This is a genomic window from Marivirga sericea, from assembly GCF_900177665.1.
Lineage (GTDB): Bacteria > Bacteroidota > Bacteroidia > Cytophagales > Cyclobacteriaceae > Marivirga > Marivirga sericea.
The window spans coordinates 173,015-260,000 of sequence record NZ_FXAW01000008.1 but is presented as its reverse complement, the minus strand read 5'-3'; the positions used below and the strand labels follow the sequence as shown (position 1 = coordinate 260,000).

At 34.6% G+C, this 86,986-nt stretch carries 76 protein-coding genes and 1 tRNA gene (1 of these 77 only partly in view); 15 read left to right on the top strand and 62 right to left on the bottom strand.

The features are described 5' to 3' along the window. The first annotated feature begins 373 nt into the window (after positions 1–373). The 10 genes from B9Y84_RS17755 (at position 374) to B9Y84_RS17705 (ending at position 12,516) form a co-directional block, all read left to right on the top strand. On the top strand, positions 374–1,615 hold the full coding sequence (locus B9Y84_RS17755) for a site-specific integrase (protein WP_221406437.1): 1,242 nt from the start codon (positions 374–376) through the stop codon (positions 1,613–1,615). Between the two features lie 79 nt (positions 1,616–1,694). Beyond that, a complete protein-coding gene (locus B9Y84_RS17750) occupies positions 1,695–2,663 on the top strand; it encodes a hypothetical protein (protein WP_139828087.1) in 969 nt (322 codons plus the stop codon). Positions 2,664–2,831: 168 nt separating this feature from the next. Then, complete coding sequence (locus B9Y84_RS17745; RefSeq protein ID WP_085518734.1) at positions 2,832–3,125, top strand: MerR family transcriptional regulator; 294 nt, start codon at positions 2,832–2,834, stop codon at positions 3,123–3,125. A 322-nt stretch (positions 3,126–3,447) separates the two neighbouring features. Next, positions 3,448–4,083, top strand: coding sequence for a hypothetical protein (locus tag B9Y84_RS17740; protein ID WP_139828086.1), 636 nt, complete (start codon positions 3,448–3,450; stop codon positions 4,081–4,083). A 105-nt stretch (positions 4,084–4,188) separates the two neighbouring features. Further along, on the top strand, positions 4,189–4,962 hold the full coding sequence (locus tag B9Y84_RS17735; RefSeq protein WP_085518732.1) for a ParA family protein: 774 nt from the start codon (positions 4,189–4,191) through the stop codon (positions 4,960–4,962). Next, positions 4,925–5,248: a hypothetical protein gene (locus B9Y84_RS17730; protein ID WP_139828085.1), complete on the top strand. Its 324-nt coding sequence runs from the start codon at positions 4,925–4,927 to the stop codon at positions 5,246–5,248. The genes B9Y84_RS17735 and B9Y84_RS17730 overlap by 38 nt, the downstream gene beginning before the upstream one ends. A gap of 114 nt (positions 5,249–5,362) precedes the next feature. Next, positions 5,363–5,746: a plasmid mobilization relaxosome protein MobC gene (gene mobC, locus B9Y84_RS17725; RefSeq protein WP_085518730.1), complete on the top strand. Its 384-nt coding sequence runs from the start codon at positions 5,363–5,365 to the stop codon at positions 5,744–5,746. 228 nt (positions 5,747–5,974) lie between these two features. Next, positions 5,975–7,180 carry a hypothetical protein gene (locus B9Y84_RS17720; protein WP_176223828.1) on the top strand — a complete coding sequence of 402 codons (1,206 nt, stop codon included), beginning with the start codon at positions 5,975–5,977 and terminating at the stop codon, positions 7,178–7,180. Between the two features lie 689 nt (positions 7,181–7,869). Continuing rightward, a complete protein-coding gene (locus B9Y84_RS17710; RefSeq protein ID WP_085518727.1) occupies positions 7,870–8,628 on the top strand; it encodes a metallophosphoesterase in 759 nt (252 codons plus the stop codon). A 138-nt stretch (positions 8,629–8,766) separates the two neighbouring features. Further along, on the top strand, positions 8,767–12,516 hold the full coding sequence (locus tag B9Y84_RS17705; protein ID WP_085518726.1) for a class I SAM-dependent DNA methyltransferase: 3,750 nt from the start codon (positions 8,767–8,769) through the stop codon (positions 12,514–12,516). 121 nt (positions 12,517–12,637) lie between these two features. Here B9Y84_RS17705 and B9Y84_RS17700 read toward each other — a convergent pair whose 3' ends face one another. The 33 genes from B9Y84_RS17700 to B9Y84_RS17540 form a co-directional block, all read right to left on the bottom strand. Next, a complete protein-coding gene (locus B9Y84_RS17700; RefSeq protein ID WP_085518725.1) occupies positions 12,638–13,477 on the bottom strand; it encodes a hypothetical protein in 840 nt (279 codons plus the stop codon). A gap of 126 nt (positions 13,478–13,603) precedes the next feature. Beyond that, positions 13,604–14,365: a DUF2971 domain-containing protein gene (locus B9Y84_RS17695; RefSeq protein WP_085518724.1), complete on the bottom strand. Its 762-nt coding sequence runs from the start codon at positions 14,363–14,365 to the stop codon at positions 13,604–13,606. Between the two features lie 95 nt (positions 14,366–14,460). Next, positions 14,461–15,123, bottom strand: a complete 663-nt coding sequence (locus tag B9Y84_RS17690; RefSeq protein ID WP_085518723.1) for a hypothetical protein — start codon at positions 15,121–15,123, stop codon at positions 14,461–14,463. Then, positions 15,117–15,380: a hypothetical protein gene (locus B9Y84_RS17685; protein WP_085518722.1), complete on the bottom strand. Its 264-nt coding sequence runs from the start codon at positions 15,378–15,380 to the stop codon at positions 15,117–15,119. Before B9Y84_RS17685 ends, B9Y84_RS17690 begins: the two co-directional genes overlap by 7 nt. A gap of 193 nt (positions 15,381–15,573) precedes the next feature. After that, the gene (locus tag B9Y84_RS17680) at positions 15,574–16,482 is read right to left on the bottom strand and encodes a hypothetical protein (protein ID WP_085518721.1); all 909 of its coding nucleotides are present in this window, start codon (positions 16,480–16,482) and stop codon (positions 15,574–15,576) included. 288 nt (positions 16,483–16,770) lie between these two features. Then, on the bottom strand, positions 16,771–17,928 hold the full coding sequence (locus B9Y84_RS17675; RefSeq protein ID WP_085518720.1) for an RNA-binding domain-containing protein: 1,158 nt from the start codon (positions 17,926–17,928) through the stop codon (positions 16,771–16,773). Beyond that, entirely contained in the window at positions 17,916–20,549 is a 2,634-nt protein-coding gene (locus B9Y84_RS17670) for a TrlF family AAA-like ATPase (protein WP_085518719.1), read from the bottom strand. Before B9Y84_RS17670 ends, B9Y84_RS17675 begins: the two co-directional genes overlap by 13 nt. Further along, a complete protein-coding gene (locus tag B9Y84_RS17665) occupies positions 20,542–20,751 on the bottom strand; it encodes a helix-turn-helix domain-containing protein (protein WP_085518718.1) in 210 nt (69 codons plus the stop codon). Before B9Y84_RS17665 ends, B9Y84_RS17670 begins: the two co-directional genes overlap by 8 nt. Positions 20,752–21,377: 626 nt before the next feature. After that, on the bottom strand, positions 21,378–22,577 hold the full coding sequence (locus B9Y84_RS17660; protein WP_085518717.1) for a serine hydrolase domain-containing protein: 1,200 nt from the start codon (positions 22,575–22,577) through the stop codon (positions 21,378–21,380). Next, entirely contained in the window at positions 22,567–23,151 is a 585-nt protein-coding gene (locus B9Y84_RS17655) for a hypothetical protein (RefSeq protein WP_085518716.1), read from the bottom strand. Before B9Y84_RS17655 ends, B9Y84_RS17660 begins: the two co-directional genes overlap by 11 nt. Positions 23,152–23,412: 261 nt before the next feature. Next, a complete protein-coding gene (locus B9Y84_RS17650) occupies positions 23,413–24,063 on the bottom strand; it encodes a GIN domain-containing protein (RefSeq protein ID WP_085518715.1) in 651 nt (216 codons plus the stop codon). Positions 24,064–24,199: 136 nt separating this feature from the next. Then, positions 24,200–25,363 carry a helix-turn-helix domain-containing protein gene (locus B9Y84_RS17645; RefSeq protein ID WP_085518714.1) on the bottom strand — a complete coding sequence of 388 codons (1,164 nt, stop codon included), beginning with the start codon at positions 25,361–25,363 and terminating at the stop codon, positions 24,200–24,202. Positions 25,364–25,624: 261 nt separating this feature from the next. Next, the gene (locus B9Y84_RS17640) at positions 25,625–26,842 is read right to left on the bottom strand and encodes a thioredoxin family protein (protein WP_085518713.1); all 1,218 of its coding nucleotides are present in this window, start codon (positions 26,840–26,842) and stop codon (positions 25,625–25,627) included. Next, positions 26,839–27,855 carry a response regulator transcription factor gene (locus B9Y84_RS17635; protein WP_085518712.1) on the bottom strand — a complete coding sequence of 339 codons (1,017 nt, stop codon included), beginning with the start codon at positions 27,853–27,855 and terminating at the stop codon, positions 26,839–26,841. The genes B9Y84_RS17640 and B9Y84_RS17635 overlap by 4 nt, the downstream gene beginning before the upstream one ends. After that, positions 27,848–28,711: a hypothetical protein gene (locus B9Y84_RS17630; protein WP_139828084.1), complete on the bottom strand. Its 864-nt coding sequence runs from the start codon at positions 28,709–28,711 to the stop codon at positions 27,848–27,850. The genes B9Y84_RS17635 and B9Y84_RS17630 overlap by 8 nt, the downstream gene beginning before the upstream one ends. A 322-nt stretch (positions 28,712–29,033) precedes the next feature. Then, the gene (locus B9Y84_RS17625) at positions 29,034–29,408 is read right to left on the bottom strand and encodes a Rossmann-fold NAD(P)-binding domain-containing protein (RefSeq protein ID WP_139828083.1); all 375 of its coding nucleotides are present in this window, start codon (positions 29,406–29,408) and stop codon (positions 29,034–29,036) included. A 21-nt stretch (positions 29,409–29,429) separates the two neighbouring features. Then, on the bottom strand, positions 29,430–29,978 hold the full coding sequence (locus tag B9Y84_RS17620) for an NAD-dependent epimerase/dehydratase family protein (RefSeq protein ID WP_085518709.1): 549 nt from the start codon (positions 29,976–29,978) through the stop codon (positions 29,430–29,432). 12 nt (positions 29,979–29,990) lie between these two features. Beyond that, positions 29,991–30,617, bottom strand: coding sequence for a hypothetical protein (locus tag B9Y84_RS17615; protein ID WP_085518708.1), 627 nt, complete (start codon positions 30,615–30,617; stop codon positions 29,991–29,993). A 20-nt stretch (positions 30,618–30,637) separates the two neighbouring features. Then, positions 30,638–31,303 (bottom strand): hypothetical protein, encoded by a 666-nt coding sequence (locus tag B9Y84_RS17610; protein ID WP_085518707.1) that lies wholly within the window; start codon positions 31,301–31,303, stop codon positions 30,638–30,640. 21 nt (positions 31,304–31,324) lie between these two features. Further along, on the bottom strand, positions 31,325–32,020 hold the full coding sequence (locus B9Y84_RS17605; RefSeq protein ID WP_085518706.1) for a hypothetical protein: 696 nt from the start codon (positions 32,018–32,020) through the stop codon (positions 31,325–31,327). A gap of 39 nt (positions 32,021–32,059) precedes the next feature. After that, positions 32,060–32,755, bottom strand: coding sequence for a hypothetical protein (locus B9Y84_RS17600; protein WP_085518705.1), 696 nt, complete (start codon positions 32,753–32,755; stop codon positions 32,060–32,062). A gap of 103 nt (positions 32,756–32,858) precedes the next feature. Then, a complete protein-coding gene (locus B9Y84_RS17595) occupies positions 32,859–33,437 on the bottom strand; it encodes a Crp/Fnr family transcriptional regulator (protein WP_085518704.1) in 579 nt (192 codons plus the stop codon). 171 nt (positions 33,438–33,608) lie between these two features. Then, positions 33,609–34,703, bottom strand: a complete 1,095-nt coding sequence (locus B9Y84_RS17590; protein ID WP_085518703.1) for an alpha/beta hydrolase family protein — start codon at positions 34,701–34,703, stop codon at positions 33,609–33,611. Between the two features lie 243 nt (positions 34,704–34,946). Then, on the bottom strand, positions 34,947–35,387 hold the full coding sequence (locus tag B9Y84_RS17585) for a hypothetical protein (protein WP_139828082.1): 441 nt from the start codon (positions 35,385–35,387) through the stop codon (positions 34,947–34,949). Between the two features lie 354 nt (positions 35,388–35,741). After that, the gene (locus B9Y84_RS17580; RefSeq protein WP_085518701.1) at positions 35,742–36,938 is read right to left on the bottom strand and encodes a HEPN/Toprim-associated domain-containing protein; all 1,197 of its coding nucleotides are present in this window, start codon (positions 36,936–36,938) and stop codon (positions 35,742–35,744) included. Between the two features lie 182 nt (positions 36,939–37,120). Then, complete coding sequence (locus tag B9Y84_RS17575) at positions 37,121–38,104, bottom strand: hypothetical protein (RefSeq protein ID WP_085518700.1); 984 nt, start codon at positions 38,102–38,104, stop codon at positions 37,121–37,123. Between the two features lie 123 nt (positions 38,105–38,227). After that, positions 38,228–39,040 carry a LytTR family DNA-binding domain-containing protein gene (locus B9Y84_RS17570; protein ID WP_085518699.1) on the bottom strand — a complete coding sequence of 271 codons (813 nt, stop codon included), beginning with the start codon at positions 39,038–39,040 and terminating at the stop codon, positions 38,228–38,230. Between the two features lie 236 nt (positions 39,041–39,276). Beyond that, positions 39,277–39,993, bottom strand: a complete 717-nt coding sequence (locus B9Y84_RS17565; protein ID WP_085518698.1) for a hypothetical protein — start codon at positions 39,991–39,993, stop codon at positions 39,277–39,279. A gap of 8 nt (positions 39,994–40,001) precedes the next feature. Next, positions 40,002–40,490, bottom strand: a complete 489-nt coding sequence (locus B9Y84_RS17560) for a DUF4365 domain-containing protein (RefSeq protein WP_085518697.1) — start codon at positions 40,488–40,490, stop codon at positions 40,002–40,004. 255 nt (positions 40,491–40,745) lie between these two features. Next, positions 40,746–41,816 carry a DUF2806 domain-containing protein gene (locus B9Y84_RS17555; RefSeq protein WP_085518696.1) on the bottom strand — a complete coding sequence of 357 codons (1,071 nt, stop codon included), beginning with the start codon at positions 41,814–41,816 and terminating at the stop codon, positions 40,746–40,748. An 18-nt stretch (positions 41,817–41,834) separates the two neighbouring features. Next, positions 41,835–42,941: a serine hydrolase domain-containing protein gene (locus B9Y84_RS17550; RefSeq protein WP_139828081.1), complete on the bottom strand. Its 1,107-nt coding sequence runs from the start codon at positions 42,939–42,941 to the stop codon at positions 41,835–41,837. A 389-nt stretch (positions 42,942–43,330) separates the two neighbouring features. Then, positions 43,331–43,870, bottom strand: a complete 540-nt coding sequence (locus B9Y84_RS17545) for a hypothetical protein (protein WP_085518694.1) — start codon at positions 43,868–43,870, stop codon at positions 43,331–43,333. Between the two features lie 68 nt (positions 43,871–43,938). Further along, positions 43,939–45,054, bottom strand: a complete 1,116-nt coding sequence (locus B9Y84_RS17540; protein WP_085518749.1) for a tyrosine-type recombinase/integrase — start codon at positions 45,052–45,054, stop codon at positions 43,939–43,941. A 94-nt stretch (positions 45,055–45,148) separates the two neighbouring features. On the opposite strand from B9Y84_RS17540, the gene B9Y84_RS17535 reads away from it, so the two are divergent. Further along, a complete protein-coding gene (locus B9Y84_RS17535; protein WP_085518748.1) occupies positions 45,149–45,520 on the top strand; it encodes a hypothetical protein in 372 nt (123 codons plus the stop codon). A 224-nt stretch (positions 45,521–45,744) separates the two neighbouring features. Here the strand turns inward: B9Y84_RS17535 and B9Y84_RS17530 are convergent. After that, positions 45,745–45,828: transfer RNA gene (locus B9Y84_RS17530), tRNA-Leu, on the bottom strand. A 177-nt stretch (positions 45,829–46,005) separates the two neighbouring features. Further along, positions 46,006–47,880, bottom strand: a complete 1,875-nt coding sequence (locus B9Y84_RS17525; protein WP_085518693.1) for an ABC-F family ATP-binding cassette domain-containing protein — start codon at positions 47,878–47,880, stop codon at positions 46,006–46,008. 293 nt (positions 47,881–48,173) lie between these two features. Here B9Y84_RS17525 and B9Y84_RS17520 point away from each other — a divergent pair, with 293 nt between their 5' ends. Next, complete coding sequence (locus B9Y84_RS17520) at positions 48,174–48,872, top strand: NUDIX hydrolase (protein ID WP_085518692.1); 699 nt, start codon at positions 48,174–48,176, stop codon at positions 48,870–48,872. 5 nt (positions 48,873–48,877) lie between these two features. Here the strand turns inward: B9Y84_RS17520 and B9Y84_RS17515 are convergent, their stop codons facing one another. The 3 genes from B9Y84_RS17515 to B9Y84_RS17505 are packed head-to-tail and all read right to left on the bottom strand — an operon-like array spanning position 48,878 to position 52,711. Next, the gene (locus B9Y84_RS17515; protein ID WP_085518691.1) at positions 48,878–50,830 is read right to left on the bottom strand and encodes a polysaccharide biosynthesis protein; all 1,953 of its coding nucleotides are present in this window, start codon (positions 50,828–50,830) and stop codon (positions 48,878–48,880) included. A 50-nt stretch (positions 50,831–50,880) separates the two neighbouring features. Continuing rightward, the gene (locus tag B9Y84_RS17510; protein ID WP_085518690.1) at positions 50,881–52,002 is read right to left on the bottom strand and encodes an aminotransferase class I/II-fold pyridoxal phosphate-dependent enzyme; all 1,122 of its coding nucleotides are present in this window, start codon (positions 52,000–52,002) and stop codon (positions 50,881–50,883) included. A 4-nt stretch (positions 52,003–52,006) separates the two neighbouring features. Further along, positions 52,007–52,711, bottom strand: coding sequence for an SDR family oxidoreductase (locus tag B9Y84_RS17505; protein ID WP_085518689.1), 705 nt, complete (start codon positions 52,709–52,711; stop codon positions 52,007–52,009). A 325-nt stretch (positions 52,712–53,036) separates the two neighbouring features. Between B9Y84_RS17505 and B9Y84_RS17500 the strand changes: the two genes are divergently transcribed. Then, positions 53,037–53,768, top strand: coding sequence for an MlaE family ABC transporter permease (locus B9Y84_RS17500; RefSeq protein ID WP_085518688.1), 732 nt, complete (start codon positions 53,037–53,039; stop codon positions 53,766–53,768). A gap of 9 nt (positions 53,769–53,777) precedes the next feature. Beyond that, on the top strand, positions 53,778–54,530 hold the full coding sequence (locus tag B9Y84_RS17495) for an ABC transporter ATP-binding protein (protein WP_085518687.1): 753 nt from the start codon (positions 53,778–53,780) through the stop codon (positions 54,528–54,530). On the opposite strand, the gene B9Y84_RS17490 is transcribed toward B9Y84_RS17495, so the two are convergent. The 18 genes from B9Y84_RS17490 to B9Y84_RS17405 all read right to left on the bottom strand — a co-directional run bounded on the left by B9Y84_RS17490 (position 54,527) and on the right by B9Y84_RS17405 (position 78,347). Beyond that, complete coding sequence (locus B9Y84_RS17490) at positions 54,527–57,955, bottom strand: hypothetical protein (RefSeq protein WP_085518686.1); 3,429 nt, start codon at positions 57,953–57,955, stop codon at positions 54,527–54,529. The two genes, B9Y84_RS17495 and B9Y84_RS17490, sit on opposite strands and share 4 nt — an antisense overlap. Positions 57,956–57,957: 2 nt before the next feature. Further along, the gene (locus B9Y84_RS17485) at positions 57,958–61,605 is read right to left on the bottom strand and encodes a sensor histidine kinase (protein ID WP_085518685.1); all 3,648 of its coding nucleotides are present in this window, start codon (positions 61,603–61,605) and stop codon (positions 57,958–57,960) included. Positions 61,606–61,707: 102 nt separating this feature from the next. Beyond that, the gene (locus tag B9Y84_RS17480; protein ID WP_085518684.1) at positions 61,708–61,980 is read right to left on the bottom strand and encodes a hypothetical protein; all 273 of its coding nucleotides are present in this window, start codon (positions 61,978–61,980) and stop codon (positions 61,708–61,710) included. 70 nt (positions 61,981–62,050) lie between these two features. Then, complete coding sequence (locus B9Y84_RS17475; RefSeq protein ID WP_085518683.1) at positions 62,051–62,638, bottom strand: DUF420 domain-containing protein; 588 nt, start codon at positions 62,636–62,638, stop codon at positions 62,051–62,053. After that, complete coding sequence (locus B9Y84_RS17470) at positions 62,639–63,271, bottom strand: hypothetical protein (protein WP_085518682.1); 633 nt, start codon at positions 63,269–63,271, stop codon at positions 62,639–62,641. 62 nt (positions 63,272–63,333) lie between these two features. After that, positions 63,334–63,660 carry a cytochrome C oxidase subunit IV family protein gene (locus B9Y84_RS17465; protein WP_085518681.1) on the bottom strand — a complete coding sequence of 109 codons (327 nt, stop codon included), beginning with the start codon at positions 63,658–63,660 and terminating at the stop codon, positions 63,334–63,336. A gap of 13 nt (positions 63,661–63,673) precedes the next feature. After that, the gene (locus tag B9Y84_RS17460; RefSeq protein WP_085518680.1) at positions 63,674–64,420 is read right to left on the bottom strand and encodes a cytochrome c oxidase subunit 3; all 747 of its coding nucleotides are present in this window, start codon (positions 64,418–64,420) and stop codon (positions 63,674–63,676) included. A 23-nt stretch (positions 64,421–64,443) separates the two neighbouring features. Then, positions 64,444–65,034, bottom strand: a complete 591-nt coding sequence (locus B9Y84_RS17455; RefSeq protein WP_085518679.1) for a cytochrome c oxidase subunit 3 — start codon at positions 65,032–65,034, stop codon at positions 64,444–64,446. Positions 65,035–65,036: 2 nt separating this feature from the next. Further along, a complete protein-coding gene (gene cyoE / locus B9Y84_RS17450) occupies positions 65,037–65,939 on the bottom strand; it encodes a heme o synthase (RefSeq protein WP_085518678.1) in 903 nt (300 codons plus the stop codon). Beyond that, entirely contained in the window at positions 65,926–67,026 is a 1,101-nt protein-coding gene (locus B9Y84_RS17445) for a COX15/CtaA family protein (RefSeq protein WP_085518677.1), read from the bottom strand. The genes cyoE and B9Y84_RS17445 overlap by 14 nt, the downstream gene beginning before the upstream one ends. Continuing rightward, entirely contained in the window at positions 67,007–68,875 is a 1,869-nt protein-coding gene (locus tag B9Y84_RS17440; protein WP_085518676.1) for a cytochrome c oxidase subunit I, read from the bottom strand. Before B9Y84_RS17440 ends, B9Y84_RS17445 begins: the two co-directional genes overlap by 20 nt. A 19-nt stretch (positions 68,876–68,894) precedes the next feature. After that, positions 68,895–69,941 (bottom strand): cytochrome c oxidase subunit II, encoded by a 1,047-nt coding sequence (locus tag B9Y84_RS17435; protein WP_085518675.1) that lies wholly within the window; start codon positions 69,939–69,941, stop codon positions 68,895–68,897. A 24-nt stretch (positions 69,942–69,965) separates the two neighbouring features. After that, positions 69,966–71,333 carry a quinol:cytochrome C oxidoreductase gene (locus tag B9Y84_RS17430; protein ID WP_085518674.1) on the bottom strand — a complete coding sequence of 456 codons (1,368 nt, stop codon included), beginning with the start codon at positions 71,331–71,333 and terminating at the stop codon, positions 69,966–69,968. A gap of 25 nt (positions 71,334–71,358) precedes the next feature. Beyond that, a complete protein-coding gene (locus B9Y84_RS17425) occupies positions 71,359–72,003 on the bottom strand; it encodes a c-type cytochrome (RefSeq protein WP_085518747.1) in 645 nt (214 codons plus the stop codon). A 13-nt stretch (positions 72,004–72,016) separates the two neighbouring features. Then, on the bottom strand, positions 72,017–72,541 hold the full coding sequence (locus B9Y84_RS17420) for a DUF3341 domain-containing protein (RefSeq protein WP_085518673.1): 525 nt from the start codon (positions 72,539–72,541) through the stop codon (positions 72,017–72,019). Between the two features lie 2 nt (positions 72,542–72,543). Then, positions 72,544–73,917, bottom strand: a complete 1,374-nt coding sequence (gene nrfD, locus B9Y84_RS17415; protein ID WP_085518672.1) for an NrfD/PsrC family molybdoenzyme membrane anchor subunit — start codon at positions 73,915–73,917, stop codon at positions 72,544–72,546. Between the two features lie 18 nt (positions 73,918–73,935). Then, positions 73,936–77,040, bottom strand: coding sequence for a TAT-variant-translocated molybdopterin oxidoreductase (locus B9Y84_RS17410; RefSeq protein ID WP_085518671.1), 3,105 nt, complete (start codon positions 77,038–77,040; stop codon positions 73,936–73,938). Positions 77,041–77,075: 35 nt separating this feature from the next. Beyond that, entirely contained in the window at positions 77,076–78,347 is a 1,272-nt protein-coding gene (locus tag B9Y84_RS17405; protein WP_085518746.1) for a c-type cytochrome, read from the bottom strand. Positions 78,348–79,034: 687 nt separating this feature from the next. Here B9Y84_RS17405 and B9Y84_RS17400 point away from each other — a divergent pair. Further along, the gene (locus B9Y84_RS17400; RefSeq protein ID WP_085518745.1) at positions 79,035–79,985 is read left to right on the top strand and encodes an aldo/keto reductase; all 951 of its coding nucleotides are present in this window, start codon (positions 79,035–79,037) and stop codon (positions 79,983–79,985) included. A 115-nt stretch (positions 79,986–80,100) separates the two neighbouring features. Here the strand turns inward: B9Y84_RS17400 and B9Y84_RS17395 are convergent, their stop codons facing one another. The 6 genes from B9Y84_RS17395 to B9Y84_RS17370 all read right to left on the bottom strand — a co-directional run. Then, entirely contained in the window at positions 80,101–80,721 is a 621-nt protein-coding gene (locus tag B9Y84_RS17395; RefSeq protein WP_085518670.1) for a 3'-5' exonuclease, read from the bottom strand. A gap of 3 nt (positions 80,722–80,724) precedes the next feature. After that, a complete protein-coding gene (locus B9Y84_RS17390; RefSeq protein WP_085518669.1) occupies positions 80,725–82,635 on the bottom strand; it encodes a DUF294 nucleotidyltransferase-like domain-containing protein in 1,911 nt (636 codons plus the stop codon). A 72-nt stretch (positions 82,636–82,707) separates the two neighbouring features. Then, positions 82,708–84,615 (bottom strand): acetate--CoA ligase, encoded by a 1,908-nt coding sequence (gene acs / locus B9Y84_RS17385; protein WP_085518668.1) that lies wholly within the window; start codon positions 84,613–84,615, stop codon positions 82,708–82,710. A 67-nt stretch (positions 84,616–84,682) separates the two neighbouring features. Next, a complete protein-coding gene (locus tag B9Y84_RS17380) occupies positions 84,683–86,578 on the bottom strand; it encodes an acetate--CoA ligase (protein ID WP_085518667.1) in 1,896 nt (631 codons plus the stop codon). Beyond that, positions 86,575–86,799: a hypothetical protein gene (locus B9Y84_RS17375; RefSeq protein WP_085518666.1), complete on the bottom strand. Its 225-nt coding sequence runs from the start codon at positions 86,797–86,799 to the stop codon at positions 86,575–86,577. Before B9Y84_RS17375 ends, B9Y84_RS17380 begins: the two co-directional genes overlap by 4 nt. Positions 86,800–86,810: 11 nt before the next feature. Then, positions 86,811–86,986, bottom strand: partial view of a response regulator transcription factor gene (locus B9Y84_RS17370; protein ID WP_085518665.1) — the 3' end only. Its footprint extends 187 nt past the window's final position; the window shows 176 of its 363 coding nt (coding positions 188–363); the start codon falls outside the window, past its right edge — the gene reads right to left on this strand; its stop codon occupies positions 86,811–86,813.

The window sequence follows — 86,986 nt, the reverse complement described above, 5'->3', positions numbered from 1 at the left end:
TCCTGACCAATTACTCCCCATTCCCTCAACTTTTCTACTGCTTTTCCCGCCTCGCTTTCCGTATTGGGAGTGCAAATGTAGAAGCTTTTTTGCTCTAAACAATGCACTGTTTAATAATTATTTTAATAAATTCTCAATGATTTGATTTCCAATACCTTACTAAATTCGGAGTCAGAAATCTAAACCTTTCTAAAAGAAAAACCTCCACAAGGGAGGCTTTAGTACCTTGGGCCGGAATTGCATATTTCTTTAATATGCTTTAATACTTTTAAATCCGCCAAAATCAAAGTATACTTACGGTTTAAACCAAATTAAAGCCGGTTAATTAAATTTAAATTAATTACTTGACACCATTTCTGCCACCTAAGTCCTTATGATTAATATTACTTTCTTCCATAATAAACAGAAAATTGATACTAATAATGAAGCACCAATTTGGATGACACTAACCTTCAATGGGCAAAGAATTAGAAAATCAATTAAAGATTCAAAGATAAAGCAATCCTCCTGGAACAACACTAAGGCACGTGTAAAAAATGTAACAGTTAACTCAAAAGGAATTACATCTGAGCTTATCAATGCTAGACTAGAAGAGTTAGAGGAGAATATTAGAAAGATTAATAAAGTAGTTTTAAGAGAAAATATCCGGCTGAATGAAGAATACATACTTTCAAAGCTAGAGAACCCTCAAACGATTGATGCCAGAAATATTAGCTTCTTTCAAGCCTTTGATGAATTTTTAGAGATTTGCAAGGGGCATAAGGCAAACAATACTGTCAAGAATTATACAACTATTAGAAACTTTATTGAGAGATTTCAGACAGACACAAAATATAAAATAGAACTTGAATTAATTGATTTTGGCTTCTATGAGAAACTTAGAGATTATGCTTTCAAAAAAAAGAATGTAGCAGACAATTACTTTGTTAAGGTAATTTCAGTTTTGAAAACTTTTATGAACTGGGCAATTGATAAACGCTATTGTAAAGCTACAGACTTTAAAAAATTCAGAACACATGAAAGAGAAAAGGAAGTAATTTACTTAACAAAAGAAGAATTATTTAAACTATACAATCATAATTTTGAATCAAGAAAACTTGACCATGTCAAAGACACTTTCTGTTTTGCTTGCTTTACTGGATTACGATTTTCAGACCTTAGAACGCTGGAATCAAGTAATATATTAGAAGGTTACATTATTAAGAATATTCAAAAAACTAAAGAAGTGGGATCAAAAATTCCACTAAACAGATTTGCTCAAGAAATTTTAGATAAATATAGAGATACCATACACTACCCTCTTCCGACTATCTCAGAGCAGAAATATAATAAATACATTAAGGAATGCTGTGAAAAAATCGAAATTGATACACCAACAACAATTGTAGAATATAGAGGCAATCAATCATTTCAAAAAACAGTACCAAAACATAAATTAATTACAAGTCACGTAGCTAGAAAAACATTTGTTACAAACTCACTCATATTTGGTATGAAGGAATTAGTTGTGAGAAGCATCACTGGCCATAAAAAGGAATCTTCATTTAAGAAGTATGTGAAAATTGCTGACAATATAAAGCAAACTGAAATGGAAAATACTTGGGATAAGCAATAGATCTCTTTGCAATACTTTATTGACAACATTTTTCAAAACCCAAGTTCCAGTTACATATAAGATAAATCAACCCTTTATTATGAAAGAATTAAAAGTCACTTATCATAATCCAGAAGAAGAATTAAGGGATCGAATCATTCTACTATTAAGTCAGATTAAAAAAAAATTCAAACAGAAGAAATCAATAGAGTTAAAGTATGATATAAATAACTCTAATAAAGGTAGTCCTGATGTACTTGATATGAAAGTTAATTTAATAGAGCTTATCAATTCAAGAAGTGAAATAGATTACAGAGATTTACGAAATCAAATCTTTATTAAATCCCCAAAAGACTGGATTGAATTAGTAAAATCAGAAAATGCTACAGTTCTAAATCAAAATAAATCCCTGCTTCCTATAGTCAATTTTATTCATAGTAGGATTCAAAACGTTTTTGAATTCATACCTATAATCAATTTAAATAACATTAAAGGCATTATACATATAACTTTACATCCAGTTGAAGATTACCTTTTTGAAATTGATGAAATAATTTTTGATAATGTTAGCGATTTTGTAGCAGAGGATGATCAAAAAAGACTTGAAGAATCTTTCCCTGGCATTAGTAGAAAAGAAAAAATAATTATTATCCGACCTGATCTAATTAGATATTCACTAAATGAACTTCAAAACAGCAATATTTTGACGATTTCTGAGGATGACATAGATAGCTTCATTATGTCATTTGGCTCATTAATGGGTAAGCATAAGGGTAATTACAAATTTTCTTACCATTTTATAAATTCCAAAATAAGATTTCATGATCTCCATCAAGCAAGCTTCTACTTAAGAAGGACCCTGGCATTATGGATAAAACATAGATGCATAGAGGGGTTTAACACTGATATATCTAAAGTATTTTCCTCCTTATTTTCTACCTATAGTTTACGAGGTCTTTCTTATGATAGTGTCAGGAATAATTTGAAATTAATCAAAACCGAACGGTACACAGATGAGAGTACTTTTAAAGCCGAACTCTCGACAAGCTTAAAAAAGAAACCTCAATAAATCCTGTCTTCAATTGCCCAAGCAAATAAGTTGGGCAATATTTTTACCCCCTCTCAATTCGTTTAAGATGCACTTTTAAGGTACTATTTTTGCTCAACCCCCAAAACATGCTTGAATATTTAAATTAATCCTCTGAATATAGCAGCAGAAACCCAACTAAAAAAGGCTATGAAAAACGAAGTATTAGTGCTAGCAAATGCAGATGAATTTCGGAGATTCTTCAAAGATCTTCTAGAGCAGGAATATGTTGATAGAAATCAAAAATTTGAAAATGATGAAATGAATCAAAGGCAAGCAGCAGCCTTCATCGGAGTGTCAGAAGCCACAATAATTAAATATAAAAAGGAAGGAAAGATTCCTTACGAACAATTACCTGGATCGAAAAAGGTCCGGTATTATAAATCTGAGCTCAAAAGAACCTTGGGAAAGAATCGCCATCTTTTGCAGCCCTCAAGAAAATAAAAAACCTGGAAAATCCAGGTCTTGTAATTAGGTATTGTGATTTTTAGAATCCTCACAGTACAAAGTTAATAAGATTACCCACAAAATCAATTAACTATGTATTAAGTAATACTCAATTCCGACACCCTAAAGTATCTAGATCAATTTTCAAACAAACTTTTTAAAGCTTTTAAATAAGCATGGAATTACCATGTCTAATTCATAGGGTTCCTTATGAGCTTTTTTTTTAAAGTTCATATAGTTCAAGCTCTTAAATTTTTTAAGAGCGTTCTAAAGTTCAATAGTCTCAAAAATGTACTGTAGTACAAAAAATAGAAAAAAAATGTCAAATCAACATTTCAAACAATTAAAGTATGACACGCAAGAGTCAACATTCAGGCATAACATTTATTATTCCTGCGGGAGAATAGTTTCAGGTTATACAAAAAAAGAAGGTGTGCCTGAAACTCCAAATGATAAAAGAGCCCTACTATGTGGCCTACTACAAAGATTAAATAAATCAAATTATTTTGACAGCCCTAAGCAAGTCAAAGGACTAAGTGGGAAATTTGTCAAGTTAGATTTCTTTAAGAATATAAGAAGCAAAGGCTGGATCCATATGGTCACGATATATCCTGACTATTATGAAGTAAACCCAGATGTAATTGATCCGAATATTGGTAATATGATTGCCCAATTTGATCTATTTAGGAAGGGGGAAATAAATGATACTTTTTTTGATCGCTATCATAACACTGCTGAAGCTGTACCTCATAATCTGAATGAAAGCAAGAGATTTCCAACCAGATCTACACTACAAAGCCATTGTAAAAGATTACTAAGTCAAGATTTAGAAGAAATTGGTCTAGTGCAACACTATTACAGAAGTTACTGCTTACAGCATTTCGAAGAATTTAAAGAAGTAGATCAGCAGTTTCATGATTTTTTACCCTTCTTTAAAAACTCCTCCCAGAATTAATAATGATTTGTAATAATAGTAACACTGTTAATACTTACCATACTTTATTAACAGTATTACCAGTGTTACTATTTCATACTTGTAATACTAGTAATATACATAATAATGACCCGAACAATAGCAATATCAAACCAAAAGGGAGGAGTAGGCAAAACAACCTCCAGCCTAAATATAGCAGCTTCCTTAGCTTTAAAAGGAAACAGAGTGCTTTTAATAGACTTGGATCCTCAGGCTAACCTAAGTAAGTCTTGTGGGATAACTAATCCTAAAAAGCATGTTTATGGTGTTTTATTAAAGGAATATGCGATTAAAGATACTGTAGTGAAAATTCGTAAGAACTTACTATTAATACCTGCTAGTAAGAATTTAGCCGCATTTGAGCAAAATAGCGGGACTAATCCAGATGCATTTTATATCCTACAAGAAGAGCTTACTGAATTAACTAAGTCAGTAAGCATAGATTTTATTATTTTGGATTGCCCCCCCTCTTTGGGGCTTCTATCTGTAAATGCTTATGTAGCAGCCTCGGAAGTATATACACCGCTGGAGAGCCAAGAATTTAGCTTAGATGGACTTGATGAAGTTATTAAGACTATCAATAAAATGAAAAAGCGATTAAACCCTGACTTAAAACTATCAGGCGTCTTTTTCACACGCCACCATAGAAGAAAACTTATAAGTCAGGAAGTAGAAAATATCATACAGAATGACTATCCCGGATTGCTTTTAAATACTGGAATTAGAGAGTGCGTTCAGCTCAAAGAATCTCCTTCAGCTCGTAAGGATATTTTTGAATATGCACCCGAATCAAATGGTGCCACAGATTATAGAAATTTAGCAAATGAAATCTTCAATATTCACAGCCATGTCGAAAAGTAGAATTAGTATCAAACGAGATCAGAAGCCGAAATCAACTGATGATTTTTTTTCAAATTTTGAGATAAACAAAGACCTTCAAGAAGAGACTAAATCTGAACAAAGAAGAACTGTGGAGTACGTTAGGCAGACTTTTCTTTTGAGTAAAGAGCATCTAAATAAAATTAAGGATTTCGTCCACACAAAAAGAAAAAACGGTGACACTAATTACACACAAAAGCAAGCGGTTCAAGACGCTTTAAACCTACTTTTCAATAGTGTTGAAGTCATTGAACCTAGAAATAAGTAGGGATAGTCCAATGATTCTACTGACAGTAGCAGTAGCAAGAGGGGGGCAATGTATGTACAAATTGTACGCACATGGGTTATATTAGCACAAATCATAGATTTAGTTTAAAAGAAAATGGATAAAAGAGAAAGACTTATTGTGAGAATATCCGAAATAGACAAGGCCAATTTGGATAGATGGATTGCTAAATTGAATGACTTAGAGCCAAATGTACCATTCAATTATAGCAGTTTGATAAGATATTTAATTAAACATGATACTTTTACTATTAGACCTTACCTTAAAAAAGATGCCCTTATTGTTGCCAAAACGATCAATGGTATCTCCAAAATTGCTAGTAACATAAATCAGATTGCTAGAAATTTAAATTTTTTCGCAAAGCAAAATAAACTTGACGAGAAACAATTGGCACTACTGAAAAAAGATATTGACACAATCAACAACTATTTACAAAAAGCTTATAATATAATTTACACCAATCATCATAAAAATAAATAGAGGCTAATATTTTCCCAGTGTATTCACATACATTCTATATCAGAATAAACATCCCGAAATTTAAGGGCAGATTGCTTACTCGCAGCATTCAGTTCTTCAAAGTTCAAGATTGATAGAAACTTATAAGGGTCTGACCCAGAAATATTGATAACTTAGTACCAACGGAAAGATTGAAATCATATGGATACCGAGAAAATTGAGCCAGTTGTTCACCCCAAATTGCAACATTTGAGTAAAGAAAGCCGAAATGATTTGTACAATAGATTTTACAAAGAAAAAAACTCTGCTCTTATCATTGAATTTGGTATTAAAGAAAATTCAAATCTGCATAGGCTATTTGAACCTAAGATTATTGAAGAAGCGTGTGAATATTGCAATGTTTTTATGTGGAAACTCTACCCTTCTAAATCAGAACAAAAATACGGCGGCAAAAAGATATGTCCAAAATGTGAACATACTATCTATCCAGAAAAAAGTTTTAGTTGGAATACTCAAACATGTACTTGTAATAATTGTGAGCGGATTAGACTTGAAGAAATAAGAAAAGAGCAGGACGAAAATGAGCGCAGAAGACTTGATGAACATCAAAAGATCATAAATAAATTAACTAGCCAACAAGGAGACCCAATAACATTAAAGGATTTAGAATATTATGATATGATTTGCCTTCTAGCATATCTTAAAGGAGTTGAGGAATTGTCCTCAGAGGTATCTCGATTTCATTTTTTCAGACCATTTTCAAATTTAACTCCTACTGATTCTTTAAAAACTGATATTTTTAAACTTCTCTTGAAGAAAAATGCACTTAGAATTAATTTAGAAGTAGATATTGATGTTTATCAAGATTTTATTGAAAAGGATAATTTAGATGCACTTATAGATTCTCAAAGCCTGCAGCTAAATGTTGTTTCGAATCGAGAACTATATTCAGAGTGTTTGGAATCCGTCAAGAATGAACTGATCAAAGCTCCAAATAATGGGTATTTATTATGGAAAAGAATAGGGCTACATGAATGTATGGAATACTTGAATGTAGAACTGGCCTCGATTGATCTGCCAGCAAGACTGGGAGCTGTTACTGTTCAATTATTCGAGGAATTGCTGCAATACTATTCAGTCTCTCAATTAAATAAAATAACACTAAGAGTAATAGAGAGAGCAGCAAAAGATAAACTGTCAAGAGTATCATATGACAAGCAAATTGCTAACAATACAGTTGCTGGTATTAGGTCATATGCCAATAAGGGTATTGTAGAAGGATGGTATATAACCTTCGATGGTATTCCAAAAAAATACAGAAAAGAGCAATCATTGATAAGTAAAGTTGTATTTAATGATGTCTTAAATATAAAAGATGAAGGTTATTTGAAATCACCCAACATAGAAGATTTAGAAATTGATAAATCAGACGATGAACGGATTAGAAGCGTCTAGAACAAATATTAATACCACAGTAGAGAATTTACACCTTCCAAATAATGCAATAAATTATTTTACTTTAAAACATCTTACCAAGTCAAGTCAATTGACTTTTTAAGGTTTTGGTTGAAATATAGCCATTGGGAGGGGTTCTGATGGCTTTTTTAGTAAAAGAAAGGCCATTAATTAATTTTGATTGATTCACTTTTCAGGGCGATTTATTTCTTTGACTAATAAACCACTCGATATCTGCCTTCCTCCTTTTTTCCTGTTTATCTTTTTGCCATTCCGCTATGTATGCTTTGGTCCACAATATCAACGCTAGTGATATAGTAAGTAAAACTATTTTTATTGGGCTTACTTGAGCCATGATGCTTATAATTATATCGATTATTTCCATATTTATTCTTCGCTTTTAAATACTTGTCAAAGCTGAAAAAAATCTAAATCCTTTTAGAGGACAGTAAAAAATCGTTTCTGTTTTAATTAACGTTTTTAATAATTAAGACTTCAAAAGTGTCTTTAAATCATCTACAACAAATATCCGTATTAAATTAGCGTACACTTGAAAACAGCGTCTGTATTTGGTTGAAAGTTTTAGAATTTGAGAATATCCATTTTCACTCATTTATAAATACTCTAAAAATCTTAAATGACATCGGAAGACAATTTTAAAATCAGCTTGGATTCTATATCTTTTGACATTGAAAATCCAATTCGCCTCCGATCTTCATTTAGAATTCATTTTCAATAAGGCTTATATTGAAAAATACCCTTTGGAAGGTAAAGGTGATATTTTGATTTTGGCAGGTGACATTATTCCTTTCAGCATGATGCATGCTGCAGATAACTTTTTCGATTATGTCTCTGATAATTTTGAGATTACCTATTGGATCCCTGGCAATCATGAATACTACCAATCAGATATAAATGAAAGAAGCGGTTCATTTCAAGAGCAAATTCGAGATAATGTTATTTTACTAAATAATAAATCAATTCAATTTCATGATTATAAAATCATCTTTAGCACGCTTTGGACTTCAATTGAAGATCAGTATGCAAATGACATAAAGCGTGGCATGAATGATTTTAGAGTGATTAAAGACGATGGATTAAGCCTTAGACCTAAAAAATATAATCAGCTTCATGAAGACTGCCTTTCATTTATTCAGAAGGAGTTGGAGGAATGTAGTGAAAATGAAAAGTCAATAGTAATTACACATCATGTACCCACCAAAATAAATTACCCTTTAAAATACCAAGGAAGTATATTGAATGAAGCCTTTGCAGTTGAATTGGATGATTTTATTAAAGAATTTAAGCCCAATTATTGGATTTATGGTCATCATCATGCAAACAGGAAAGATTTTCAAATTGGGGAATCTCAACTTATGACAAATCAACTAGGTTATATTGACTTGCAAGAACAAGGGGGATTCAAACCAGATAGATTGATTTTTTAAAATCATATTGATAAACTTGATTCTATTGAGGTCAGTATAAATTGATAATAGTCCATTTTACTTTGTCATGAATAATTTAACCTTTTAAGTAAATTCTATTAAATTGATTTCAATTTATAAATCCTTATTTTTATTTGAATGTCATACCATAAGATACTGACTCCCCGACAATCACTCAATAAAGCATTTCTAAAGGTTAAGCCTTACCGAGAGTCTATTGAAAACTTCAAAATCAATATGATTCAATTAATTGAAAGGGCTGATAATGAAAAACGTGAAGAACATAATAAAATCGTTCTAATAGATTTTTTAAAAAAGACCTATTATGATCCTAACCACTATATCAATACAAAAGAAAGTAGTGATTTAGTAGTACATAATGGGAAAAGTGCTGACTCTAGTGTTGGGGTAATTATAGAAACTAAAAAGGCTAGTAATAAGGCAGAAATGCTGTCAACCAAAAAACTGAATACAAAAGCATTACAGGAACTGTTACTTTATTATTTACGTGAACGAGTCCATCAAAACAACAAAGAGCTTAAACACTTAATAGCCACAAATATTAGTGAATGGTTCATCTTTGATGCTCAACTTTTCGAAAAACTATTCTACAATAATAAACCCTTAGTAAATCAATTTAAAGAATTTGAAGCTGGTCGCTTAAGTGGCAATACTACAGATTTTTTTTATAAAGAAATTGCAAATCCTTTTATTGAAAAAGTACTAGGTCAATTGAATTATACTCATTTTGACTTAAATGAGTATAAAAAACCACTTTTAAATAATGATGAGAAAGACGATAATAAATTAATTGTTCTATACAAACTTCTATCCCCTGAGCACCTACTTAAGTTACGCTTCAAAAATGACAGCAACTCTCTTGACAGCAAATTTTATAAGGAACTATTGCATATAATAGGTTTAACTGATGAAAAGCAAGGTGGAAAAAGAGTAATTGGTAGAAAAAAAGAAAATGAGCAAAATGCAGGAACTTTACTTGAAAATACAATTATCCAATTAGACTCTTTAGATAAGATATATCGATTAGAAAAACCAAATCAATATGGTACAACAAATCAAGATAGACTCTTTAATGTTGGACTTCAACTTTGTATTACATGGATTAATAGAATTTTGTTTCTAAAACTAATGGAGGCTCAATTAATTAATTATCATAAAGGAGATGACTCTTATGCATTTTTGAATTATAAGAAAATAAAAAATTTTGATGACCTTAACAGCCTTTTCTTCCAAGTATTAGCAAAGAAAAATAATGACCGTAGCGAGGAAATTCAAAACAGCTTTCAAAAAGTACCATACCTAAACTCTTCCTTATTTGAACCAAATGATTTAGAGCATAATACACTTTTCATTAGCAACCTACGAGACGAAAAGGAAATACCATTGCATCCCAATACAGTACTGAAAAACAGTAATGGAAAAAAAAGAACTGGAAAACTGAATACCCTAGAATATCTATTTGCCTTTCTTGAAGCTTATGACTTTAGTAGTGAAGGTGCAGAGGAAATTCAAGAAGATAATAAAACTTTAATTAATGCATCAGTACTAGGTTTAATATTTGAAAAAATCAATGGATATAAAGATGGATCATTTTTCACACCTGGATTCATTACGATGTATATGTGCAGGGAGAGCATCAGAAGATCTGTAGTTCAAAAATTCAATGAGATAAAGGAATGGAATTGTAGAAATTTTGATGATCTATATGATAAAATAGAAGATAGAAATGAAGCTAACACTATTATAAACAGCTTAAAAATATGTGATCCTGCAGTTGGTTCAGGTCATTTCTTGGTATCAGCTCTCAATGAGATTATTGCAGTTAAAAATGATTTAAAAATACTTCAAGATAGAGAAGGTAAACGGCTAAAAGAGTATCATTTTGAAGTTATAAATGATGAGTTAGTTATTACAGATGATGACAGCGAATTATTTGAGTACTCTATCAAGAATAAAGAGAGTCAGCGAGTACAAGAAGCTCTTTTTCATGAAAAACAGGCAATCATTGAAAATTGCCTGTTTGGTGTAGATATTAATCCTAATTCAGTTAAAATTTGTCGATTACGTTTGTGGATTGAACTTCTCAAAAATGCCTATTATAAAAACGAAACTGAACTTGAAACCCTCCCAAATATTGATATTAATATCAAATGTGGCAATTCTTTAGTCAGCCGTTTCGATTTGGATGTTAGCATAAGTAAGATACTGAAAAATAAAAAATGGAATGTCGGCACATATAAAGCAGCAGTAAAGTCATATCAAAACGCAAAGACCAAAGAAGAAAAAAGAGACTTTGAACGACTAATAGATATAATTAAAGGGGATTTTAGAACAGATATAGCTAAATACTCTGATCGTGATGTGCGCGATTTACAAAAAGAAAACGAAAAATTATATGTAAGATATCAGTCTAAACAATTATTTGATACTAAACTCTCCAAAAAGCAATTAAAGGATAAAAGAACTATAGAGGATACTATTGAAAACTTAAACCTAAAAATAAAGGAGAAGCAAAATAACCCAATTTTTAATAATGCCTTTGAATGGCGTTTTGAATTTCCAGAAGTGTTAAGTGACAAAGGAGACTATTTGGGCTTTGATGTAGTCATTGGTAATCCACCTTATATCAGGCAGGAAGAATTAAAAGAGTTTAAAAACTATTTCAAGAGTACATTCCCTACTTATTCTGGCACAGCAGATATTTATGTTTTTTTTATCGAAAAAGGATATTCCATATTGAAAAAGAATGGCGAATTCACATACATAATGCCTAATAAGTTTATGCAAGCTGGATATGGTAGAAATGCAAGAAAGTTTTTACTCGAAAATAATATTGTAGAGTTCTTAAATTTCGGTGACTTGCAAGTTTTTGAAGAAGCTACAACATATCCGTGTATTTTATTTGCCCAAAAATCAAATCCCAATGAAGATTTAAAAGTAATAAACATAGATACACTTAAATTCCCTGATGGATTTCAAGTATATATTGACAATAATAGAAATATAATAAATCAGAATTCACTTAATAATGAAACGTGGGTTATTTCTAATTCAGAAGACAAACATTTACTTGAAAAAATTAAGTCTATAAGTAAACCTCTAAATGATTTGATCAAGGGAAGTGCCAAAAGAGGAGTTCTAACGGGTTTGACTGAAGCTTTTGTTATTGAAAAAGAAATTGCTGAAAAATGGTTAAAAAATAATCCAAAATATAAAAGCCACTTGTTTCCTTTTTTAATGGGTAGAGAAATAAAACCATATTTTCCTGCAAAACCTGCAAGATATTTAATAAAATTTGAAAAAGGGTTCACAAAAAAGAATGGAGGAGCTGACCCTGAAGGTTGGTTTAAGAGCCAATTCCCTGAAGTTTTTGAGCACCTGCAGCAATATGAAGAAAAAGCTAAAAAACGAACAGATAAAGGAGACTTTTATTGGGAGTTGAGGGCTTGTGATTACTATGATAAATTTTTGTATCCAAAAATAATGTATCAGGTACTACAGGTAAAGCCGTGTTTCATTTACGATGAAGATGGACTGTTCTCTAATAATTCTATGTGGTTTATTCCTAATGGTGATAAAACTTTACTCGGTATTCTCAATTCCAAATTAGGCTGGTGGCTGATCTCCAAGCATTGTACTCAGATACAGAGTGGATATCAGTTAATATGGAAATACTTTAGCCAAGTGCCTATTGCAACGGCAAATGAAAGTCAAAAGACTGAAATAACTTCTAAAGTGAACGGAATTATTAATCGTAGAAAAGAAAATCCTGACCTAGATGTATCTGAATTAGAAGCTAAAATTGATCAATTGGTATATCAACTTTATGGATTGAATGATGAAGAAATTAAGATTATTGAAAACTAAGCATGTATAATTGTGACTCAAAAAAGCAGTATTATTGAGTTTTTTTCTTAAATGCGAACATTTTCAACTTTCGTACTATCAGCCCAATGACCTATATTTATTGTTGTAAGCATTGCCATTTTTAATCAAATAATATTGAATTTATCAAATCAATCTTGTTGTAACTTTCACCTTCGATAAAATCAACCAATCCGTTGATAGTGGTCTTTTCCTTTGGTAAGTGTTCACTCTGTTGGACTTCGACTAATTCCTCTTTTTGAAATAAGAATGGTTGATATTTGTTTCCTGATTCAATTGATAGGTTATACACCCAGTAAATGCTAATTCCATAATTAGTAAACCAACTGAAAATTGTTTCCGTTTCTTTTTCTGAAACTCCAACCCATTCTAGTCCCCCAAAATAAAGATGATGATATCCTCTTTCCCCAAAATTTTGAAGATTTACTATATCAGGCTTAATGGCAAACCTAAATTTCATATGCTTCAACTTATCATTTTTAGAAGTTAGAAACTCGATAACATTTTTACTGATTTTTATACCCTCTTTTGATAATCGACAACCGAAAATCTTAATAAAGTATTTATATAAATTTATTATTTGATCAGGCCATTCTCCACCATATATGTCCTGAAAATCTATCTTATTTGATTCCTGAATGAGATCAATGTGATTAGAGATATAGTTAGAAAATTTTTCATAGGAAGTGTCAAAGGGTTGACTCAAATGATTATTGCATTTTTGACACAAAACATTACGAATCGTTATCTTCTTATCATTTGATCCGCTAATGTAGGAATTTCTTATATTGATCAACATTGGTTGAAATTCACCCTTCTCCACATATTGACCTTTACCATATGCTTTGACGATATCCGACCTTTTGAATTTATGTTCATCTGAGTCAGCAGTGTTACCACAAATCCAGCATTTTTCAAGATATCTCTTTCGGGAATGATACATAGCTTAAGATGGACGAGCGGATCTTTCAGTGGCTACCAAAGAAACTGCACTCTTCGAATTTAATATTAAATTTAGAGAATAAATTCCAGACTTTCATTTGCCGTTCCAATTGATCCAATTCATAATTCATAGATATTTCTTCATTATAGACGGTCGGAAATCTTCAAACTTCCGTTCCATCGCATTGATTCGTTGACTTTCGTAATAAAGATCGTAAATTTTAGTTTGCTTAGGGTTAAGGTGTCGATCAATTGCTGGACGGTAATTGGCATCCATTGATATTCCGAAATAGACTCCAGTGAGAGATTTTTGAATTGATAGATAATGTTGATCTGTTGATAAAATCAATAAGCGCTTTTCATACTCACGTCCCCAATACTCAGATTTAGAGAGAACAAGACTTTTGAACCCCGCTTGGATGAAGTTGTTAATATTTTCTTCCTTGTTCCTTGATCTGTTCCAATGAAGCCAAGGTTTATCACTCGTTCCATAAGTTACGTTTTCGAGTTGAAATATGGGGATGTTGGTATTCTCATTTAAGAAAACCTTTTCATCTAATTCAAGACAAATCCCTTCATGGTTTTCGGTATAGTGAGCCCACATCATTTCGTTTTCAAACCCAGGGCGTTTATCCGAATGGACAAAACAAATAATTTGAACTCTGCTCTTTATTTCCTTACCGAGTTGGTATTGATGATCAATATGGGTTTTGTCATTATATGTGTTTGGATAGATACCTTTATAATCGATGTTAACACCTCCAAATGCCCACGGTTGGTTTTCTCTTGGGTCGTTTGTTTGCGAAAGGGAGTTCGTTCGAAGTTTTTTGGTTGGGAGAATGTATTTTATTGCCGTTGATAGTTTTGTATAGTGATATATTTTTGTCATCAGGTTCGTGGTGTGATTTTACATATAACGTTCTGGCTATGAGCAGTAGCGTCCCGAAGGGTGCTATTGCTTTTAGGTTTTGTTGGTGGTTCTTTTCATTTTACAGACCAAACTCCAATCATGTAAGGAACTAATGAGGGACTGAATGCAGTCATAAATTCACAAGTTGTTGTTATTTGATTAGGCAATTGTAAAGTATTGCTTGTTTGACCTTTGTATTTTTTAGAATATTTCTGTTGAAATTCATTATAGATATCCCAATACGTGGAGTTGGTCTCGGTTGCAACATTAAAAGTCCTTGTTTGGCCTTTTATGAATGAGAACCACTTATCGTAAAACCTAATTCCTGTATTCGGTGAATTCTTGAAGTCAGTTTGAAAGTGAGTTGTTTTGCCTGTAATTATGAAATAGCACTTGTCAGTAGAAACTAAACTTCCTAAGTAAAGTCTCATAAGATCATTAAAAATTCTTTGTTTTTCAGACTGGTATCTTGTTTCAACTTTCGCAAGTTTCAGTTCGAAAAGATTGTTGATTGGCGCATTTTGAGGATTCAATACAGTTAAATCTACTTGCCTATTAGAAAAGTTTGGGTGAGCTCTTTCTAGGTCAATTAACTGCAAGTCAACATTACCCTCATTTACTAAATAGTCCGCTAAAGGGTATTTTAAAGCATTTTCATTCATCATAAATGAACGACCAATCTTATCCTGAAATCCAAGCCAATATTCTATTGCCCCACCAAGATTCGCAACTACCATTCTTTCAACTTGTGTTTCAATGGGTCAAAATCTTCTTGCTTCATTTCATTAATTCCTGAGATAATAACCCTAACCCACGGATTATCCATGCTAATGTCAACAAATTGACTGTGTCCTACATTTCCAACATATTGGGAGACTGCTAAATTCAGTTTTGCAACTGGATCGTTGTCTCCTGCATACATTATTACTGCTATTTGTCCTTTTCGACCATGAGTAAGCTCTATCGAACTTTCTTGAATTACTATTTTTTCCATATTTCAGGTTTATCTGTGTTTAATGCCGCCAACGCTATGCCTATGATGATTGGGGCTTAAAAAGTACTAAGCTTGCCAATTGCACAAAACCACAGCAATTAATAAATTTACATATTGTGGTTGACTTTCCAAGTGCCACCAAACCTTCGTGACTGATGAAGCCCCATTAATTTATAGGTGATATTAGGTGAAGTTACTTTTTCTTTTTGCCAGCTAAATGCGGGTACATTTCACGAATTTTCTTCTTTTTTTCCTCTGTTTCCGCTTTATCCATCATTCTCTTATAAATATCTGATTCTAGGTAATATGTCTTTGTTCCTTCGTAATAGTATGCAGATATAAAATCAACAGATAATTCAAGGATTGATGTCATCTCAACTAGACCAGTATAATCAAATAAAATTACCGAGTCATCTAATAGGTTGTCATCGTACTTAATAAACTGTTCTTTGAAATTACCTGGGATTTCGTCAATATGTTGAACGAATTTATAAAGAGGGTCTAACACCAATATTTGAAAAAGAGAGTCGTCATGTTTATTATTGACCATTGCATCCACGGTTTTATTATACAACAATGTCAAGCTATGAGAGTGAGGAATTTCGACTTTAGTAAGTGAAAGATAGGCCTTACAGAATACCTCGATATAAAACGTGAGATTATGAAATATAGCTGGAGATAGTTTATTTAACTGACCAGAGCTATACGAGTCTATATCGTAAACCCGTTCGTCCTTAACAACTTCAATTGCTTTCTTAAAAAGGAGTGATATGACTAAGTATTGAGCTAAACAGGAATTTAAAGCTCTATTAGTGCTTGGTTTACTTTTTGCAACTAATCCAGCCGTACTAATCCATACATAACCAAATTCGCTTTCTGAGATATGAAGTTTCCTAGATGGGTCGTAGTAATAATACTTTTTCGTAAAATCTTTATGGCTGATTCCTAATGATTCAAGTAAACCAATAAAGAGGCTCTGTTCAGAAAACTTGAACTTATCAGCAAATGGGTTGTTCTGAGAAATCCTTTCTTGAAGTTCATCTAATTGGTTTTGGGAAGAAACTAGAACATACTTTTTGCCATTTTCGTTTACGAATTTCATGAATAGAACTTTGAGTTATTTTTAATACGATAAAATTTCACCTAACGTTTAGTATATGAAAAGTAGGCGATTTCGAAGCACTGAACTTTCAGCTAAGCACAAAGTTTGATATGAGCCCAAAGCCTTGATTTTACTAATAATACGCCTATTTTTTATATACATTGTTGTGTTTTCGTACTTTTTTTCCGTTCGGTTCGTAGCGTTGGCAAAGACATACTCTTTTATAATTTTGGGCGTAGCGTTGGCTGTAGCGAATTGCAAATGTGTATGGCTTTTAGCGTTGGCTATTCATTCAGGACGTTTAATTACAGAAATAAACAACTCTCTTTCAGTATCATTGATTAATTCTAAGTCAGGCGAATTCTCAATTGCTCTGGGTATTCCGCTACCAACACCTACAAAAGGAAGAATATATCTAGCATTTGTAAATAATATCGGATTTCTAGAAATCGAGGTTCCTATTTTGATATTGTCGATTGTTAATGTGTTGGGTAATCTTCCTGGACTTGTAATTTCTATTCTATTGTCAAATATGAATATCTTAATACTTGATAAAATAAAGTAGTCTCGATGAATTAAGGCATTAACAAGTAATTCCTCAATAGTTTCGATTGGAATTTCCAATTTAGATTGTGAGTTAAAACCCTCTTTTATTTGCACCTTTTTTAGGTTACGAGTAATAAAAGAGAGTGTTTTTTCGTACAGCTCTTTTAAATTTCCCGTAATTGGTTCTTCTTTGTCTCGATATTCCTTTGAGCTTATGTCATTTCCTACGAAAGACACACATTGAACGGTAAAATTTGGTCTAAACTGTTGCGGATTTTTACCAAACAAGAGTAGTCCTCCAAGACTAAGTTTTCCTTCCTTTATCATTCCAAGATTAGAAAGTACGGTTGATGTTGATTGACCGATTTCCTCGATAGATTTTTTTGTTTTTGCAAGCACAAATTCTTGGAAAAAGTCTTCGTCAATATCGTTTACTGTTGTTCCGTTTACTAAGGTTTCATCTGCAAAAAGGTTCCCACTATTTTGAAGTAATCTTGCCATCTCTTCTCTTGCTACAACTTTGCGTTTGTCAGAACCATTTTTTAACCAAATTATACCTTTGTTGTCAGTATGAGGCTTGCTCATTCCTTCAGCTATACTAGCTACAATGACATTCTTGTTTTCTACTTCTACGGTTTCCGTTTCAATAAAAATTTGAGGTTTGACATTATCTGAAGCAGCATTAGCCAAAAGCTGATTGGTTTCTGCTATTTCTTCAAATGACAGTCCATTAATATCTCCGCTTTTGTCGTCAACTCCGATGATAATTAAGCCACCCTTTGTATTGGAAAACGCCACCATTTCTGTGCCTATTTTGTAAGCATCATTAATGCGGACTTTAAATTGCACAACGCTTGATTCTCCTTTTTGGATTAAATCCAATAATTCTAATGCGTCCATAATTCGTAAATTCTTTTTCTATTGTTAAATGCCTCTTTGCCACCTTCCATAATATTTACTATTTCTTTTCTGATTGATTCATCATCAACACTCCCAAGGTTAGTCTCAATTATGTTAGAATCATATCTACAAGAAACTACTTGTTCACAATCTCCAAGAACAGGTATATTTGGATTGTGAGTGGCAAAAATAAATTGAGAGGTGTTTTTTAATTCTTTCAATACCTTTATAACATCATTATAGATGGTTTGATTATCCAAATCATCCTCTGGTTGGTCAATAATTATTAAATCACTCTCTTTTAGTGTTAATAGAAATATTATTAAAGCGGAAGCTCTTTGCCCTAAAGAGTGTTCATTCAATGGCCTGTTTCTGTATATAATATCAAATTTATCAGGTATCCTGTACGTCAGAAAGGCTTCAATATTTGAATTGAAATATTCTCGAAACGTATGAAGTTGAACATCTGAAAGGTTTGTAGAAATATTGCTTTTTGGTAGATTCAAATCTTCATAAACCGCAATCATATCACTATAACTGTCAATGATTGTTTGAATATTATTGTCCCTTAAATTACTTCCTCTGAGATTCTCTTTTAAATATGATTTGAAATCTTGTTTGTTTCCTTTAAACTCAACAGCTATTTTAATTGAATCTTGGTCATCATTAACTTTTTTTATTTCTTCTTGTACAATTTCAAATTCGTTGTGCCATAGTTTTTGTAATGATACTAAAGTCTGTTTTAACTGAGTTTCTAATTCTTTTTTCTTTTTTGAAAGCTTTTCTAACTCCGACAATTGAGCTTTTGTTAAATCAAGTTCCTTTGTATATTTAACATAGTCATCCGCCTGAATATTAGGAAGATTTATTTCTCGCTTGATTTTTGAAAATTCTTCTTTCAGCTCTTCATATTTTACATTGAAGCTTTTGTGCATTGTCTCAAGAGCTAAATTTTCGGTAACTAACCTTGAAGAAATAGTTTTGGTTTCAAGAAATATGCCTTCAAAGGCAATCAAATGTTGCTTTATTTTATCAATATCTGTGGTATTCTCTTTTGACGAATATGCTTTAAAGCTTTGAAAACTATCTTCGTATTCTCCAACATATTCATTTATTCCCTCAATAACTTTTAACTCGAATTTTTCAAGACGTTTAATGAAATTGCTGTCTTTGTCGAAAGAGATTTGCTTTTCAAGTTTTTTGTCTATTTCATTATCTTTAAAAACTTGAATTTTAATTTTCAACTCCGCTTGTTTCGCTTCAATGTCTGCTCTTCTAGCAACTTTTGAATCAATTTTTTTGAGTTCATTGATAATTTTTAAAACATCTTGATTTTTTTCTTCAACCTCTCGTTTTTTATTAAGTAAACGATCGCCAATTAATTTACTAATCAAATATTCAGTTGATAAAGAATCGCCTATTTGAGAAAGGTCTTTTTGACCAAAGTATATAGGCTTTTTTACAATTGCATTTGGCTTTAGTCCAAGCTGAAGTTCTCCATCTTTGTAAATGTTCGTTCTATCTCCAAGTATTTTCTCAGCTACATATTCTTTTCCTTGGTCATCAACCAATACCGAAGTTATTTTACCGCCACTTCCTAATAAAGCGTTAACTAACTTTGTTTTATAGTCATAATCTACATTTTGCTTTTCAGTTAAATCAATATCTAAAGAATACCTAATAGCCTCTAAAATTGAAGATTTACCGCTTCCTCTTATACCAATCAAGTTATTCATAGACGGATTTAGATGAAGTGTTGAGCCATCTAATTTTCCACCTTTGAAACTGATGGATTTAATATATCCGTTAATAGGGTCAGTCGTGTTTTGTGCTAGTCTGTATTGTTGGTCTAATAAAGCATATTTTATAGCTTCAAAGTTAAATGCACCAATTTTCAAATATGTTTTTTGCGTAACTCCATTTAAAGTATTACCTGTTCCAATTTCTTCAATATTTTTAGCGTCAGAACATTCTACAAAAGCTGGTAGTTCGTTTTCAAGCCAAGTATTAAGGTTTTTAATTATATCTCTTGTCCTTACTTTTTGGAATCCAAGAACTGCCTTACGGAATATTGGCACTTTACCCAACTCTGTAATTCGTCCTCCATTTAATTCTTTGTAGAATCCGCTATTTGCCTCGATATGAGCCATTATAATAAAATAGTCTTTCTCGAAAGCATCAAGCTTTTTTATAGTCTCAATTAGGCTATCATTTGAACGTCCGTTTTCGTTTTCGTAATTATGTTTGCCTGCAAATGTTTGGTTTATAAAGCTGTTAATATAATCCGTACCATTTTCAAGCCATTCAATGGGGTTGAAAATCATAAGACAGTGGATTCCATTCGCCCCATCATTTACTGATAATTCCACTCCTGGCAATAGATAAATCTCTTGTTTTCTAGACTTTTTGGCAAGTGCTTTATATTCGTTAAAATCAAATTTGTTATGATTTGTTATTGCTGCGACACCAATTTTTTCTTCACTTAACTTATTTACATAGTCAGAAACAAAAGAATTATCTTCTCCACGATACACAAATTCTTTGTCCGCTTTTGTGTGTAAATGAAAGTCAGCTCTAAGCCAAGTACTGCCATTTTTAAAAATTTCAAATTCTTTATCCATTTTTCAAATTGTCTTTGGTAGAAACTAATAATTCTCTTACGTCAACGTCTAAAACTTGAGAAATCTCAGTTAAGACTTGAATGCTGGGCTGTGAATTGTTATTGCAATAGTTTGTAACTATTACATAACTTTTCCCAATTTGCTCAGCGAGCCAAGTTTGAGTCCTTCCTTGTTCTTTTAAAACCTTCTTTATTCTGTTCATTGGTTTTATGTCTTTACGTTTTGACTATAAAGTTCAAATATACATTAAATTATCCTTTAGCAATATAATTATGTATTGAATAATGATATATAATTTCAATTTGGGAAGGGGAAAACAGCTCTTTTGATTTTAAGCTTTGGCTGTATTGTCGGCAAAAAATCAAATGTGCTGTTTGTGCGGCTGGTTTTTCGGTATGAAACACAACGATTTAGCTAAGAAACGTGGGGATTTTCGCAGTGAGTTTCTGTGGGCCCGCAACGAACTAATCTACGGAGTTCTCTGATAGCCTTCAGTACGTTTCCCCCCATGTTTTCTTAGGTTTTGTTGTGCATTTGCTTTTTTTTCCTCTGTATCTAAACACAAACTACTTTTTGGAAAAAGTACATAGTGAAAGTCACTGTTTCTCTAATTGAGATTATAACACTGAAACCCTTAATTCTTCTCTAAATAGACTCTTGCTTCTTGTTTCTATGTTCAATTATGCTGGAGTTTGTAGAACTCAACACGATTTTTTTGTCCTACATTTGTAAGGAAAACTTAGGTGTTCGAAATCCCTTTAAGCATTGGGTATTCAATGTTAATATTGCCTATTTTCACCACGCTTTTAATCGAATAAACTGACCACTTTATTTAAACATTTCAGAGGTGATTTCTTTATATATTTCTTCTCTAGCTATTGCTCCTTTTTCATTACCTGCACTATTTAACAAGAGCACGTAAGTAGCTTCTTCATTTAGAAAATATAAAGCGATGGTACTAAATCCATCAATGCCTCCTGTATGACCAACAGCTGGACCATGAACCGTATTGAACTTTTCAATGCCATACCCGTTTTCGTTTTGCCCGTAAGGGTCATCGCTAGAAGTCCAATCTTCCGGTAAATCAAACCAATTTGTCATTTCATTAATTGAAGAAGTAGAAATAAGGTTGCCTTTCATTAAACCTTCAAAGAATATGGCTAAATCATAAGCGTTCACTGCAATCCCTCCATCTCCTCCGATACCCAACTCATCATTATATAAAAATTCGCTTTCAACATATTGTCCATTACCATATATATCGACATATCCTTTTACGCACCCTTCAGGTATCGGTCGCTCTTCGCTGTAATAAGCAGAATTTAGTTCTAAGGGTGTAAATACCTCTTGCTGATAAACTTCTTCAAATGTAAGTCCGCTAGCTTTTTCTAATATCATTGCTAATATTAGAAAATTTGTGTTCGAGTAGTAATAGGTTTCGCCTACACTATTGGTAGCTGATTTACCATAGGTGTATTTAAGTACTTTCTCTTTTGTAAAATTGTTAGTAATTCGATTAATCCTGTCTAATTCAAATTGAAGTGTGTAATAATCTGGAATCCCGCTAGTATGAGATAGTAAATGTTTGATTTTAGCCTTTTCAGCGTTATCTACTTTTTTTACAACCGCTTCATCAAGCCATTTGCTTACAGGGTCTTCAAGAGATAGTATTCCTTTGTCAATAAGCCTGTAAGTTGCTGCAGAGGTAAACACTTTGCTAATACTTGCAATAAGAAAATTATTGCAACTTTGCATATCAACATTTGACGCAATATCTGCTTTTCCATCGGCTCCTATCCAAAGTCCATCTTTGTCTCTTACCAGTAGTACCGCTCCCACTAATCCATTTTTGCGATTCTTTTCAAGAATATTTTGATAAAGTGTTGCCTTAGGGTGTGCTGAGCTATTATCTTGAAACCTAAATTCGCAATTGTAGTTTTCGAAAAGTAGAACTTCGTTTTTCTCGCAAGAAGCAAGAATAGTTAGCAAAGTAATAGCACCGAGTATGTAGTATTTATTAATTTTCATCTTCTCCAAATTTAATATTTACTCCGATTTTAATTAATGAGTGTGGAATTACAGGAATTCCATTTGCAAAAGGCGTTTGAATCAGTGCTTCTTGTCTTATAAAAGGTTGGATGTTGCCTCTGCCAATATATGTAAGGCCGATACCAAGATTAATATATAAATGAGGCCTACCAAACTGATTTACTCTTTCGAAATCACCATTTCCGTTTTGTTCGTAAATTTCTCCAGGATAGAAAGTATGGAAATAACCTAAACCGATAGGGAAATCAAGACTGATTTTTTGTTTAAATAGTTTCCGAGAATATTGGTATTCGCCACCGAGATAAACTGCTATTTGTAATTTGCGGTGATAGAAACTACCCGCTTTCGCATTAAACAACTGTACGCTTTTATCCTGTTCATTCCTTGCAAAAGTTATACTTGCCTCGATACCTGGGTGAATAGGAGCATAATTTGTAAACGGCAGCCCAATTGCTTCTGTTGTAGCCATTACAGACACTTGTTTTACTTTCTGTGCAACAATGTTTTGCACTCCTAGAAATAACATGATAATTATAATCTGAATTTTCTTCATATTTTTTTCGATTCTATAATACGATATAAATTTCTAGTATATAATTCTTAGTGTGTTTAAGCATGATATTTAGCAAATAAAGCATATATAGTAAGTCCGCGCGGACTTTACTAAGTAGGCTCTAACTAGCAATGAATTATACATGTTGGTAACTGGTTTTTCAAACTAAATTTTTGCAATTCAACAAACTATTAAATTTTAAACACCCAAGTTCTTTCTTCACTAGTAGGTTATTAAGTTGTCAATAAAAAATGATGTCATTTAGTTAGAATTGATAATTTGTCCTGCGTCAGAAGTTTGCGCATTTATAGATGGCATTCCTCGATAACGGATTTTAGCAGCCTGTTTTACAGTTCCGTTTATTCCGTTATTACAGGTTATAGTTAATTCTGAAGCATCTCTTGAAGTGGTATTAACAATATCAGTTGTAAAGGAAAATCCGTTTATTTTCCCATCATCTCTAATAATTGTATTTATAACGTTGGCACTTCCTTGTAATTCTAAATTTGACGAACCGATGACTTCAAATTCTAGTTCTGTAGCATTATAATTTACCACGCCTCTTGTATTATCGTTTAATTGCAGACGTTCAAAATTGGGCATTTGTATGCTAATTTTAAAAAAGGCATTGTCGTAAGATCCATCTTCTAGAGATAGGCTCAAGATATTATTCGATACAATGGTTCTAAGTTGGTTTTGAAGGTTGTCATTTACAGTAATTTCTACTGTTTGGATATCACCATAGACTATTTGAACTTCCATATCATTTTGTGCTACCACTTTAGTAAAATCCGGCAAATCCCTAACAACTGTTATAAAAGTATCTGAACCGACAAAATCATCTTCGGAACAGGATGTAGATACTATGCAGAAAAAAGATAGGCAGGCTAATCTGAGGATGTTGATTTTCATAACTTAAATTTCATTTAATTGAATGTTGCATAACCATAATACAACCCAAGAAATTTCAATTTTATCCGTTTGATTTTTGAACAAACCTAGCACAGTTAGTAAATTCCAAAGTCCTGAAAATGGTAAAGTGGAGAAATTAGGACTTCTTTTTACGGAAATAAGAAGGTGTTTCGCCTGTTATTTTTTTGAAGGTAGCATAAAATGCAGATTTTGACTTGAAACCTGCCTCAAGCCCAATCGAAAGTGTAGTGTAATTATCAAATTCTTTATCTCTAAACATTACTTTTACTTCCGCCACTCTGTACTCGTTCACCCACAATGTAAAATTCTTGTGAGTTGCTTCTTTGATATGTCTGGAAACATATCCAGAACTCATATCAATTCGCTGAGCAACATCATCGATACTCAAATCTGAATTTCGATAAAGCGCTTCTGATACCATAATCTCATTGATTACATTGAAGTGACTATTAGATAGCTCAGAATTCAACTTTCGATTGGTGGCATTATATGTATTGTTGCTATTTTTTTTCGAGTCTATTATTTTTTCATCTTCAATAAATACACGTGTTTCTTGAATTGTTCTGGCATTCATCTTCAAGCTGATATCTTTCCTATTATCAATCAGTTTTAGATTGACAATCCCTTCATATATGAGCCAAAACATCCAAACAGAGATTAGAGCGTAAAACGTTTCTACGAAAATTGCTAAAGTGGAATTCATCAAAAAACTTCCCAAGGTCAGTATGATCCAAACAGATATTAAAACCAACGTTGATTGCCATATTCTGTATATCCATCTCTTTTTATCAGAATCGTTCCGGAAAGTTTTTATGAGTCTGAACGATTTATAACAAAGCAAAACATTAAAAAAAATGGAAAGAATACTTTCGATTTCATAGAAGAGCTGAACACCAGAATGAACAGCAATTTTTTCAGGAGGAAAATAACTAACAATTCCGATATTAGTGACCGTATCTAAAAGAAATGGTATCAGCAAATAGAATTTAAAATAGCTTTCATTTTTCGAGCTTGAGGTAGATAACTTAAAAAAATAAAACAAGGGTACGTATACCAAAAAACCCAGCTCTATATCATTCAAGAAAAACTCCAATAATATTGAATTTGATGGATATATGCCACCTAGCAAATCAATAATAACTATTGTAGATAACAGAATAAGAGCAAACGAAAGCCAGGAGTTTGCTTCAGTTTTGTAGTATTTGGAAGTTAAGAGGAAAAAGGCTAAAATAAGTCCCTGCCCAATCGCTATTGAAAGTATCAATTGAATTTCTTTCATTATCGGCTATTATGTTTATTCTTTTTTTATTGAGAACGAGGGTACTATTTTTTTGCTTGTGCACAACGTTAAGTATAAGCGTAGTGCGGGATTCCGGAGTAAATCTCTTACCAATTACTACAAAGTTCTTTAGGAGTAAAAATCGTTCAATTTTAGCACTTCAGCCGCATTACGCTTATACAATGTTAGCGGTTATCCTTTTTTATACATTTTGATATAAACATACTTGATATAATTTAAGTATGCTAATGTTCAATGGGTTTATAGCTTTTTAAGCAGTTTTTCCATGCTTTTGGCACTCACTTTTTCTTCCTCAGCTGTTTTTAGTCCAAGGCGAATCACCTCTCCGGTTTTTTTTAAATCACCAGATTTATATAAAAGATAGGCATAAGTATCTAAGTATAAATATTCAGGTTTTCTTTCTGTTAGTTCTTTCATCCACGCAACTGCTTTACTTATCACTTCTTTATCGTCACAGTTCTTATAGACGCCCCAGCAAAAATGATTGAGTTCCCCTTCACTAAGGTCTCCCCTATTTTTGCGTTCCTCGTAAAGGGTAAACACCTCATCCCATTTATTTTGCGCTTTCAATAAGTCTATTTCAAACCTGGGCAATATGTCATCCACCCAATCCTGACTAAGAGCTTGTTTGGCGAACGCTACTGCCTCATTGTATTTTTCCTGGCTATTTTCAGCAATGGCTTTACTGAATTTTCCTGATGTGATAAAGAAAAGTAATAATTCTACGTCTTGCTTTCCATAAAGGTCGAAATATCTTTCTTTGTCTTTCACTATGATATCCCCAACATTTGCTGGAGCAAATTGACCAAAATAAAACAAGGGTGTAAAATCCTCCTCTTTAAAAAAATCGGTTTTGCTATTCAAAAATTCCACAATGGAGGATGTTTGGGGTTTTGTATTGGTTCTATTCACATAATCTATATAGAATTGCGGGTACCTCGTTTCTTCAATCGTGTTTGAGTATCCTTTTAGGTACTTATTCCCCTTATCCAAAGTGATGGCTTCATTGGTAAAGTCCATTACGCTCTGGCTTAAAGTTTGGAAGTCATCTCCCAGAAACCCATATTTTCTATTTACCACATAGCCATCCTGGTTTAAAACGATGGCAGTAGGATAACTACTCACATGGTGTTTCTTGGCTAGATGAAAGATGGTATCATTTTCTGCGTCATATTTTAACAATACGAAATCTTTACTCAGGATTTGTGTAATAGAGTCCTTTTGGAATACAAATTTATCCAACTGCTTACAAGGAGCGCACCAGGTGGTATAGAAATCAATAAATAACAATTTACCTTCTTCGGATGCTATTTCTTTAGCTTTCATATAATCCTGATCAACAACTATCAGGTTTTGCTCACCTGTTGTTGCATTAATATTCACTATCGATGCTTTATTGGTATCGTTATTACAAGAGAAAAGTAACAATGCTATGGTAGCTATAAGTATGATTTTCATAATGATTTAGTTTTAAAATTGATCGCATCTTTTCGCGATTTTAATTGCAGTTTAGCGTAAATACTGCTTACGTGGGACTTAACAGTAGTCAATTCAATATTACATTCTGCAGAGATTTCTTTATTGCTTAATCCATTTCTTATTAAGTCGAATATTTTTCGTTCCTGAATACTTAATTGTTCTACTTTTTGACTTTTCTTCTTAAAATACAATAAAACACTGATTGCAAGCAGACCTATAAAACTCACTACAAAGACAAAATACTTTGTATTGTTTACAGTGAATAAAGGATGATTCTCTGCAGGAAATTTTTGTTGAAAAGAGCTAAAGTAGGAACTGTTTTCGTTTTTCCATTTTAGTAGAAACGACTGGTAATATTTCGGATTTTCCAGGTAATCTGACTGAAAATCCGTTTGATAGATCGCATACAAGGAAACGAGGGGATTATTACAAGTATCAGCCACTACTTTCAGCTTTTCCGAAACCACCTCTCTTATAAATTCCTTTTCTATTAAAGAATTGTCGTAGTCAATGATATTGGGGTAGTTTGCTAATTTTTTAATGTAGTCAAATGTACTCATATAGCTGGCTCCCTCAATTCTCGTATTCGAAAATATTGGTATGTCTTCTGTATTAAATATCTCTATTTCAGAATCTCGTTTTGCCACTAAGAATATAAAATTTTCGTTGCTGCTACCAATGACCAAAGAGTTTGGCGTAATACCTTTTTTAACAACGTGCAGACGTAATAAAGACCATTTAGTTGGTGTCTTGTTTAAGTCAATTTTGAAATTACCGAGACTGTCAATAATTGCGCTTGTAATTATTAAATCATTGGAAACAGCATATTCTTTCTCGAATGTTGTAATATATGACACATATATTTTTCTTTCCCAAGAATCATCTAATATCAATTTGCCAGATATTTGACCAGCATTTTGAGAAAATGCTTTATTTTGACTACAAAATATTAGCAATAAAACGACTAAAGTGCTTTTTATTATTTTACTCATCCATTGTTGATTTTACATATTGAGCGACAGACATAGCCACAGTACCTTCCGATTTTTTGGATGTGATTTTTATTTGCCATTCCCCAACTTCAGCACCTGAAATTGTTTTATCTAATGCCCCCGAGGTTTTTTTTAAAAACTCACTATCTGCACTTGAAGTAGATTTTGACTTATGCTCTAATGACAGTTCTCCTTCTTTTGTTCCTTCCGGATTGTAGATTTCAATCAAAGTAGTACCTGAACTTATATGAGCTCTGATACCAATTCGCAAAGTCGTTTTGTAGGTAACCTCAAAAGGTATTGATTTAATGTTATTTCTATTACTAAGGGATACATTCTCTATTAGAATGTTCTCTGCATTATTTCTCCATTCTTGAGATTTCTTTCTTTGCGCTTCAGCCATTTCTCTCTTAATTGCATCTTTTGCCCTCTGTGCAGCATCCTTCTCTCTTTGTATAGCATCTTTCTCTCTCTGGATGGCGTGTTTCTCCCTTTGTATGGCATCTTTCTCCCTTTGTATGGCGTCTTTTGCTCTCTGTTTGGCATCTTTCTCCCTTTGAATTGCTGCCAATCTGTGTTGTTCTTTCACTCGTTCAATAAACTCCTGTTTGTCTTTTTCATAAGTGATCATACTTTCTTTAAATTCCTCATCTGTCAATCCTTTAGACTTTAATTGTTTTATATAAGCCGCTTTGTGAATTCTCCAACTTTCTTCTGGTGAAAGATAATCGTAGGAATTACCGTACGATTGTGGTGGATAGGTATTGATGACTTCTAACGAATTTTTTTGCACTTGGCAGAACATAAAGCTGCTGCATACAAGTAAAAAGAATAATAAAAATGCGATCTTTTTCATATTGATAAAATTAATGTTAATATTTATTTGAGAACAAATTTAATGTGAGAATTCAAAGGTTTGGGTGTTATTAGGGTAGGAAAAAGGTGTGAGTGAAGTATGAAATGTCGAATACTACCGATTATTATAATATTTGTTCGGTCTTATTTAGTAGTATGATTTTTTTTCGCATTGCCGCTAACGCTCTGGCTATGCTTAGTGTGGGATTAGAATGCATTTAATTTTCCGCCTACCAATATGTTTTTTAAAACCCATTTACTTTCAATTTAGCACCAAAACCCACATTAAGTATAGGTGATGTTACCTGCTGCCTCTTCTTTTTTTAATTTTGATATTCATCTTTAAATGATTGAATCATTTTTGAAATGCCAACTTCATAAGGTGTTACTTCAAAATTCGGAAAATGAGTCATAAATTTACGACTATCCATCACATAATCTGTTTCAAACTGATAAAGCATTTCCTCTACTTCAGCAATTGGCTTGATAAATAAACCCAATAATTTTCTCACAAATGTTGGCACAAACTTTAAATCAAAATTAGTACCTAATGAGGCATTCATCAATTCATTAATTTCAGTTGGACTAATGGGTCTGCCGACTGGCAAATGCCATACTTTCCCATAAGTTGTTGAGTCGCTCGCCAATGCTACCAATGCTTTTGCATTGTCGCCCACAAATGCGTAGGAATGCGACACCCCTTTTTTACTTAAAAATTGTCAAGATTTTCCTTTCAATAAGTTTTCTAAAAAAGAAGGATAAAACATACTATTTTTAGCATATTCGCCATAAAAGTCAGCAGAACGTCCAATAACGCCTTGAATTCTCTTGTTAGCTATGGCAGTGAGCAATATATCTGCTGTTTGTTTCCTTGCCTTACCTTTTGCAGTACTTGGATTTTGAGGTTGGTTTTCGGAAAATGGGACGGGAAAAGGGCGTTCATACATATAAACGTTATCCAAAAATATTAAAATAGCATTAGTTTTTTCGCAAGCGTTGATAACATTTTGCATGACCAGTGGCCAATCTCTTTGCCAAATTTTTGTTTCATAGGGTAAACCAACACATAAGTAGACGTATGCAGAGCCATTAATGGCTTGTATTGTATCATCGGCTATTAATAGATCTGCTACAATACATTCTAACTTTTTAATTCGCGGGTTCCGTTCTACTGCCCTTATTTGGTAGTCTTTAGTTTGCAATTCTTTTATTACAGCACGCCCTATTGCACCTGATGCCCCTAAAACCGTATGGATTTGATCTGTCATCTTGATGTGTTTTTAAAATGATAAAATGATATTTCCACCAATTTGTCCACTCCCAAAACTCACTTCACCGATTCTATCAACTGTTCCACTTCGATTAGCATTTTCATACTGAACTTCTATACTCAAAGCATTCTTCTTAAATGGAAAGGTGTAACCCATTCCAGCCATTAAAGAAGTACCAATAGCATATTGATGCTGGTATTCGTTGGTCGATTCATTAAGTCGTTTGGCTGTAAATTGCCCAAAACCAAAACTTCCATTTACATACAGACCTTTGTTGAACTCTTGGCTTAAAACAAAATACTTAGCAGCTAAGGAAAGATTGTAATAATTAAAAACATACGAGCTGTTATTTGTGCCATCGGTTGGTGAACCAAAAGTGCCTTGTATTCGGGAACCTATACCCAAACCTTTCCATTTTTCTGGCGAAACATAAAAAGCCATCATCAGGTTGTTACCAATGGCTGGTTCAAAAGTGCCTCCAAGTGCAGTTTCTAATGAAGCTTTGCCTGAAGAATTTATAAAAGCTTGACCAGCACCTAAGCCAACTTCGCCAAAAATGCGTGTTTTGTTCGATTGACTAAAGGCAAAATTTGATATAAAAATTAGTAGTGCGATTGCAATTAAATTATTTTTCATTTTTGGTGATGTTGAAAGATTTAGAAAATTATACCTACGTTTAAACTTACATGGTGTGTTATGAATTTGACCGTATTTGGATTGCCTGTGATTTTGGCATTTTTGCTTGAGTACTCGTAATCCAAATCAATATTAAATGCGGCATTGCTATTTTTAAATGGAATAGCATACCCAAAACCACCCAAATAGGTGAAGCCATTTGCATTTTGAAACTCGTAAGTATCCGTATTGCCAAACTTCATTCGTTCGTTGGCAGGACCATAACCAACACTTGCTTTAAATGCAAAACCTTCATTAAATCGTTTGGTAAGGAAATAATCTTTGATGCCTATTCCTACATTATAGTAGTTATATGAGTAGGTTTCATTATCTCCACCTTTATTAGGTCGGGCAAGCATACCCTTTAAGCCTGTGCCAATACCCAGGCCTAAAAATGCTTTCGGTGCCCAATAATAAAAAGTAGAAAAGGAGTAGCCGTCATTTCTGCCAAAACCTCTGTTATCATTAATGGTTTCTATTTCACCTAGATAACCTCTGAAAAAGGTGTTTCCATAACCCACATTAACAGCACCATAAATAGGCAATTTCTTTTTTGAGGGTTGTTCGTTTGCACTTATTTGAGCATTTACAAATTGCGCAAAAAAGCATGATATACTCACTGCAAGAGTTAGGATTAAGTACTTCATAATTCTAATGTTTTTAAATTGTTATTGTCTTCGTTTTGAACCAAAATTTACGAATACTGAAGCCCTCAACTTATTATTATAGAAATCACCTGAAGGATCTGCGTAGGTAGTCCAGCCTTGTACGGTCGTATAATGCATACCTACACCCCATTGTAGTCCTTCTATTTTAGTGGGTACAAAAGCTCGAACGCCAAACTCAAACATCCCTGCAAAAGCAGCATCATTTCCTTCAAAAAGCTCATTCTCCCATTCGCTAACTCTCCTATTATCAGGCGTCTTTCTGTCATCACCAGCCAAGTAAAAACCAGCACCTATTGACCCAATGTTTATAGGGAAGTCAATTTCTATTTTTGATTTTCGAAGTGTGAATGATGGTGCAATCATTAAACCGAAAGCTCCGTGATCTGCCCGTAAATCAATTGAAGATTGGCCTTTGTAGCTTACACCTTCAGGTAAAGGTGTATTGATTGTATATGAATTGATAGGACCACTTCTACCGTAATTGTAATAACCAATTTTAAGGTGATCTTTAAATAGTTTTACTCCCATTGAGAAGCCAACAGTGTGGCCAGTGTGGTCTTTCAGAAACATCGTACTGTATTCAGGTGTAATAAACCAACCAATTTTTCTTTTTTGAGAGGTAGTTTCTAATGTACTCTGTGCATTTACGTTTATTCCAACTAGTAGAAAAGCAAATAATATGATTAAATTTTTCATAGTTTTTCAGTTTTTAAAATTGATTTTAATTTCTCTCGTTTAGTAAAGTGGGTCTAAGCGAAGTGCTGAGGTATTTTGATTTCCCTTCAATGAAAACCGGAGACCAGTTTGTAAGCCCCATATGAATTTTTGTGAGTCACCTGATGCACCCGCTGCTGGTCCTGCGTTTGCCCTAAGCATAAAAGTTAATTTTTCGGATAATTGATAACCCACTCCGGCAAAAAGATTGGTAACATTATTTTCATAAATAAACTCAGGGTCGATTTCAAATAGATTAGGGAGTGTTACACCAGATTGAACATTGAGCTTTTCAGTTAAAGCCAGACTCACCTGCAATCCTAGTTCAGCATTTAAGCCAAAAGAAGTATTGGCTTGTAATTTGTTTTCGTCAGCAAAAGATTGATCTACACTTTGAAAGCGCACTCCAACCCTTGTATAGTAATCAAGTCGAAGTTTTTTAAACTCATAGAGTCTTACAGAAAACGGAATGCTAATAGAGGTGCTTACGCCTTCATCGATAACCTTAGCTCCAATAAAGCGGTAGTTTACCAAACCACTTTGGAGTTCAATTCCTGCCCGGAATTTTTCGGAGAATGCTTTTCTTACTGCTATACTCAGTAAACCATTGTCTTGGTTAGACAAACCGACACCAACATCCAAATGGGTTTGTGCGCTTGCAAGTTGTGCGAAAAGGCAGGATATACTCACTGCAAGAGTTAGGATTAAGTTTTTCATTTCTTGTAACGTTTAAAATTGTTTATTTACGTTACAAAATTCTATCAAAATGAATAGCTAAACGTTCACCCAAGTTAAGAAATGAAAAACAGTGAAAATATTTTCATTTATTTTCAAAAATACGCTTTCTAATACGACTCAACGAAGGTGCTTTGATTCCTAAATAGGAAGCAATGTAATGCTGAGGTATACATTCAATAACTTTTGGTCTATCTTTTATTAAATTCAGGTACCGTTCTTCGGGTGTTTGTTTGGTAAGTATCTCGTTATATTGTCGTATGCCCAAAAAAGCTTTTTCAGCTACTAATCTTCCAAATTTTTCAAATTTTGGTATTTCCACAAATAATTTGTCCAATTCTGCCTTGGAAAGCATAAGTATTTCTGTTTTTTCTAAAGCTTCAATATTTTGGGTAGAAGGTTTGCCTGATAAATAACTACCGTAGTCAGCATACCAACCGTTCTCAAAAAAAAATTGCCCTGTTATCTCCTCACCTTCCACATTGTAGAAGTATCGCAAACAGCCACTATTGATGAAATAGGAATGGTTACAAACTTGTCCTTGCCTTAAAAGAAGTTCTTTACGCTTCAAATTTTTTATTTGCAGTTTACTTGTAAAATAGTCAAATTCTACTTTATCAAGTTGGATTAAACTGCTCAGCACCTTTTTTATTTGTTCATACATTGCTCTCTACTTGGGATGTCGATTTAGGTTGCAGGTAACGTTAAGAATATAGGGCGTTGGGCACTTCAAGGCTCCAAACTTCCAAATCCTTACAAACTTTCTTAAATGTAATCATTTTCAACTTTAGCACTATCTGCCCAATGACCTATATTTAGTGTTAGCAAAACTACTTTACTCTTTAGTCTGTAGCTTTATCCAAGCTTCAATTTCCTCTAATGCAAGCGGTGAGAAAGTCTGTTCGATGGTTGAATACTCATCTGGCAACCCCGTGTCAGCTTCTTGAAATAAATGGTTCAGTTTCGGCATTTTTTTGATCGTCACCATATCGTTTCCTCCTTTATCTAAGGCCAATTTTATGGCATCTAAGTTTTCTTCTCCTGGAATTTGCAGATCTTTTGCTCCATTTATTGCCAAAACGGGACAGTCAACCTGCTCCAAAGCGACACTTGGATCATACTGGAGAAAATTTTGAAACCATGCAGCCGTAAATATCTGAAGAATTTTATTTACGTCCTCAACTTTCACTTCTTCAGGTAAACTCTCTGGTTGAGCTTTAAAAGATGCTGAAAGGTCAGATCTGGTCTCATCTAAATCACTGGATTCAATAACAGCACTAAAAATGCTTTCATAAAAGGCTAATTCGACTTGTGTTTTATCATCGCTAATTCCTTTGGCTTTATTAAGGGTTTCTGTCTGTAGTAAAATCAGCTCATATCCAGGGATGGCTGGGGCAGCCATCATCACGATAAAACTTATATCCTTTCTTCGGGAAGCAACTAATGGAGCTATCAATCCACCTCCACTATGACCAATCAGACCAATTTTCTTTGAATTGACGTCTTTTCTAGACTTCAAGTAGGCAACTGCGCTTTCTACATCACTTGCTATTTCAGCGTAAGCAGCGATTTCATATTCTCCTTCTGACTGCCCAACACCTCTGTCATCATACCTCAAAACACCAATTCCGTTTGAGGTTAGGTAGTCAGCGATTACTAAAAATGGTTTATGTCCTGCTACTTCTTGATTTCTATTATGCGCGCTGCTCCCAGATATTAAAACCACTATTGGAAAATCAGTTTGGCCATTAGGTAGAGTTAATGTACCAGATAATGTAATATTTGCTTCTTTATTTTGAAACATTATATCCTCTGAAAAATAAGGGTATGGCTCTGTTGGTTCTTGAGGTCTTGGTCCAATTTTAATATCCTGAGCGGTTAAAGGATAAAGCGTAATCACTAGGAATAATAAGATTATTAGATGCTTCATATTATTTTTGGTAATGTTACATTGGTTAGGGTGGATTCAATTTTTGCTAACGCAACTGTATAAATTCGTGGCTGATTAAAAGTATAAAAATTTCAGTTAACTACCGAGGCAATCCGCAGGATTGGCTTATTAAATTAATTTTCATCAATAAGGCAATCCTGCGGATTGGCGGGCTTTCTGCAACGAACTGAAAGAACAATAACCTACTAACAGCCATGATTTATGACAGAATGTTGGCGATCGTCATTTTATTCGCACGTAACGAATTGTTGCATTTTTCGGATCTTTTCCTTCTTCTGAAAGTCCAATAGTATCCTTATCTATAAATTCGACTTTAAACTCATTAGAAGATGACAGTCCGTATAAGGCAAAAAGTTCTCTTGCAATCTTTTTTTCAGTCAAGCGAAACTGATAATTGGATCTTCTACTTATTTCGCTGACCCATACGTCATTATTTACGGAGAATAACTGGATATATTTATTGTCATTTAACTTGCTCACTCTTCCAATTAATAGTTCGTCCTCTTTTGTGATTTCAATTTCCATTCCCTCAAACATTCCACGACCTTGTAATGACCATGTACCAATAAATTGTTCCATTGGGACTTCTGAAAGTCCTGCAGTATCGCATGAGGACATAAACAATGAAACTGAAATAATTATATAGGTAAATATATTCTTCATTTTTCTGGTCATTTTGCTAAAACTGTAATTTAAGTGTCTTAATTTAAAAAGTATAATGCCTAGTCGTTAACTTCCTCGTCTTTTCTCTTTTCGATGTTTTAGAATAATAGTTAAAAGCTAAGTTCAGTAAGCATGATGAAATTCGCAATTGCTACTACTGCAAACTTGCCAACCTCAATAATTTCATGAAGTCCCAGACTCAGCACCACGGATGATCGCCAACGCCACTGTATAAATTTGTGGCAGATTAAAAGTACTAAAATTTAAGTTTACTACCGAGGTAATCTACAAAGACCTAAAGTATCAATAACCTACTAAAAGCCATAATTTATACAGAATGTTGTGGTGTCGTTCTTATTGCCATGTATTGTTCATTAGCTCAATTATCGAAATTAGTTCTTTCCAATTATCAGCCACTGTTTCAACTGAGTGAAATTCCTTTACCTTTTTTCTAAATCTTTTTTGAATATGTTCTTTCTGTAAAACAACACCTTGATATTTATCTATGGTTTCCATGTATCCTGTCCACTGTATTGGAATGAATTTCTCATCTTCGATTAAGCAGTCTCTACCTAAATACATTTCAATACTACCTGCTAATCCATTAATATCCATGTTTTGAATTCCTGTTGGACCAATAGTTGGATATTCTTTTGCTAAATCTATATTAGGATATTGTAGTACTCTAATGTTATCTGGAAGTTGTACTTTTTTTAAGTTATTAATTTCTTTTTTTGCTGCAGAGTCATTATCAAATATTGCAATGATTCGATTTTTTATTCCTGATCCAACAAATGATTTAATCGAATGAACCAACCTTGAAGCATTAGCCTCATATCTAGAAGTTTCAAAATCCATAAAATGGTAATAACCTTCTAATTGTGGGAAAAACTTGTTAAGACCAGCTTTCAAAAATTCAGTATCCGTTTTACCCTCCGTTAATACTATTATCTTCTCAGTTTGAACTGATTTACTTGGGCAATCTACCGTCCAACCGCTTTCAATAATATCTGTTAAATTGTATTCAACCTTTGCTTCAGGTTCAACAACATGCAAAATTGACCATAAACTTAAAGCAATATTTTGATCTTCAATTACGAGTTCATATTCTTGAAGGTAATCTTTAAAGCTTTTGTAAGAGTTGAGATCAAAAGATGAAGTTTTTAGTTTTGAGGTGATTATTTCCTTGATGTTTTCTAAATAGCTCTCATAAGTTATTTCTTCAGATAATAGAAAATCATAAATTTCATCCTCCTTTAATGATTCAATAACATTTTCAAAATTAGCTTTAGCTTTCTCATATGAAGCTCCAAATAATTCTAATCGCTCTTTACAAATTTTTGCAGTTGAGCAAAAGGCTTTTACTTCTTCAAGCTCATATTCATGTTTATAACTATCTCCCCATGTCAGTTGATTTCTTTCTGATAAAGACCGTTCGAATACGTGAAAGTCAGAACTTAAGAATATAAGGTTCACTACTTCTTGGTAGTAACTCTTACTGGTAGTAAATACCGGATAATTAGAAATGTAAAATTCAGAAATTGCTCCCATTTCGTTTTAATTAATGCTCGCTAAGGCAGGTTTCTAATGCACCACAACGTTAAGAATATAGAGCGTTGGGCATTTCGAGGCTACAAACTACCGATTGCCTACATATTTTCTTAAATGTAATCATTTTCGATTTTACTACTATCTGCCCAATGACCTATATTTAGTGTTGGGCATAGTTTATATCAATTGTTTATTCCAAAGATATTATTTTCTGTATCTACCAAAATTACTTTATTCAAAAACATTTGATTGCCTGTCAGCCCCATCATTAACCAGCTAGGAAAGATACTGTATTGCTCCATAGCATTGGAGGAATATACGTAAGGTTTTTCTTCTGTCAGTTCTCCTATCTTGATAGATGTATTTAATTTTCTTCTATAAAAATTAAAAGATTTCCCCCAGCTGGTTACACAGCATAGAGTATCTATTGGTTCTGCGTTTTTCAAACCTATTAGTTTCTGATTATCAACTACTAATGGAAACATGCTTGACCCAGTATCATACGATAGTTGAACCTTGTTCTCATTTACAACCGCAGGAATTAATATAGGAAAACGGTCTATGCTTGCTCCGGCAACTTCAGTAAATGAAAAACCTAAATTATTTATGTCTTTATTTGTAATAGTCAGCCGATTGTTTTTAAAATCAAGTATCAGCTTTCTCCCAACAATAGCGTCAAAACCAATCGTACCAATTATAATGAATGAAGAATCTATTTCATCACTGCCAAGGTCATCAAGTGCGAGTATTTTTTCCGCATCAAAACTAAGTTTACCAATTACTAAGTTCGGTGATTCTAACCAAGAGCTACCAGACTGACTCTTTACAGGTTCAAAAGAAGGGTATTTTTGCTTCAATGTATTTAAGGTCTTTCCATACAATAAACTTTGAGACGTTCCTGTGTCAAATTGCATGTAAAAAGAATCGTCAATTCCATTTAACTTCACCTTTACGAAAAATGCACCTATATTGGTTTTAAGAGGCCCATATGAGTCCTCAACCCATCTAATATCTGTATAGCTTATAGTATCAGGTTCACTAAAACTATGAAATGTATTGATCGTACCTCGAGTTCTCCAATAGTAATTAAAGACCTGCCAGCCTGTAAATAAAAGGGTGACAATGAAGACGCCTACAATTGCTAAAATTTTGAGTTTTTTATTCATTTCTTTAATTTGATTTCAATAATATTCTGGCAAAGAACGGGAACAGATTCTTTATGAAAAAAACTTTGTGACAGGTTTGAAGCATTTGGGATAACTTTGAACCTTACTGTAGAAGCAAGAATTTTAAGAATGATCTTGAAGATACTTTTTTATCGCTGAAAAGTATTTTGGTGATACTGGAACCTCTTCCTCAATTTTTTTTATGGTAATGTGGCCTTTACGAGTATTGCCGTATATTTGGGTAATTTGTGAAGGATTAACTAAGTACGACCTATGGACTTGTTCTGCAAATGGAATTTTATTTTTTAGATTAGCAAATTTTGATCTGATCATTTTCTTTTTCAGCAATTCATTCTTTATATAGTAAATGTCTACATAGTTAGCTTGTGCTTTCGCCATAATAAAATCCCTTTCAAGGAATTCTATTACTTCATTCTGGTTATTCCCTGCAATTAAAATCGATTTTGTATTTTTATCAAGAAAGAATGGAAGAGTAATTTTACTAAACCTAAATCGGAGATACACCCAGAAAGGAAAAAAAATAGGAATAAAGGGTAAGCCAAAATCCTTCACCCAGTAAAAAACTTGGCTTGATTCTATAGTGTGGTTATTGACCACTGTCACATTGTAGATGTAGGAGGTGATTGAAATTAACAAAAAGCCTAAAATTAATATAAATAGCTCTTGATAAACATGCCATTTTCCATCGGTGCGCTTAAACCAAAGCTCTTCTAAAACATGAATAAGCAATATTGGAAGGACGATACAAATTCCATAGCCGATCATCTTTATGTTTTTGTAGGCTATTTCATTTCCGTATATATCAAATGGTTGGAGAAAAATTAAAACGACTACAACCATTGTTGCCAATATAAAGCCTACTAAAAACGTGTGATACCATTTGGAAGTGTACGAAATTAATCTACTAAAATACATGGAGATAACAGATTTTATCACTGAATCAATTTACTAAATGTTTCACTTTATGGTATCTATGAGTTTCATTTTATTTCTTGGATGTATCTGTATTATGCCCAACGGCTCGAATATGCGTAGTGCGGGATTTCAAGACACTTCAGCATCAAACCGCTACATTGTTTATTAATTGCTTTAAAGTTCAAATTTACCAAATCGCCCCGCATTACGTATATTTATTGTTGTGTGGCGTTATTTTATAGCCAGCAATCCTTTTTAAAATTCCCGAGCTTAGTTAAATAATCGTATAATGGACCTGCTAGGTTTTCAAACTTATCAGCGTAATCATTAGTTCCCTTTTCTCGGTCATATTGGTGAATTGCTGTAATAAACATACAGGAAGATAAGTCATGTAACATCTGAACCGTTTCTGAATTCAAAAATGTAATATGCTTTTGAAGTATCTCTATGTTATGTTTGTCATAATGAAAATTGTACTCAAAATAAGTATACCAATCTTTAACTTCAACAAGCTGAGAGCCTGCAAAATATCTTGGCGGTCTTGCTGTTAACTTCATTCCTTTTAGAATTTCCTTTAAGTCTTCAATTGATTTAGGAAATTCCTGTTTTTTGTCCTGCACTTGTGATTGAGATATTATATCCTTGAATATTATTCCTTTCATCATTTCAATTTGCTCTAACCTCATATTCACAAGTTGTTTGATTTTTCTCTTATCAGACTTCTCTTTTAGATGGACTATGAAGTAATAAAAAATGCAAGATGCAAATACTGCAAGAGCTGTATAATATGTTATTTCTCCCAACTCAAAAGCGAAAGGAAAAGCTTCCTCGATATTTATTAATATTGTCCTATATACAACACTAAAAATCAAAGAAACAGCAAATAATATTCGGACAATATTACGTTGCCAAAACTGAATTATTTTGTTTTGAGGTTTTTCGTGATTTACCATGTTTTGTATTATCGTCTTCTATTTCTAACTGCATTTAATTTCAAATCTGTAATCTCCCTAACATAATTTACTATAACATTCCAATCCAGTGTTGAAATTGTATTAGTTTTGGGGATTCTTATCGTAAAGTTTTCTTGGTCTGGATTTTCGGGAGGTTGAACTTCACTTAGCAACTTGTAATAAGCTTCATTTTCTTCTTGTACATATTTAACTAAAAGTACAACTTCAAGTCTATCCCATAGATAATTATACGTCTGTTGTCTTAAAATCAGTGTTTCAAATTCAGGATTTACATTAGCTGTATGTGAGGCTTTTAATTGGATAATCAATCCTAGACCTCTCATTTCTCCATTTTCTGATATTTCAATTAGCATATCTTGCCCATAGTCGTACTCAACATCTTGGGAAGTCCATTCTTGAGGAAGATATCTCCTTAAAAAGTTTCGAGACCTATTCTCTAACACATGGTTTTCATTTCTCTGAGGATAATTAGGCATGTAAATATTTTTTATTAGTTATATTAAATCTTGAACTCAGGCACGGTCTTTTTAATGCCACACAACGCCACTGTATAAATTCGTGGCTGATTAAAAGTATAAAAATTTGAGTTAACTACCGAGGCAATCCGCAGTTGGGTTATTAAATTAATTTTTCACTAATAAGTCAATCCTGTGGATTGACGGGCTATCTACAAAGAGCCATAGTTTCGTTACGCACTGAACAGCCATGATTTATACAGGATGTTATGGGCTTTATTCTAATTTAAATTTATCCTTGATCCATGTAGAATACTTCTCCACATATACAGGATTTGAGGATTTATGAAGTACTTGACTTAACTCTAATCCGACAGATGTAAAATTTAAAACCTTTATTCTCACAGTCTCTCTAGGAGTCAGTGCGGTTGGTTTAAAGCTTAGTTTGGTTGTTCCAATCACATGAGGCATGGAGAACATTAGAGGGGGCAAAGTTCTGTATGAGGTAAAGTCATGTTTGACAAGCCCTGCATCTTGAAGCTGTGTGAGTACATCGTATGAAAGTCCTAAAGTTTGAAGTCCATTGCTAGCGGGATTACCAAATGGCTCACTTATTACACAAGTCATCGAATTTCCAAGTTGGGGTAATTCAAAGCTGACATTGCAGAATTTCATAAATTGCTGAGCAGTTCGCTGATCGAGTGTGGATAAGGTCTGAATAGTTTTAGCACCAAATGATCCAGGTTTTCTTATCTCTCCTGCAAGAATTTTAGATAAGAATAATTGAACGTCTTTACTAGATTTAGTCTCAGCAATTCTTGAAAACATTTCAAGCCAATCTTCATCAATTTCTTCCTTAGAATCTTCTTTTGGAGGATCATTTTTTAAATCTTCAGTAGCTTGTTCCATAATAGATTCTCTATTAATCTGTTCTCTTAAGAGTTTTGCACCGAAAAAATTAACTGACCGATTTACCAATTCTCTATCAACTCCAAATTCTTTAGAAGCAGATTTTGCTGCCTCTGATGTTACTAAACTTAAGCCATCAGCTTCGCTTTTTATTTTTTGAACTTTAGCTTCTAAATAAGCAACTGGAACATCTACTAACCCTGTTATTAGCCTTCCAAGTGATTTCCATAGGCTTTTCTTTATGGCTGGTGGTAACGGAATTCCGTCTATATATGATAGAATATCTTCTGCTTCTACAGAGGATAGTTCTGAATTCTGTGGTTCCTTACTAGATTCTTCTTGGCTCATATCTCCTCTAATTTTATTGCCCATAACGTTTAATGTATGAATCGTAGCTTTGTCTGTGCGTTTGCCTTGCGTGGCTATGATTTCATACATAATGTTATTTACTTTTATCTATTCTATTAAGGAAGGTAAGAGGAAATCCTCTATTATTTTTTTTGCCTGCTCGCCTTCAACGTACTCGCTTCCATAAGCACTTCCTGTTAGGATAATAACAATATTATGTTCAGGGATTACGACCAATTTATTCCCTCCGTTTCCAGAAGCTTCAAAGCCTTTTAATATTTTATTATTATAATTATATTCTTTTACCCACCAAAAATATCCATAATCTCCATCTTCACTTGTCTCAATTTGTCTAGAGGTACTTTCTGATATCCAATCCTTTGGAATTATTTGTTCTCCTTCCCAAATACCATCATTAAGATATAGTAAACCAAAGCGAGCTAGGTCTCTAGGTTTTAATAAATTACCACCCCCTGCAAATTCGTAAGGTGTGGTCTTTGGAGCAATAAACCATTCATTTTCTGTGACTCCAATCTTATTAAATAGATATTTATTTGCAAAATCTTTTAAGCCTAACTGCGATTTCCTACGAATAATCTCTCCTAAAAGATTAGCTCCCCCTGAACAATAGGAAAAATCTTCCCCATTAGGTTTTATCATCGGAAGATTTAAGGTAAATGCAAAGTCATCAGGGACATTAGGGAAATGCATTGTATTCCCTACTGAGTTTTCATCCCAATCATCGCAGTCCCAGCCTGCAGACATAGTTAATAAGTGATGAATTTGAATATTTTCTTTTTCAAGACTTAAATTTTCAATTTTATAATCCTCTCTAAAATGCTGTATTATTTGTTCGTTCTTATTTTTGATATATCCTTTTTCGATTGATATTCCTACCAAGGCTGAAGTGATACTTTTGCCAACAGAAGTTACATTATGTAAACTGTCAGCTTCAAATCCATTAAAGTATTTTTCAAATACTATTTTTTTGTTCTTGACCAAGATTATTGCATCCACTCCATAAAGAGTAGAATCTTTAATTTTACCGACTAAGGAATTTAATATTTTTTCATCAATACCTGAATTTTCAGGTGATTCTATTGCCCATTCAAATGATTGATTACCATTTTCAGATGTTTGGTTCTTACAAGCACTAAAAAATATTAAAAGTAAAAATGGAAACAGTTGAATGACTTTATTTATATGAGTTCTCATAATTTTGATTGGAGTTTTTATGAATTCTTTTAGTTTATTTACCAAAGCAATGTATATGTTCCGCTTAAATTGTAAATAACGCCTACATAAAACCTGTTTGCCAATGTAAGCTATGAAAAGCTAAACTAAGCAATTTATGCGGTTTCCACCAAGGCAGTATGTTGATTAAAGTGATGCTGTCCACCAACGGTAGGTCCAGTGGGTCGGTAAAAACCAGTCCGCCCGATGATGGCAAACACTTGAGTTGACGGAAATACTTTAAAGGCAAGTTGAGCCCTACAATGCTCCGTCCTCCGTTGATGAAGCTGCCACAAAGTGAAAACATAAATTGCTGGCTAGTTACTGCTAACTTTGCTACAAGGTGCGGAGCAAATGGGTTTTATGTGATGTTAGCTGTCTGTTAATTTTGTTCTGACATTAAGGTCATATTTGATGATAAGACTATCAATTGTGTGCACATGTTTGTCAATGAATGGATTAGAAATTTTTGGGTAAGAGAAATTTTCTATTAGTATGAATTCAGGTATTGAAATAGTATTTGTCATACATCCCGAAGTACTTTGAACATAGCTTGAGGTGTCAGATAAGATAGGGATCAAGTATTTGGAGGTCTTATCACTTCCAGTGCGATATAAGCCAAGGAATCCTAGCGTTTTCAAAAGACTATGATCAGTTTCAATAAGTTCGATGAATTCTTTTTCACTCATCTGGGATATTAACCATTTAATTCTTTCGTACTGTTCTGATTTAGTTCCAAATTCACCAATGCTACGGCTTGTAAATTCATATTGATCATCGAGAAATGATTTGATTGAATCTTTAATGAAAGGTCGAATGCTCAATTGTTCTAGTTTGTATTCATTGGATTGTTTTGAAACGCAACTTAGACTTATGGCTATAAGAGATGATATTAGAATTCTATTGAGCATGGTTGATTAAATGACAGCTAACGATTCGCTAAGTGTACCTCGGGGTACACTTATTCAGTTTATATTTTTCAGCAATCTAAGGGATTTTTAATAGTTTTAAAAGTATTTGTGGCTACGTGAGTATATATTTCTGTGGTTTTAGTTGAATTGTGGCCTAGCAATAGTTGAATGTATCGCAAATCAGTTCCTGCTTCTAAAAGATGGGTGGCGAATGAATGCCTAAGCGTATGTGGTTTTACATTTTTATTTATTTTAGCTTGCCTTGCAGCTTTTCTAACAATTTTAACGACACTACTTGCGCTGTAACAATGGTATTCTTTTCCTTCAAATAGATATTCTTTTGGCCTGTATTCTTTGAAATATAATCTTAATTTAAGTAATAGCCTTTCACTTAATATGCTATAGCGATCTTTTTTTCCTTTTGCTTGTTCAATTCTGACAGTCATTCTTTTACTATCAATATCCGAGATCTTTAAATTAAGTAATTCTCCTCTTCTTAAACCAGCGGAGTAAAGTAAACTGATAATACATTGATGTTTTAAATTATAAGTTCTATTAATCATTTCCTGCACTTCCTCTTTGCTTAGTATTTCTGGAAGTTTTTCTTCTTTTATCGGTCTTTCAACATCATAAAACCTGTTAGGCATACCAAGAACTATTTCGTAATAGAATTTAATACTATTAATTGACTGGTTTACAGAGGAATTAGATAATCCATTTTGTATCAGTCTCTGGATAAATGCCTTAATATCATGTTCCTGAATTTCAATTGGGTCTCTTTTTGGAAAGTGTCGGAGAAATTTATCAAAACATATGCAGTAAGTTTTAGATGTTTTTAATGCATACCGTTTCAGTTCTAATTTCTGAAAGTATGCCTCGGGTATTTTAGGGTATTTCTGTCTTAAATCATCAATTTTTAACTCCTCTCCATAAGTGTTGACCGGTTTGTTTGGAGCGAAATACTTCATATTTACCCAAGCTACACCTTTAAAGGTCTTTATTACGGTATAAAAGTTCTGTTGTGTATTCGGTAGGTACACCATTTGGTATTTTTCACTCCATTTAATACCAGATAGTGATTTAATCAAAGCCTGAATAACCTTGTCAGGATAGAATTGAATCCAAATTTTCTTTTCATTACTGATCAGCAAATGCTTGAGCGTTATTTGTTTTTCGAATGCCATAACTTCTTTTTTAATGCAAATACTGACGCTAATTTTAAGTTTTCCAAAATTAACCATAGATTTAAACGTTTAATAAACGTTTAAATCTATGGTTATGAAAGAATGTCCGAATTGTGGTGAAGAAGTAATGGGCAGGGAAGGCAAGAAGTTTTGTAGTGCTTATTGCAAATCTAATTTTCACTATCAAAGAAATAAGGAAAAAGAATCGAGCTTGTTCAAGAAGATCGATAAACAGCTTAAGCTCAATAGAAGGATTCTGAAAAACTATAATCGAGCAGGAAAGGCGACAGTAAAATCTTCTGATCTTTTTCAGCATGGATTTGACCCCAAATACTTCACTCATTACTGGAAAAATAGCAACAAGCAAGTCTATTTATTCTGCTATGAGTTTGGTTTCTTGTTACAGAGAGATGCGAAAGGCATAGAAAAATTCATTTTAGTACAGCATCAATCTTATATGAACTAGCATTTTGGCTTAATTGACATTAAATGCTTCGAAAGAATACAAAAGGCATCAAACTTTTAGTACACAGTTAATTTTTAGATTGTATCGCACTTTTCCTGTTTTGGGTTAAATTTGTTAATTGATTCCGCAAAGGGAGAAAAGAAGGAAAAATAAATTTTGCCACCTATTCTGCCACCTATAAAACAAAAAAGCCCTGAAAATCAAGTGATTAACAGGGCTATGCGTACCTTGGGCCGGAGTCGAACCGGCACGGGTGTTACCCCATTGGTGTTTGAGACCAACGCGTCTACCAATTCCGCCACCAAGGCATTTCAAAAGAAATTGTTAAGGCATTTCCTTAACGGGATGCAAATATAGGTAATGATTTTCAAAAGAAAACTAGAGATAGGTAAAAATATCAAAAAAGAATCTTCAAATAAGCTTCCCTATTTAGCCAAGGACGCAGATAAATACTCAATATGTTAATAATCACATGTTTAGAAAAATTAAGCGTCTAGTTCACTCAACTCTAGCCAACGCATTTCTAATTCTTCTATTTCGAGATTAAGGTTATTCAATTCCTTTCCCCATTTAGTAAAGTCCTCTGCCTCTCCATCTCCACTTGCTAACTTCCTTTCCAGTTCTTCTTTTTGCTTATTTAGTTTGGGGATTTTACTGTCTATTGATTCTAACTCTCTTTTCTCTTTATAGCTTAATTTCTGCTTCTCTTCTGACTTAGCCTTTTCTTTATTAGTGGACTCTTTACTCTTTTCAGGTTTCGCCTTTGGACTTTCATCCTTAGTTGTTCGATAGTGGGTGTAATTACCGTTAAAAATCTTAATCTGATTATCTCCTTCAAATAGGAATAACTGCTCCGTTAGATTATCCATAAAATACCTATCGTGAGAGACTATTATCAAACAACCTTGAAATCTATCGAGGAAATCTTCTAATATAGAGAGTGTCTGTAAATCCAGGTCATTTGTCGGCTCATCTAAAATCAAGAAATTCGGATTCTTAATTAATACCAATAATAACTGCAATCTTCTTTTCTCTCCGCCACTCAATTTATGCACAAAATCATGCTGCTGCTTAGGAGGGAAAAGGAATTTGTTTAAAAACTGAGCGGCTGTTATTTCATTCCCATCAGGCAATTTAAAATGCTCAGCAATTTCCAGCACAACATCTATTACCTTCTTGTTATCGTCAAATTGAATCTCTTGCTGCTTATAGTAACCAAACTCCGTATTAACCCCTAAATCTAATTCCCCTGAATCGGATCTTATTTTACCTGTAACTATATTTAAGAAAGTACTCTTTCCAGTTCCATTTTGTCCTACAATTCCAATTCGATCACCTTTTTTAAATGTATAGCTAAAATCTTCAAATAGCTTTTTATCAGCAAAGCCTTTAGAAACTTTTTTCAATTCTAATATCTTACCTCCCATTCTCTTTTGAGAGACTTCTAATTCAACTTGATCCTTTTTAAGATTTTTAGAGGCTTTATCCTTCAGATCCTGAAAAGCATCTACTCTATATTTAGCTTTAGTTCCTCGAGCTTTCGGCATTCTCCGCATCCATTCTTGCTCTTTCTTCATAAGATTTCTAGCCTTATCTACTTCCAGTTGCTCAATTGATTCTCTTTCTTCCTTTTTAACAAGAAATTCTTCATAGTTACCCTTGTACTTAAAAATCTGTTGACGATCGATTTCCAAAATACCATTACAAACTCTATCTAAAAAATAGCGATCATGAGTTACCATTAATAAGGTCATATTCTGAGTAGCTAAGTAATTTTCGAGCCACTCGATAACATCAATGTCTAGGTGGTTAGTAGGCTCATCCAATATCAAGACGTCTGGCTTAACAATCAATTGGGCTGCTAAAGCAACCCTTTTTTTCTGGCCACCCGACATATGTTCGACTGATTGCTTTATATCATCGATTCCTAATTGCCCAAGTATTTGTTGAACCTGACTTTCATAATCCCAAAGTTGATGTGCTTCCATTTTTTCCATCAATTCTTGAAATCGATTTTGCTCTTTATCATTCATATCCGGATTTTCTGCTAATCGCTCATATTCTTTTATGATATTGAGTGACTCGTGATCGGAGCTAAAAATAGCTTGCATAGCATTTTGACCAGCCTGAAATTGCGGATTCTGTGAAAGAAATCCAACTTTGATCTCATTTCGGAAGCTCAAATTTCCAGAATCTGGCATTTCCTCTCCCATTAAGATCTTTAAAAGAGTGGACTTCCCGGATCCATTGATGCCGACTAAAGCTACTTTTTCGCCTTGCGCTAAACCAAAAGAAATGTTTTCAAACAATACTCTTTCTCCAAAGCTTTTGGTAATGTTTTCTACTGAAAGGTAATTCACGAGTACAAATTATTTATGATGGTGCTATGAAATTCGCCAATCGACTTGACTTTTAAAAATTGGACTAAAGTAATTGCAATTTTGCTCATTCCATAAAGCGAAATTAGGTCTTATATTTAAAATAGTCATGCATATCAAAAAGTATTTCTTTCGCTTCTATTTTTCACTTCAAGATTATGTTTTGGTTGGTAGCTTGAACAAAGAGCATTTCCTCAAATTCCATTTTAAATTCTAAAGTATTAATTGGCACATTCTGAATTATTCTTTTAATTGCATTGCTCAAAACCAATTTTATGAAAGTTTTTATAAATGATGTTCCGCTCTACATAATTCCAATGGACAAAGTAATTGACCGGGAGCATTATGACCTTATTATTGATGCGGAAAAAGAAAAAATTCGATTTGATAATCTAATTGATGATGTACTGATCAGAAAAGGTAGTTTAGCTGATATACTAGAGTTTTATAAATTTTTATCTGCTGACAAGAACAAAAAGCTAGACTCTCTAACTTGCAAGGTTTACGATTATGAAAAAGTAGCTAAGGGCTTTAAAAAAGAATTTAAAATTGTTGCGGCTGCCGGAGGTATTGTGACCAAAAAAGATAAGTATCTCTTTATATATAGATTAAAAAAATGGGACTTACCGAAAGGAAAGCTTGAGAAGAAAGAAAAAGTAGAAGCCGCAGCTGTTAGAGAAGTTGAAGAAGAATGCAATGTGAAAGTAGCCTTGGGCCCTAGGGTATGCAAAACCTGGCATACTTATACCAGAAACGGAAAAAATCACCTCAAAAAAACAAGTTGGTATCACATGACTTTGCAGGAAGATAAAAAAATGAAGCCGCAAAAAGAGGAAGGTATCGAAAAGGTAATTTGGGTGAATAAGGTAGAATTACGAACTGTTCTTTTGACTACCTATCGGTCTATTAGATACGTGATGAAGAAATTTCATGAGTATCAGGAAGGCTTGATAGAGATTAAAAGCAAAAAGTAATACCTTTAACTAATTTTTCTGGTGATACTCCACTTACGTTTTCTTTCACTTGCTAACTCCTGATCTAAAGCTTCAAAACGCGAAGCATGGCTTACGAATTCAGGAAGTATGTTTTTCATTTGCATAATCATTCCCAATTCATTTTCATCATTCATTAGATCATTAAGTTTTTGCAATTCCTTAATAATAGTTTCATGCGCCATTCTTTCTGTTTTAGCAATCAATATCTTTTCGTGGTGAGTTGGTAAGGTAGTTTCCTTATCACCTAGCAATTCTTCAAACAATTTTTCACCTTCGCGAAGACCTGTAAAAACTATTTTAATATCTAAATCTACTTCGTAACCCGAGAGCCTGATCATCTTTTTTGCCAAATCAATTATCTTAATGGATTTACCCATATCAAAAACAAAGATTTCCCCACCAAACCCCATGATACCGGCTTCTATCACTAATTGACAAGCTTCAGGTATAGTCATAAAATAACGGGTTACATCAGGATGCGTAACCGTAAGCGGGCCACCTTTTTCAATTTGCTTTTTAAATAACGGAATCACTGATCCATTGGATCCTAGCACATTGCCAAAACGTGTTGTAATAAATTGAGTATTATTCTTGACATCATGCGAATTGGAATCATTCAACGACTGAACATAAATTTCAGCAAGTCTCTTTGTAGCACCCATTACATTGGTTGGATTCACAGCTTTATCTGTAGAAACCATCACGAATTTCTTTACATTATATTGGACGGAAAGGTCTGCAAGGTTTTTTGTACCATAAACGTTAGTAGCCACCGCTTCAAAAGGATGCATCTCCATTAGTGGAACATGTTTATAAGCTGCAGCATGATAAACGACATCAGGGCGGTATTTATCAAAAACAATCTCTAATCTCCTTTTATTCGCTACATCCATAATCACAGGAACGATCTCAATTTCTTGATTATCGTCAAGATTTGTGAGCTCAATATCTATTGCATACAAGAAAGACTCTGCTTGATCTAATAGTATCAGCTTTTTTGGTTTTACTTTTAGGATTTGTTTAGCGATTTCAGAACCAATAGAGCCTGCAGCACCGGTGATCAACACTGTTTTACCACCAATATTTTCAGACACTTTGGGATTTTCTAACTTAATGGATTCCCTCCCCAGTAAATCTTCAATACGAACCTCTTTAATCTGATTCATACTTAATTCTCCATTTACCCATTTATCTGGGGAAGGCACAGTTCTTACCTTTACATGTGCTTTTAAGCAATAATCTACCAATTCGTTCTTTCGTTCAACCGAGAGATTTGCGATAGCAATAACAATTTCGTGAATATGATATTTTTTTAGGATAGCATCAAGATTATAACCCGCATCATAAATGGGCGCTCCGTTTATAACCTTCCCAACTTTCTTCAAGTCATCATCGACAAAACCAACCACTCGCATTCTGGCATTTGGATCGGCGTCAATTACTTGTTTTGTAATAATACCATATTGCCCTGCACCAAAAATCATCACATTTTTTCGGTGACGAACTGCATCACGATAATATGCAAAAAGATTTTTAACCAGTACGCGGTAAGAAAATAAAATAACCACAGAAAAAATGAAGCTTATTATCAATACTGAAAGCGGAATAATAACACTTCCGGTATACCAGTAATTAAGGTAGCTAACAATTGCTATTAATAAAGTACCAATAAAAGTTGTGTATGAGATTCTTAAACCATCTTCAATTGAAGTATAGCGGATTATACCTGCATAACTTTGAGTCAGAAATATTGCAATTAAGTGGCAGATTAAGAAAAGAACTAAACCTTCTGTGAATTTGAAAGCCAGTACTTCGGCAACATTAAAATTAAACCTTAAAAAGTAGGCCACCACAATGGCAAACATCAACAAAAGTAAGTCGATTAATAAAATTATCCATCTGGGAAGAAAGCTGATATCGTTAATTTTCTTAATCATTTCAATACAAATATAACCTATTTAATATTTTTTTATAATAATTAAAGCTATTATTTAATAAAGTCCTTGATTTTTTCGACAACCAGCTGCTTTTGAACATCCGTTAAGGAAGAACTTGAAGGCAAACAAAGTCCTTTTTCAAATAAATCTTCCGATACTCCTGATAAATAAGCTTTACAATTTTTGAAAATAGGTTGTAAGTGCATTGGCTTCCATAAGGGTCTGGTTTCAATATTATACTTTTCTAATTCTTGTCTTAATTCTTCTGGTTGTGTAGTATGCTTTTCATTAAATAAAACACAGCTCAACCACCTATTACTATAAGCACCTTCAGCTTCTCTTAAGAATTCGAATCCAATTGAGCTTAATTCCCTAGAATAAAAATCATGATTTGATCTTCTATTCTCTACCCACTTATCCAGCACTTTCATCTGACCTCTTCCGATTCCTGCTGCAATATTACTCATTCGGTAATTATAGCCGATTTCAGAATGCTGATAATAAGGCGCTGCATCCCTTGCTTGAGTAGCCAAAAAACGAGCTTTATCAACCCATTCTTTCTTTTGTGATACAAGAGCACCCCCTCCGGAAGTGGTAATAATTTTGTTCCCATTAAAGGAATAAACGCCAAAATCACCGAATGTACCTAAGGGTTTCCCCTCTAAAGTTGCGCCTAATGCTTCTGCCGCATCTTCTATAATCGGAATATCGTACTTTTCCGCGATGGCCTTTACTTCCTTGATTTTTCCTGGCATACCATAAAGATGGACAAATATAATCGCTTTAGGTTTCTTGCCTCTTGCAACATAATCTTTAATAGCTTTTTCCAAAAGTTCAGGATCCAAATTCCATGTTTCCTCTTCACTATCGATTAAAACTGGTTCAGCTTGCTGATAAACGATAGGGTTTACGGTAGCTGAAAAAGTGAAGCTTGACGCCATCACTACGTCATCTGTTTTAACTCCTAATAAAATCAACGCTAAATGGATTGCTGCCGTACCAGAACTTAAAGCAGCAGCGTACGGGATATTATTGTAATCTTGAATATCTTGCTCAAAGCCATTTACATTTGGACCTAAAGGTGCTATCCAATTCTCTTTGAATGCATGTTGTATGTATTTGATTTCTTCGCCTCCCATATGGGGAGCTGATAAAAATATTCTTTCATCCATGGATTTATATATCTCCTAATTGAGGTCTTAAAACAATTTCTTCTACTACTGTCCTATCTGATAACGAATAAGCTGACCAAACAGATTCCGCCACATCTTCGGCTTTCATAAATCTTTCATGAGGCAAGTCAACTCCTTCCCAGCTTGCTGTATAGGTTGCTCCAGGAAGAACGGCAGTTACTCTGATCCCTTCTTCTTTCAGTTCCTCACGCAAGCATTTGGTAAATCCTTGCATGGCGTATTTAGTAATACTGTAAGAACCACCACTCGAATAAGCAGTAATTCCAGCTATACTACTCATAGAGAAAATGTGTCCCTTTTTATTTGGCAAAATTGCCGGTAAAAGCCCCCTTGTCAGATGATAGGCAGAATATAAATTAGTATTCATCATCATTTCTAAATTACCTTCCGGCTCATCTTGTATACTACCTGGCAGGAAAACGCCAGTATTATTGACTAGCACATCAACTTTAGGTGTAGTTTTTAAAACAAACTCAGAAAAACTATGCACATCGTCTTTTTTAGATAGGTCGGCAGCTTTAATATAAACTTTATTACCATACAATTTTTCAACTTCTTCTTTTAATACCTCTAAATCAGCTAACTTCCTGGAACAAGTAATAATATCAAATCCATTTTCAGCAAAACAAAGTACTAAAGCTCTTCCAATACCTTTTGTTCCTCCTGTAATCACTATAAATTTATTCATTTGCTATTTGAGTTATCTTTGATTTGAAAGCACGAAACTACGCAATAAACTTGAAGTTCTACAAACTTACAAAGCTCATTAGCGTATTAGATTAGAATAATCAGATTTATAATGTAAAAATCCAATTACATTCAAAGAATTGAAATAACTTTTATTGTAAAGAAAAATTTCATGCTAACTTTAAATTTGAAGAAGCAAAAAACAACAACCTTTTGAAATGAATTTAGATAAATCTGGACAGATTTTCTTTAACTGTCTGGTAATATGCATAATAATTTCAAATTCTATTCCACGTAGGAAAGAGCGTGCATAAAAAATTACACACATGAAATCGATAGGAGCCTATTTTATATTTTTGGGAAGTATGTTTGTGAGGCGCGAGTCCTTTTCATCCTACTTCAAGCTTACAATCAACGAATGTATTTCCATCGGTTGGAATTCAATTCTGATAGTTGCGATTACTTCCACCTTTATGGGTGCAGTTACCACTGTCCAAACTGCTTATAATTTGGTCAGTCCCTTAATTCAAAACTATGTGGTGGCTCAGGTTACCAGAGAGATGGTCGTTCTAGAGTTAGCACCAACAATTACCGCTATTGTTATTGCTGGTAAAGTAGGGTCTAGTATAGCTAGTGGTTTGGGGACGATGAGGATAACTGAGCAAATAGATGCATTGGAGGTTATGGGAGTGAACGCGTCCTCCTATTTAGTATTACCAAAAATTATAGCTGCAATGATTATGTATCCGCTACTAGTCGTTATAGCTGGATTTCTTGCTTTATATGGTGGCTATATAGCCGGCACCATGACTGGCATATTGACTGAAACTGAATATGTCTATGGAATTAGAATTGATTTTAATCCGTTTACTGTTTCTTTTGCACTTATAAAGTCAATCGTATTCGCATTCTTGATTGCTTCGATTTCAGCTTTTCAAGGCTTTTTCACGACTGGAGGAGCACTTGAAGTAGGTAAATCCAGTACTAGTGCTGTAACGAAAAGTTGTATTGCAGTACTTTTAGCTGATTACATTTTAGCAGAATTATTATTAAACTAAGACTAAGAGATGATTGAAATCAAAAATATATCCAAGTCCTTTAATGGAACTCAAGTTTTAGAAGACATCTCTGGAAATTTCGATAGAGGGATTACTAATCTTATAATTGGCGCCAGCGGAACTGGTAAAAGTGTTTTGCTGAAATGTATAGTAGGCTTAATTACACCAGAAGAAGGAGAAGTGCTCTATGATGGGCGTGCATTTCTGAAAGCCGATAAAGAAGAGAAAGCGCAAATGAGACGAGAAATAGGAATGCTTTTTCAAGGAGGTGCATTGTTTGATTCCAAAAATATTGAGGAAAACGTTATGTTTCCTTTGGATCTGTTAACAGACATGAAAAAAGACGAAAAACTTGACCGTGTTAATAATGTATTAAACCGAGTAGGTCTTGAGAATATTAATAAAAAAATGCCTGCTGAAATTAGTGGTGGTCAGAAAAAAAGAGTGGGAATTGCCAGAGCAATTGTAAATGATATAAATTATTTGTTTTGTGATGAACCAAATTCAGGTCTTGATCCTAGAACTTCCTTACTAATTGATGAATTGATTCAAGAAATTACTCATGAATTAAATGTTACAACCATCGTAGTGACTCACGATATGAATTCTGTCATGGGAATAGGTGAGCATATCATGTATTTAGCTAAAGGGAAAAAATTGTGGGAAGGAACATCTGAAACGATTTTGACTTCGGGTCAAGAAGATCTTGAAGATTTTATTTTTGCAAGTAAGTTTATGAAGAAGTTAAGAAAGACTCTTTAGAATAAGGCAGTTAACTGAACGCTTCCATTATGAATCGTTTTTTGCTCTTCGCTTTTTCTGCCTATATATTGAATAATAAGATTTAAATCACCTATAATTTTTCTCCTTAGAGATACATTCCATACGTAATTACGTCCGGCACGGAGCCCTTCAAACATTTCATAAGCAAGAGGACTCTGATTGTCCTCCAATTTCGAAACAACGCTAACATAACTGATCTTAGACTCCAAAATACCCTTATCTGATTGAATCAGTTTGTTCGATATCTCTAGAGAATTAACTAAGACCTCACCTCCAATTGCTTCGTCAGGACTCCATTTGTTTTCATTTTTATAGGATACCCTGACTCTCAGATTATTATTTCCTTGCCACATTATACTAGGAATTACCGCTTCTGAACTAAACTGATAATCCCTTTCTTCCACCCTATCTGAAAAAGATTTATTCTGCATAGATTTATAAAGCGTACTTAAATTCCAATCGTTGAAAGCATTGAAAGTTCCTGAAAAATGAAAACTACTTCTGTCCATACCTTCAAAACCGTCTAAAAGCAACTGTTTTCTATTCGATTCCGACCATCCCGACTCTAAAAATGCTTTCCCTCCTCGATTATAAAAGAAATTCGATTTCCAAAGGTTTCGGGAGGATAGGATATTTTCATTCTCCCGAATATTGAAAGGTGAGATTCTATCTTTCCAATCTTCAAAAGTGTTTTTAGTGTCTAAATTGGCATTAAAACTCCCAGATAATTTACCTAAGTACTGCAGTAAATTATTAGATTTAGACCATCCAACTGGCATTTTCCATCTAAGTTGATATTGTAGATCATTAATAAAAGCAGTTTGATAGTCATTTCCCATCGTCAATACTTTTACATAATTCCTATCTCCATAATCTGTTTCATCCTCAAAAAACTCATTAAGTTCTTGCTCCCCATTTTCATTTAAATCAGACCAGGAGTGTGTTCCTATTCCTATTGCTACTTCCATGAAGAAATAGCTTCTTTGTAAAACTCGTCCCGTTCCAGTTTGAAAACTTAGATTTTGAATGATATTGTCATTCCAAAACGAAGATTGCCAATTCAATCCCCCTTGAAGATATTGTTCAGACTGCGCAGAATCGGATCTCTGTTGAATACTTCTTCTCAAAAAGTTGGTGGAAAGCTTATGGGCCTGTCCTAAAAAAAAGGTAGACTTCAATTGTGTATTCTGAGCATCTTCAGAAGCTGTCATTATCCCTTCATAAGGTCTTTTATCTGCTCTGAATTCATGTGATAAACTGAACTTCCATTTACTAGAATCTTCTCTATTAATATAGAACTGATGACTATCAAAAAACTGAAAACTTCCACTTAGCTGATCATTTCTATGAATTTGATGCCGTTGGGTTCTGAATCTATAACCCGGCATTATTTTAAATTTAGCATATTTAAAATCAACTAAGGCCTTTTTCCAATCAGTATTGAAATCGCCATTTTCACCTTCCATTAAGAATGCATTGATCCTTATTCTAAAATCACCACTACTTTCGAAATTGACATTGTGCTGAAATCCATTCCCGCTATTTTCTTTTTGCCTTAGGGCCAAATCATAGGCCAGTGTTTGATTCTTATTCGATATACTAGTTCCCAGTCTTATCAAATGTTCCTCCCCAGCTTGCAAATTAGCCGACTCCTCTTCTCCCCAATCTCTATTAAAATCCAATGCACGGAATGGCTGAACTGGTGCAAAACTTGAATCTAAATATTCATACTTGATAAAATAATTGATTTTGGTGTCCTCTAAAAAATGGATGGGCTTAGGAGAAGATTGAAATCCCAGGGAGACTGCATTCCCATTTAATCTTGAGTTATCTTTGTTAAATCGATTACTGACAAATTCAGAGCCTGCGTACTCGATACTTATATTTGATTCATCATTCAACTGATAATTTAATCCAATGTTAAGAACTCTTTGGTTTTGAGGTAATGCCATTCTTTTGATGGGTTCATAATTTCCCTGAGGAATTTCATCGATTGGGGCTACCCATTCATAAACTACATCATTTGAAGCATAATTAGCAATTCGATAATTTCCATTGTGCTCACCTACCATAGTAAAGCTCAATTGATAGTGCGCAATTTTAGGATCATGTGAAAACTCAAATATTTGAAAAACCTTTGCATTCACCATCGTATCAACCTTTGCATATCTCGTTTTATTTAGAGTAAAGCCTAAACTGTCAGTGGCAGGAATTTCCGCATACTTTGAGTTCCCTATTAGAGAAGATAATTCATCCAAATCAGCCTGACTTAAGTCTTTTATTTGACTGTCTGGCTTATCAGTTTGCTGAAAGTAGCCAATATTTAGATCCAACTTACCAATTGATTGCTCATGTATTAAGGATGTCACATTTCGATTATACTGCCTGTCTGAATACTCAAACTCGATTTGAATCACGCTATATTTTGATATATAAATATTAGCATTAAATGTGATCTCTGCAGCATTATAATCAATTACGTAATCATTTTCCAGACCTCTCTGTAATTGGTTGCCATCTAAAAACACTTTTTCCGAACCTGCTATTATAAAAATAAAAGGTTCATTTTGCGGCCCCTCCACCCGATACGGCCCTAATACCCCCTCCATAGGCGCTATATTTTGCACACCTGTCTTACTTCTTGCAAAAGAACTTACAATCTGGGTATTTGCATCTGTAGAATCAAACGACAGTCTTGAAGATGAGACACCCAACCCTTGTACCTGCCGATTATATTTTAAGAAATTCAATTGATCACTGGATCGAATATTCAAATCACCAGCTTCAAGTCCCCAATTCTTATGGAGCAGTTGAACGTTCACTCGATCAAAATCTTGCAGTCTTTGAGTATTACCCTCTGGTTCAAAAGGCATTTGCTGATCAGTCATTCGGGCCTGAAGCCTCAATTCATCAGAAATATCACCTGAAATTGTTAAGTCCATTACTGAATGCATCATTGCAGATTGCTGCGCCCCAGCGGACACGGATCGCATGAAAGCCCCTGAAATCTCAATACCGCCCAAACCAAGCATTTCTTGGGTTGTTTTTGGGGTAATATTCTCTGTATAAATCTCTTCTCTAAATCTTGCAGTACTATCGAAAAAATATTCAGGAACTGCTGTGGAAACAATTTGCTGATTTCTCTGAATATAATTATAACAAACGTAGAGCGTATCGCTCGAATTTCCTTTATCTATCTTCAAAAATCCGTCTGAGAGTTGATGAGACACTGTCTCTCCAGATTGACTTTGAATCGCAATAGAATTGGGAATGATAAGGACAGAGTCGGGTAAGGATATTGCTGAATAAGTGGTTTCGAGGCAGTAATTTTGGGCATTCGTGAGCATCGGACTTATAAAAAAGCCCAACAAAACAAAAAAGCCGAATTTTTCTACCCAGTTCAAAACTACTTCAGTCTCTTTAATTCAATATAAAAGATTGTACCCTTATTGGGCTCTGATTCAAACCAAATTTCTCCCCCAGCATGTTCAATTCCTCGCTTGGCAATTGCTAATCCAATACCGGAACCACTTGATTTTGTCGTAAAGTTAGGTAAAAATACTTTGTTATAATTGTCTTCAGGTATGCCCATACCATTATCTCGAATTGATATCTTCACATGCTGATCGATCAATTCAATTTTTAAAGTGACTTCTACCTTACTATCTCCTGATCCACTTTGTAATGCATTCAGAACCATATTATTAAAGGTCCTCTCCATTATTTTAGGATCGGCTAAGGCATAAATATCTTCCTCAGGTAAATTTAAGTTGATATTGACATTCTCTGCTTTAAAAAAGTCAACGACCTTTTTTACTATTTCACTAATACAAATCCTTTCGTTTGCAGGAATAGGCATTTTAGCAAATGAAGAAAAAGAAGTTGCTATATCACTTAAATTCTCAATTTGCGATAAGATGCTATCAATTTTTGCAGAAGCATCAGGCATTGGGCCATCTGATCGTTGGATTTTCATCTGAAGATGCTGCAAAGAGAGCTTCATTGGCGTAAGCGGATTCTTAATTTCATGTGCCACTTGCTGAGCCATTTCTCGCCAAGCAGACTCCTTTTCTGTTTTACTGAGTGCAAGTCTACTCTTCTCCAGTTTCAGAAGCATTTGGTTATATTCTTTAATTAGCAAGCCAATTTCATCATCTACTTGCCAGCTTATAGGTTTATTTTCAGCAGATAGATTAACTTGAGACAATTTCTGCTTAAGTAGGTTTAAAGGCGAAGTTAGAATTTTAGTTGCTGCATAAGCCAAAAAGATGAATATGATAAATGAACCCACAAAAATATTAAAAACATTATTCAATAGGTCGGTCAAAAGCAGATCATACTCTTTATTCGATTTAAAAAATGGACTACCCAAAATGGCTAACAACTCGCCTGAATTAAAGGAACGAATCCCAACATACGCAGATTGATAATTGAGATTTCCAACCTGTTCCTCCAGTGTGATCATTTTTTGACCATTCTGATAAATTGAAGCATAAGCTTGCGGGTTAATTTTATAGGATAGCAAGTTTTTCTCAAACACTTGGGGCTGACTCGTAAGAAATAATTGACCATTTAAATCATAAAGATTTATATCTGCATTGATGATTTTCGTAATAGTGGAAATTTCATTACTTAAATTGGCCTTATCAACGATTCCATTTTCATACTCCATTAACAAGGGAACTAACTGGCCTGCGACTCTATTCGTATTTTCTTCATATTTGGAAACTATATCATCTAAAAAAGTAGCATTCACAAATCCAATGGTTGATATACTTACCGATAAGAGCGGAATTAAAAATGCAAGTGAAAAATACAATTGAATTTTAGCACTAAGCCCAATGGTTCTTGTTTTCCAATAAATTTTAAGGAACTGAATAGCTGAAATAGTGAAAACCAATATAAAGCATAGAATAAAGAAGAACGAAATATTAGAAAAAAAGCGATACCAAAAATTACTCACTTTACTGAACAGTAACTTTTCATCATTATCCACTACAACATTAAATTGAAAGTCCCCTTCCGATTGAATTTTAAGAAGCTGACGATCATTTGTGATTTCTTTTTGGACAAAATCAGGGAAATTAATGTCGCCTACACTATAAGATAATGTATCGTTCTTATATAGCGCATAATCATAAGGCGTCTCGGAAAAAATTGGAACATTGCGATTTCTTACTAATAATTCTGGAAACACATTATCTGGCCTGATCTTCTTCGGCTTAAATTCCAAAACAATTTTAGCAAATACAAAATCGTAGTGCTTGATCTCAAAAACGTAAATGTATTTTCTCTGTAACTGATTTCCCTCTGTGTTGCCTACCAAATACAGTTTTATTTCTCCTCTCCTGTTTCGTTCATTCATCTGCTGGATTGGATAAGATGAGGACATGGGTAGAGTGCCACTAGGATAAATAGTATTTCCCCCTGCATCGAAAATTTTAACAGACTTATCATACTTATCAAAATAATCATTCAAATAATACTTTTCTATCTTATCAACTATCGTTTTATATGGAGTTAAAGGCATCAAAAACTGCCTCTTAATATACTCATCTTGTCTCAGACTTTCGTCCAACTGCACCAGCATATATTCAGCTAATACATCATTTCCGTTGATGATTCTATCAGCCAAAATGTTTCTTTGCATTGCTTCGCTCTTTTTCTCTAACGATTGCACTGCAATGGAATTTACTACTGCGACAGCCGTAATCAATAAAAACAAATATATGAAGCTCAAGAAATTTATGCTCTCTAATGCCTTTCCAAGCTTAGCAAAATAAATAACTGCATTTAATATGAGAACAGTACCCCCAATCCAAACAATGGCATAGCCAAAAAAGAACGTAAAAAACAAAAAGAGACCAAAACAACATAATTGAATTAATACAAAACGTATAGGGTCTAGGTGTTGAGAAGCATTGTAGAAATGTGTTAATGTAAATACCTGAAATGTCAGAAAACCAAACAGCAAAACAATCCCAAAGGATAAAATCTGAAATATGCTGAATTCGATCGACAAAGTACTATCTAGGCCCCAATTAGAATGGATATAGATAAGATAAATAAAATAGAAAACACTAATTGTAGCCAAATAAGAGAGCAAATTCACCAAGAGCATTATGTTAGTTTTTCCTTTTGAAAGCTCTTTCAAGTACTTTGAAATTTGCTTAATCGAAAAATGCCCCATCAAGAAAAATAGCACACAATTTATTATCAAATAACCTAAGGAGGGATTAAAATCGGAAGAAGCAAAAAACTTAGGATCAAAGAGACTTAAGACCTTAAAATGAAAAGGAAAATCGAAAATTTCCATCATCCCCCATATGGCACAGATTCCAGTTATAAATACCACTAGCTTTACCGAAAGGAATTTTCTCTGTTTACTGAAATTCCAAAGTAGAAGAATCAGCATCCCGACCAACATAAACTCTAACAGAAGAATACAATAATGCAGTGCCTTATTATAATTTTCGAAATTTTCAAATAATGAAATAAAGAAAATCGGTTCCCCTTCTAAATCCCTCAAAGCAAAAGATCCGTCCACTTTGGAATGATGAAGTCTGATGTTCGATGGGGGCAATATATCAGTATTATAACTAGACTGAATATACTCATTATTCACATCATAATATTCAAATAGAGGAACTACAGACACTAGGTTTATCTGACCATTTTTTGACTTTATAGAATATTCTAGATATTGACCTGCCGACTTATTAACAAAATACCAGCCTTCTTTCCGATACTTCTTAGACTCCGGGGCGAAATGTTCATCAGACCAATAAACCAAAGAAGTATTCTTAAAGATAAAGAAAGGATAGGCACTATTAATGGCATTCAAAGACTCGAAATCAAGAGAATTATTTCTTTCAAAATAATTCTTCCATTCTTTCTTAGCATTTTCAACCTTTCGAAGTTCTTGATGGAGCCTAGTTTGTGTTTTCGCAATGAAGTTCTCTTGATCTACTTCTTTAGAATGATAGTAACTTCTAAGTGAGGTTATTAACGTTATTAAAACGAACACTACAATAAAAATAGAATACTTCTTCACAGCAAATTGATGAATTTACAAAGCATCAATATAGCAATAATCATACTGGAGTTTGAATCTAAAATTGAAATAGCTGTAAATATGTAAATTGGATAGCACTTATTACGAATGCTGTCTTCTTGAAAGGAGTTCTTTAATATTGATTTTTCTATTCTGTTTTTTACTGTTTCTATACCATAAAACACCAATCACCATCGCGACTAGATAAGGAGCAGCAAAGAGATATAAGATCCCAAAATTTAATGAGCTGGCAATTCCTATCTCGCCATTATTGACATTATTTTCAACAGTAGCTCGACACATTGCGCATTGAGCTAAGATCTCATTAAGATTAATAAAAAGGAAGGCAAATACCAAAAACAGTAACTTCTTCATTATTATAATTTTTAAATAGAACTGATAAATACTCCCATAAGTTCTCTTACATTAAGATAAAACAATTTTATTAGTAGGAATAATATGGACTAATCATAAAATAAACTACAACACCGGTGACTGACACTATCAACCATATCGGAAATGTCCATTTCACAATCTTTTTATGTTTCTCAATCTTATCGGTTAGCGCATAATAAAACGCAAAGAGTACGAATGGTACTACCACAGCAGCCAACACAATATGAGGTAATAAAATACCCAAATAAAATCCTCTCCAAAATATCACATCTTTACTTTTCTCCACCTCATCTAATATTCCATTACCATTTACATCACCATATATAGTGGAATCAGCCGTAGAATGATAAATCACATAGCTGATTAAAAATAAGCTGCCTAAAGTAAAAGCGATTGACATCATGCTTTTATGAGCAATAATATTCTTTTGTTTAATAAAATACACGCCCAGAAGGAGTACAATTGTGGTAATCGAATTAAAAGTAGCATTCAAATGCGGTAAAATATATACCCAGTCCCCTGCTCCTTCAATCTTTTCAGGAGCAAAAATTAATATCCCAACAAGAACTGGAATAGCAATTGACAAGCCCCAAATCAACTTAATATATGACTTTTGTTTTGTATCTAGCACTTTCATTTACTTATTACTTAATAAAACTCTGATCTCTAAAATCAATCTGTCTACCTCTTTTGTTTCATATCCATCATAATAGCCTCTAATCTTGTTGTCTTCATCCAATAAAACTAAAGTATTTTCCACAAGAAACGTTTCTTCAGAAGGATGCTTGCTGCCCCATTCCTCAGTGGGAAACCCGAATAAGCAATTCACTAACCAATCCGTATGACTCTCAGAATAAAGATAGGTTTTCGCTCTATCTTCAGCCAAGAAGGATTTATAATTCACATTAGTTTCTTCTTCACCAACTGCTATCAAGCTTAGGACATTCAGTGATAAATCATTGAAGGTGTTGAAAACTCTATTCAGTTCATTTTTTATAGTTTGAATTTGCGAATCTTGCAGATTAGGGAAATGAACTACTTTAAAGTCTACTTGGTAAACATCCTCAATCTTAAAAGAATCTCGTTGGTTCAAATCGGAAAATATAACAGAACTTTTCTCGACTATTGAGTCATTACAATACAATTTATCTTCATTTTCAAAAAACACCGGTAATGCAAACTCATTTTCACCATAAGACCTCAAAAACAAATAAAGTATTACAGGAAAACTGAGGGTAATCAGTAGAATTAAAATTTTCGTCTTCTTCATAAACAAAAAAATCAGGCCGATTTAAAGCAGCCTGATTATATATATATTCAAATTGTAAAAGCTTAGTTCCTGATATTAAAGATTGCGGTGCCTTCTACCATTAAAGCTACTACAAGCCATAAAATCAATATAGTAGGAATCATAATAGACCAGATCAACGCTTTCTGTTCATGCTTTAAGTGCATAAACTCAGCCACTATATAAAAGGCCTTCACTATTGTTAATCCAAGGAATATAGAGACTAGAATAATCCCTCTTGGTAAAGTGAAAGCAAAAATAAATTCAATTATTGTTACAATTGCCAATATAGCAGCGACTTTCCAAATCTTCTTGGTCTTTTCCTTATCTTCAGGGATTACCTGAACATTATTAGTTTCTTCTTGTGACATATCTTAAGTAAAGTTAAATCAAGTAAAAAAGTGTAAATACGAATACCCAAACCAAATCGACAAAGTGCCAATACAGTCCCGTTTTTTCAACCATTTCGTAATGTCCTCTTTTTTCATAGGTGCCTACTACTGCGTTGAAGAATATGATAAAATTAATAACAACCCCACTAAAAACGTGGAATCCGTGAAATCCCGTTATAAAAAAGAATAAAGAAGCAAATAGTGGAGGACCATACTGATTTTCTGTAAGATTCGCACCAAAAATTGTCTCTCCCATCGCATTGACTGTTCCTTCAGCAGTTCCATGGATAAAGTGACTCCACTCCCAAGCTTGACAAGCTAAGAAGGTTAAACCTCCAATAATGGTCCACAGCATCCATTTGATCACGCCCTTACGGTCCATTCTGTGACCAGCTTCAACCGCTAACACCATCGTAACGCTACTTAAAATCAAAATAAATGTCATGATTCCAACGAAAATCAATGGCGCGTGCACTCCATGCAAGAATGGAACTGCTTCAAAAACCATTTCAGGAATCGGCCAGTATTCTGTGCTGAACGTAAATTCAGAAACTGTACCCTGATAAGCAGGATGTGCGTAGCGAATTAGACCATAAGTTATTAATAAAGCTGAAAAAGAAAATGCATCTGATAAGAGGAAAAACCACATCATGAGTTTTCCATAACTAGCATTCATAGGGGCTACTCCACCTCCCCATCTGCTTTTGGTAGTAGTATCGATTGTTGCAGTAGTTGCCATAAATTTAACTGTTCAAAATAGGATTAATGATTTAACAACAAAAATATATATAAATATACCCAAAGTCCATCTAAAAAGTGCCAATATGTTGTACACATTTCCATTTTCACCATATTTTTAGAATGAACCTTGTATTTAAAAGCCGAAAATAACATAATTAATATAAATATCAGCCCCGAAATCAAATGAAATGCATGCAAACCTGAAATTACATACAAAAAAGATCCTGAAGGATTCCCAACAAAGTAAACATCTCTATCTACTAATGCTCCCCAGGCTTCATACTGCCCTACAAAAAAGGCCACAGACAAAACAGCTGTTAACATCATGAAAAGCTTCAGATTTTTAAAGTTATTCTTTTTGGCGGCTAAATAAGCTAAATGCATCGTTACACTACTAGCCACTAAAATAATGGTATTGTACAAAAAGACATTGGGTAATTCAAAAATCAACCAGTTACCCTCAGATTGTCTTACAATGTAAGCACTTGTCAAAGCAGCAAAAATCATCACTACAGTGACAATAAATAACCACAATGCAAATTTTAGCGGGTGCATCGAAAGTATTTTTATACTTGGTTGTAGTTGTTGTTCTTTGTTTAAAGAAGTTTCCATAATTAAATTTTATCTAAAAGATAAGCTACCTGAACTATTGGCAAATACAAAAAAGATCCAAACATTATCTTCAAAGCTGCTTCCTTACTACATTCCTTCATCAAATAAAATGTTTGACTGAGAAACAAAACCCCGCAAATAGTAGCTACCAAAGCAGAGTTAATTCCTGTTATCCCAAATTGCGTAGGTAATAAACCAAGTGGAATTAAAAACAAGGTATAAATCATAATTTGAATTGCTGTATTCAAATCCTTCTTACCGCCTGAAGGTAATAACTTGAAGCCTGCCTTTTTGTAATCTTCATCAGCCACCCAAGCTATTGCCCAAAAATGGGGGAATTGCCAAATAAACTGAATTCCAAAAATAATCCATGCTTCAATACTAAAACCATTTGTAGCGGCAACCCAACCTAATAAAGGGGGTAAAGCACCGGGAATAGCACCAACAAAAACAGCAATTGGCCCTACTCTTTTTAAGGGAGTATATACAAAACTATAAAGTACTAAAGAAAGAAATGACAGGATAACTGTTAACACATTGGTGTAGATGAAAAGTAATCCTAAGCCAGCTATACCCGTAATAATAGCGAATATAATAGCTTCTTGGACAGAAATTCTACCAGTAGGCAATGGTCGATTTTTCGTTCGGTCCATTTTTTTATCGTACTCAACCTCTAAAATTTGGTTTATAGTTACGGCAGAACCAGATACTAAAAACCCTCCTAAAGATAAAAAAGCCAATACTACATAGTTAATACCACTTCCGCTGAAACCTAACACATAACCGAAAGCGGAAGAAAAAGCCACTAAAAAGCTTAATCTAGGCTTTAGCAGAATTAGAAAGTTCTTAGCATAACTCAAGACAAAGTCTGAGATTGTTAAGTTTTGTGATTTAGGATATTGCATACTCCTTTATATTAGTTTTTTGAGTAGTATAAACTACCTGCAAAAAGATGTAAAATTGTGCTCCAAAAATCATACTACCTAGTACTAAATGAATGGGCTGAGCCCAAAACGGTATAGCAAAATAAGCCATTATAGTACCCGATAAGATTTCCAGTATTATCAAGCTCATTAATATTTTCACATTTCTAAAAATATTCTTCAACTCTTCTTTTGCCTGATACAATTTGAACAAAAGATAAATATGAATAATTGCAATTGCGATCGAAAAAGATCGATGAATATAGAATTCCAAACCTAAGCCTTCAATCCAGCTACCTCTAAGCGCATCTCCTAATCTCTCCGCAACCAAATCTAAAGACTCTCTCACTTGAGTTCCTAAAATAACCTGTACCAATATCATGAGCATCGCAGCTATAAGAACATAAGTAATCTTTTTATGGTCCGTTATGCGTAACTTCTTCGCATTCTGTCTCAGAGTAACTACAAAATACAAAGCAGTCAATACCGCTAAAATAACTAAAGCTAACACCATATGAATTGTTATAAGCCAAGAAAGCAAATTGGTAGACACTACCACAGATCCTATCCAGCCTTGGATTAGCACTAAAATCAGAGAAGAAAAAGCTAAAATAAATATAGTCTTTTGAGCCTTAAAATATTTTAATGAACCCAAGACACATAAGATAATCAACAAACCTACTACAGCCCCTAAAAGTCTATTCAAATATTCTGTCCAGGTTTTTGATGCATTAAAAGCAGCTTCGTTTTTTATTGACTCATCATCTAAAATGGCTTTCCCAATTTCAGAATAACCAAATACATCTAGATATTTTGCGAACTTAATGTTCTTCTGATGTCTATAATCAGCATAAAAATCTTGATAATCTTTTGGTAATTCTTCTACGGAAGTTGGAGGAACCCATTGACCAAAACATTTCGGCCAGTCAGGGCATCCCATACCTGATCCGGTACTTCTTACAATCCCTCCTGCAAGGATCAAAAGATAAACAGCTACTACCGTAACTGTTACTAAATTACGATAATAGCTGCTTACTTTAAATGATTTATTATGCGTTTGACTTTGCATCAGCTGTTTTATCAACAACTTCTTTTTTTGCTAATTCAACTTCATGATCTAAGTTAGACTCAGGAGTTTGCGACAATGGAATATGCTGAGGAATGAAATCCTTCTCCGCTCCTGGTTTACTGTAATCATAAGGCCATCTATACACCTTAGGAATCTCTCCTGGCCAGTTACCATGACCTGGCTCAATTGGAGTTGTCCATTCCAAAGTATTGGATCTCCAAGGATTCTGCGGTGCCTTCTTTCCCCTATACATTGAGTAGAAGAAATTAAACAAGAACAAGAATTGAGCTGCTACAGTAACAAAAGCTGCGATAGATACAAACATATTCAAATCAGTATAACTACTGAAAGCATCGAAATTTGTCCATGAATAATATCTTCTTGGAAATCCAGCAATACCAATGTAGTGCATAGGGAAGAATATCATATAAACCCCTATAAACGTCATCCAGAAGTGAATGTGTCCTAATTTTTCATCCATCATTCTTCCGAACATCTTAGGGAACCAATGATACACACCCGCTAACAATCCAAATATTGATAAACTACCCATTACCAAGTGGAAGTGAGCAACAACGAAATAAGTATCGTGTAATTGAATGTCAATTACTGAGTTACCTAGGAAAATACCTGTTAAACCACCCGATATGAAGAAAGAAACCAAACCAATTGAGAACAATGTGGCTGGTGTAAAAATAATATTACCTTTCCAAAGCGTTGTTAAGTAATTAAATACTTTAACAGCTGAAGGAATCGCGATAATCAATGTTAAGAACATGAAAACTGAACCTAAGAAAGGATTCAATCCTGAAACGAACATATGGTGAGCCCATACTACGAATGAAAGAACTGTAATACCTAACATAGAACCAATCATCGCTCTATAACCAAATATTGGCTTTCTTGAATTCGTTGCAATTACTTCTGATGTGATACCCAAAGCAGGCAACAATACAATATATACTTCAGGGTGTCCTAAGAACCAGAACAAGTGCTGATATAGAATAGGACTACCACCCATATTTGGCAAGGCCTCCCCGCCAATGTAGATATCAGATAAGTAGAAAGAAGTACCAAAGCTTCTATCAAATACTAATAACAAAGCGGCAGCAAATAAAACTGGGAATGATAATAAACCAATAACAGCAGTTAAAAAGAAAGCCCAAATTGTTAAAGGCAATCTAGAAAATGACATTCCTTCTGTTCTTAAGTTAATAACTGTAGTAATATAATTAATACCACCTAAAAGCATCGAAACAATAAAGAATACCATGGCTACTAACCAAAGCGTCATCCCCAACTGGGAACCTTGGATAGCTTGAGGCAGTGCACTCAATGGCGGATAAACTACCCAACCACCAGCTGCAGGACCTGTCTCAATAAAAATAGATGACATCATTACCACACTTGATGCAAAAAAGAACCAGTATGATAACATATTCATAAAGCCTGATGCCATATCTCTAGCTCCGATCTGCAATGGAATTAGATAATTACTAAAAGTACCACTTAGACCGGCTGTCAAAACAAAGAATACCATTATAGTACCATGCATTGTAACCAATGCAAGATAAAACTCTGGATCGAGTTGACCAGTTTCGCTAATCCAACCACCTAATAATGGTTTCAACCAAGTAAGTTGCATCTCAGGGAAGCCTAACTGCAAACGGAAAATCACTGACATTCCGACTCCAATCAGCCCCCACATTATACCTGTGATTAAGAACTGCTTACCAATCATCTTATGATCAGTAGTGAAAATATATTTTGAAATAAAGCTTTGTTCGTGATCATGATGCTCATCATGCTGAACATCTTGACCTATATTTACTTCTGCCGTTGTTGACATAACTTTATGATTTAATTTTTTAGTCTAACTCTTTGTTATCAATTCCTGTTTTCAAAATAGCCAACTCTTTTAAATCGCTAGGCACTTTTGTTAAATATTCAGGGTTTCTCTTCAGGAATGACTCCTGCTCTGCATACCATGCTCTGTAATCTTCTGGTTCGTCCACTATCAAAGTTAACTTCATGGAATAATGACCTCTACCACAAACCTCAGTACATGCGATTTCATAATTGAACTCAGGATCATTCAATTCTTCTCTCATCTCTTCTGTCGACTTAGTAGCCGTAAAGGTAAACGAAGTAGGCATACCAGGAACTGCATCCATTTTCAACCTAAAATGAGGTGCAAAAACACTATGTAGAACATCTCTTGCCCTAATATTAAATGTTACAGGCTCTCCTTTTGGGATATGCATCTCGCGAGGAATAAAGTCATCATATGAGGCTTTGTCATTGAAGTCAATACCAAACGAATTAGTTGCTTCAATCACTCTATAATCAGAGTTACCTAATTCACCGTCAAGTCCTGGATAACGAACTCCCCAAGCAAACTGGTAGCCCATTATTTCAATATTATTAGTGTTTTCTGGTGCTGGTGCAGTTATATCCGTCCACACTCTCCAGCCTGTAAATACCAAAATAGCAAGCACTACTGCTGGAACGAAAGTCCATACAACTTCCAATTTATTATTTTCTGGGTAAAAAAGCGCTTTGGAATTCTCTTTGTACTGGTACTTCCAAGAGAAATAGAATAATAAGATTTGAGTCAAAACAAATACAACTCCAGTTACAGCCATTGTAGTCCAGAATAAAAATTCGTATTCTGAACCATGCTCAGATGCAACGGGTAAATTATAATTTTCAAACTCCTTAAAAGAATACCAAAAGAACAAGAACCCAGTTCCGACCAAGAAGACCAAAAACATGGCACCGTTTATTTTATTAGAGCTCGTTTCTAATTTATCAGTATTTCCCTTGGCTACGCCAATCAAAGATGAAATTCTGAAAATCAAGAACAAAATTGCTAATAAAAGTACTACTCCTAAACCTATAGCTAAATTGAACATATATATTGCTGTTACTAAATTAAATTAAAATACGTGATGATGTTCTGCCTCTTTGATCATCGGATGATTCTTTGCCACTAATGGATATTTAGATAATCCAGTTAATGCTACAAACAAGAAGGCTACTCCAAAAACGATCGCCATACCTATCTCTAATAAACCAAATCCTCCATTTTCTTTCATAACACCTGGTGTTACCATCAGATAAAAATCAAACCAATGACCGATTAAAACAATAATTGTAACGATCTTCAAGAAAACAGTATGTCTTTTTGAATCTCTTGGCATGAAAACCAAGAATGGAAAGAAAAAGTTTAAAATAAGATTAACAAAAAATACAATACTATAATGATCACTTGAAAGCCTTTCTATGAAGTAAACAGTCTCTTCTGGAATATTGGAATAATAGATCAACATGAACTGCGAGAACCATATATAAGTCCAGAAAATAGAGAAGGCAAAAACAAATTTTCCTAAATCATGTAGAACACCAGTATTCACGATTTTTAGGTATCCATTCTCTTTTAAAATTACAGTGATCAAAGTGATAGCTGCTAAAGCTGTAACCCACCAAGAAGCAAATACATACCAGCCGAACATTGTTGAGAACCAGTGAGTATCAATGGATAACACCCAATCCCAAGCAGAAGTTGACGAGGTAACTGCAAAGAACACAATAAATCCTGCTGAAATTCCTCTTAGTTTAAAGAAATAACTCTCTCCACCATTCAAATCCTCTTCCAAGGACTTTTTACGAATCCAACGGAACATTAAGAACCATACTACAAAATACACTACCATTCTTGCTACGAAGAAAGGTGTGTTCAAATATCCTTGCTTGCCTGCGATGATTGAATCATACTCAGGATCATTTACGTCATACAAATAATCATGGGTCCAGTGAAAAATATCATGACCTCCAAAAAAGAAGATTGCTAAAGTCAAGATAAGTCCGATTGGTAACCAATTACCGAAAGACATTGGGATTCTTATTAGCGCAGCAGACCATCCCGCTTGTGTTACATATTGAATAGCAACAAAAAACACTCCTAAAAGCGCTAGACCCACGAAGTACATATTGTTAATCCATAAGTTAGCATAGATTCTCTTTAACCAGCTTGGATTGCCAGCGTGCTCGCCACCATGACCCGCTTCTGTGTGCTCAGCACCTTCAAAATGGTCCTGATCAGCATCTTCCGTTACATGAGCACCATCATTCCCATCAGACATAATAGCACCGTCATGCATTTCTTCTGCATGACCACCTTCTTCACTATGATCAGCAGTACTAGCGAAATATGTACCTAGTCCAAATAATACAATCCCTACAATTGCTAAAATCGAAAGTGTCTTTTTCGCTTTTGAGGTAAATTCAAATTTTTCTTCAGCCATGATAACTTATCTTAAAACTGTTATATTAATCTTGTTTTTGTAAAGTTTGTACATAACGTACAATTTTCCATCTGTCCTCTTGCTGCACTTGCGAACCGTGAGCTCCCATTCTTCTAATTCCATGAGTAATTACATGAAATATATGTCCCTCTGATAATTGAGAAGTAGCGCCAGCACTATAAGATGGTACACCTTGATAGACTGCTCCTACTTTTGCAGTTTCATCCATTGATCCACCACCATTTTCCCCGTGGCAGTGCGTACAATACTTGGTATATAATACCTTACCTTCCGCAACAATTTCTTCTGTCTCTGGAAGGGGGTTTTTCATTATCCTAGCCGCTAATTCCACGCTATCCTTAGGTAATCTGTAAGGTAACATACCATTTTCATCCCTAGGAACAGTATTTTCAGCTGGCCTTCTCATGGTCATGCCAAAAGGATTGTTTGGGTTTGAATTAAAATACTCCCCATATTCATCCTCATCAGAAGAAACCCAAGCACCAGCATCTTTTTCCGTGATTTGTGTTAAAGGCTCATAAGAAACAGCATGATACATATTAGGAGCATATTCAGTTCCCGGATTATCTTCACCTGGACTACAAGCAACCATTACAACTGTCACTAGGCCGAAAAACAAGATTTGAAATATTTTATTTCTATTCATCATTTGATAATTCAACTTAAAACTTCTTTTCATTAATTTCTACGGCACCTGAATCTTTCAAAATCGCATTCAGTTCATCAGATGATTTGCTATTCTTAGCCAAATCTATCGCCATAACATGCTTGTCATCTGTGCTACGAATATCGTATATTCTAGGCTTTCCATAAGGCTTAAGGTTACTTATCACAAAGAAAGTTCCCACCATACCCAAAGCAGAAAGTAATACTGTTACCTCAAAGCCAACTGGTACGAAAGATGGAATTGCAATATGATCCTTACCTCCAATAATCATTGGCCAATCAATGCCCATCATATAAATCATCATTAAGAATGCAAGACAAGTTCCAGTGATACCAAACATAAAAGCTGCTATGGAAATTCTGGAGCGCTTGTAGCCCAATTCATCATCCAAACCATGAACTGGATATGGAGTATAACATTCATGAATTTTTACATCGCTACCGCGGACTTTCTTAACTGCGCTTAAAAGCACTGACTCGTCATCGAAAATCCCTACGATAAAGTTTTTACCGCTTTCCATAATTATTTTTTGTTTTCAATTTCACCTGAACTAGATTTCAATACTGCCTTTACCTCTGCCATATTAATCACTGGGAAGAATTTAGCGAAAGAGAAAAACAGTGTAAAGAATAAACCAAAACTGAATAGGTAGATTCCCATGTCATAAATGGTCGGGCTAAACATTGCCCAACTTGACGGTAGATAATCTCTATGTAGTGAGGTTACTATAATTACAAATCTTTCGAACCACATACCAATATTCACCACAATTGATAAAATGAATGTAGCCCATAAACTTGTTCTAATTTTCTTGAACCAGAATAATTGTGGAGATATCACATTACAAGTCATCATTGACCAATATGCCCACCAATAAGGACCTGTTGCTCTGTTTAAGAAAGCATACTGTTCATATTGTACTCCTGAATACCACGCCATAAACAACTCAGTGATATAGGCCACACCTACAATTGAACCGGTAATCATGATGATTATATTCATCAATTCAATGTGGTTAATTGTGATATAGTCCTCTAAGTTGTAAACCTTTCTGGTCACTAACATTAGCGTTAATACCATCGCAAATCCTGAGAAAATCGCCCCAGCCACAAAATATGGAGGGAAAATCGTAGTGTGCCATCCCGGAATAACCGAAGTAGCAAAGTCCATAGATACAATAGTGTGAACGGAAAGTACCAATGGTGTAGCTAAACCTGCCAAAACCAAAGAAACTGTTTCATATCGTTGCCAAGTTTTGGCAGCTCCATCCCATCCAAAACTTAAACCACCATAAATAGCCTTTGAAATTTTGTTAGTCGCTCTATCTCTGATTGTAGCAAAATCAGGAATCAATCCAATATACCAGAATACTAAGGAAACAGTGAAGTATGTAGAGATTGCGAAGAAATCCCATAATAATGGGGAATGGAAATTAACCCATAATGATCCCCAAGTATTTGGAATTGGAACAAACCAATAAAAACTTAACCAAGGTCTACCTGTGTGAATTAATGGAAATAACAAAGCACAAATAACGGCAAAAATAGTCATGGCCTCTGCTGCTCTGTTAATAGAGGTTCTCCATTTTTGACGGAATAGAAGCAGTACTGCAGAAATCAAAGTCCCTGCGTGACCAATACCTACCCACCAAACGAAGTTGGTAATATCCCATGCCCATCCTACAGTTTTATTCAATCCCCACATGCCGATTCCATCCCAAAGGGTAATGGCCAAAGCATAGCCTCCGACAAATAGTGCTCCTAGGGAAAGTGCCATAGCCGCCATCCATTTTGGATTTGGTTTGGCTTCTACATGCCTACAGATATCATGAGAAACATCATGATAGGTCTTATTTCCCGTTACTAATACTTCTCTTACTGGTGAAGTGACTTCCATATTGCTACAGTTATTAAATTAAGCCTTAGTATTTACTTTATCTTTATTTCTGATTTTGGTCATGTACCAAACGTTAGGTGCTACACGCAACTCTTCCAATACATGGTAAGCACGCTCTTCATTCACCTCTTTAATTGGTTCATCGGTTCTTTCTTTCAATTTCAAGTATTTAGAAATAGCAGAATCTTGATTATTCAAATCTCCAAAAACGATAGCGTCAGAAGGACAAGCTGAAGCACATGCAGTAGTTACATCTTTATCCTCCAATTTTCTTTTCTCTTTCTTCGCTTTCAATTTACCTGACTGAATTCTCTGAACACACATAGAGCATTTTTCCATAACTCCACGAGAACGAACCGTAACGTCCGGATTTAATACCATCTTACCGAGGTCATTATTCATGGCCATGTTTTTATCAAACTTGGTATTATCATGGTATTTGAACCAGTTGAATCGTCTTACTTTATAAGGACAGTTGTTAGCACAATACCTTGTACCCACACATCTATTGTAAGTCATTTGATTTAAACCTTCTGAACTGTGAGTTGTGGCCGCAACCGGACAAACAGTTTCGCAAGGTGCATTATTACAATGCTGACACATCATTGGTTGGAAGGTAACTTCCGGATTTTCAGCAGCTTTTTCTAAGCCTTTCGTATCATCTGCAGCAGCATCAGAGCTATAGTAACGGTCAACACGCATCCACTGCATATCTCTTCTCATTACTACCTCTTCTTTACCTACAACTGGGATGTTATTTTCTGATTGACAAGCAATTGTACATGCAGCACAACCTGTACATGAGTTTAAGTCTATTGCTAATCCCCAATGATGATTATTATATTTGTGACCATTCCAAAGTGTCAGTTTAGAAGGGGCAACTTTTCCTTTGCTCGTTGCAACATGAGGTTGAAAGTCCCTTTTCCAGTTTTTCTTTTGGTAATCTTCCAATAAAGCTTCCTGAATGACAGTCTCACGACCCATGAATGTTTGGTGCGTTTGAGTCTGAGCTAACTGATAGCTTCCTGCAGTTCCATCTATACTTACGCCAGAAGTTAATGCAAAAGACTTAGTACCATTTAGTTGGCCCAATAAAGGATATACATCGAATCCAACACCATTAGCAACTTTCCCAGCCATTTTTCTACCGTATCCTAAAGCAAGACCAATAGTACCATTAGCCTGACCTGGTTGTACCAAGGCAGGAACTTCCATTGCTTGACCGTTGATTGTAAGATTAATTTTTGAAGTCTTACCTTCAAAGATTTTGATTCCTAAATCATTCGCCATCTTTTGAGAGATGGTGGCATAGTTATCCCAAGTGGCCTTTGAAATTGGGTCTGGTAATTCTTGTAACCATGGATTATTGGCGTGTTGTCCATTCCCAATAGATACTTTTTGATAGAAAACTATCTCTAGACCTTCATTTGCAGTCTTGTAGGACTTATTGATTCTGTTTGCACATGCTGCTAAATCAACAGATTGAGCTGCTAAATCACTGCTTTCAACTTTGTAGGTGAAAACACCATTATATAATGTCTTATCCCAGAAGATATCGAATGTAGGCTCCTGACCACTGTAGTGATTTTCTTCCCAATTCTTTCTAAGAAAATTATAATATTCTTGTTTGTTACCAGTCCAAGTCAAGAAGCTGTCTTGAGCCTGACGGGTTTTGAAGAGCGGAGAAATAGTTGGCTGAGCTAAACTCAATTCTCCTTTCTTAGGCTCTGCATCGTTCCATGATTCCAGGAAATGATGATCAGGCGCTACATATTTTACTATATCAGCAGTTTCATCTTTTCTGTCAGAAGTAGAAACAGTCAATGATACCTTTTCCATGGCTGTCTTCAGCTCCTCTCCCAGTCCAGAATTATAAACAGGATTAGAATTATAGAATAGAACAGCGCTAATTTTTCCAGCTTTTGCATCCTTCACCATCTGGCTGAATGCTGCCTCATCTCCTTTTCTAGCATTTGAATACTGATTCAGATCAAGAGTAGCGCCATAATTATTCAACATGGAATTGATCCCGTTCACCAACAGTTGAATATCAGCATCATTAGAACCAGCAACTACTAAAGATTGCCCTTGAGAAGCGACCAAGTCTCTAGCCGCTTTTGTAATATTTGCGACCTCAACTTTATTAGTATTGATAGGAGCACTACCAGTCATTTTCGCTACTTCATTATAAAGTGCCGCTACGACTAATCCTTCTTGAGAGGGTCTAACAGGCGTTCTATAATCAGCGTTAGACCCAGTTAATGAAAGATTCGCCTCGAATTGGTAGTGACGAGACATTTTCTTGTTCTCGTTATTTACTTTTCTCGTCTTACTGTATTGTTTAGTATGCTCTATTGGCGAAACCCAAGTTCCGAGGAAATCAGCATTAAAACTTACAATTGTTTTGGCTTTACTAAAGTCATATGAAGGAAGTGCCTTTACTCCAAACATTGTTTCATTTGCAACCAACATTCCATGCTGCGAAATCGCATCATACATGATATGCTCAGTATTACCATACTTCGCAGCCATTTCCTTAATAGCTTTTAAAGTAGAGGGTGAATTAACAGTATTTGAAACTAATTTAATCTGTCCACCAGCATCGCTTATTGCTTGAAGCTGCTCCTTAATCTCTTTATCAATTGTACCCCAATCTGCATTCTTACCATCCTTCAAAGGACCTTTGAGACGCTCTTGGTCATACAAAGACAGGACAGAAGCCTCAACTTGCGCATTCACACCCCCTTGAGTGATAGAAGAATTTTTATTTCCTTCTATTTTGATTGGTCTACCTTCACGTGTTTTCACAACGATACTAGCGTAATCACCACCAACTGAATAGGTAGAAGCATAGTAATTAGGAATACCTGGATCTACATCAACAGGCTTATTTAAATAAGGGATTGCTTTTCTAACAGGTGCTTCACAAGCAGCAAGAGATGCTGCAGCTACACCAAACCCCATCATTTTCAAGAAATCTCTTCTGGAAGGACTACCACCATTAGACTCTTTCTTATCATTGATTGGTAAGTACTCAGGAAATTCCTTTTCCGCATTTTTAACAAATGAAGGATCATTTGTTAATTGTTCAGTTCCTTTCCAATATGTTTTTTGATCACTCATATCTATGATTAATGAAGTCGATTAAATTCTTTTACTTAATAATGACACTTTGCACACTCTAAACCACCTATGTCCACTACTTTCAAGTCGCCACCATCGTGTGCTTCAACTAATTGATCGTAATAAGCATTTCCCTTTGCATTTACTTTAGTCTCTCTGTGACAATTGATACACCATCCCATTGTTAATGTACTCCACTGTTTTACAACAGCCATCTCTTCAATAGGACCATGACATGTTTGACATTCGATTTCACCCACATTTACGTGCTGGGAATGATTAAAATAAGCTAAGTCAGGTAAATTATGTACTCTTACCCATTCTATTGGCTTGATATTATCACCATATTCACCAGTTTCAGGATCATAATCTATGGCTTTATATATTTTTGCAATCTCTTTTGATTCTGTTTTAATAGCAGTATGACAATTCATACAAATATTTGCAGAAGGAATATTTGCACTCTTGCTGATCATAACCCCTGTGTGACAATACTGACATTCAATTTCATATTGACCTGCATGTATCTCATGGGAGAAGGCAATCGGTTGAGTTGGCTGATATCCTTGCTGAACACCTACAGTGTAAAGGCCATCAATTACTGTCTTTGCTACAACCGCTGTAAAGATCAATATTACAAAGAATAAAAATCCGTTACTTCTAACTAACTTATTGAGGTTAAAGCTTTGATTTACATATTCCTTATCTCTCGCATCAACATTGTCTTTTTGATTGATGAATTTCGTTAAAACCGTTACGATCAAAATCAAAACTACCAAAATCAAAATTAGGACAATTACAAATCCAACTATGATAAGCGTAAGATATTCTGATGGAATACCACTACCTCCACCAGTTCCTGCCTCAGTAGAAGCACCAGCTGCAGCAGCAGTTTCTTCTTGTGGTGGATTTTCAGTTTGATACTTAATATATCCTAAAATGCTTTTGATTTCCTCATCTGCAAAGTAATCAAAGTTAGGCATTACCGCCTTACCATATTCGTTATACAGATTAACAGCATACTCATCACCGCTTTGAATGACTTTTTGAGAATTACTTATAAAATTAAGCAACCAAGGCAACTCTCTTCTTTCATAAACGTTTTTAAGAGCTGGTCCAACCATCTTTTGTTGAACCTGGTGACAAACAGCACAATTATTCTTAAATAGTTTTTCACCATTAGCAATAGCTTCTTCGCTTGTTGGCAACTCATCGGCCTGTGCGAAAGCATCGTTTGGTAATGATAAAAAACTCACTATTAGGAATGCTATAAAAGATAAGCGAGTAATATACGTTTTCAAGGACATATTTATTTGTTCATTTAGCATCTGGGAACACCAATTATTAATTGGGTACAAATCTACTGCCCAAAGCTATTATTTCAAATACATTTCGAATACAAATTTGGCATTTTTATTAAGCAATTCACAAAAAAGGGCTTAAACAACTGATTTTAAGCCTATTATGCTATTTTTATTAGTTAACACAAGTCTAATTTAGAAAAATTATAAATAGTGATGCTTTTGAACTATTTCTGCATTTACAGAAAATTAACGGAATAATACAATGAATTCACTGCTTAGTATTGAAATAGTAGTGATTCGTTGAAACGGCTCATATTTTAGTAATCTAAACTCATTGTGCTGTTTCGATTTACAATACCAGTTAAATCAACAATTTACCAAAGAAATAGCTTCATCCACTGAAAGTTTTTCCTTGAAGGTATATCTTGAATCCAACTGATCAGCTCTCCAAGTTTTACTCTACTTTTCTCCTGACATAGGATAAAGGTTCCAAATTTAATCGAATCGATAACAAAACAAATACCCCTCTAAAACTCTGATTCGATAAAGCTTTTATGTATCAGCAGGGCACAAAGCAAATGATAGTATAGTATTGTCACAAATAGACCTCCTCCGTAGAAATTCACATTTTGTTCAACATAAATGAATTCAATGAGTATACTAATACAAACTATAAAACTAACTTATCAAATGAAAAAATTAACATTTAGAAACGGAGATGTTTTACCTGCTTTAGGTCTTGGAACTTGGAAATCAGAGCCCGGTGAAGTGTATGAGGCGGTTTTAGAAGCCATTAAAGTAGGCTATCGACATATTGATTGTGCGTATATTTATGGAAATGAAAAAGAAATAGGAGACGCGCTTCAAAAAGCGTTCAAGGACGGTTTATGCTCCAGAAAAGAGCTTTTCGTGACCTCTAAATTATGGAATAATGCTCATCTTCCTGAGGATGTTGAGCCTGCACTAAATAAGACGCTAAAAGACTTACAGTTAGAGTACTTAGATCTTTATTTAATGCATTGGTCGGTTGCGTTAAAGCCAGAAGCGGAATTTCCAAAATCGGGTGATGACTTTCTTGGACAAGACTTAGCTCCGATTCAGAAAACTTGGAAAGCAATGGAAAACTTGGTTGAAAAAGGACTCACTAAACATATTGGAGTCGCCAATTTCAACGTAAATAATCTGGAAAAACTGAGAGGAATTGCTGACATTAAACCGGAGATGAATCAGGTCGAACTACATCCTGCACTAGTTCAGGACGACTTAGTAACATTCTGCAAAAAGCACGACATATTGGTGACAGCTTATTCTCCCTTGGGATCAAAAGATAGAGTAAGCCAAATGAAGAAAGATGATGAGCCAGATCTTTTTGAGCTCGACTCTGTAAAATCTATAGCCCAAAAACACGGCAAAACGCCCGCTCAAATATTAATTGCATTTGCACTTAACAGAGGGATATCGGTGATTCCGAAATCTACCAATGCAGGTCGAATCAAACAAAATCTTGAAGCGGATGAGATTAATCTAAGCCCAGAAGAGGTCGAAGAAATCAGCAAATCTGATAAAAATTACAGATTTGTGGATGGCAGCTTCTGGACTCAAGAGGGTTCCCCATACAGCATGGAAGACCTTTGGGGTTGAGTAATTAATAATTAAAAACAACGAACTATTAGGTAATTAAGAAGATAACAGCCGATGGAGCCAATTTCATCGGCTTTTTAATTACTCCATTTAAAAACTTCTGTAAGCAAATTAATCATTTGATTTTAAGAAATAGAAGTGCAGTACTATAGGCATCACCAAGCGCTGTATGTCTCTCTAAGGGTTCAATTTTGTATCTTTCTAAAAGGGCGTCAAGCGAATAATTCTGTGGATTAAATTTAAGGTCAGGATTATCTCTTTGGTCTTTCTGAATTGCCAAGTCAGCTGTATCCAAGACCTGATTTACTAAACGAACTCCTGGAAAGTGCTCCGATAAATATCGGTTTATTAATCCAATATCATACCTAGCATGCTGTGCAACTAAAATACTATTTCCAATATATTTTAGAAAAGCCAAGAGTACTTTTTTCGGCTCCATTTTATGCTCTTTCCCAGATGCCATGATTTCGTGAATCTCTACATTAGCAGTCATACCTGATTTACCCGTATCAATAAAAAGATGGAAGGAATCTTTCACGGAAACACTATCGTTTTTAATCTTTACTGCGCCAACTGACAATAAATCTGCACGATCAATTCTTAGAGATGAAGCCTCTGTATCTAGTACCACAAAATCGCCCGAAACCCCTTTATCAGAATTATTGAGTTCAAAATAATCGAGAATTTCCTCTGGATAGTCGGGTTTAGTACTCTTTTGCCAAAACTTAAAACCCATCACTTAATTGAAATAATTTAACTGAAATTTTAATTCGATCATCTGCTGCAATGCATAAATAGGTTCGAAAGCATTTCTCAATACCTGTCTATCAAACTTTGAGATCTCCTTAATTGGAATAAACCTTCCGGAATCATCATTTCTGATTCCTTCCGAAGCCCTAAAATGTTGTAAAAGTTCGTAAGCCTGTACTGCATCTATAAAGACCTCCTTTCTTGATTTATCTTGTTGCGCTAAAAACAAATACCTCTCTACCGTATTTTTAATCGTGATATTCCCTGCCTCTAAACATAAAACTCTCGCAATGTCTGCTAATGGCATTAACGCTCTTCCCTTTAGATCAAAGTCCTCTTTGTGAGCACCGGATCGCTCAACGATTAAATTCTTGAAAAAACTTAGCGGTGCAGGATTCTGAGTAGCATTTTTTGCTAGATAATTGAGAAAAATTCTATTGGATTTTATTTCAGTTTTTAAATGCTTGTCCAGTCTTTCTACCAGCCCTTGGTCACCATAGATATATCTGTAGTCGAAAAATATTGTAGCCATCAAGAGAGCCTGCTTCTCTGGAGTGCGAATCCAGCCCTGAAAACGCTTCTCCCATTCAGAAATAGTCAGGCACCAGTCAGGATTTCCTGCCATCATATTAGCTGGACAATATTCGAAGCCGGCCTGATGGAGGGTATCGTTTACTCGCCGGCCCAATTGGATAAAATACTCTCTCGTATAGTTTAGCTGAGCTGCATCAACCTCTCCAAAAATAATAGCATTATCCTGATCAGTTTGTAATAATTGCTCTTCCCGACCTTCACTACCTAATGAAATCCAGGCAAAGTCTACATCAGGTTTGAGGTACTTCTCTTCCTCTAAAGCAGCAATTGCGAATTTTATGGCTTTCTTAATGAGCGCATCATTAATGGTCGTAATAAGTTGCGATAAAACCGAGATTTTAAGATTTTGCTGCAAATAATACTTAAGGAAAGAAGCTACTTCATTTCTATATGAACACAGCTTTTCCAAGCTATCCGCTGCTTCAATACTGTAAAGAATTGAAAAAGGATTTAATTGAAGTTGAGAGAATAAAGATTGTTGACTAAAGATTCCATATACCTCCTCATTTTTGGTGATCAACAAATGCTTTACATTTTGTTTGAGCATACTAATCACATATTCCGCCAGTGGCAGTCCCAATTCTTTAGAAATTAGCTGGATAGACATGATTTTTGTAATAGGATCACTAATTAAAGCAATTCCTCCACCCACTTTGGCTCTAAAATCCGTATCGGTAACAATACCCACAGCTTTACCTTGTTCATCTTTCACGATCAAAGCATTTGAAGATTTAGCTGTTATTTCCCTTGCTGCCTCTTCTATAGATACGGTAGGCTTAACACAGATCAGGGGTTCGCTCAGCTCCTCCACAGGTCTTTGCCAGCTTAAGAAATCAGCTCCACCTGCCTCTTTATTCTGTTGATAAATCGCCTGAAACCCTGAAGGTTTCTGGCCAGAAGCAAGACCAGCTGCAAAAAATAAGCTTAGGTCTTTATTAGATTCTAGGATAGGTTTAAATATAGAAAGCGGAAAAGCATAAACCAACGACTCTTCCTGACAGAAGGCTTCAAACACATAAGGATTGCCTGTAAGCATAGCTCTAACTCCAAATAGTTCCCCTTCATCGCATGCATCGATCAGAACTTTCTTCTTATCTCTATTTTCGTTTAGCAGGATCTCACCTTCCTTCAAGAAATAGATAAAGGGCTTAGCTTTTTCTTTTTGCTGAAAAACTAATTGGCCTTTTTTAAAATAAAGCACCTCTGCCTCTTCACTTAGGCGTATTATTTCTTCCCTTGCTACCTTATCAAAAGGAGGAAAGCGTATGATAAAGTCTGCTATCTTGGAAGAAATAATATTCGCCATTTAGTTTAAATCATGAATTAATGCTAAGCTAAAAGACTACGCTATTTTAAACGCAGTATTTTAGCTTAACAGCTACTTCTTTCCTTCAATAATAGATTCTACCACTTCCGGATTCAAAAGAGTAGAAGTGTCCCCCAAATTGCTTGTATCACCTTCTGCTATTTTTCGAAGTATTCTTCTCATGATTTTCCCTGATCTGGTTTTAGGTAAGCCTTGTGTAAACTGCATTTTATCCAGCTTAGCAATCGGTCCTATTTGATCGGTTATCAACTGATTAATTTCCTTTCGTAAGTTATCATGAATCCTCCCTTCACCGGTATCTTTTAAAGTAATATATCCGTAAAGTGCATTTCCCTTAATTTCATGAGGGAAGCCTACAATTGCACTTTCAGCTACAGCTGGGTGCTCATTAATGGCATCCTCAATAGGAGCAGTTCCAAGATTGTGACCCGATACAATAATTACATCATCCACTCTACCTGTGATTCTATAATAACCTACTTCATCTCTTAAGGCACCATCTCCCGTGAAGTATTTATTTTCGTATGCAGAGAAATAAGTATCCTTGTACCTTTGATGATTCCCCCAAATTGTTCTTGCCATACTTGGCCAAGGGAATTTGATACATAAATTACCATCCACTTGATTTCCTTCTAATTCATTGCCATCAGCGTCCATCAATGCAGGCTGAATCCCAATAAATGGAAGAGTGGCATATGTCGGTTTGGTAGGCGTACAAAAGGCCAAAGGGGTAATCATAATTCCACCAGTTTCCGTTTGCCACCATGTATCCACTATAGGCGCCTTCTTTTTCCCTACATTATCATCATACCAGTGCCATGCTTCTTCATTGATCGGCTCCCCTACAGTTCCTAATACTTTTAAAGAAGATAGATCATGTTTTTCTAAATGCGATATCCCTTCTTTTGCAAGAGCTCTAATTGCCGTTGGAGCGGTATAAAACTGATTCACTTTATGTTTCTCGACTATTTCCCAGAAACGACCAAAGTCAGGATAGTTCGGCACTCCTTCAAACATTACGGTAGTCGCTCCATTACATAAAGGGCCATAAACAATATAACTATGACCTGTAATCCAGCCAATGTCAGCGGTACACCAATACACATCCGGTTCGCGGTATTGAAAAACATTTTTAAAGGTGTAAGCAGAGTACACCATATAACCGGCAGTGGAATGCACCATACCTTTTGGAGTACCTGTAGACCCTGAGGTGTAGAGAATAAATAGTGGATCTTCCGCATCCATGATCTCTGGTTCACAATCAGAAGAAGCCTCCTCAAGCAAAGGCTGCAACCACTGATCGCGCTTATCGACCATATTTATCTCAGAATTGATTCTCTTTGCGACAAGCACACTTTCCACATCAGGACAGTTTTCTAAAGCATCGTCCACAATACTTTTCAAATCTAGCGTTTTTGCTCCTCGGTAAGATCCATCGCTTGTGATGACCATTTTACAATCACAATCGTTTATACGAGTAGCCAAAGCGTTTGAAGAAAACCCCGCAAAAACTACTGAGTGAATAGCGCCAATTCTAGCACAAGCTAAGACCGCTACCGCAAGCTCAGGTATCATTGGCAGGTAAATACAAACCCTATCCCCTTTCTTGATATTATTATTTTTTAACACGTTTGCGAATTTGTATACCCGCTTATGCAATTCTTTATAGGAAATATGAAGCGCTTCTTCATCTGGACTATTAGGTTCAAAAATTATAGCGGTTTTATCTCCTCTGGTGAATAGATGCCGATCAATGCAATTTTCAGTAATATTGAGTTTAGCACCCTCAAACCACTTTACTTCAGGCTTAGAAAAATCCCAGCTTAACACATTATCCCACTTTTTACGCCACATAAAGTGCTCTTCAGCAATTTCCTCCCAAAAAGCGGTGGGGTTTCTAACTGATTTACGATATACCTGATAATATTCCTCTAAGTGTTTAATATGGTAGTTACTCATAATTGATATTTGTTATTTTTGAATAATTCAGTTTTAATTAATAGTACTTAGCGTAGAGCGCTCATTATTATTTAAAAATCCCGATACGCTGCTTTTCATAAACGGACTTAATTTCGTCAATAATCTGCAAATCATCAATAGTTGATGGCACATTGTATTGTTTTTCATCGGCTATATTTCGGAGTAGCTTACGCAAAATCTTACCACTCCTGGTTTTGGGTAATCTTTGGACAATCAACACATCTCGAAAGGAAGCTACTGCTCCGATTTCTTTCCTTACCATTTGTACAATGCTCTCCTCAATTTCGGTTTCCTCTAATTCATTCTCCGTTTTCAAAACCACTAACCCTAGAGGTTTCTGCCCCTTCAGTTCACAGTTTATTCCGAAAACGGCACATTCCGCAACGGATGGGTGTGAGGAGACAACTTCTTCCATTTCTGCTGTAGACAAACGGTGGCCGGCAACATTAATGACATCATCTACCCTTCCTGTGATGAAGATGTACCCGTCTTCATCCTTAAAGCCCCCATCCCCTGAAAAATAGTAACCCGGGAAGCGATCTAAATAACCTAACTTAAAGCGCTTCGGATTTCCCCACAGATTGGTTAAAGTACCCGGTGGTAATGGAAGTTTCACGGCTACATAACCTTCAGTATCTTCTAATACCTCCTGTCCTTCCTCATTTAGGATTTTAATATCATAACCACAGACTGCTAAAGAAGCTGATCCGGGCTTCACTTTTTTTAGCTCTAGACCCGCCATGTTTGCAATCATTGGCCAGCCACTCTCAGTTTGCCACCAATGATCAATCACCGGAACCTTTAGATGCTCTTTGGTCCAGTTCAAAGTGGCTAAATCGCAGCGCTCACCTGCAAGAAATTGATAGCGTAAGGAGTCCATATTAAATTTCTTAATGAATTTCCCCTGAGGGTCTTCTTTCTTAATCGCCCGAATTGCTGTGGGAGCCGTAAACATCACATTTACTTTATGTTCGCTTATGACCCTCCAAAAGGTAGAAGCATCAGGTGTTTTTATCGGCTTGCCTTCAAACAAAATAGTAGTATTTCGATTCAGCAGCGGACCATACACTATATAACTATGCCCTACAACCCAGCCCACATCGCTAGCTGCCCAAAAAACTTCACCTTCCGCTACCCCATAAATATATTTCATAGAAAATTTCAAGGCAGTCGCATAACCTCCCGTATCTCTGATTATTCCTTTGGGTGTACCTGTAGTGCCTGATGTATATAAAATATAGGAAGGATGTGTAGAATCCACGGGAACTGCCTCCACCGAGGGTGCACCATCCACTAATGTCGCATAATCTACATCATATTTTTTTTGAGGAGCTCCAGGCTCTTCATTGCGGTTAAAAACGATGACGTGATTTGGCTTGTCTTCTACTTTATCGATAGCCTCATCTACAAAAGGTTTGTACGGAATGATTTTATCAATCTCAATGCCGTGGGAGGCTGTAATAATGGCTTTCGCCTTGCAGTCGGTAATTCTGATGGCTAATTCATGTGGAGCAAAGCCACCAAATACTACCGAATGAATCACGCCAATTCTAACGCAAGCCAACATGGAATATATGGCCTGCGGAATCATAGGCATATAGATAATGCAGGTATCGCCTTTTTTTAAGCCCAACTTTTGCAGGCCACCAGCCAATTTAGACACTTCCTGATGCAATTGGTTAAAGCTTATGCGCTCTTTCGTGTTGGTAACAGGTGAGTCGTAAATCAACGCTATTGCACCACCAAAGCCATCTTTAATGTGTTTGTCGATGCATAAATAGCTTAAGTTGAGTTGCCCATCTTCAAACCATTGGGGATACTTATGCTCATCCTTACTGAGAATATTTTCCGGAGCCTTATACCAATCCAATTGATTCGATTGCTCTTTCCAAAACTCTATGGGATGGCTGATGCTTTGATTATAATATTCCTCGTAGTTCATGACTTAGTCGTTTTCTTATTAAATAAACCGAACCAATTTGGATTTAATATTTTTAACTTAATTAGAAGCCATAAAAAGCTTAGCAATACAACTCCTGTTATTAATGAAGTGAACCCGCTGACACCAGCCTGAGCTTCAAAGCTTATCCTATAGAAGAGTGTTAACAGCACATAAATAGTAATAATGATATCTGAAGCTGTTGAATTAATTTGAATTTTCATGCTCTTACAATTTAATTTATAATGTCTTTTACTTTCTTTACTAATTCTTTGGTAGCAAAAGGCTTTTTCAAGTATAAATCCGCCCCTGCCTCTAGACCTTTTTTTACATCTTCTTCTTTAGCTTTTGCTGTTAGAAAAATCACTTTTATGTGCTTAGTCTTTTCATTTCCTTTAATGAATTCGCATA

Excerpts from the sequence above, each read along its gene's own strand:
- B9Y84_RS17560 (WP_085518697.1), bottom strand. The coding sequence starts at position 40,490 with ATGCCTAATTATCCTCAGAGAAATGAAAACCATGTGTTAGAGAATAGG.
- B9Y84_RS17635 (WP_085518712.1), bottom strand. The coding sequence starts at position 27,855 with ATGAGTAAAATAATAAAAAGCACTTTAGTCGTTTTATTGCTAATATTT.
- B9Y84_RS17520 (WP_085518692.1), top strand. The coding sequence starts at position 48,174 with ATGAAAGTTTTTATAAATGATGTTCCGCTCTACATAATTCCAATGGAC.
- B9Y84_RS17570 (WP_085518699.1), bottom strand. The coding sequence starts at position 39,040 with ATGTATTTTAGTAGATTAATTTCGTACACTTCCAAATGGTATCACACG.
- B9Y84_RS17705 (WP_085518726.1), top strand. The coding sequence starts at position 8,767 with ATGTCATACCATAAGATACTGACTCCCCGACAATCACTCAATAAAGCA.
- B9Y84_RS17670 (WP_085518719.1), bottom strand. The coding sequence starts at position 20,549 with ATGGATAAAGAATTTGAAATTTTTAAAAATGGCAGTACTTGGCTTAGA.
- B9Y84_RS17465 (WP_085518681.1), bottom strand. The coding sequence starts at position 63,660 with ATGTCACAAGAAGAAACTAATAATGTTCAGGTAATCCCTGAAGATAAG.
- B9Y84_RS17660 (WP_085518717.1), bottom strand. The coding sequence starts at position 22,577 with ATGAAAATTAATAAATACTACATACTCGGTGCTATTACTTTGCTAACT.
- B9Y84_RS17755 (WP_221406437.1), top strand. The coding sequence starts at position 374 with ATGATTAATATTACTTTCTTCCATAATAAACAGAAAATTGATACTAAT.
- B9Y84_RS17645 (WP_085518714.1), bottom strand. The coding sequence starts at position 25,363 with ATGAAAGAAATTCAATTGATACTTTCAATAGCGATTGGGCAGGGACTT.
- B9Y84_RS17440 (WP_085518676.1), bottom strand. The coding sequence starts at position 68,875 with ATGTCAACAACGGCAGAAGTAAATATAGGTCAAGATGTTCAGCATGAT.
- B9Y84_RS17515 (WP_085518691.1), bottom strand. The coding sequence starts at position 50,830 with ATGATTAAGAAAATTAACGATATCAGCTTTCTTCCCAGATGGATAATT.
- B9Y84_RS17475 (WP_085518683.1), bottom strand. The coding sequence starts at position 62,638 with ATGAAAGTGCTAGATACAAAACAAAAGTCATATATTAAGTTGATTTGG.
- B9Y84_RS17500 (WP_085518688.1), top strand. The coding sequence starts at position 53,037 with ATGAAATCGATAGGAGCCTATTTTATATTTTTGGGAAGTATGTTTGTG.
- acs (WP_085518668.1), bottom strand. The coding sequence starts at position 84,615 with ATGAGTAACTACCATATTAAACACTTAGAGGAATATTATCAGGTATAT.
- B9Y84_RS17470 (WP_085518682.1), bottom strand. The coding sequence starts at position 63,271 with ATGAAGAAGACGAAAATTTTAATTCTACTGATTACCCTCAGTTTTCCT.
- B9Y84_RS17460 (WP_085518680.1), bottom strand. The coding sequence starts at position 64,420 with ATGGCAACTACTGCAACAATCGATACTACTACCAAAAGCAGATGGGGA.
- nrfD (WP_085518672.1), bottom strand. The coding sequence starts at position 73,917 with ATGGAAGTCACTTCACCAGTAAGAGAAGTATTAGTAACGGGAAATAAG.
- B9Y84_RS17590 (WP_085518703.1), bottom strand. The coding sequence starts at position 34,703 with ATGAAGCATCTAATAATCTTATTATTCCTAGTGATTACGCTTTATCCT.
- B9Y84_RS17400 (WP_085518745.1), top strand. The coding sequence starts at position 79,035 with ATGAAAAAATTAACATTTAGAAACGGAGATGTTTTACCTGCTTTAGGT.
- B9Y84_RS17655 (WP_085518716.1), bottom strand. The coding sequence starts at position 23,151 with ATGAAGAAAATTCAGATTATAATTATCATGTTATTTCTAGGAGTGCAA.
- cyoE (WP_085518678.1), bottom strand. The coding sequence starts at position 65,939 with ATGCAATATCCTAAATCACAAAACTTAACAATCTCAGACTTTGTCTTG.
- B9Y84_RS17620 (WP_085518709.1), bottom strand. The coding sequence starts at position 29,978 with ATGACAGATCAAATCCATACGGTTTTAGGGGCATCAGGTGCAATAGGG.
- B9Y84_RS17680 (WP_085518721.1), bottom strand. The coding sequence starts at position 16,482 with ATGAAATTCGTAAACGAAAATGGCAAAAAGTATGTTCTAGTTTCTTCC.
- B9Y84_RS17550 (WP_139828081.1), bottom strand. The coding sequence starts at position 42,941 with ATGAGAACTCATATAAATAAAGTCATTCAACTGTTTCCATTTTTACTT.
- B9Y84_RS17600 (WP_085518705.1), bottom strand. The coding sequence starts at position 32,755 with ATGAAAAACTTAATCCTAACTCTTGCAGTGAGTATATCCTGCCTTTTC.
- mobC (WP_085518730.1), top strand. The coding sequence starts at position 5,363 with ATGGATAAAAGAGAAAGACTTATTGTGAGAATATCCGAAATAGACAAG.
- B9Y84_RS17650 (WP_085518715.1), bottom strand. The coding sequence starts at position 24,063 with ATGAAAATCAACATCCTCAGATTAGCCTGCCTATCTTTTTTCTGCATA.
- B9Y84_RS17380 (WP_085518667.1), bottom strand. The coding sequence starts at position 86,578 with ATGAACTACGAGGAATATTATAATCAAAGCATCAGCCATCCCATAGAG.
- B9Y84_RS17425 (WP_085518747.1), bottom strand. The coding sequence starts at position 72,003 with ATGATGAATAGAAATAAAATATTTCAAATCTTGTTTTTCGGCCTAGTG.
- B9Y84_RS17585 (WP_139828082.1), bottom strand. The coding sequence starts at position 35,387 with ATGAAGAATATATTTACCTATATAATTATTTCAGTTTCATTGTTTATG.
- B9Y84_RS17630 (WP_139828084.1), bottom strand. The coding sequence starts at position 28,711 with ATGAAAAAGATCGCATTTTTATTATTCTTTTTACTTGTATGCAGCAGC.
- B9Y84_RS17455 (WP_085518679.1), bottom strand. The coding sequence starts at position 65,034 with ATGGAAACTTCTTTAAACAAAGAACAACAACTACAACCAAGTATAAAA.
- B9Y84_RS17730 (WP_139828085.1), top strand. The coding sequence starts at position 4,925 with ATGAAATCTTCAATATTCACAGCCATGTCGAAAAGTAGAATTAGTATC.
- B9Y84_RS17700 (WP_085518725.1), bottom strand. The coding sequence starts at position 13,477 with ATGTATCATTCCCGAAAGAGATATCTTGAAAAATGCTGGATTTGTGGT.
- B9Y84_RS17615 (WP_085518708.1), bottom strand. The coding sequence starts at position 30,617 with ATGAAAAATAATTTAATTGCAATCGCACTACTAATTTTTATATCAAAT.
- B9Y84_RS17605 (WP_085518706.1), bottom strand. The coding sequence starts at position 32,020 with ATGAAAAATTTAATCATATTATTTGCTTTTCTACTAGTTGGAATAAAC.
- B9Y84_RS17735 (WP_085518732.1), top strand. The coding sequence starts at position 4,189 with ATGACCCGAACAATAGCAATATCAAACCAAAAGGGAGGAGTAGGCAAA.
- B9Y84_RS17435 (WP_085518675.1), bottom strand. The coding sequence starts at position 69,941 with ATGTTCAATTTAGCTATAGGTTTAGGAGTAGTACTTTTATTAGCAATT.
- B9Y84_RS17580 (WP_085518701.1), bottom strand. The coding sequence starts at position 36,938 with ATGGGAGCAATTTCTGAATTTTACATTTCTAATTATCCGGTATTTACT.
- B9Y84_RS17405 (WP_085518746.1), bottom strand. The coding sequence starts at position 78,347 with ATGTCCTTGAAAACGTATATTACTCGCTTATCTTTTATAGCATTCCTA.
- B9Y84_RS17510 (WP_085518690.1), bottom strand. The coding sequence starts at position 52,002 with ATGGATGAAAGAATATTTTTATCAGCTCCCCATATGGGAGGCGAAGAA.
- B9Y84_RS17480 (WP_085518684.1), bottom strand. The coding sequence starts at position 61,980 with ATGAAGAAGTTACTGTTTTTGGTATTTGCCTTCCTTTTTATTAATCTT.
- B9Y84_RS17685 (WP_085518722.1), bottom strand. The coding sequence starts at position 15,380 with ATGGAAAAAATAGTAATTCAAGAAAGTTCGATAGAGCTTACTCATGGT.
- B9Y84_RS17390 (WP_085518669.1), bottom strand. The coding sequence starts at position 82,635 with ATGGCGAATATTATTTCTTCCAAGATAGCAGACTTTATCATACGCTTT.
- B9Y84_RS17410 (WP_085518671.1), bottom strand. The coding sequence starts at position 77,040 with ATGAGTGATCAAAAAACATATTGGAAAGGAACTGAACAATTAACAAAT.
- B9Y84_RS17430 (WP_085518674.1), bottom strand. The coding sequence starts at position 71,333 with ATGGCTGAAGAAAAATTTGAATTTACCTCAAAAGCGAAAAAGACACTT.
- B9Y84_RS17575 (WP_085518700.1), bottom strand. The coding sequence starts at position 38,104 with ATGAATAAAAAACTCAAAATTTTAGCAATTGTAGGCGTCTTCATTGTC.
- B9Y84_RS17665 (WP_085518718.1), bottom strand. The coding sequence starts at position 20,751 with ATGAACAGAATAAAGAAGGTTTTAAAAGAACAAGGAAGGACTCAAACT.
- B9Y84_RS17495 (WP_085518687.1), top strand. The coding sequence starts at position 53,778 with ATGATTGAAATCAAAAATATATCCAAGTCCTTTAATGGAACTCAAGTT.
- B9Y84_RS17610 (WP_085518707.1), bottom strand. The coding sequence starts at position 31,303 with ATGAAGTACTTAATCCTAACTCTTGCAGTGAGTATATCATGCTTTTTT.
- B9Y84_RS17535 (WP_085518748.1), top strand. The coding sequence starts at position 45,149 with ATGAAAGAATGTCCGAATTGTGGTGAAGAAGTAATGGGCAGGGAAGGC.
- B9Y84_RS17565 (WP_085518698.1), bottom strand. The coding sequence starts at position 39,993 with ATGGTAAATCACGAAAAACCTCAAAACAAAATAATTCAGTTTTGGCAA.
- B9Y84_RS17375 (WP_085518666.1), bottom strand. The coding sequence starts at position 86,799 with ATGAAAATTCAAATTAATTCAACAGCTTCAGATATCATTATTACTATT.
- B9Y84_RS17750 (WP_139828087.1), top strand. The coding sequence starts at position 1,695 with ATGAAAGAATTAAAAGTCACTTATCATAATCCAGAAGAAGAATTAAGG.
- B9Y84_RS17555 (WP_085518696.1), bottom strand. The coding sequence starts at position 41,816 with ATGTATGAAATCATAGCCACGCAAGGCAAACGCACAGACAAAGCTACG.
- B9Y84_RS17640 (WP_085518713.1), bottom strand. The coding sequence starts at position 26,842 with ATGAAAATCATACTTATAGCTACCATAGCATTGTTACTTTTCTCTTGT.
- B9Y84_RS17420 (WP_085518673.1), bottom strand. The coding sequence starts at position 72,541 with ATGGAAAGCGGTAAAAACTTTATCGTAGGGATTTTCGATGACGAGTCA.
- B9Y84_RS17595 (WP_085518704.1), bottom strand. The coding sequence starts at position 33,437 with ATGTATGAACAAATAAAAAAGGTGCTGAGCAGTTTAATCCAACTTGAT.
- B9Y84_RS17505 (WP_085518689.1), bottom strand. The coding sequence starts at position 52,711 with ATGAATAAATTTATAGTGATTACAGGAGGAACAAAAGGTATTGGAAGA.
- B9Y84_RS17395 (WP_085518670.1), bottom strand. The coding sequence starts at position 80,721 with ATGGGTTTTAAGTTTTGGCAAAAGAGTACTAAACCCGACTATCCAGAG.
- B9Y84_RS17740 (WP_139828086.1), top strand. The coding sequence starts at position 3,448 with ATGTCAAATCAACATTTCAAACAATTAAAGTATGACACGCAAGAGTCA.
- B9Y84_RS17545 (WP_085518694.1), bottom strand. The coding sequence starts at position 43,870 with ATGCTCAATAGAATTCTAATATCATCTCTTATAGCCATAAGTCTAAGT.
- B9Y84_RS17745 (WP_085518734.1), top strand. The coding sequence starts at position 2,832 with ATGAAAAACGAAGTATTAGTGCTAGCAAATGCAGATGAATTTCGGAGA.
- B9Y84_RS17445 (WP_085518677.1), bottom strand. The coding sequence starts at position 67,026 with ATGCAAAGTCAAACGCATAATAAATCATTTAAAGTAAGCAGCTATTAT.
- B9Y84_RS17675 (WP_085518720.1), bottom strand. The coding sequence starts at position 17,928 with ATGGACGCATTAGAATTATTGGATTTAATCCAAAAAGGAGAATCAAGC.
- B9Y84_RS17690 (WP_085518723.1), bottom strand. The coding sequence starts at position 15,123 with ATGGTAGTTGCGAATCTTGGTGGGGCAATAGAATATTGGCTTGGATTT.
- B9Y84_RS17695 (WP_085518724.1), bottom strand. The coding sequence starts at position 14,365 with ATGACAAAAATATATCACTATACAAAACTATCAACGGCAATAAAATAC.
- B9Y84_RS17540 (WP_085518749.1), bottom strand. The coding sequence starts at position 45,054 with ATGGCATTCGAAAAACAAATAACGCTCAAGCATTTGCTGATCAGTAAT.